The organism is Gramella jeungdoensis (genome assembly GCF_023805255.1).
GTDB lineage: Bacteria > Bacteroidota > Bacteroidia > Flavobacteriales > Flavobacteriaceae > Christiangramia > Christiangramia jeungdoensis.
Genome location: NZ_JAMSCK010000001.1, coordinates 115,344 through 230,686, shown reverse-complemented (window position 1 = coordinate 230,686; position 115,343 = coordinate 115,344). Strand labels below are relative to the sequence as shown.

At 39.6% G+C, this 115,343-nt stretch carries 113 protein-coding genes and 2 tRNA genes (1 of these 115 only partly in view); 60 read left to right on the top strand and 55 right to left on the bottom strand.

The features are described 5' to 3' along the window. From trpB to NE848_RS01095, 4 genes are all read left to right on the top strand, one after another. Positions 1-781: the 3' portion of a tryptophan synthase subunit beta gene (gene trpB, locus NE848_RS01110; protein ID WP_252110373.1), read on the top strand. It extends 401 nt beyond the left edge of the window; only the last 781 of its 1,182 coding nucleotides appear in the window; its start codon lies off the left edge, out of view; it ends in the stop codon at positions 779-781. A gap of 123 nt (positions 782-904) precedes the next feature. After that, entirely contained in the window at positions 905-1,675 is a 771-nt protein-coding gene (gene trpA, locus NE848_RS01105) for a tryptophan synthase subunit alpha (protein WP_252110372.1), read from the top strand. Between the two features lie 73 nt (positions 1,676-1,748). Then, positions 1,749-1,904, top strand: coding sequence for a hypothetical protein (locus tag NE848_RS01100; protein ID WP_252110371.1), 156 nt, complete (start codon positions 1,749-1,751; stop codon positions 1,902-1,904). Positions 1,905-1,907: 3 nt separating this feature from the next. Next, positions 1,908-2,042 carry a 30S ribosomal protein THX gene (locus NE848_RS01095; protein ID WP_131397972.1) on the top strand — a complete coding sequence of 45 codons (135 nt, stop codon included), beginning with the start codon at positions 1,908-1,910 and terminating at the stop codon, positions 2,040-2,042. 7 nt (positions 2,043-2,049) lie between these two features. Here NE848_RS01095 and NE848_RS01090 read toward each other — a convergent pair whose 3' ends face one another. From NE848_RS01090 to NE848_RS01075, 4 genes are all read right to left on the bottom strand, one after another. Further along, complete coding sequence (locus NE848_RS01090; RefSeq protein ID WP_252110370.1) at positions 2,050-2,715, bottom strand: uracil-DNA glycosylase family protein; 666 nt, start codon at positions 2,713-2,715, stop codon at positions 2,050-2,052. An 84-nt stretch (positions 2,716-2,799) separates the two neighbouring features. Beyond that, positions 2,800-3,561: a peroxide stress protein YaaA gene (gene yaaA, locus NE848_RS01085; protein WP_252110369.1), complete on the bottom strand. Its 762-nt coding sequence runs from the start codon at positions 3,559-3,561 to the stop codon at positions 2,800-2,802. A gap of 216 nt (positions 3,562-3,777) precedes the next feature. Continuing rightward, positions 3,778-4,842 (bottom strand): RluA family pseudouridine synthase, encoded by a 1,065-nt coding sequence (locus NE848_RS01080; RefSeq protein WP_252110368.1) that lies wholly within the window; start codon positions 4,840-4,842, stop codon positions 3,778-3,780. After that, positions 4,832-5,452 carry a PASTA domain-containing protein gene (locus NE848_RS01075; protein WP_252110367.1) on the bottom strand — a complete coding sequence of 207 codons (621 nt, stop codon included), beginning with the start codon at positions 5,450-5,452 and terminating at the stop codon, positions 4,832-4,834. The genes NE848_RS01080 and NE848_RS01075 overlap by 11 nt, the downstream gene beginning before the upstream one ends. Positions 5,453-5,553: 101 nt before the next feature. Here NE848_RS01075 and NE848_RS01070 point away from each other — a divergent pair, with 101 nt between their 5' ends. Together NE848_RS01070 and coaD are read left to right on the top strand one after the other, a co-directional pair. Continuing rightward, positions 5,554-6,531 carry a D-alanine--D-alanine ligase gene (locus NE848_RS01070; RefSeq protein ID WP_252110366.1) on the top strand — a complete coding sequence of 326 codons (978 nt, stop codon included), beginning with the start codon at positions 5,554-5,556 and terminating at the stop codon, positions 6,529-6,531. A 51-nt stretch (positions 6,532-6,582) separates the two neighbouring features. Then, positions 6,583-7,038, top strand: coding sequence for a pantetheine-phosphate adenylyltransferase (gene coaD / locus NE848_RS01065; protein ID WP_252110365.1), 456 nt, complete (start codon positions 6,583-6,585; stop codon positions 7,036-7,038). A gap of 96 nt (positions 7,039-7,134) precedes the next feature. Here the strand turns inward: coaD and NE848_RS01060 are convergent, their stop codons facing one another. After that, entirely contained in the window at positions 7,135-9,420 is a 2,286-nt protein-coding gene (locus tag NE848_RS01060) for a TonB-dependent receptor (RefSeq protein ID WP_252110364.1), read from the bottom strand. A 182-nt stretch (positions 9,421-9,602) separates the two neighbouring features. Here NE848_RS01060 and NE848_RS01055 point away from each other — a divergent pair, with 182 nt between their 5' ends. Further along, the gene (locus NE848_RS01055; protein ID WP_252110363.1) at positions 9,603-11,354 is read left to right on the top strand and encodes a M14 family metallopeptidase; all 1,752 of its coding nucleotides are present in this window, start codon (positions 9,603-9,605) and stop codon (positions 11,352-11,354) included. On the opposite strand, the gene NE848_RS01050 is transcribed toward NE848_RS01055, so the two are convergent. After that, entirely contained in the window at positions 11,322-11,945 is a 624-nt protein-coding gene (locus tag NE848_RS01050; protein WP_252110362.1) for an NUDIX hydrolase, read from the bottom strand. The genes NE848_RS01055 and NE848_RS01050 overlap by 33 nt on opposite strands. A gap of 8 nt (positions 11,946-11,953) precedes the next feature. Between NE848_RS01050 and pyrE the strand changes: the two genes are divergently transcribed. Beyond that, entirely contained in the window at positions 11,954-12,595 is a 642-nt protein-coding gene (gene pyrE / locus NE848_RS01045; RefSeq protein ID WP_252110361.1) for an orotate phosphoribosyltransferase, read from the top strand. A 2-nt stretch (positions 12,596-12,597) separates the two neighbouring features. Further along, entirely contained in the window at positions 12,598-12,990 is a 393-nt protein-coding gene (locus NE848_RS01040) for an SRPBCC family protein (RefSeq protein ID WP_252110360.1), read from the top strand. A 33-nt stretch (positions 12,991-13,023) separates the two neighbouring features. Here the strand turns inward: NE848_RS01040 and NE848_RS01035 are convergent, their stop codons facing one another. After that, the gene (locus NE848_RS01035; protein WP_252110359.1) at positions 13,024-13,755 is read right to left on the bottom strand and encodes a biotin--[acetyl-CoA-carboxylase] ligase; all 732 of its coding nucleotides are present in this window, start codon (positions 13,753-13,755) and stop codon (positions 13,024-13,026) included. Positions 13,756-13,848: 93 nt separating this feature from the next. On the opposite strand from NE848_RS01035, the gene rsfS reads away from it, so the two are divergent. The 6 genes from rsfS to NE848_RS01005 all read left to right on the top strand — a co-directional run bounded on the left by rsfS (position 13,849) and on the right by NE848_RS01005 (position 18,748). Continuing rightward, positions 13,849-14,220 carry a ribosome silencing factor gene (gene rsfS, locus NE848_RS01030; protein WP_240096511.1) on the top strand — a complete coding sequence of 124 codons (372 nt, stop codon included), beginning with the start codon at positions 13,849-13,851 and terminating at the stop codon, positions 14,218-14,220. A 22-nt stretch (positions 14,221-14,242) separates the two neighbouring features. Continuing rightward, complete coding sequence (ftsH, locus tag NE848_RS01025; protein WP_252110358.1) at positions 14,243-16,303, top strand: ATP-dependent zinc metalloprotease FtsH; 2,061 nt, start codon at positions 14,243-14,245, stop codon at positions 16,301-16,303. Between the two features lie 98 nt (positions 16,304-16,401). Continuing rightward, a complete protein-coding gene (locus NE848_RS01020; RefSeq protein WP_252110357.1) occupies positions 16,402-17,013 on the top strand; it encodes an LUD domain-containing protein in 612 nt (203 codons plus the stop codon). A 3-nt stretch (positions 17,014-17,016) separates the two neighbouring features. Next, the gene (locus NE848_RS01015) at positions 17,017-17,820 is read left to right on the top strand and encodes a phosphatidate cytidylyltransferase (protein ID WP_252110356.1); all 804 of its coding nucleotides are present in this window, start codon (positions 17,017-17,019) and stop codon (positions 17,818-17,820) included. After that, the gene (locus tag NE848_RS01010; protein WP_252110355.1) at positions 17,810-18,463 is read left to right on the top strand and encodes a phosphatidylserine decarboxylase family protein; all 654 of its coding nucleotides are present in this window, start codon (positions 17,810-17,812) and stop codon (positions 18,461-18,463) included. Before NE848_RS01015 ends, NE848_RS01010 begins: the two co-directional genes overlap by 11 nt. A 12-nt stretch (positions 18,464-18,475) precedes the next feature. Continuing rightward, on the top strand, positions 18,476-18,748 hold the full coding sequence (locus NE848_RS01005) for an acyl-CoA-binding protein (protein ID WP_341482772.1): 273 nt from the start codon (positions 18,476-18,478) through the stop codon (positions 18,746-18,748). 67 nt (positions 18,749-18,815) lie between these two features. On the opposite strand, the gene NE848_RS01000 is transcribed toward NE848_RS01005, so the two are convergent. Beyond that, the gene (locus NE848_RS01000; RefSeq protein ID WP_252110353.1) at positions 18,816-21,446 is read right to left on the bottom strand and encodes a valine--tRNA ligase; all 2,631 of its coding nucleotides are present in this window, start codon (positions 21,444-21,446) and stop codon (positions 18,816-18,818) included. A 138-nt stretch (positions 21,447-21,584) separates the two neighbouring features. Here NE848_RS01000 and NE848_RS00995 point away from each other — a divergent pair, with 138 nt between their 5' ends. Then, positions 21,585-21,974, top strand: coding sequence for a DUF1573 domain-containing protein (locus tag NE848_RS00995; RefSeq protein WP_252110352.1), 390 nt, complete (start codon positions 21,585-21,587; stop codon positions 21,972-21,974). A 48-nt stretch (positions 21,975-22,022) separates the two neighbouring features. On the opposite strand, the gene NE848_RS00990 is transcribed toward NE848_RS00995, so the two are convergent. Beyond that, positions 22,023-23,372, bottom strand: a complete 1,350-nt coding sequence (locus tag NE848_RS00990) for an aspartyl protease family protein (RefSeq protein WP_252110351.1) — start codon at positions 23,370-23,372, stop codon at positions 22,023-22,025. Between the two features lie 97 nt (positions 23,373-23,469). Between NE848_RS00990 and NE848_RS00985 the strand changes: the two genes are divergently transcribed. Beyond that, positions 23,470-24,666 (top strand): pyridoxal phosphate-dependent aminotransferase, encoded by a 1,197-nt coding sequence (locus NE848_RS00985; protein WP_252110350.1) that lies wholly within the window; start codon positions 23,470-23,472, stop codon positions 24,664-24,666. Then, positions 24,666-25,679 (top strand): UDP-N-acetylmuramate dehydrogenase, encoded by a 1,014-nt coding sequence (murB, locus tag NE848_RS00980; protein ID WP_252110349.1) that lies wholly within the window; start codon positions 24,666-24,668, stop codon positions 25,677-25,679. Before NE848_RS00985 ends, murB begins: the two co-directional genes overlap by 1 nt. 55 nt (positions 25,680-25,734) lie before the next feature. Here the strand turns inward: murB and NE848_RS00975 are convergent, their stop codons facing one another. Continuing rightward, positions 25,735-26,352, bottom strand: coding sequence for a fasciclin domain-containing protein (locus NE848_RS00975; RefSeq protein WP_252110348.1), 618 nt, complete (start codon positions 26,350-26,352; stop codon positions 25,735-25,737). Positions 26,353-26,521: 169 nt separating this feature from the next. Here NE848_RS00975 and NE848_RS00970 point away from each other — a divergent pair, with 169 nt between their 5' ends. The 6 genes from NE848_RS00970 to NE848_RS00945 all read left to right on the top strand — a co-directional run bounded on the left by NE848_RS00970 (position 26,522) and on the right by NE848_RS00945 (position 32,641). Further along, entirely contained in the window at positions 26,522-26,728 is a 207-nt protein-coding gene (locus NE848_RS00970; protein ID WP_252110347.1) for a membrane or secreted protein, read from the top strand. Between the two features lie 5 nt (positions 26,729-26,733). Beyond that, a complete protein-coding gene (locus NE848_RS00965) occupies positions 26,734-27,837 on the top strand; it encodes a glycosyltransferase (protein WP_252110346.1) in 1,104 nt (367 codons plus the stop codon). Then, positions 27,828-28,397: an RNA polymerase sigma factor gene (locus tag NE848_RS00960; protein WP_252110345.1), complete on the top strand. Its 570-nt coding sequence runs from the start codon at positions 27,828-27,830 to the stop codon at positions 28,395-28,397. The genes NE848_RS00965 and NE848_RS00960 overlap by 10 nt, the downstream gene beginning before the upstream one ends. A 77-nt stretch (positions 28,398-28,474) precedes the next feature. Continuing rightward, positions 28,475-29,356 (top strand): lipoyl synthase, encoded by an 882-nt coding sequence (gene lipA / locus NE848_RS00955; RefSeq protein WP_252110344.1) that lies wholly within the window; start codon positions 28,475-28,477, stop codon positions 29,354-29,356. A 7-nt stretch (positions 29,357-29,363) separates the two neighbouring features. Next, positions 29,364-30,371, top strand: a complete 1,008-nt coding sequence (gene gap, locus NE848_RS00950; protein WP_252110343.1) for a type I glyceraldehyde-3-phosphate dehydrogenase — start codon at positions 29,364-29,366, stop codon at positions 30,369-30,371. Between the two features lie 41 nt (positions 30,372-30,412). Beyond that, positions 30,413-32,641 carry a hybrid sensor histidine kinase/response regulator gene (locus tag NE848_RS00945; RefSeq protein ID WP_252110342.1) on the top strand — a complete coding sequence of 743 codons (2,229 nt, stop codon included), beginning with the start codon at positions 30,413-30,415 and terminating at the stop codon, positions 32,639-32,641. A 108-nt stretch (positions 32,642-32,749) separates the two neighbouring features. Here the strand turns inward: NE848_RS00945 and lpxK are convergent, their stop codons facing one another. Next, the gene (lpxK, locus tag NE848_RS00940; protein WP_252110341.1) at positions 32,750-33,757 is read right to left on the bottom strand and encodes a tetraacyldisaccharide 4'-kinase; all 1,008 of its coding nucleotides are present in this window, start codon (positions 33,755-33,757) and stop codon (positions 32,750-32,752) included. Between the two features lie 122 nt (positions 33,758-33,879). Here lpxK and NE848_RS00935 point away from each other — a divergent pair, with 122 nt between their 5' ends. From NE848_RS00935 to msrA, 4 genes are all read left to right on the top strand, one after another. Beyond that, a complete protein-coding gene (locus tag NE848_RS00935; protein ID WP_252110340.1) occupies positions 33,880-34,974 on the top strand; it encodes a Nif3-like dinuclear metal center hexameric protein in 1,095 nt (364 codons plus the stop codon). 1 nt (position 34,975) lies between these two features. Beyond that, the gene (locus tag NE848_RS00930; RefSeq protein WP_252110339.1) at positions 34,976-35,755 is read left to right on the top strand and encodes a zinc ribbon domain-containing protein; all 780 of its coding nucleotides are present in this window, start codon (positions 34,976-34,978) and stop codon (positions 35,753-35,755) included. Between the two features lie 187 nt (positions 35,756-35,942). Next, entirely contained in the window at positions 35,943-36,533 is a 591-nt protein-coding gene (locus NE848_RS00925; RefSeq protein ID WP_252110338.1) for a hypothetical protein, read from the top strand. A gap of 1 nt (position 36,534) precedes the next feature. Continuing rightward, a complete protein-coding gene (msrA, locus tag NE848_RS00920; RefSeq protein WP_252110337.1) occupies positions 36,535-37,197 on the top strand; it encodes a peptide-methionine (S)-S-oxide reductase MsrA in 663 nt (220 codons plus the stop codon). 28 nt (positions 37,198-37,225) lie between these two features. Here the strand turns inward: msrA and NE848_RS00915 are convergent, their stop codons facing one another. Next, positions 37,226-38,569, bottom strand: coding sequence for an FAD-dependent oxidoreductase (locus NE848_RS00915; RefSeq protein WP_252110336.1), 1,344 nt, complete (start codon positions 38,567-38,569; stop codon positions 37,226-37,228). A 209-nt stretch (positions 38,570-38,778) separates the two neighbouring features. Here NE848_RS00915 and NE848_RS00910 point away from each other — a divergent pair, with 209 nt between their 5' ends. From NE848_RS00910 to NE848_RS00875, 8 genes are all read left to right on the top strand, one after another. Next, positions 38,779-39,888 (top strand): alkene reductase, encoded by a 1,110-nt coding sequence (locus NE848_RS00910; RefSeq protein ID WP_252110335.1) that lies wholly within the window; start codon positions 38,779-38,781, stop codon positions 39,886-39,888. Between the two features lie 89 nt (positions 39,889-39,977). Then, positions 39,978-40,223 carry a hypothetical protein gene (locus tag NE848_RS00905; protein WP_252110334.1) on the top strand — a complete coding sequence of 82 codons (246 nt, stop codon included), beginning with the start codon at positions 39,978-39,980 and terminating at the stop codon, positions 40,221-40,223. Between the two features lie 75 nt (positions 40,224-40,298). Continuing rightward, positions 40,299-40,955, top strand: a complete 657-nt coding sequence (locus NE848_RS00900) for a flavin reductase family protein (protein WP_252110333.1) — start codon at positions 40,299-40,301, stop codon at positions 40,953-40,955. After that, positions 40,956-42,245: a DASH family cryptochrome gene (locus NE848_RS00895; RefSeq protein WP_252110332.1), complete on the top strand. Its 1,290-nt coding sequence runs from the start codon at positions 40,956-40,958 to the stop codon at positions 42,243-42,245. Next, entirely contained in the window at positions 42,230-43,777 is a 1,548-nt protein-coding gene (locus NE848_RS00890) for a cryptochrome/photolyase family protein (protein WP_252110331.1), read from the top strand. Before NE848_RS00895 ends, NE848_RS00890 begins: the two co-directional genes overlap by 16 nt. A gap of 148 nt (positions 43,778-43,925) precedes the next feature. Then, on the top strand, positions 43,926-44,081 hold the full coding sequence (locus NE848_RS00885) for a lmo0937 family membrane protein (RefSeq protein ID WP_240096587.1): 156 nt from the start codon (positions 43,926-43,928) through the stop codon (positions 44,079-44,081). Between the two features lie 79 nt (positions 44,082-44,160). Continuing rightward, entirely contained in the window at positions 44,161-44,919 is a 759-nt protein-coding gene (locus NE848_RS00880) for an SDR family oxidoreductase (RefSeq protein WP_252110330.1), read from the top strand. 23 nt (positions 44,920-44,942) lie between these two features. Then, positions 44,943-45,617 carry a hypothetical protein gene (locus NE848_RS00875; protein ID WP_252110329.1) on the top strand — a complete coding sequence of 225 codons (675 nt, stop codon included), beginning with the start codon at positions 44,943-44,945 and terminating at the stop codon, positions 45,615-45,617. Positions 45,618-45,745: 128 nt separating this feature from the next. Here NE848_RS00875 and kynU read toward each other — a convergent pair whose 3' ends face one another. Next, entirely contained in the window at positions 45,746-47,023 is a 1,278-nt protein-coding gene (gene kynU, locus NE848_RS00870) for a kynureninase (protein ID WP_252110328.1), read from the bottom strand. Positions 47,024-47,117: 94 nt separating this feature from the next. Here kynU and NE848_RS00865 point away from each other — a divergent pair, with 94 nt between their 5' ends. Continuing rightward, complete coding sequence (locus NE848_RS00865) at positions 47,118-47,762, top strand: O-methyltransferase (protein ID WP_252110327.1); 645 nt, start codon at positions 47,118-47,120, stop codon at positions 47,760-47,762. Here NE848_RS00865 and NE848_RS00860 read toward each other — a convergent pair. From NE848_RS00860 to NE848_RS00835, 6 genes are all read right to left on the bottom strand, one after another. After that, a complete protein-coding gene (locus tag NE848_RS00860; RefSeq protein ID WP_252110326.1) occupies positions 47,759-48,316 on the bottom strand; it encodes a phosphatase PAP2 family protein in 558 nt (185 codons plus the stop codon). The two genes, NE848_RS00865 and NE848_RS00860, sit on opposite strands and share 4 nt — an antisense overlap. 11 nt (positions 48,317-48,327) lie before the next feature. Further along, a complete protein-coding gene (locus tag NE848_RS00855; RefSeq protein WP_252110325.1) occupies positions 48,328-48,609 on the bottom strand; it encodes a Sec-independent protein translocase subunit TatA/TatB in 282 nt (93 codons plus the stop codon). 80 nt (positions 48,610-48,689) lie between these two features. Beyond that, positions 48,690-50,993, bottom strand: a complete 2,304-nt coding sequence (locus NE848_RS00850; RefSeq protein WP_252110324.1) for a M1 family metallopeptidase — start codon at positions 50,991-50,993, stop codon at positions 48,690-48,692. A gap of 66 nt (positions 50,994-51,059) precedes the next feature. Then, positions 51,060-51,566 carry a DUF6702 family protein gene (locus NE848_RS00845; protein WP_252110323.1) on the bottom strand — a complete coding sequence of 169 codons (507 nt, stop codon included), beginning with the start codon at positions 51,564-51,566 and terminating at the stop codon, positions 51,060-51,062. 90 nt (positions 51,567-51,656) lie between these two features. Further along, a complete protein-coding gene (locus NE848_RS00840) occupies positions 51,657-52,538 on the bottom strand; it encodes a carboxypeptidase-like regulatory domain-containing protein (RefSeq protein ID WP_252110322.1) in 882 nt (293 codons plus the stop codon). Continuing rightward, positions 52,501-53,280 (bottom strand): hypothetical protein, encoded by a 780-nt coding sequence (locus NE848_RS00835; protein ID WP_252110321.1) that lies wholly within the window; start codon positions 53,278-53,280, stop codon positions 52,501-52,503. Before NE848_RS00835 ends, NE848_RS00840 begins: the two co-directional genes overlap by 38 nt. 116 nt (positions 53,281-53,396) lie before the next feature. Between NE848_RS00835 and pepE the strand changes: the two genes are divergently transcribed. Beyond that, positions 53,397-54,104: a dipeptidase PepE gene (pepE, locus tag NE848_RS00830; protein WP_252110320.1), complete on the top strand. Its 708-nt coding sequence runs from the start codon at positions 53,397-53,399 to the stop codon at positions 54,102-54,104. Between the two features lies 1 nt (position 54,105). Further along, complete coding sequence (locus NE848_RS00825) at positions 54,106-55,020, top strand: glutaminase (RefSeq protein ID WP_252110319.1); 915 nt, start codon at positions 54,106-54,108, stop codon at positions 55,018-55,020. A 71-nt stretch (positions 55,021-55,091) separates the two neighbouring features. On the opposite strand, the gene rpsT is transcribed toward NE848_RS00825, so the two are convergent. The 4 genes from rpsT to proS form a co-directional block, all read right to left on the bottom strand. Further along, positions 55,092-55,340, bottom strand: a complete 249-nt coding sequence (gene rpsT, locus NE848_RS00820) for a 30S ribosomal protein S20 (RefSeq protein ID WP_240099385.1) — start codon at positions 55,338-55,340, stop codon at positions 55,092-55,094. A 31-nt stretch (positions 55,341-55,371) separates the two neighbouring features. After that, positions 55,372-55,443: transfer RNA gene (locus tag NE848_RS00815), tRNA-Glu, on the bottom strand. 67 nt (positions 55,444-55,510) lie between these two features. Beyond that, a tRNA-Glu gene (locus NE848_RS00810) sits at positions 55,511-55,582 on the bottom strand. A 78-nt stretch (positions 55,583-55,660) separates the two neighbouring features. Continuing rightward, on the bottom strand, positions 55,661-57,139 hold the full coding sequence (gene proS / locus NE848_RS00805) for a proline--tRNA ligase (protein WP_252110318.1): 1,479 nt from the start codon (positions 57,137-57,139) through the stop codon (positions 55,661-55,663). 106 nt (positions 57,140-57,245) lie between these two features. Here proS and NE848_RS00800 point away from each other — a divergent pair, with 106 nt between their 5' ends. Beyond that, on the top strand, positions 57,246-58,343 hold the full coding sequence (locus NE848_RS00800; protein WP_252110317.1) for a hypothetical protein: 1,098 nt from the start codon (positions 57,246-57,248) through the stop codon (positions 58,341-58,343). Between the two features lie 77 nt (positions 58,344-58,420). After that, a complete protein-coding gene (locus tag NE848_RS00795) occupies positions 58,421-59,926 on the top strand; it encodes an OmpP1/FadL family transporter (protein ID WP_252110316.1) in 1,506 nt (501 codons plus the stop codon). A 49-nt stretch (positions 59,927-59,975) separates the two neighbouring features. Here the strand turns inward: NE848_RS00795 and NE848_RS00790 are convergent, their stop codons facing one another. Beyond that, on the bottom strand, positions 59,976-61,817 hold the full coding sequence (locus NE848_RS00790; RefSeq protein WP_252110315.1) for a T9SS type B sorting domain-containing protein: 1,842 nt from the start codon (positions 61,815-61,817) through the stop codon (positions 59,976-59,978). A gap of 146 nt (positions 61,818-61,963) precedes the next feature. On the opposite strand from NE848_RS00790, the gene folE reads away from it, so the two are divergent. Genes folE through NE848_RS00765 form a run of 5 tightly spaced genes read left to right on the top strand, consistent with a single transcriptional unit; the run spans position 61,964 to position 65,780 of the window. Continuing rightward, positions 61,964-62,641, top strand: a complete 678-nt coding sequence (gene folE / locus NE848_RS00785; protein WP_252110314.1) for a GTP cyclohydrolase I FolE — start codon at positions 61,964-61,966, stop codon at positions 62,639-62,641. A 22-nt stretch (positions 62,642-62,663) separates the two neighbouring features. Further along, on the top strand, positions 62,664-64,148 hold the full coding sequence (gene cysS, locus NE848_RS00780; protein ID WP_252110313.1) for a cysteine--tRNA ligase: 1,485 nt from the start codon (positions 62,664-62,666) through the stop codon (positions 64,146-64,148). 10 nt (positions 64,149-64,158) lie between these two features. Continuing rightward, positions 64,159-64,407, top strand: a complete 249-nt coding sequence (gene yidD, locus NE848_RS00775) for a membrane protein insertion efficiency factor YidD (protein WP_252110312.1) — start codon at positions 64,159-64,161, stop codon at positions 64,405-64,407. A 45-nt stretch (positions 64,408-64,452) separates the two neighbouring features. Continuing rightward, entirely contained in the window at positions 64,453-65,274 is an 822-nt protein-coding gene (gene lgt, locus NE848_RS00770) for a prolipoprotein diacylglyceryl transferase (RefSeq protein ID WP_252110311.1), read from the top strand. Beyond that, positions 65,271-65,780, top strand: a complete 510-nt coding sequence (locus NE848_RS00765) for a DUF192 domain-containing protein (protein WP_252110310.1) — start codon at positions 65,271-65,273, stop codon at positions 65,778-65,780. The genes lgt and NE848_RS00765 overlap by 4 nt, the downstream gene beginning before the upstream one ends. A gap of 80 nt (positions 65,781-65,860) precedes the next feature. On the opposite strand, the gene secDF is transcribed toward NE848_RS00765, so the two are convergent. The 5 genes from secDF to asnB form a co-directional block, all read right to left on the bottom strand. Next, positions 65,861-68,863, bottom strand: coding sequence for a protein translocase subunit SecDF (gene secDF, locus NE848_RS00760; protein WP_252110309.1), 3,003 nt, complete (start codon positions 68,861-68,863; stop codon positions 65,861-65,863). Positions 68,864-69,031: 168 nt separating this feature from the next. Further along, a complete protein-coding gene (mdh, locus tag NE848_RS00755) occupies positions 69,032-69,958 on the bottom strand; it encodes a malate dehydrogenase (RefSeq protein WP_252110308.1) in 927 nt (308 codons plus the stop codon). Positions 69,959-70,052: 94 nt separating this feature from the next. Further along, positions 70,053-71,027, bottom strand: coding sequence for a DUF6588 family protein (locus NE848_RS00750; RefSeq protein ID WP_341482771.1), 975 nt, complete (start codon positions 71,025-71,027; stop codon positions 70,053-70,055). Positions 71,028-71,148: 121 nt separating this feature from the next. After that, positions 71,149-73,089: a DNA topoisomerase (ATP-hydrolyzing) subunit B gene (gene gyrB / locus NE848_RS00745; protein ID WP_252110306.1), complete on the bottom strand. Its 1,941-nt coding sequence runs from the start codon at positions 73,087-73,089 to the stop codon at positions 71,149-71,151. 178 nt (positions 73,090-73,267) lie between these two features. Beyond that, entirely contained in the window at positions 73,268-74,878 is a 1,611-nt protein-coding gene (asnB, locus tag NE848_RS00740; RefSeq protein ID WP_252110305.1) for an asparagine synthase B, read from the bottom strand. A 260-nt stretch (positions 74,879-75,138) separates the two neighbouring features. On the opposite strand from asnB, the gene NE848_RS00735 reads away from it, so the two are divergent. After that, a complete protein-coding gene (locus tag NE848_RS00735; protein ID WP_252110304.1) occupies positions 75,139-75,696 on the top strand; it encodes a DUF2911 domain-containing protein in 558 nt (185 codons plus the stop codon). A 45-nt stretch (positions 75,697-75,741) separates the two neighbouring features. Here the strand turns inward: NE848_RS00735 and NE848_RS00730 are convergent, their stop codons facing one another. Both NE848_RS00730 and NE848_RS00725 read right to left on the bottom strand, forming a co-directional pair. Continuing rightward, positions 75,742-76,374, bottom strand: a complete 633-nt coding sequence (locus NE848_RS00730) for a 7-carboxy-7-deazaguanine synthase QueE (protein WP_252110951.1) — start codon at positions 76,372-76,374, stop codon at positions 75,742-75,744. A 65-nt stretch (positions 76,375-76,439) separates the two neighbouring features. Beyond that, entirely contained in the window at positions 76,440-77,915 is a 1,476-nt protein-coding gene (locus tag NE848_RS00725) for a M14 family metallopeptidase (RefSeq protein WP_252110303.1), read from the bottom strand. A gap of 147 nt (positions 77,916-78,062) precedes the next feature. Between NE848_RS00725 and dacB the strand changes: the two genes are divergently transcribed. After that, positions 78,063-79,382, top strand: a complete 1,320-nt coding sequence (gene dacB / locus NE848_RS00720; RefSeq protein WP_252110302.1) for a D-alanyl-D-alanine carboxypeptidase/D-alanyl-D-alanine endopeptidase — start codon at positions 78,063-78,065, stop codon at positions 79,380-79,382. A 24-nt stretch (positions 79,383-79,406) separates the two neighbouring features. Further along, positions 79,407-80,468, top strand: coding sequence for a S66 peptidase family protein (locus NE848_RS00715; RefSeq protein WP_252110301.1), 1,062 nt, complete (start codon positions 79,407-79,409; stop codon positions 80,466-80,468). Positions 80,469-80,475: 7 nt separating this feature from the next. Here NE848_RS00715 and NE848_RS00710 read toward each other — a convergent pair whose 3' ends face one another. Further along, positions 80,476-81,618 carry a serine hydrolase gene (locus tag NE848_RS00710; protein WP_252110300.1) on the bottom strand — a complete coding sequence of 381 codons (1,143 nt, stop codon included), beginning with the start codon at positions 81,616-81,618 and terminating at the stop codon, positions 80,476-80,478. A 130-nt stretch (positions 81,619-81,748) separates the two neighbouring features. Between NE848_RS00710 and NE848_RS00705 the strand changes: the two genes are divergently transcribed. The 3 genes from NE848_RS00705 to NE848_RS00695 all read left to right on the top strand — a co-directional run bounded on the left by NE848_RS00705 (position 81,749) and on the right by NE848_RS00695 (position 84,335). Next, on the top strand, positions 81,749-83,263 hold the full coding sequence (locus NE848_RS00705; protein ID WP_252110299.1) for a helicase HerA-like domain-containing protein: 1,515 nt from the start codon (positions 81,749-81,751) through the stop codon (positions 83,261-83,263). Positions 83,264-83,279: 16 nt separating this feature from the next. Next, positions 83,280-83,837, top strand: a complete 558-nt coding sequence (locus tag NE848_RS00700; protein ID WP_252110298.1) for a hypothetical protein — start codon at positions 83,280-83,282, stop codon at positions 83,835-83,837. A 294-nt stretch (positions 83,838-84,131) separates the two neighbouring features. Further along, positions 84,132-84,335 (top strand): hypothetical protein, encoded by a 204-nt coding sequence (locus tag NE848_RS00695; RefSeq protein ID WP_252110297.1) that lies wholly within the window; start codon positions 84,132-84,134, stop codon positions 84,333-84,335. Positions 84,336-84,400: 65 nt separating this feature from the next. Here the strand turns inward: NE848_RS00695 and ftsZ are convergent, their stop codons facing one another. From ftsZ to mraZ, 13 genes are read right to left on the bottom strand one after another with little or no spacing between them, the layout of a single operon-like run. Then, positions 84,401-86,404 carry a cell division protein FtsZ gene (ftsZ, locus tag NE848_RS00690; RefSeq protein ID WP_252110296.1) on the bottom strand — a complete coding sequence of 668 codons (2,004 nt, stop codon included), beginning with the start codon at positions 86,402-86,404 and terminating at the stop codon, positions 84,401-84,403. A 28-nt stretch (positions 86,405-86,432) separates the two neighbouring features. Next, a complete protein-coding gene (ftsA, locus tag NE848_RS00685) occupies positions 86,433-87,773 on the bottom strand; it encodes a cell division protein FtsA (RefSeq protein ID WP_252110295.1) in 1,341 nt (446 codons plus the stop codon). Positions 87,774-87,776: 3 nt separating this feature from the next. Next, positions 87,777-88,493: a cell division protein FtsQ/DivIB gene (locus NE848_RS00680; protein ID WP_252110294.1), complete on the bottom strand. Its 717-nt coding sequence runs from the start codon at positions 88,491-88,493 to the stop codon at positions 87,777-87,779. Further along, positions 88,483-89,847 (bottom strand): UDP-N-acetylmuramate--L-alanine ligase, encoded by a 1,365-nt coding sequence (gene murC, locus NE848_RS00675; protein WP_252110293.1) that lies wholly within the window; start codon positions 89,845-89,847, stop codon positions 88,483-88,485. The genes NE848_RS00680 and murC overlap by 11 nt, the downstream gene beginning before the upstream one ends. Then, on the bottom strand, positions 89,848-90,951 hold the full coding sequence (murG, locus tag NE848_RS00670) for an undecaprenyldiphospho-muramoylpentapeptide beta-N-acetylglucosaminyltransferase (protein WP_252110292.1): 1,104 nt from the start codon (positions 90,949-90,951) through the stop codon (positions 89,848-89,850). Beyond that, on the bottom strand, positions 90,948-92,156 hold the full coding sequence (locus tag NE848_RS00665; protein ID WP_252110291.1) for an FtsW/RodA/SpoVE family cell cycle protein: 1,209 nt from the start codon (positions 92,154-92,156) through the stop codon (positions 90,948-90,950). Before NE848_RS00665 ends, murG begins: the two co-directional genes overlap by 4 nt. Positions 92,157-92,212: 56 nt before the next feature. Beyond that, positions 92,213-93,550 carry a UDP-N-acetylmuramoyl-L-alanine--D-glutamate ligase gene (gene murD, locus NE848_RS00660; RefSeq protein WP_252110290.1) on the bottom strand — a complete coding sequence of 446 codons (1,338 nt, stop codon included), beginning with the start codon at positions 93,548-93,550 and terminating at the stop codon, positions 92,213-92,215. Positions 93,551-93,562: 12 nt separating this feature from the next. Further along, positions 93,563-94,795: a phospho-N-acetylmuramoyl-pentapeptide-transferase gene (gene mraY, locus NE848_RS00655; RefSeq protein WP_252110289.1), complete on the bottom strand. Its 1,233-nt coding sequence runs from the start codon at positions 94,793-94,795 to the stop codon at positions 93,563-93,565. After that, positions 94,795-96,261 carry a UDP-N-acetylmuramoyl-L-alanyl-D-glutamate--2,6-diaminopimelate ligase gene (locus tag NE848_RS00650; protein WP_252110288.1) on the bottom strand — a complete coding sequence of 489 codons (1,467 nt, stop codon included), beginning with the start codon at positions 96,259-96,261 and terminating at the stop codon, positions 94,795-94,797. The genes mraY and NE848_RS00650 overlap by 1 nt, the downstream gene beginning before the upstream one ends. Continuing rightward, entirely contained in the window at positions 96,261-98,252 is a 1,992-nt protein-coding gene (locus NE848_RS00645; RefSeq protein WP_252110287.1) for a penicillin-binding protein, read from the bottom strand. Before NE848_RS00645 ends, NE848_RS00650 begins: the two co-directional genes overlap by 1 nt. A gap of 6 nt (positions 98,253-98,258) precedes the next feature. Beyond that, a complete protein-coding gene (locus NE848_RS00640) occupies positions 98,259-98,576 on the bottom strand; it encodes an FtsL-like putative cell division protein (RefSeq protein WP_252110286.1) in 318 nt (105 codons plus the stop codon). A gap of 6 nt (positions 98,577-98,582) precedes the next feature. Next, positions 98,583-99,479 (bottom strand): 16S rRNA (cytosine(1402)-N(4))-methyltransferase RsmH, encoded by an 897-nt coding sequence (gene rsmH, locus NE848_RS00635; RefSeq protein ID WP_252110285.1) that lies wholly within the window; start codon positions 99,477-99,479, stop codon positions 98,583-98,585. Continuing rightward, positions 99,466-99,933, bottom strand: coding sequence for a division/cell wall cluster transcriptional repressor MraZ (gene mraZ / locus NE848_RS00630; RefSeq protein ID WP_252110284.1), 468 nt, complete (start codon positions 99,931-99,933; stop codon positions 99,466-99,468). The genes rsmH and mraZ overlap by 14 nt, the downstream gene beginning before the upstream one ends. Before the next feature lie 290 nt (positions 99,934-100,223). On the opposite strand from mraZ, the gene NE848_RS00625 reads away from it, so the two are divergent. Continuing rightward, entirely contained in the window at positions 100,224-100,988 is a 765-nt protein-coding gene (locus NE848_RS00625) for an alpha/beta fold hydrolase (RefSeq protein ID WP_252110283.1), read from the top strand. 10 nt (positions 100,989-100,998) lie between these two features. Then, on the top strand, positions 100,999-101,604 hold the full coding sequence (gene yihA / locus NE848_RS00620; RefSeq protein ID WP_252110282.1) for a ribosome biogenesis GTP-binding protein YihA/YsxC: 606 nt from the start codon (positions 100,999-101,001) through the stop codon (positions 101,602-101,604). On the opposite strand, the gene NE848_RS00615 is transcribed toward yihA, so the two are convergent. The 3 genes from NE848_RS00615 to gldB are packed head-to-tail and all read right to left on the bottom strand — an operon-like array spanning position 101,601 to position 103,264. Next, positions 101,601-101,966, bottom strand: coding sequence for a GTPase (locus tag NE848_RS00615; RefSeq protein WP_252110281.1), 366 nt, complete (start codon positions 101,964-101,966; stop codon positions 101,601-101,603). The genes yihA and NE848_RS00615 overlap by 4 nt on opposite strands. After that, on the bottom strand, positions 101,967-102,305 hold the full coding sequence (gene gldC / locus NE848_RS00610) for a gliding motility protein GldC (protein WP_252110280.1): 339 nt from the start codon (positions 102,303-102,305) through the stop codon (positions 101,967-101,969). It abuts the gene before it with no gap. Continuing rightward, complete coding sequence (gene gldB, locus NE848_RS00605; protein ID WP_252110279.1) at positions 102,305-103,264, bottom strand: gliding motility lipoprotein GldB; 960 nt, start codon at positions 103,262-103,264, stop codon at positions 102,305-102,307. The genes gldC and gldB overlap by 1 nt, the downstream gene beginning before the upstream one ends. A 107-nt stretch (positions 103,265-103,371) precedes the next feature. On the opposite strand from gldB, the gene nadE reads away from it, so the two are divergent. Together nadE and NE848_RS00595 are read left to right on the top strand one after the other, a co-directional pair. After that, complete coding sequence (gene nadE, locus NE848_RS00600) at positions 103,372-104,163, top strand: NAD(+) synthase (RefSeq protein ID WP_252110278.1); 792 nt, start codon at positions 103,372-103,374, stop codon at positions 104,161-104,163. Between the two features lie 115 nt (positions 104,164-104,278). Further along, a complete protein-coding gene (locus NE848_RS00595; protein ID WP_252110277.1) occupies positions 104,279-104,917 on the top strand; it encodes a response regulator in 639 nt (212 codons plus the stop codon). Here the strand turns inward: NE848_RS00595 and dnaG are convergent. The 4 genes from dnaG to NE848_RS00575 all read right to left on the bottom strand — a co-directional run bounded on the left by dnaG (position 104,910) and on the right by NE848_RS00575 (position 109,419). Then, the gene (gene dnaG, locus NE848_RS00590; protein WP_252110276.1) at positions 104,910-106,868 is read right to left on the bottom strand and encodes a DNA primase; all 1,959 of its coding nucleotides are present in this window, start codon (positions 106,866-106,868) and stop codon (positions 104,910-104,912) included. The two genes, NE848_RS00595 and dnaG, sit on opposite strands and share 8 nt — an antisense overlap. 89 nt (positions 106,869-106,957) lie before the next feature. Further along, a complete protein-coding gene (locus tag NE848_RS00585; protein ID WP_252110275.1) occupies positions 106,958-107,989 on the bottom strand; it encodes a porin family protein in 1,032 nt (343 codons plus the stop codon). Between the two features lie 109 nt (positions 107,990-108,098). Next, positions 108,099-108,866, bottom strand: a complete 768-nt coding sequence (locus NE848_RS00580) for a hypothetical protein (protein WP_252110274.1) — start codon at positions 108,864-108,866, stop codon at positions 108,099-108,101. Next, the gene (locus NE848_RS00575; protein WP_252110273.1) at positions 108,853-109,419 is read right to left on the bottom strand and encodes an RNA polymerase sigma factor; all 567 of its coding nucleotides are present in this window, start codon (positions 109,417-109,419) and stop codon (positions 108,853-108,855) included. The genes NE848_RS00580 and NE848_RS00575 overlap by 14 nt, the downstream gene beginning before the upstream one ends. Before the next feature lie 131 nt (positions 109,420-109,550). On the opposite strand from NE848_RS00575, the gene rluF reads away from it, so the two are divergent. The 4 genes from rluF to NE848_RS00555 all read left to right on the top strand — a co-directional run bounded on the left by rluF (position 109,551) and on the right by NE848_RS00555 (position 112,360). After that, positions 109,551-110,348 carry a 23S rRNA pseudouridine(2604) synthase RluF gene (gene rluF / locus NE848_RS00570; RefSeq protein ID WP_252110272.1) on the top strand — a complete coding sequence of 266 codons (798 nt, stop codon included), beginning with the start codon at positions 109,551-109,553 and terminating at the stop codon, positions 110,346-110,348. A gap of 112 nt (positions 110,349-110,460) precedes the next feature. Next, positions 110,461-110,883 carry a VOC family protein gene (locus tag NE848_RS00565; RefSeq protein WP_252110271.1) on the top strand — a complete coding sequence of 141 codons (423 nt, stop codon included), beginning with the start codon at positions 110,461-110,463 and terminating at the stop codon, positions 110,881-110,883. Positions 110,884-110,910: 27 nt separating this feature from the next. After that, positions 110,911-111,930, top strand: coding sequence for an AI-2E family transporter (locus NE848_RS00560; RefSeq protein ID WP_252110270.1), 1,020 nt, complete (start codon positions 110,911-110,913; stop codon positions 111,928-111,930). Positions 111,931-111,949: 19 nt separating this feature from the next. Further along, positions 111,950-112,360 (top strand): YkvA family protein, encoded by a 411-nt coding sequence (locus NE848_RS00555; protein WP_252110269.1) that lies wholly within the window; start codon positions 111,950-111,952, stop codon positions 112,358-112,360. A gap of 136 nt (positions 112,361-112,496) precedes the next feature. Here NE848_RS00555 and NE848_RS00550 read toward each other — a convergent pair whose 3' ends face one another. Genes NE848_RS00550 through ffh form a run of 3 tightly spaced genes read right to left on the bottom strand, consistent with a single transcriptional unit; the run spans position 112,497 to position 115,177 of the window. After that, a complete protein-coding gene (locus NE848_RS00550; RefSeq protein ID WP_252110268.1) occupies positions 112,497-113,399 on the bottom strand; it encodes a bifunctional 5,10-methylenetetrahydrofolate dehydrogenase/5,10-methenyltetrahydrofolate cyclohydrolase in 903 nt (300 codons plus the stop codon). A 36-nt stretch (positions 113,400-113,435) separates the two neighbouring features. Then, positions 113,436-113,807 (bottom strand): four helix bundle protein, encoded by a 372-nt coding sequence (locus tag NE848_RS00545; RefSeq protein ID WP_252110267.1) that lies wholly within the window; start codon positions 113,805-113,807, stop codon positions 113,436-113,438. Between the two features lie 41 nt (positions 113,808-113,848). Further along, entirely contained in the window at positions 113,849-115,177 is a 1,329-nt protein-coding gene (gene ffh, locus NE848_RS00540) for a signal recognition particle protein (protein ID WP_252110266.1), read from the bottom strand. Positions 115,178-115,343 lie beyond the last annotated feature (166 nt).

The following is a 115,343-nucleotide window of genomic DNA, read 5'->3' as shown; positions in this document are numbered from 1 at the left end:
GTATATGGGTGAAATAGATATTGACAGGCAGGCACCGAATGTCGCCCGTATGAAAATGCTGGGTGCAAAAGTAGTTCCTGCTAAATCAGGAAGCCGAACATTGAAAGATGCGACCAACGAAGCGATTCGTGACTGGATCAATAATCCGGTTGATACCCATTATATCATTGGTTCGGTTGTTGGACCTCATCCATACCCTGATATGGTCGCCAGATTCCAGGCTGTTATCTCAGAGGAGATCAAGGTCCAGTTGAAAGAAAAAGAAAACAGGGAAGATCCTGATTATGTGGTGGCTTGTGTTGGAGGAGGCAGTAACGCGGCGGGCGCCTATTATCATTATCTGGATAATCCGAATGTCGGAATTATTGCTGTTGAAGCTGCCGGAAAGGGAGTTGATTCAGGTGAAAGCGCGGCCACCTCAGCGCTGGGAAAAGCGGGTATCATCCACGGTAGCAAGACTTTGTTGATGCAAACCGGCGACGGACAGATCACCGAGCCATACTCAATTTCGGCCGGGCTGGATTATCCCGGCGTAGGTCCCATGCATGCGAATCTTTTTACCAGCGAAAGAGGGGAATTCATTAGTATTACCGACGAAGCCGCGATGAAAGCAGGACTGGAACTAGCGAAACTGGAAGGGATCATTCCAGCTATAGAAACTTCTCATGCACTGGCCATCTTTGAAGACCGGAAGTTCAAAAAAGATGATATCGTAGTGGTAAATCTTTCGGGGCGTGGGGATAAGGATCTCAATACTTATATCGAATATTTTAATTTGTAAGACACGTCACGCTGAACTCGTTTCAGCGTCTCTTAAGATTCTGAAACTCCCGAGATTTCGGGACAGAATGACGGAAAAAGATTGCTTCGGGCTTTGCCCTTGCAAAGACAGAAAAAATAGAAAATGAACAGAATCAAAGAAAAACTCAAGGCAGACCATAAACTGCTTTCTATATATTTCACAGCAGGTTTCCCGAATATCGATGATACTGAAAAGATCATCACAGACCTGGAAAAAAGCGGGGTGGATTTTATTGAAATCGGTCTCCCGTTCAGTGATCCATTAGCAGATGGACCAACCATCCAGGAAAGTTCTACCAAAGCCCTGAAAAATGGAATGACCACCACAAAACTTTTCGAGCAGCTTGATGGCATCAGGGAAAAGGTTCAAATCCCCCTGATCATTATGGGGTATTTCAATCCGATTCTACAATATGGCGTGGAGGAATTCTGTAAGAAATGTCAGGAAACAGGCATTGATGGGTTGATCATTCCAGATTTGCCAGTAGATGTTTATAATGAAAAATACCGTGAATTATTCGAAAAATATGATCTTATAAATGTTTTCCTTATTACCCCGCAGACTCCAGATGAGCGTATAAAATTCATTGATTCGGTCTCTGATGGATTCATTTATATGGTAAGTAGTGCAAGTGTGACTGGTTCTACCAGTGGATTTGGCGAAGAAACCAGGAAATACTTTAAAAGAATTGATAATCTGGAATTAAAAAATCCACAGGTAGTAGGTTTTGGAATAAAGGATAAAGAAACCTTTGACCAGGCTACCGAATTTGCGAAGGGAGCAATTATTGGAAGTGCATTTATAAAATATGTGGATAAGAATGGGATTGCAGACATCTCCTCCTTTGTACAAAATGTTAAAGCTTTAACCTAATTGTAACAGGCCCTTAGCAGCTTTTTTCTCCTTTTCTCCTTATTTTAGAGTAAACCATTAAAATTTTGACATTATGGGAGGACCAATTGAAGATAAGCACAAAGGAAAGAAAGATAGAAAAAGAAGCGAAAATGATCCTCTAAGCGGAGGCATTGGAGATCGTGATAAAAAGACCAATAAAGTCGATTTCGACGATGAAACTATAAGAGATCAAAAAAATAAGGAGTAACTTATGGGAAAAGGTGATAAAAAAACCAAACGAGGAAAGATTGCTATCGGAACTCATGGGAAGTTAAGGCCTAAGCGTAAAAAGTTTAAGATCAAGCCCACAACCCTTGCCGATCAGGAAAAAAAAGAATTGCAATGATTAGCAACTAGAAAAATTCTTTATACTGAAGGACCCTGAAATCAATCGTATTGAATTCAGGGTTTTTCTTTTTCAGGTCCTTATACAACTGTGAACTCCCTACCGCTATATTTGCCGCTCCCGACGGGGCGATCAATGAAACGGTTTTAATTAACCTGCCATCAAGAACAAACTGATGAATTCGCGGAGATTTATTTGAAATTACCTTTAACCGAATATCATGTTCGGATTCTTTCAAATATTTTCTGAAGAAATATTCGGGTCCATTCTTTGAATTCCCTCCTGTGAATAAAAGCGTATCGATCCCTGGATTTTCTCTCAGAATATTGATCATATCCCTCAACTCTACCTTTTGCATTCCAAGATCGGAAGCATCTATCTTTTCCCGCCGACTGCTTTCCACCACATCGCAAATCCCGATCCCCCTATCATGAAGGAATCTTTTACGTTGCTCCACAGCCTCTTCGGTATTTTCGAATTTAAGATCCAAATCGAAGATCCGGTCTAAAATGATCCATAACAAACCATCTCCGCTTCCATAACAAAAATCGACATCATCTTCCCTGAGCTGCCTTTTCGTAAATCTTGGCGGCGGAAGCGTGCCTACGATCAGTTTCGTGGCATTTTCAGGAATAAATGGTGGAAATGGATGTTTGTGATGGAATAGTTCCAAAGAAATTAATATTTTAAGGGTTACGTCATCCTGAACTCGTTTCAGGATCTATGAGAAGCTGAAACAAGTTCAGCTTGACGAAATTCACCTTATAAACGTAGGTTCATTCTCATTTTCGGTGTATTCTTCACTAAAGCGATAGTCATCATAATCAAAACCTTTTACATCATCTAAAGTTTTGCAATCCTTGTCGATAATATAACGCACCATTGATCCTCTCGCCTTTTTTGCAAAGAAACTGATCACCTTTAATTTCCCATTTTTAAAATCTTTAAAAACAGGAGAAATTACCTGGACTTTCAATTTTTTTTCATCAACCGCCTTAAAATATTCGTTACTGGCCAGGTTAAGGAATAACTCGTCATCCTCCAATTCATTATTCAAATAATCAGTCACCTTATTTTGCCAGACTTCATAAAGATTCTTTTTTCTGTCTATTCCAATAGAAGTTCCCATTTCCAGTCGGTATGGCTGAATAAGGTCTAACGGACGTAATATCCCATACATCCCCGAAAGAATTCTTAGTGTATCCTGAAGCCTGTCAAGTTTGTCAGTAGGGATCGTGTAGGCATCCAGTCCGGTATACACATCTCCATTAAAAGCATAGATGGCAGGGCGGGAATTCTTTTTATCGTGTTCTTCCTGAAATTCCTGATATCTGGAATAATTAAGATCGGCCAGCTTATCGCTAATGCTCATTAGTTCTGAAATCTTCTTTTTACTCTGTCTGGAAAGTTTGCGATTCAGTTTTGAGGCTGTTTCCAGAAATTCAGGTTGAGTTCCTCGAGCAGTGGGTAATTTTGATTCATAATCCAGCGTTTTCGCCGGCGAAACAACAATTTTCATTTCTTTTCGGTTAATTTTACGCCAAAGATAACCCATCAGTTCCAAAACCGAAAAATCCCTGAAATTTGTTTCTTATGAATCGATAGAAGCGACTTATAGACTAAAAAGCGGAGGTTCTAGCGTGAGGGATTGAGGCATTGTGGGAGCTCGTCCTGAGCCTGACGAAGGACAGCGACTGCCGAAAGCCCGACCCAAAATCTCATTTTGGGGCACGCCCTAATTATCCAAAAACTCCTTCTGATTCTTAGCGTAATTACGCCACTTCTCAATACAGTCTACCATATCCTGCGGTAGTTCAGAATTAAAACTCATCCATTTACCGGTTTCGGGATGAGTAAAACCTAGCGTTTTAGCGTGCAGCGCCTGCCGCGGAAGCAATTTAAAGCAGTTATCGACAAATTGCTTGTATTTCGTGAAAGTGGTTCCCTTCAGGATCCTGTCACCTCCATAACGCTCATCATTAAAAAGTGTATGCCCAATATGCTTCATATGTACACGGATCTGATGAGTCCTTCCCGTCTCCAGTTTGCAGGAAACCAGGGTCACGTACCCAAAGCGCTCAAGAACCTTATAATGTGTTACTGCGGGTTTACCGTTATCGGCATCATCTCCCTGATAAACCACATTCTGGAGTCGGTTCTTCGGATTCCGGCCAATATTTCCTTCAATTGTACCTTCCTCATCCTCTACATTTCCCCAAACCAGGGCCACGTATTCTCTTTCACTGGTCTTATCAAAGAATTGCTTGGAAAGATGAGCCATAGCATGCTCGGTTTTGGCTATGACAAGTAATCCACTGGTATCTTTATCTATGCGATGTACCAATCCAGGCCTGTCGCTACTATTATTAGGAAGATTATCAAAATGATGAACAAGAGCATTGATAAGTGTCCCGCTGTAGTTGCCATGCCCTGGATGCACCACCATGCCTGCAGGTTTGTTAACAACCAGCAGATAATCATCCTCATAAACAATATCTAAAGGAATATCTTCAGGAACCAGCAAGTATTCATACGGTGGATGCTCGAACATAACCTGCACCACATCGCCGGCCTTGACCTTGTAATTCTGTTTTACTGTTTCGTTATTTACGTAGATATTTCCGCTTTTCGCAGCTTTCTGTATCTTATTTCGGGTGGCATTCTCAATGAAATTCATCAGGTATTTGTCCACCCTTAAAGGCTTCTGGCCCACTTCGGCAACGAATTTATGATGTTCATAAAGACTCTCGTCCTCTTCCTGCTCGTCTATCTCTTCTCTCTGGTCTTTTTTAGAACTCATCAATTTCGTTTTCTGTTTCATCCACTTCAATGGTATCTTCAGTTTCCTGATTATACCTTCCACTTCCGTCACCGAGTACCAAATCGATTACCGATGTTTTCATCAACTCATCTCCCGGTTCTATAAGTTTCCCCTTATGCCTTAGTTCAAGAACGGCATCTTCAGCGATATCAGGTTTATAAGTAATTTCACCTATCTCAAAACCAAGAGAACGTAAAGTAGGTTCTACCTGCCTTCTGGTCTTTCTAATAAGGTTATTTGGGATCTGAATCTTCCTGTAACCGGATGGATTCAAAGTGAGATATATTTTCCTGTCTTCTTTTACAAATTTGCCCGGTGCCGGAACCTGATCTATAACAGAATACCTTGGAAAATCAGGATTGAAATTGGCAGAATCCAGGATCTCATATTTTAGATCAAGTTCATCCAGTTTATCCTCTACTACGTCCAGATTCATTTTTGCCAGATCTGGCACTTCTATCCTTTGATCCTGGTTGGTAGAATAATCAAGCCATTGCATCGTTAAAAATGCTATAACAATCAGTACAATAACCGCGAGTACTAATTGAATTAAAAAGGTCTTGCTGAAAATAAATCTGAATAATCCCATAGTTTATTGATAATGGGCAAAGATATAAAACCCTTTGGTTTTGGTGACTGCCCTTTTAAGTGATATTTTTGTTTAACGACTTCTAACCGGATATATTGAATATGAAGAAAAATATTGCCATTGCAATGGGCGGGTATTCCAGTGAATATCGCATCTCTATTAACAGCGGAAATATAGTTTATAAGAATCTTGACCGCAGTCTTTATGAACCTTACCGAGTACATATCTTACAAAATGAATGGTTTGTGGTGGCGGCAGATGACACTCCTTACCCGGTAAATAAAAGCGATTTTACCGTTACCATCAATGATAAAGTGGTGAGGTTTGATTGTGTTTTTAACACCATCCATGGAACACCAGGCGAAAACGGACTTTTACAGGCTTACCTGGAACTTCTCAATATTCCGCAAACCAGTTGCGACATGTATCAGTCGGCTCTTACCTTCAACAAGCGTGATCTTATAAGTGTTTTAAGACCTTATGGCATAAAAACAGCGGTCAACTATTTCATGGATAAAGGTGATGAAGTGAATATTGATGAAATAGTCGACAAAGTTGGGCTTCCATGTTTTGTAAAAGCGAATCGTGCCGGCAGTAGTTTCGGGGTGGCGAAGGCAAATAACAAGGAAGATATTATCCCCGCGATTAAAAATGCTTTTACCGAGGACAATGAAATCATTATTGAATCTTTCCTTGACGGAACAGAAGTGTCGGTTGGGGTCATCACCTACAAAGGAGAGATCAAGGCCCTGCCTGTGACCGAAATAGTTTCAGAAAATGAATTCTTCGATTATGAAGCAAAATATCTTGGAAAGTCTCAGGAAATAACTCCAGCGAGAATTTCTGAAGAAGACACCGAAAAAGTTCAGAACATCGCTAAAATGATCTACAAAAAGCTCAAGATGAAAGGCTATTCAAGGTCTGAGTTCATTTTCCATAATGGCGAACCTCATTTTATCGAAATGAACACTAACCCTGGTTTGAGCCAGGCCAGTATTCTGCCTCAACAGGCTGAGAAAGCCGGAATAAGCCTGCCGGAACTTTTTGGAAGTGCCATAGAGGAAGCTTTAAAGAACTAAATAATAATTTCTGATTATCTTTTAAAAATATAACCGACCTAAAACCGCGAGATGAAAAAAGCAGTTTTTCCGGGATCTTTCGATCCGCTTACGCTGGGACATACCGATATCATCGATCGTGCCCTGCCTTTGTTTGATGAGATTATCCTGGCCATTGGAACCAATTCCAGTAAGAAATATATGTTCAGCCTTGAAGAAAGACTCCATTTTCTTAAAGAGACCTATAAAAACGAACCAAAATTAAGAGTGGAAACCTACAAAGGTTTAACAGTAGAATTCTGCAAATCCCAAAACGCAGGTTTTATCCTTCGCGGGCTAAGAAATGCCCAGGACCTCGAATTTGAAAAAGCGATCGGGCAAACCAATTATAAAATGGCCGGTATAGAGAGTGTGTTTCTTATTTCCAGTTCAGGAAAATCACATATTTCTTCTACGGTAGTACGCGATGTGATACATCATGGCGGTAATTATGAGTTTATGGTACCAGATGTGGTTAGAAAGAAGTAATTTCCCTGCCAATACTGAAGCAATAACCAAAGAATCTCAAGATTGAAGGTGAGATTCCTTCTCCGCCTTCGACAGATCGGAATTACATTCTAAAAACTAGAGAGTATACTTCAAACTAATTCCTCCAAAATAATTGCGGGGATTACCCGGATAGTAATATCGGGGTTGAGAACCTCCAAAACCCACAGCATTAGTGACAACACTTGCAGCATAATGCTCATTTAGAATGTTATTTATCCCAAAATTAAGTTCAAGGTCAAAACCGTAACCAACCCGACAATCATAATTCAGCTTAAAATTCAATAATTGATATGGATCTGTATATCTAGTATTCGCATCATTCAGAGCTATTTTACCAAATGCCCGGTAATTGACATTCGCTGAAAAGTCCTTAAAAATTAACTCAACTCCAGGCGAGACCATGTATTCAGGTGTCCCGGGGATTTCATTTCCCGAGTAGTTTTCTCCTCTATCTACAAATAGATCATATTCGAAAAAATTGAAATTCGAATTCAGAAAAAGAAACAACCTGAATTCTTCGTTCAGATTAGTCATCAAGGAAGATGTAATTTCAATTCCATTCCTATCCGCCTTTCCTGCATTGAGACCTACATATTGATCTTCCCCCACTCTACGTGCTACCAGTAGATCATTGATCTGTATGGAATACAAACTTAATTCGGTATAAAGTCTGTTATTTAACCAGTTCCCTTTGAAGCCTACCTCATAGTACCAGCCTTTTTCCGTTTGAAGATCGGTATTTATCAAGCCTTCCGGAGTCAAGGTTTCTGCCACGGTAGGAGTAGAAAAACCATGGCTCACTAAGGCGTAAAAGTTCTTTTCCGGGAATGCTTCATAACTCAAGCCTAATCTAGGAGAAAAAACCGGCTCAAATCGGTAATCACCAGACTGGTTAATTTCATCTTCATCAAATTCGTCTTCGAGGCTATAAGCGGTTGTATTAAAGTTAAACCCAACCTCAAGAAGCAATTTTGAAGTAAGATCCATGTTCATCTGCCCAAAAAAGTTCACATAATTCCTACTCTGGTGATTCTTACTCAAAACTCCCCCCTGTATACTTTCAGGCACCTCAGAATCTTCATAAAGATTCTCAAAAGTGGCCAGGTCATACCATTCCAACATTGCTTCAGTACCAAAACCGAATTCAGCAGGCATTTCAAATAAGGAAGACTCAAGATTGAATTTACTTCTTATCCCTACGGAGCTACGGTCGTCGTCCAGAATATCAAAGGGACGCGGTTCATAGCCATCCCTGGAATTGAAAAAAACTGAAGTCTGATTCCTTAAATCTTTAGAGAACTTATGTTCATAGGACAGTCCTAAAATATTCTTGCTGTAAGACTCATAACCTGCAGACTGAGCCCAGGTGAAAGCCGCTTTCTGAGGCTGGTTCAAAAAATCATCTTCATTTAGCGAACTGGGGATGAAAGCCTTTAAATTGGTATAAGAGAACAGGATCGACCAGTAGTTTCCTTTTTTATTCAGAAGACCGGCATTAGCGGTCATAGAAATCCTGTCATAATCTCCATTTTCCCGGTAGCCCTTACTATCAACCTTATTATAATTCACAGATAGATCCAGACTATCTTTCACATAGGTGATATTCATCCTTGTTTTATGGGTATTGAAACTTCCATAGGTGAAATCACCGTTCACAGATCTTTGCTCCTGTATTCTTTTTTGAGTAAACAGATTTATTGCGCCTCCCAGCCCGGCCCCAAAGACTGAGGAAACCGGGCCTTTGTATATTTCTACCCTATCCAGAAATTCGGGATCAAAATCATCTAAAGTAAGCTCTCCCTCCCCGGTGGTCAGGGGAATTCCATTTATATAAGCTTTGATACGATTGGTACTGTACTGAGCCCTGGACCCAACTCCACGAATGTTGATTTTATTTGTGTTTAGGGCGCCCTGGTTCACGTAAATTCCCGGTAAATAATTAAAATTCTCTACAAGATTGATATTATTGGTTCTTTCCAGATCATCCCTGGAGATAAGACTTACTGCCGCTGGAGTTTGCAATAGTTTTTTAGGGATGTTTGAACTTCTTAAGATCACCTCAGACAACTGTCCTATTTCGGGCGCCATGAATACTTTCAGGTCAGTCTTAAAAGACCTTAAGATCATTATCTTCTCTTTATATCCCAAAAAAGAAAATCTCAATTCTACAGGGAAATCTGCCTGGGCAATAAAAAACATACCTTGCGAGTCTGAATATACCACATCTCCAGTTGATGTTTCAACTCTCACATTTTCCATCACTTCTCCCAGGTCTCTGTCTTTAATGACACCAGAAATCTCCTGAGCCTCAAGAAAGTTTACCAGCGTAAGCGTAAAAAGAAGAATTAAATACCTATTCAAGTTCAAAACATAAGTTTATGTAACACAATTTTAGTTAAAATAAGGAAGAATATGAGCTAAACTTAACTTTATGAGATCAAAAAATAGAGTTTAACAATTGTTGACACCCGATATAAATACTATGATTTTGGCAGCTTTCAGACTTTTTAACTAAGTTTACGGCAATATTTTCAGAAAATTTTATGAAAAGATTTTGGTTGATATTGGGGATTTTGATCAGCCTTACCTCCTGTGATTTTTCCAAATACAGGTTAATCAAGGAATATGATTTTGAGACCCAGTTCGAAAAATCGGAAGGAACAGAAACCGATACCTACAACGGGGTAATCAATTTTTATGAGCAGCTAGAAGATGCTTATGAGACCGTAACTCTTCTGGAATTCGGAGAAACAGACAGCGGCCTGCCTCTTCACCTTGCTGTTTATCATCCGGAAGGAGAATTTGATATTGAAAATTACAGGGACTCCCATAGCATAATGCTTATTAATAACGGCATCCACCCAGGTGAAAGCGATGGGATAGATGCCACCATGATGCTTTTCAGAGATCTTGCTGGTGATTCTATTCCCTCACCAAAGAACACTATTATAGCCACAATTCCCATTTACAATGTTGGGGGAGCTCTTAACAGGAATTCAACTACCCGAACCAATCAAAATGGACCAAAAGAATATGGATTCAGGGGTAATGCCCGAAATTATGATCTAAATAGGGATTTTATAAAAGCCGATACAAAAAACGCCCAGACATTTTATAAGATCTTTCATTATTTGAATCCCGATGTCTTTATAGATAATCACGTAAGCAATGGTGCAGATTATCAGTATACACTCACTCATCTGTTCACTCAGCACAATAAACTTGGTGGAAATTTAGGTGAATATGTGAATAAAAAAATGATGCCTGCCCTGGAAGATTCTTTAAGAATTAAAGAATGGGACATTACTCCTTATGTGAATGTCTTTAACGAGGTTCCAGAAAATGGCTTTTCCCAGTTTATGGACTACCCAAGATATTCTACCGGATACACTACCCTGTGGAACACACTGGGAATGATGGTGGAGACTCATATGCTGAAACCTTATGATAAAAGGGTAATGGGAACATATGAGTTAATGCGCTCAATGATCAAAATTACCGATGCGGAAACCGGCATAATTAAAGATCTGAGAAATCAGGCCAGGAGAAAGTATCTTACCGACCGTCACTACAATCTGAAATTTGAAGTAGATAAGGAAAATCCCAGCAAAAGGGAATTCAAGGGATACAAAGGAGAAAAGATAACCAGTGAAGTTACCGGCCAGGAACGCTTAAAATATGATCGAGATAAAGCCTTCACCAAGGAAATAGAATATTATGACAATTTCACCGCTACCGAAGAGGTTGAGATTCCAAGAGCATATATAATCCCGCAGGGATGGTGGCAGGTCATCGATCGGTTGAAACTGAATAATATTAAAATGGAAACTCTTAAAAGAGATACATTGATCGAGGTAGAGGTCTATAACATTGAAGATTTTGAAACTGTAAAGTCAGCTTATGAAGGTCATTATTTGCATAAAAACACCTCGGTAAGCAAATCAGTAAAAGAGGTAAGATTCAGAAAAGGAGACTATCTGATCACGACTTTTCAGGATGGTGCAAGATATCTTCTGGAAACTCTGGAACCAACCGCTATGGATTCTTTCTTTAACTGGAACTTTTTCGATACTGTGCTGCAACAAAAAGAAGGTTTTTCACCCTATGTTTTTGAAGATATCGCCAAAAAATTGCTCGTAGAAGACCAGGAACTTAAGGATGAATTTGAAGAAAAGAAGCGTGGTGATGCTGAATTCAGGAATAGCTGGTATGCACAGCTGGACTGGCTGCACAAGCATTCAGAAAACTACGAAGAGGCTCATTTACGCTACCCAGTCTTCCGACTTCCCCGCTAGGTACTTTTCAGGGAATAGCATTTTGATATTGGCATAAGACTTTTTCAAGGCCTTCTGACTCTTTTCGAAGTTTTTCCATTTGGCTTTTTTTATGCCTTCATTTAATTCAGGCACAAGTTCTCCATCGTATTCGGTATACATCTCATACCAGTAAGTTTCCTTTAAACGCAATTTCCCCTTTCTTCTAAAAACATGGTATGTCCTGGTAATAAAACGGGTTATTTTAAGCCCCTGTACTCCGGTTTCCTCTTCAACTTCCCGAATTGCACAGGTCTTTACATCCTCGTTTTTTTCAATTTTACCTTTAGGCAGGTCCCATCGGTTATTGCGATAAATAAAAAGGATCTCTTTCTCAGGGTTAACCACCATACCACCAGCTGCAGTGATCACTTTCATTTTTTTGAATAGATATTTCAGGAGCTTTGTCTCATCTGGATGATAAAGATTCACATACATCAGTTTTCCCTTCAGGATTCTTTTCACCACTTTCTTAAAACGAACTGTTTTTAGAGGAAAAGAAGTATATTTTTCTCCAATTTCTTTCTGTGTAGAAAGAATTATGGGAATATCATTCACAAAAACTTTATACATTTGCAGCTATGATTTTGAATAAAGAAACAGCAAAAAAGACTGCTGAGCTTTTGTTGCAAATTAAAGCAATAAAATTGGAACCACAACAACCCTTTACCTGGGCAAGTGGCTGGAAATCCCCTATTTATTGTGATAACAGGATAGTCCTGTCATATCCAATGATCAGAAATTACGTGCGGGAACATTTCGCTAAACAAATAGAAGAAAAGTACGGGAAACCAGATGTAATCGCAGCAGTGGCAACGGGTGCCATAGGTATAGGCATGCTGGTTGCAGAATATTTGAGTCTTCCGTTTGCATATGTTAGACCTGAACCAAAGGGACATGGAAGACAAAACCAGATTGAAGGAAATCTGGAAGAGGGACAAACCGTTGTGGTGATCGAAGATCTCATAAGTACGGGCAAAAGCAGCCTGAATGCCGTGAAAGCCCTTGAGGAAGCAGGTGCCAATGTGAAAGGCATGTTCGCGATCTTTACCTATGGGTTTGACACTTCAGTAAATAGCTTTAAGAAAGCTGAGATCGAGCTTCATACCTTAAGTGACTACGAACATCTCATAGAAACAGCACAAAACACCCATTATATTAATGCAGAAGAAGCAGGGATCCTTCGCAAGTGGAGAGAAGATCCTGCCAACTGGAAAGCATAAGAATGAAATTAGAAAGCCAGAAAGTAACTACCGGAAAAAGTCAGCAGGAAATGTTTCAATTCCTAACCAACGTGGAGAATTATGAACAGCTGATGCCCGAGAGCAAAGAAAAATTTGAGGCTACTGCCCAGGATACATTTCTTTTTCAGTTAAAAGGGATGCCTGAAATAAGGTTAAAGATCACAGAAACCAAAGAACCCGAACTGGTTCGTTTAGGCTCAACTTCAGATAAGTTTCCATTCAATTTGGACATTCATGTTTCTGAAGCCGGCCCCTCACAAAGTGAGGTATTTATGAACTTTGAAGGTAATTTCAACCCGATGATGAGCATGATGATTAAAGGGCCTCTCAAAAAATTCATAAACACGTTAAGTGAAAATGCTTCGAAATTATAGATCATAAGCCGGAAAAAATCCGGCTTTTTTATTTTAATAAAGCAACTGTACTTCTTTCAGATCAAAAGTCTTAAAAACGCCTTCTTCTATTTCTAGGTTCAACTTACCATCGGTAGTCACACCCCTAATGATCCCATTAAAATGTTTCCCCTCTGGTGAAGAAAAAGCAGAAACTACATTCAGCCTGAACATATTCAGAGCATAACTTTCTAAAATCTGGTTAGGACTTACTTCCGGCAATTCTTTCAACTTTGATTGAATTGTAAAAAGTATACTATTCATCAATTCGTCTAAATCAAACTCTTTACCTGTAACACTTTTAAGAGATCCGGCCTGAGGAAGTCCCTTGAAATCTGTCTGATTCACGTTAAGGCCGATCCCTATTATACTGGCTACGATACCTTCGGTCTTCACAATATTTTCTATGAGGATTCCGCCTATCTTTCGTTTTGCTGACAGAATGTCGTTAGGCCATTTCACTTTCAATTCAGGAATCTTCAGCTCCTGCAGTGCTTTAAGAACCGCCAGGGAAATTGTAGCGCTCAGAAGAAAGTGTCGTGAAATATTCAGTTCTGTTTGCGGGTAAAGAACACTAAAGGTCAGGTTCTCACCAGCTTTAGACTCCCAGGAGGAACCTCTTTGCCCCCTACCCCTGGTTTGACTAATGGCTCGCACACATACAGGCTCAAAATTATTATTCCCTTCGTAAAACTTACGAACAAAGGAATTAGTGGAATCAATGGCATTAACTTTGATTATACGCATATATAAATACTAAGAAAGAGGGCGTTAAATCTTGTGTTAACAATCTCTTTAAAAGAGCAAAAAATGATAAATTTGCGTAAATAAATTAATTTAATGTCGAAAAAGGAAAAAAACAGCGATCAACTTATTGCACATATTATTAAAGGGATAGAGGAAGTTAAGGGGAATGATATTGATATCCTGGACCTTAGAGAGATAGAAAATACAGTTTGTGATTATTTTATAATCTGCAACGGGACTTCCAATACGCAGGTTAACGCCATAGTAAATTCCATACAGAAAACAGTTAGTAAAAACCTGAAAGATAAACCCTGGCATGTCGAAGGAAGCGAGAATGCCGAATGGGTTCTTCTGGATTATGTGAACGTAGTAGTTCATGTATTTCAGAAACATATCAGGGAATTTTACGATATTGAGAGCCTGTGGGGTGATGCAAAGATCACATCCATAGAAACCAGTTATTAAATACAAATTATAGCACGACAGAATGGCGAATCAAAAACCGAAGAAAAAATTAGATCCCAAAAAACCTAAATTCAGTGCCTACTGGATTTATGCGGCGATCATTATCATATTTTTAGGCATAAACTTTTTTGGAGGAGGAGGTTTTTCTGAACCTGCCAAGACCAATCCAGCTGAATTCAAGGAATATTTAAGAGATGGAGACATTAAGAAGGTTGAGATCATTAACCGAAATCTTGCCCGTGTCTATCTGACAGATGAAGCCAAGCAGAAAGATATTCATAAGAAAAATGTTGATCCTGAATTATTCCCCACTGGAGAAAGCCCATCTTACACTTTCCAGTTTGGTGACCTTCAGAATTTTGAAAATGACATCAACGAGATCAAAAAAGAAAATAATCTTGACACCATTGTCACCTATGATACTTCTAACGATGTTCTGGGTGAGCTGTTCTGGGCCTTATTACCATTTATCCTGATTATCGGGGTTTGGATCTTCATCATGAGAAAGATGAGCTCGGGTGCCGGTGGTGGCGCAGGAGGACAAATCTTCAATATTGGGAAATCCAAAGCCAAATTATTCGATCAGAATACCGATGTAAAGACTTCTTTTAAAGATGTTGCCGGACTTGAAGGAGCGAAAGAAGAAGTGCAGGAGATCGTTGATTTTCTTAAGCAGCCAGATAAATACACTGCACTTGGAGGTAAAATCCCAAAAGGAGCATTGCTTGTAGGCCCTCCTGGTACTGGTAAAACATTACTTGCAAAAGCTGTGGCCGGAGAAGCGAAAGTTCCTTTCTTCTCATTATCAGGATCAGATTTCGTTGAAATGTTTGTGGGAGTAGGTGCTTCCCGTGTTAGAGACCTTTTCAAACAGGCAAAGGAAAAATCACCATCTATCATTTTTATCGATGAAATAGACGCGATTGGACGGGCTCGTGGAAAAAGTAATTTTTCAGGTTCAAATGATGAACGTGAGAACACCCTTAACCAGTTGCTTACCGAAATGGATGGTTTTGGCACCAACACCAACGTGATCGTGATCGCAGCCACCAACCGTGCCGATGTGCTGGATAAGGCGCTTATGAGAGCCGGTCGTTTTGACCGTCAGATCTATGTAGACCTACCCGATCTTAGAGAAAGAAAAGAAATATTCGAGGTTCATCTAAAACCACTTAAAAAAGTTTCTGATGAACTTGATATAGAATTCCTTGCAAAACAGACTCCCGGATTTTCGGGGGCCGATATTGCGAATGTTTGTAATGAGGCCGCTCTTATAGCAGCAAGAAAAGGAAATAAAGCAGTAGGTAAACAGGACTTCCTGGATGCCGTGGACCGAATAGTAGGTGGACTTGAAAAGAAAAACAAGATCATTACCCCTGAAGAGAAAAAAGCCATTGCATTCCACGAAGCTGGTCACGCTACCGTAAGCTGGATGCTGGAACATGCCGCGCCACTTGTAAAAGTAACTATCGTCCCACGTGGACAATCGCTGGGTGCTGCATGGTATTTACCAGAAGAAAGGCTTATTGTAAGGCCAGAGCAAATGCTGGATGAAATGTGTGCCGCACTTGGTGGCCGTGCAGCTGAAAGAGTAATCTTCGATAAAATATCTACCGGAGCACTAAGCGACCTTGAAAAAGTAACAAAACAGGCCAGAGCCATGGTTACTATCTATGGGCTTAATGAAGCCGTAGGTAATCTTACCTATTACGATTCTTCAGGCCAAAGTGAATATAATTTCACCAAGCCTTATAGTGAAAAGACTTCTGAATTAATAGACAAAGAGATCTCGAATCTTATTGAAGCTCAATACAAGCGTGCTGTAGATCTTTTAGAGCACAACAAGGACAAGCTTACCCAGCTGGCAGAGATTCTGCTCGACAAAGAAGTTATTTTTAAAGATGATCTTGAGAAGATCTTTGGGAAGCGACCGTTCAATAAAGAAAAAGAAGAGGGACAACCTGTAAAGGAAAAGAACACCCTTGAAGAAAAGAACAAGAACGGGAAAGAATCCAAAGCTACCAAGGGAAAAAGTACAGATGACGAAGAAGAATTGACCGAAAACGATTCGGTTAATAATTAGTGTAGAAGTTCCAAGTAAAAAATCTCAAATTAAACGAAGGTTAATTTGAGATTTTTTAACTTTGGTAAAATGACTGTAGGAACCATACCCAAAACTCTATGAATCTATTCAAGAGGTTTCTCAATCCAAAGCCCAAATCAGATCAGGATCAGGATATCCCTGAAAATGCTGAGAGAGGCAAATATATGCCGGAGGTAAAACTACCTACCGATGAGCGTTTCATGATGAACTTTAAGAATAATGGTGGTAAGTTCCTGTATTGCATTGATGATACAGAGATACGGGAAGCATTTGACAATATTCTTATGGAGAATGACTGGTATGAAAAGCAATGCTGTTGCTTTGATGAAAAATTAAAGAGTAAATTCTCCGGTTTCAATTTAGAATTCAACAAATCTGCGAGCGCCGATTTTTTTCTTTCTACCTGTGAATTCCTTGTAGCAAATGATGGTTCTATTCTTATTTCATCAAATCAGATCAAAGAGCGCAAACTGCATGACCTACCTCCCAATTTCGTAATCCTATCTTCCACCAGTCAGCTGATAGATACCATAGGGGAAGGTCTAAGAGGAATCAAATTCAAGAACAAACAGCAAATCCCTTCCAATATCACCACAATCAAAAATTTTGAGACCCAAAAAGAGGGTGATTTCATGAGTTACGGAAGTAGCACAAAAAACTTATATTTGCTTCTACTGGAAGATCTGTAATTTATGAGGGAAACCATAATTCGTGCTGTATCAGGCTTATTGTATACATCCATTTTGGTTGCATCAATTCTATCTTCCGAACTGATCTTTATCCTGCTTTTCTATATTTTAAGCCTTGTATGTCTTATTGAAATGCAGAAGCTTTTACGCCTGAAAAGCTATGCTCTTTATTTCTTACAGGCAATTCTTTTTTACCTGTTCAGCTTTCTTAAATTCAACCAGGACGCCACTGTCCTCCTGTTATTCATAACCATATTTGTCAATCTTTTTCTCGTAAAGGATTTACTTGTAGTAAAGAAAATTCCGGTCTTTGAAAAGAAGAAATATATCATCATAATATTTTATTTGATTTCCTCTACCATATTCCTTACACTTATTCCAACTATAGAAGGTGTTTTTATACCGAAACTGGTCATAGGAATCTTTCTTCTAATCTGGACCAATGACACTTTTGCTTTTTTAATAGGGAAGAATTTCGGAAAAAGGAAACTCTATGAGAAGATCTCTCCCAATAAAACCATAGAAGGTTTTCTTGGAGGACTGGTATTTAGTTGCATAATGAGTTATATCATCTGGTATTACAGCAATTTCCTGACTGTAGTAATCTGGCTGGGAATGGCTATTATCCTGAGTATATTTGGAACTTTAGGTGATCTCATTCAATCAAAATTCAAACGACAGGCGGGGGTGAAAGACAGTGGAAAATTAATGCCAGGACATGGCGGATTGTTTGACAGACTGGATAGTATTATCTTTGCAAGTCCGTTTATTTATGCTTATTTATATATATTGAATTATGTTTCATAAAGAAGGATATAAAATAATGACGATTACTGCGATCATCCTGATCGCAATAAATATCATTACTTACAGTTTAATTAATATATACTGGATAAAATTTGTCATCCTTATTGTTTCGGTGATTTTTTTCTTTCTGATACTGCAATTCTTCAGGAACCCAAAAAGAGTAACGAATCACAATAACGAACATATTATAGCCCCGGTAGATGGTAAAGTTGTAGCGATTGAGGAGGTTTACGAAAAAGAATATTTCAAGGATAACCGGTTGCAGATCTCTATATTCATGTCACCCATTAATGTTCATGTAACACGCCATCCGGTAGGAGGAAAAGTTACATACAGTAAGTACCATCCTGGTAAATTTCTGGTTGCATGGCACCCGAAATCCAGCGAGGAGAATGAAAGAACTACCGTAGTGGTAAAAAATGAGGTAGCTGGAGAGATCATGTACAGGCAAATAGCCGGAGCCATGGCGAAAAGAATTGTAAATTATGCTGAAGTTGACGCTGAAGTAGTTCAGGGTAGTGACAGCGGATTCATAAAATTTGGAAGTCGTGTTGATGTTTTCGTTCCGGTAGGATCGAAAGTAAGAGTTGGATTAAATGAAAAAGTAAAAGGTGGTGTAAGCATAATTGCTGATATCGCTTAGTAAGTTCTTATGATGGCAGAAGAAAACACAAAATTTCTAAAAGCCTATGAAATGGCGAGTAGCACAGACCAGCAATTCCCACCTGATGTGCTTTTGCATTTTTATGCACTATATAAAAGGGCAACCGAAAAAAATGGCTTCTACATCCCCACAACGAACCGCGGAGATCTTAGAAGTGCTTTCAAAGTGAATGCCCTGGTGCAGGTAAAAGACCTGAGTAAACAGGAAGCTAAACAACGATATATCGAACTCGTGGAACTGCATATTGGGGCTATTCCCGAATAAAAAAATACAGATATAAAAAAAGGAGGGCAAAATGCCCTCCTTTTTTATTTATAGATCAAACCCCTTATTAATTCAGGTTTTTAAGACTGGCCTTTAGCGCCTCTATCTTCGCCTCTGCATCGGCCTTCTTGGCCTTTTCAACAGCAACAACCTTCTCCGGGGCATTATTCACAAATCGTTCGTTTGAAAGCTTCTTTTCTACAGATTTCAAGAAGCCCTGAGTGTAATTAAGCTCTTCCTCGATCTTTTTCTTTTCAGCCTCCACATCAATGGCTCCAACGATCGGGATAAAATATTCATTCGACCTAACCCTGAAAGAAAGGGCTCCGTCCACTGAACCGTTTACATATTCCAAAGCTGAGATATTTCCCATTTTTGAAATAACCGGATCAAAAGTTCTGGCAGTATCTTCATTATTCAAAACACTAAGCTCAATTTCATTCTTAAACGAAATATTCTTGTCTTTCCTGATTTTTCTCACCCCGGCAATTACGTCGGCTGCATGAGTAAATTCCTTAATGATAGCCTCATCAAAATCTTTTTCTTCTGGCCATTTCGCTATTATCAATGCCTCTTCCGGTTTACGGGGAGTAATCTCCTGCCATATCTCTTCAGTAACGAAAGGCATAAAAGGATGTAGAATCTTCAGATTCTCTTCCAGTATCTGGATCACAGCCTTATATGTCCTGGAATCGATTGGTTCTCCGTAACCAGGTTTTACCATTTCCAGGAACCAGCTACAGTAATCATCCCACACAAGTTTATAAGTAGACATAAGGGCATCACTGATCCTGTATTTAGAGTAGTGATCTTCAATCTCCCTCAAAGTCTTTTGAAATTTCGAGTTATACCATTCGATGGCCAATTTTGCTGTTTCTGGCTGCTCAGCTTCTTCTGAAACCTCCCAACCCTTTACTAAACGGAAAGCATTCCATATCTTATTTGAAAACGCACTTCCCTGTTTGCAAAGATCTTCATCAAACATCAGATCATTCCCTGCTGGTGAACTTAACAGCATACCCACTCTAACACCATCAGCCCCATACTGGTCTATCAAACCTAAGGGATCTGGGGAATTCCCAAGGGACTTGGACATTTTACGTCTTTGTTTATCCCTTACAATTCCGGTGAGATATACATTCTTAAATGGTCTCTCCCCACGATATTCATATCCGGCCATGATCATCCTCGCCACCCAGAAGAAAAGGATCTCCGGGGCTGTAACAAGATCATTTGTAGGATAATAATATTTGATCTCTTTATTCTCAGGCTCAAGAATACCATTAAAGACACTCATTGGCCATAGCCAGGATGAGAACCAGGTATCAAGTGCATCCTTATCCTGAATAAGATCTGTTGCCTGGAGGTTTTCATTTCCAGTAGCTTTTCTTGCTTTCTCCAAAGCTTCTTCCGAAGTCTCTGCTACCACAAAATCATTTTTTCCATCGCCATAATAGTAAGCCGGAATCTGATGTCCCCACCATAACTGACGTGAAATGTTCCAGTCTCTCACATTTTCCATCCAGTGGCGATAGGTATTCAGGAATTTTTCAGGCACAAGATTTATTTCATCTCCGAGAACCGCATCCAGGGCCGGTTTGGCCATTTCCTTCATCTTCAAAAACCACTGATCACTAAGTTTTGGTTCTATTACAGCTCCTGTACGCTCACTTGTACCAATTTTGTTTACGTGATCCTCCGTTTTATCTAAAAAACCTGATATTTCTAATTCCTCAACAATTTCAGCCCGCACAACAAAACGATCCTTTCCTTCATAATGCAAACCGTAATGGTTAAGAGTAGCATCATCATTAAAGATATCGATCACATCAAGATTGTGCTTATCTCCTAGATTTTTATCGTTCTCATCATGAGCAGGAGTTACCTTAAGGCAACCTGTACCAAATTCCATATCTACATATTCATCCTCGATAATAGGGATAGTTCGGTTGCAGATAGGTACAATTGCTTTCTTCCCCTTTAAATGCTCAAATCTTTCGTCATTTGGATTTATACAGATCGCCGTATCTCCTAAAATAGTCTCGGGCCTGGTTGTTGCGATAGTAAGGTATTCATCACTACCCTCTATTTTATATTTCAGATAATAAAGCTTTCCATTCCTCTCTTCATAAATCACTTCTTCGTCAGAAAGGGTTGTTTTGGCCTGGGGATCCCAGTTCACCATGCGATATCCGCGATAGATAAGTCCTTTTTCAAAAAGATCTACAAAGACCTTAATTACTGAAGCCGACATATTCTCGTCCATCGTAAATTTCGTACGTTCCCAATCACATGATGCCCCAAGCTTTTTTAACTGCTGAAGAATAATACCGCCATGCTTATGAGTCCAGTCCCAGGCATGTTGTAGAAATTCATCACGGGTAAGATCCTTTTTATCTATACCTTCAGACTTAAGTTTGGCAACCACTTTAGCCTCTGTTGCGATAGATGCATGGTCAGTCCCGGGTACCCAGCATGCATTAAAGCCCTTTAGCCTGGCTCTTCTTACCAAAACATCCTGAATGGTATTGTTAAGCATATGACCCATATGTAAAACCCCGGTAACATTAGGTGGGGGAATTACGATCGTATAAGGCTCTCTTTCATCGACTTCAGAATGAAAATAATTGTTTTTCATCCAGTAGTCATACCACCTGTCTTCTACTTTTTTCGCATTGTATTGTGCAGCAATTGCCATCTCTTGGTCTGATTTTTGAAATAATGGCAAAAGTAATTATTAATAGAGGATTATGAAAGCTGCTGAAATGATTAAAATTTTTGAGAATTGAAGTATTTCGGCTTATCTTTACTTTTCCGCTTATAAAAAATCAGAATTATGAAAAAACTAATTGCAATCGCCATATTTGTATTTGCAGGGTTCGCGACAGCGCAGGCTCAGAAGACCGCAAAAATGGAATTCAAATCGGAGACCATTGATTATGGCGAGATAAAAAAGGGTAGTGACGGTGTAAGAGTATTTGAGTTCACCAATACCGGAACCGCTCCATTGGTAATTGAAGACGTGAAATCCAGTTGCGGATGTACAGTACCTAAAAAATCTGAAGAACCGATTCTACCAGGAGAAACAGGAAAAATCGAGGTCAAATACGACACTAAGAGAGTTGGCCCGATAAGAAAAACAGTAACCGTATATTCTAATGCTGAAGAACCAGTAAAAGCCCTGAAAATCAAAGGCACGGTTATAGATGAAGCTGACGACAGTTAGAATTCACCATAAACTTTAATTAAAGCCTTCCATTACGGAGGGCTTTTTTTATAAAATACGCTCTAGCCTAAACTCGATCTCGAGAGTTTTACCATCTCTCAAAACCTCCATCCATATTCGTTTCCCTACTTTAGAGGAAAAAATCTCTGAGATTCTCTGTAGGTTATATTTATACGCCGGGCGACCATTGAGCTTAATTATTTCATCTCCTATCATAAGGCCAGACATTTCGGCAGGAGAGTCAGGTCTTATCTCGGCTATTTCATAACTTGGTTCCAGACTGTAAATCACCTGTCTTGTGGTTTGATATACCCGTGTTCCTTCTTCGGCAGGATCACTATCCTGAATCTGGAAAGTATTTCCGGCAGCGGCATTCTTCACTATCCGATAACCATTATGCTTCACCACTACTCCACTCATGTTATATTCAAAAGGATCATGAAAATCATTATTAGGCTTAAGTCTCAAATTTCTTCCGCTATAATCCATAACAGAGTGGAATCTTTTCAATACCTGAGCACCTATGCTTCCCTCCCGTTCTTCAAAAGAGGTAACGGCTTCTAAGGAAATACTATCAGGATAACTCACCGTTATGGCTTCCAGATCATACCTGTCCAGAGAAAGAGCATTGATACGGCTTCTATGACCATATACACTACCATTGATCCCGAAACCAAGGAAATCCTCAAATGACTTATCAGGTAAATAAATTCCTTTCTCTTCATCAATAAATAACCATAAAGCATCTCCCGAGCCACTATCTAAAAGCAGATCAACCTGTTTAGGATCTTCTCCTTCTATAGAAACCTCTGCTTCCACATATGGCTTATTTTGATAAAAGTTCAAAGGAAGGTCCACACATCGCCTACAGCTATCATAATTATATATATCCTTATCGTAAACCCTCATGAATTTTCGTTTATAATTGAATTCCACTACAAAATCCTTGAAGAAATCATACCCAAGAATTCCATTTAAAGCGAAACCAAGACGGTTTGAAATACTAAAAACCTCCCCCTCTATAATATAAATACTATGATCTTCACTAATAGCATCTCCAACCTTTAAAGTATTATGGTTACTTTTGAGAGCCCTCAAGGGCTTCCCCACTCCCATTCCCTTAAGATAAACGGTCAAAGGATTTTTAAGGCTGGTAGAATCTTCACTGGATAAACTAAAAATAATAGTAGAGTTGACCCCTGTATCTAGTAAAAATGACAGTTCCCGCCCGTTAACTTCTACGGGAATTATCACGAGATCATTAATCAGATCAAATTTTTGCTTGAATTTTCCCTTATCATTTTCTATGAAAAAATCGTTTTGCGAGAAAGCGTTCGGGGAAATGGCTGAAATTAATATGATTATGATCCAGACCAGTGTTTTCTTATAGCAGATCATATCACGTTAAATTACGAAAAATAGAGGATAATTACCCCCGTATTATTATTGATTAATGCTTTAATTTTGCAATTTTGCATACCACAAATTAAATGCAATGCCTAAAATTTCAAATAAGGGCCAGGAAATGCCCGAATCTCCGATTAGAAAACTTGTTCCTTTTGCCGAAGCTGCCGTAAAAAAAGGACGAAAAATATATCAGTTAAATATTGGTCAACCAGACATCAAGACTCCTCAAAGTGCATTAGATGCGGTTAGAAACCATGATATTGAGGTTCTTTCATATAGTCATTCTGCAGGATTTGACACCTACCGCGAGAAACTTGCGGGATATTATCAGAAAACGGCACTGCCGGTTGAAAAAGAAGATATTATCATCACTACCGGTGGTTCTGAAGCCCTGTTATTTGCTATGGGAAGTATCACCGATCCGGGAGATGAAGTAATCATCCCTGAACCATTTTATGCTAATTACAATGGTTTTGCCACGGCATCAGGTGTTAAGATAAAACCAATCAAGGCTAGTATAGAGAACAATTTTGCGCTTCCTCCTATTTCAGAATTCGAAAAACTTATCACTGAAAAAACAAAAGCGATTTTGATTTGTAATCCGGGTAACCCAACAGGCTATCTGTATACAAGGGATGAGGTTAAACAACTGGCAGATCTTGCCTTAAAACATGACCTTTTTATACTTTCAGATGAAGTTTACAGGGAATTCGCCTATGAAGGAGCCGAGCATCATTCTATAATGAGCTTACCAGAAATATCCGATAATGCCATTATGGTTGATTCAGTATCCAAGAGATACAGCATGTGTGGGGCGCGAATTGGCTGTTTGGTCTCTAAAAATAAGGATGTGATCTCTACAGCAATGAAATTTGCCCAGGCGAGGCTTAGCCCTCCTACATTTGCTCAAATAGCCAGTGAAGCCGCACTTGACACTCCACAGGAATATTTTGATGAGGTAATAGATCAATATACCTACAGGAGAAACCTGTTGGTAGATGGCCTCGAAAAAATCGAAGGTGTAAGGGTGGCAAAACCTAACGGTGCATTCTATTGTATCGCCGAACTGCCTGTAGAAGATACTGATGATTTTGCAAGATGGCTTCTGGAAAGTTTTGAAGATAACAATGAAACTGTGATGGTAGCTCCCGCGGCAGGCTTCTATTCTACTCCCGACACAGGGAAAAACCAAGTAAGAATAGCCTATGTCCTGAAAAAGGAAGACCTCGAACGTTCAATAAGCATTCTAGAAAAAGCTCTAAAAGAATATAACCTGCAGAATTAATGCAAATACTGCGGAACTTTTCCCTGAAAAACCATAATAGCTTTGGCATCGACGTTAGAGCAGATAGATTTATTTCTGTTAAAAACGTCGATGACCTAAGGGCTATTCTTCGTAAGACCTATGCTTCAGAATTATTTATCCTGGGTGGAGGCAGCAATATGTTATTAACGGGAGATATTCACCGAACCGTGATCCATTTGGGGATTAAAGGGAAAGAAATAATTTCCGAAACCGAGGATGAAGTAATGGTTAGAGCAGCCGCCGGGGAAAACTGGCATGAATTTGTATTATGGGCACTGGATCAAAACTTCGGCGGAATTGAAAACCTGTCCCTTATTCCCGGAAATGTAGGTACGGCACCAATTCAGAATATAGGCGCTTACGGGGTAGAGCTTAAAGACACCTTTGTTAGCTGCCATGCCATGAATATTCAAACCCTGGAGCAGCGTGAATTCAGTCTTGAAGATTGTGAATTCGACTATCGAAATTCAGTTTTCAAAAATCAACTGAAGGATCAGTATATAATTACTTCGGTAAACTTTCGACTTACTAAAAGGAATCATAGTCTCCACACCGAATATGGTTCAATAAGATCTGAGTTGGAAAGGAACGGGATTACTTCACCTTCCATTCGTGATATTTCGGATGCTGTAATAAGTATTAGGCAATCAAAATTACCAGATCCCAAAAGAATTGGAAATAGCGGAAGTTTCTTTAAAAATCCCATTATCGGCACGGAGCAGTTCGATAAACTAAAAGAAGAGTTCCCTGGCATACCCTCCTACCACGTTTCTGATGACGAGATCAAAGTCCCCGCGGGCTGGTTGATTGATAAGGCAGGTTTCAAGGGATATCGGGAAGGGGATGCAGGAGTACACCAGAATCAGGCCCTGGTACTGGTAAATTATGGTGAAGCTACCGGCAGCGAGATATTGGCACTTTCCCAAAAGATCCAGGAAGAAATCAAAGAAAAATTCGGGGTACAATTAGAACCCGAAGTGAATATTATATAAAAAAAACAGGGAACTACTCAATCGCAGCCCCCTGTTTCACCGTGGATATAATCTTCTATGCTTTCTTCATCACAACTGCATCAATAATATGCACTATTCCATTTGAAGCTTCAACATCGGCCTGAACTACCTTGGCTTTATTACCAGCTTCATCGGTTATTATTACATTTTCTCCTTCCAGGGTAGCTTTCAACTCTCCTCCTTCAAGCGTAACAATAGTATACTCACCATCATTATCATTGATCAGTTCTACCAGTTCCTGAGAAGTTATTTCATCTTCAACAACATGATATTCTAATAAAGAACTCAAATCTTCCTGATTTTCTTTCTTCATCAGATTATCCAAAGTTTTCTTATCCACTTTCGCAAATGCAGCATTATTAGGAGCAAAAACGGTATATGGCCCTTCACTCACAGTTAAAAGCTCAGCCATTTCCGCAGTTTGCAGGGCACTTACCAAAGTGCTCAAGGTATCGGTTTCCATTGCCTTCGCGGCAATACTATTGGATTCCATTTCCATTCTCTCCTTCTCGGCATTCATTTCGGCTTCCCGTTCCGCCTCCATTTGCTCCATACGTTCTTTATCTTCCTGGTCCTTCTTCTTATTGTCATCACATGAAGTGAATACAATTGCCGACAGGGCCAAAAGCATAAATAAAATTTTCATTTTCATAATTGTAGTTTTTTTAGTGATTAACAACGCAAGATATTGCGTAAAAGGTACTTACGATTTCTGTTTTGATTAAATTTTAGTTAAATAGTGTAAAGGTTATACTAATGCAGCCAGCTATTTTCCCATGCTTTTTTTTATTATTATTTTTGCAACAGAATCACAATGGGATATGAAATTATTAATAATCAGTATAGTATTACTAGCCCTGGCATTTGCAGGTATTGCAATAAAAATATGGGGTAAAAAAGGAGGTAAATTTGCCGGCACCTGTGCCAGCCAGAACCCTTATTTAAATAAATCTGGGGAACCATGTAGTTTTTGCGGAAAAATGCCTGATGAAATGGAAAATTGTTCTGAAACCTCTAAGACCAAATAGGCTGAATGGGAACAATACTACTGGGATTATTCATTTTTGTCACCTTAATAAATCTCATTTATTTCTTTTCATTTTTTTCTTTCGCTACCGCCGGAAGTAAAAGTAAACTACACCCCGAAGTTCCGGTTTCCGTAATAATCTGTGCAAAGAACGAGGCTGAAAACCTCCAAAACTTTCTACCAGCCATACTTGAGCAGGATTATCCTGAATTTGAGGTAATCGTGATTAATGATGCTTCTTCTGATAACACTCTGGAGATTATCGAAGAATTTCAGAAAAGTGATCCCAGAATAAAAATCGTTGATGTACAGAACAATGAAGCCTTCTGGGCCAATAAGAAATATGCTCTAACGCTGGGTATAAAAAAAGCGAGAAACGAACATTTACTCTTTACAGATGCCGACTGTGCTCCGCAGTCCAAAAACTGGATAAGAGAGATGTCAAGCAATTTTCAGCCGGGAACTTCAATAATTCTTGGATATGGCGGCTATTTCAATCATTCAGGTTCTTTACTGAATAAACTTATCAGGTTTGAAACATTGCTAACGGCTATCCAGTATTTTTCATATGCGAGACTGGGTTCACCTTATATGGGCGTGGGAAGAAACCTGGCGTATACCTCAACTCAGTTCTATGAACTAAAAGGTTTTGCCAATCATTTACATTTAAGGTCTGGTGATGATGATCTTTTTGTAAATGAAGCGTCCAATTCCAGCAATACAGCGATTTGTTTTAATCCCCAAGCGATCACCAGAAGTGTTCCGAAAAATAATTTCTCAGAATGGTTCAACCAAAAAAGGAGGCATGTATCGGTGGCCACACACTACAAGCCGAAACATAAATTCTTACTGGGAACTTTTTACATTTTCAGGGTGCTTTTCTGGATCTTATTAGCATTGTTGTTAGTGCTTCAGGTATATCCTCAAATTGTTCTGGGCATATTAGGTTTCAAGCTTATCACTGAAGCTTTTGTATATTTTAAATCGGCAAAAAAACTGAATGAAACAGATGTGGTCTGGTTTTTTCCGTTTTTCGATCTTTTTTTAATCTTCCTGCAAATGGCTATCTTTATATCTAACCTCATTTCAAAACCAAAACATTGGAAATAAATCCGGACGAACTTCTGGAAAAGATCAGGGAGGCTAAAGATGGAAACCAGACGGCCTTTAACTACCTTTTAGACAGATATTGGAACGATGTATATGGTTTTCAATTAAAGAAAACCAAAAATGAATATGAAGCCGAAGATATCACCATTCAAACATTCTCAAAAGCCTTCAATAAGATAGATACCTTTGATGAGAATTACTCTTTCACCACCTGGCTTATAGCTATTTCAAAAAATATCCATATTGACCAGATAAGAAAGAAAAATGCTTCGATAAGTTCAAAGACCAGTGTTCAGGATGAAAACAGGCTCAACGAAATTGCTGATGAATCACCGAGTATCGAGGATAAACTTATCAAGGAGCAACATCTGGAGCAATTACTTTCAGATATCAAACAACTAAAACCACATTATCAGGAGGTGATCAATCTTCGGTTTTTTCAGGAAAAAAGCTACAAAGAGATCGCCAATAGCCTCGATGAACCTATGAACAATGTGAAGATAAAATTGCTTAGAGCTAAGAAGCTGTTAGCTGAAATTATTGAAGCCAGAAAAGGCTAAGTAAGGAATCAAAAGCTGCCTAGTCTAATTTATGCAGTTCAGCTTATTATTGTATCTTTGACCCACAGATTTTTGCTATGAATACAGACGTTGCGCCAGTAGAAACGAAAACCGAAAGAAAGCCAAAACCTAAATGGCTTCGTGTAAAACTTCCTACCGGAAAAAAATACACTGAATTAAGGAGTCTTGTAGACAAATATGACCTTCATACTATTTGTACTTCAGGGAGCTGCCCAAATATGGGAGAGTGCTGGAGTGAAGGTACTGCAACCTTCATGATCCTGGGTAATATTTGTACCCGGTCGTGTGGTTTTTGCGGTGTAAAAACCGGAAGACCTGAAACTGTGGATTGGGACGAACCGGAAAAAGTAGCAAGATCCATCAAGTTAATGAAGATCAAACATGCGGTTGTTACCAGTGTAGACCGTGATGATTTGAAAGATATGGGATCTATCATCTGGGCTGAAACCGTGAAAGCCATTAGAAGAATGAATCCCGAAACTACTCTTGAAACCCTCATACCAGATTTTCAGGGTAACGAAAGAAATATAGATAGGATTGTGGAAGTTATGCCTGAAGTGGTTTCTCACAATATGGAAACCGTAAGAAGGCTTACCAGGGAAGTGAGAATTCAGGCAAAATATGAAAGAAGTCTCGCTGTTCTAAAATATTTAAAGGATAGCGGAATAAACAGGACAAAATCCGGGATCATGCTTGGACTTGGAGAGCAGGAAGAAGAAGTGATCCAAACCTTACATGACCTTAAAGATGCCGGGGTAGATGTTGTTACTATAGGGCAATATCTTCAACCAAGTAAAAAACACCTGCCTGTTAAGCAATTCATCACCCCAGATCAGTTCAAAAAATATGAAGAAATAGGGCTGGACCTGGGCTTCAGACATGTAGAAAGCAGTGCTTTGGTGAGATCTTCTTACAAAGCTCAAAAACATATTAATTAGTCAGTAAATGGCCGCAACTATTAATATTGCCATTAATGGTTTTGGCAGAATTGGAAGAAATCTCTTTCGCATCCTTTTAGATCACCCCACTATCAAGGTGGTTGCGATCAATGATATTCACGATGCGAAAAGTCTGGCTCATCTCCTGAAATATGACAGTGTTCATCGAACTTTAAAAGCCGATGTCTCTTCAACTGATTCCGGGATTTTAGTGAACGGAAATTTCATTCCCTTAATTAATTTTAGATCGCCGGCAGATATTCCATGGAATGACTACCAGGTAGATTATGTGGTAGAATGTTCAGGGCAATTTAAAACTAAAGAAACTTTAAAGCCCCATCTTAAAGTAGGGGTGAAAAAGGTGATCCTCTCAGTCCCCCCTCAGGATGAGAACATAAAAATGGTAGTTCTGGGGGTAAATGAGCATATTTTAGACGGTACCGAGAAAATAATTTCCAATGCTTCCTGCACCACTAATAATGCGGCACCAATGTTAAAAGTGATCAACGATCACCTTAAGGTAACACAGGCTTATATTACAACCGTACATTCTTACACTTCTGATCAAAGCCTTCACGACAAACCGCATAAAGATCTTAGAAGAAGTCGTGGTGCAGCCCAATCAATAATCCCAACCACTACGGGTGCCGCGAAGGCTTTAACCGGTATTTTTCCAGATCTGAGCAGTGTTATTGGTGGCTGTGGAATTCGGGTGCCGGTTCCAAATGGTTCTCTTACAGACATGACTTTGAACGTGGAAAAAGAGACAAGCATTGCAGAAGTAAATAATCTGTTCCGTGATGCTGCAAAAAATTCAATGAATGGCATTATTCAGTATACCGAAGATCCAATTGTAAGTGTAGATATTCTTGATAGCCAGTTTAGTTGCGTGTTTGATGCACAAATGACTTCTGTAATTGGTGGAAAACTTATTAAACTGATAGGCTGGTATGATAACGAAATTGGATATTCTAACCGTCTTATCGATTTAATTTCACTCATTAACGATAAATAGCTATCTTTAACCACATTAACAGCTGTTTGCTATTTTCCCGAATGAAGAACTTAAAGCTAACCTTAATACTACTTTGTTGCTTTCTAACCTTGAGTTTTCAGGATTCAAAGATAGATGAAGCACAGCCCAGCCCTAAGGAAATAAAACAACTTCTTAGTCAGGCGGAAAATTCTATCGACATGATGGAATTTGACAAAGCTCAAAGGCAATTGAATAAATCTCTGGAGTTAGCGAAGCGCATAGATCACAAAAGATATATCGCACTATCCAGTAGTATTCTTGCTCGTATGTATCATGTAAGACATGAATACGACAAAGGTGTGACCCAGCTTCAACGAGCTATAAATATCCAGCGTGAAATAAATGATGAGGCTGGCCTTGCCTACTCTTACATTCTTTATGGAAAATTATTCTTTTCAAAAGGTGAACATGACCGGGCGATCAAATATTTTGATCTTGCCGAAGATTACTACGAAAAAGAAAAAAATTCTGAGCAATTAGGTCTTATTGCCCTCAATAAAGCAATTGTCTATCTGTATAATCCCGATAAACGAGAACAAGCTTTCTCTTTAATCAATAACGCTGAAATATATCTGAAAGGCAGTGAAAATAAATATGAGCTCTCGAGGCTTCATTACTATCGAGCCAGGGCAGCAATGTTAGAAGGTGATTACAATAAGGCTGAAAAAGCGGCTCAGGAAGCCTTAAACCTTGCCAAGTCTGGAGATTATATCGGGATGACTATGTATTCTTTCGGCTTGCTTAGTCAGATCGCAGAACGCCTAAATAAACCTGCAGAAGCACTTGAATATTTGAAACAGGCCAATGAGATCCAGGAGGCTGTCTTCAATATGAATAAGGAAGCCCTTGCCAGTGACACTTTTGAGCGATTAGGTATGGAATCCTTAAAGTCTACGGTAAATGAACTCACCCTGCAAAACGCCGAACAGGAACGAACCTTAAAGGTTAATAAGTTAACTACTATTTTAAGTGTAGCTCTTATCACGATTCTTTCGCTTTTAACTCTGTCCCTTTATAAAAACAATAATCTAAGAGCAAGAGCTAACGAATTGCTTCAGAAGAAAAACTCTGAACTTACACTTGCTAAGGAAAATGCTGAGAAAGCTTCCATGGCCAAGGCACAATTCCTCTCAACTATCACCCACGAATTAAGGACCCCTCTCTATGCCGTCACAGGTCTAACTCACCTTCTGTTAGAAGAGAGTCCTACCGAGAGCCAAAAAGAACATCTAAATTCACTGAAATTTTCAGGAGAATATCTACTGTCTCTTATCAACAATATACTGGATTTAAATAAGCTGGAAGCGAATAAGGTAGAGATCGTAAAATCTTCTTTCAATCTTGAGAAGAGAATGTCTGATGTTCTTATTGCCTTAAAGAATTCGGCAGATGAGAAGAAGACCAAGCTCCATTTCGACTTTGATAAGAGCATCCCTAAAAAACTAATTGGTGACCCTCTTAAGATCTCGCAAATCCTTATTAACCTTATTGGTAACTCGATAAAGTTCACCGAAAATGGAGATATCTGGATATCTGTAAAGAAAAACAAACAGGAAGACAAGAAAGTTTTCCTTCAATTTGAGATAAAGGATAACGGGGAAGGTATCAGCAAAGAAAAGCAAAAGGCTATATTTGATAATTTCACTCAGGGATCAACCCAGATAAATCGAAAATTCGGCGGTACAGGTTTAGGCCTATCAATCGTAAAAAATCTGCTTAGCCTTCTTAACAGTGAAATAGACCTGGAAAGCGAACTGGGACAGGGTTCAAAATTCAGCTTTGAACTGGAATTTGAAGCCCCTGAAGCAGAAGTTACCGAAACTAAGGCTGCTCCTAAGGTTGAAGAAAAAGAGCTATCTAATGAGATAATGGAAGACAAGCGTATTCTTGTGGTTGAGGATAATAAGATCAACCAGATGATCACACGCAAGATACTTGAAAAGAACAAAGTGATCTGTGATGTTGCCGACAATGGAACGACTGCAATAGAAAAGGTTAAGAACAATCATTTTGACCTGATCCTGATGGACATACATATGCCAGGAATAAGCGGAATTGAGGCCACAGTAGAAATAAGAAAATTCAATGCAGATATCCCTATTATTGCTTTAACAGCGGTTACTTTAGACGATAATCTAGATGAATTCTACCTTAACGGATTTAATGATATTATTCCAAAACCTTATAAAACAGAAGAGTTCTTCCATAAGATAAATAAATACCTAGCATCCAGAGAAACAACGGTTTAAATTCTTTGGCACGTGCTTTGCTCAAAAAATGGCTAGTAGGATTATATAGAGAAGACTTATCTTATATAGTTTGAATTAGCCAAAGTAAAATGAGGTGTTCTAAGCACCTCATTTTTTATTTATAAAATTCAGAATAGACTTTTTAAAATCATTTTCCTGCTTCAATAATTTCATTTCTATTGGCAGGTAATACAAAGGTTTATCATGCAACCTGTCTTTCAGTCTCATAAAATCCTTTTCAGTAGTAAGGATCTTTTTGGGTTGGGCCTGCAGCTTTTGTATTTCTTTGTCGGAAAAATTATGATGATCTGGAAACTTGAAATGTTGAGGATTAATCCCTTTCTTTTCAAGATAAGCAATCACAGGCCTGGGATTTGCTATCCCGGTCACAAGACAATAATCAGAACCCGATATTTCATCCAGGAATCTTGATTCCTGTGTAGAAAATATACGATCAGAATAGCTAATAGTGGCAAAAAATAGTTTCTGATAGGCTTTAGGTTTCAGCTTATTCCTGATCTTCTGCATTTCATCTGAAGACAAATCTTCCGGGCATTTTGTGATAACAATGATATCCGCTCTTTCTGCCCCAGCCGATGACTCCCTGAGATTTCCTGCGGGTAATAAAAGATCATCCTTATACAGATCCCCATAAGCCGTTAGCAAAATGTAGAAACCGGCTTTTACTTTTCGGTGTTGAAAAGCATCGTCAAGAAGAATCACATCTGGAGAAAACTTTAGCAGTTCTGCTACCCCTTCCCTCCTGTTAGCATCAACAGCTACTGTCACGCCCGGAAATTTATTTTTGAACTGAAGTGGTTCGTCACCTACCTGACTGGCTAATCCATTTAAATCTACAAGCTGAAATCCTTTGCTTTTCCTTTTATAACCACGGCTCAAGGTTGCCAGCTTATAATCTTTATGAAACATTCTTAAAAGATATTCGATCATTGGCGACTTTCCCGTTCCTCCCATGTTGAGATTACCCACACCTATAACCGGTAGCCCATATGATTCAGATCTAAATACACCCCGATCATAAAGTTCATTCCTAAGCCCGGTCACGGCGTGATATAAGACTGAAAAAGGGAAGAGTAATTTTCTGGGATTCGGCATGAAAGGCTCTGTATAATATTTATATTTGGACAGTAAAAGGCTAAAAAATGGAAAAACTGGAGAATATTTCTACAATTTCGAATTTTCCTCCTGTCCTAACCCGAAAGCTAAAATATTAAATTATGACCATACAGGAAGTAATTAACCAAATTGAAGATTTCGCTCCAACCAGATATGCTGAAGATTTTGACAATGTGGGGCTACTGGTAGGGGATAAATCAAAAGAAGTTGCCGGTGCTTTAATAACGCTGGACACCCTGGAAGCTACAGTAGATGAAGCTATTGAAAAAAAATGCAACCTCATCATCAGTTTTCACCCGATCATATTTTCAGGGCTTAAAAAGCTCAACGGAAAAAATTACGTGGAAAGAACGGTTCTAAAAGCCATTAAGAATGATATTGCCATATATGCCATCCATACCGCTCTGGACAATCAGCATAAAGGTGTAAATGATATGATTTCTGAAAAGCTTGGCTTAAAGAACAGGCAGATCCTCATTCCACGAAAAGACTCCATAAAGAAGCTAACTACATTTGTCCCGCTTAAAAATGCTGATGAAGTGCGTAATGCTTTATTTGGTGCCGGTGGCGGAAGCATTGGAAATTATGATAACTGCAGTTTTAACATTACTGGAAAGGGCTCATTTAAAGGTAACGAGGAGTCAAATCCGGTAATTGGAGAAAAAGGGCAGATCCATTTTGAGGAAGAAGTACAAATAGGCATCACTTACCAGGCACATTTAGAATCAGGGATTTTGAAAAATCTTTTTAAATCCCATCCTTATGAAGAGGTTGCCTATGAAATTCACAGCCTGGAAAACAGGAATCAGCATCTTGGGATGGGAATGATAGGGGAATTGGAGGAAGAAATGGATGAAACATCATTCCTGAAACAGGTTAAAAAAACCTTCAATTCTGGCTGTATTAAACATTCAGAATTGCTGAATAAACCAATCAAAAAGGTCGCTGTTTTGGGCGGCAGTGGTGCTTTTGCCATCGAAAATGCAAAAGCTGCCGGAGCAGATATATTTATAACTGCCGATCTTAAATATCACGACTTTTATAAAGCCGAGGAAAAGCTGGTGTTAGCCGATATTGGACACTATGAAAGCGAGCAGTTTACAAAAAATCTGCTATATTCTTTTCTTAGCAAAAAAATTAGTAGTTTTGCACTTATTTTAGCAGATACAAATACCAATCCAATCAACTATTTATAATATGGCGAAAAAAAACGATGTTACTGTAGAAGAGAAGTTAAGATCACTGTACGATCTTCAGTTGGTAGATTCGAGAATTGATGAAATTAGAAACGTACGTGGTGAACTTCCCCTTGAAGTTGAAGATCTAGAAGATGAAGTAGCAGGTTTAAACAGACGCTTGGAAAAACTGGATGCCGATATAGAAGTCATTGAAAATGACATCAAGAACAAGAAGAACCAGATTGAGGAGTCTAAGTCAACTATCAAAAAATACTCTGACCAGCAGAAAAACGTTCGTAACAACAGGGAATTCAACGCTCTAAGTAAAGAGATCGAATTCCAGGAACTTGAAATAGAACTTTCTGAAAAGCATATTAAGGAATACAAGGCTAAGATTGAGCAAAAGAAAGAGGTTATTGCTCAAACAAAAGAAAAGCTTTCAGAAAGGGAAGAGCATCTTAAGCACAAAAAAGGTGAGCTTGATGAGATCTTAAAAGAAACCGAGAAAGAAGAGCAAGCTCTCATTGAAAAATCAAAGGAATACGAAAAGAACATCGAAGATAGACTTGTTACTGCTTATAAAAGGATAAGAAGTAACGTTAAGAATGGTCTTGCCGTAGTTCCTGTAGAGCGTGGAGCTTCAGGAGGTTCATTCTTCACCATTCCCCCTCAGGTTATCATGGAGATCGCAGGCCGCAAAAAGATCATCACCGATGAGCATAGTGGTAGAATACTTGTGGACGAGGAACTGGCTAAAGAAGAACAGGAAAAAATGTCCAGCATGTTTAAGAAGTTCTAAACTTTTTTAACTAAAAATATAAACTGCCTTAAAAATAACAGTAGGATCATAGATCTGAAGCAAAAGTTTTTCAGGCAGTTTTTTTATGCCCTAATCCCTGCATGTCCTTCTCTGATTTGGGATTAACATGTATTTCACATTTATCGGTCTTTAAAAGGCTACCTTTAACTAACCCAATTCGTTAAAGATGAGAACTACAATAATCCTTTTTTGCATGATGCTGTGTTTAATGTCCTGTAGGGACAATAAGGAAAACACAGATAATGAATTAGATGAAAATCAGATTGAGAATATAGAATCCAGTGACGAAATAGGAGGTTCAAGCCAGGATCAGCCTATTGATAGAAATACAAATACTGGTGATCCAGATACTTCCGATTCCGATTCTGAAGAAGAAGCGAATACCGGCAATAGCATTGCGGGAAAATATATTAGAAGTGATCATCCCGAAGACTGGAATTGCAGCTGTTTCTGCATAGATGTGAAAACTACCGGCACTTCAGAATTATGCCTTTCCAAAGACAAACTGTATATAAATGGCCGATTCGAACAAAGCGGCAATAATATCAATATTTATTATTCAGGAAAATCTTCGAAAACCACAGATTCTGAAATCCCCTGGGATAAGTTTGAAAAAAGCACTCCAATAGCGGTTTTAAGTCCTTCAGGAAACGGCTTTGACCTCGACTGGAAAGGATTCTCCATAGATGGAAAGATCGCTGTTGATTACGCTCTTTATGGGAAGAAAACATTAGAAGGAACCTATAAGAAAAAATAGTATGAAATTTTTAGCATTAAACTTAATAAGTCTGCTGCTATTGGCCTGTGGAAACCAGTCAAAGGAAAATACAGCAACAAATCCTGAAATAGCGAATGCCGAACCTATTGAGGTTCCGGCTCAGAATGGGAAGGAAAGGGCCTATTTCGCAAGTGGCTGCTTCTGGTGTGTAGAGGCTATTTATGAAAGTGTGCAAGGTGTTGAAGAAGCTATTTCCGGCTATTCAGGAGGACACACCAAGAACCCGACCTATGAAGCAAGTAATACGGGAAGAACCGGACATGCTGAAGCTGTAGAAGTGATATATGATCCAGATGTGGTTAGCTTCAAAACACTGGTTGAAGTCTATTTTGGATCCCAGGACCCAACGCAGGTGAATGGACAGGGTCCCGACAGAGGCTCACAATACCGATCCATTATTTTTTATCAGAATGAAGAACAGAAAAAAATCATAGAAGAGGTAAAGGCCGAAGTGGCTAAAGACTATGATGAACCTATTGCCGCCGAAATCTTACCATTTCAGAAATTCTGGAAGGCTGAGGACTATCACCAGGATTACGAGAAGAACAATCCTAATAACCCATATATTCAAAAGGTTTCCATACCAAGGTTGAACAGGTTTAAATCAAAATTCCCTGATATTCTGAAAGAGGATGCACATTAAATAAAAAAGCTGCCAACTGGCAGCTTTTTTATTTTTTTATCAGCTTGATTATCTTTTCTTCAACTTCCTTGGAGTCCCATTTTTCCTCAATATCAGGGATCTTCATCACTTCATCCATTATGGCTCTTTGGTAATCCCCTATTTTTAAAGCTTCAGAGTAGGCCTTATCAGAAAAGGTTACCCTGGAATATAAAGGTGTCCAGAGATCAGGGTGATCCTGGGCGAATTTCTTTTCTATTTTCTTTCTCAGCAAGAACATAGGATCTGCCGTTTTACTACTCATCTCCATGAAGTTCCTGTAACTCAGTTCGGCTATAGCATCAGCATTCGGTTTTCTTTCCGTCTGGTATTCTTCAAAAATCTGCTGCCAGTCATCTCCATATTTATCCATTTTCTCATTCAATACTGAAATGTCCTCAAATCCGGCATTCATCCCCTGACCATAAAAAGGTACGATCGCATGGGCCGAATCGCCTACCAGTGTAATTTTATCATAATAAGACCAAGGGAAACACTTTATGGTAACCATGGCACTCGTAGGGTTTTTGAAAAAGTCCCTCTTCAAATTAGATATTTCGTCTTTGATATCAGAAAAATAAGTCTCGAAGAACACATCGGCATCATGTTCGGTCTTTATACTTTCAAATGAGATATCACCTTCAAATGGCAGGAATAATGTACAGGTAAATGTTCCGTCCAGGTTCGGCATTGCAATAAGCATGAATTTACCCCTTGGCCAGATATGGAAAGAGGAGTTGTCAAGCTTATGAGTTCCATCTTCATTCGAAAGAATGGTGAGCTCTTTATACCCTACATCAATAAAATGCTGGGAATAATTAAAGCGGCTTTGCCTTTGCATTTTATGTCGTACCCGGGAAAAAGCACCATCTGCTCCAAAGATGAGATCAAACTGGTATTCTTCCCAGTTACTTTTCTCAGACTCCCCTGTGTAGAGGCGAGCATTGGGCATATCTACTTCCCAGACTTTCTCTTCAAATTTAAACTCGGCTCCGGCTTTTTCGGCCAGATCAATCATTTTTCTGTTTAGCACACCTCTGGAAATCGAATAGATCGCCTCCCCATCTTCTCCGTAATTCTGATAGTAAACGGGCTGTCCCTCAACATGCATTGCTCTTTTGTCAAGAGGTAGGGCTAATTTTCTTATTTCCTCCTCTATTCCAACCTCTCCCAAAGCCTTCCACCCCCTGTTTGACATGGCAAGATTAATAGATCTGCCAGAGAATTCTACTTTTCTCACATCGGGTCTTCGATCGAACACGGTAACTGAATGGCCCTGCTTTCTGAGGTAAATAGCCAGTAATGATCCAACAAGTCCCGATCCTACTATGGCTACATTCTTTTTTATTTGCATGAAATGGTTTGAAAATAAATTTCGGCAGAGGTCTAAGCGGCGCCAAAGGATTTCAAAAATTTTAATTACGAAATTAATTAATAAAAATGAAACAGGCTTATTTGAAAGCGGGTAATAACCCTATTGATTTCCGGCATTTATCATTTAATTAACAGCGGTAAAGGCTCATATCTGGTAATTTTATAGAACGAACAGAAAAATCAAGTATCATGTCTCAGGCTAACCAACCCCTTCTTGAACCCTATAAAATTGGAGACCTCCCCTTGAAGAATAGAGTCGTCATGGCTCCAATGACCAGGAACCGGGCAGATAATAAAAATAATACCCCTACAGACCTTCATGTAAAATATTACACCCAGCGTGCTGGGGCCGGGCTTATAATAACGGAAGGTTCTCAGGTTTCAGAACGGGCCGTTGGTTATTTGCATACCCCGGGGATTTATACCGAAGAGCACGTCGCAGGATGGAAGAAAGTGACAGATGCAGTACATGAGAAAGAAGGAAAAATTTTCGTTCAGTTATGGCACTGCGGAAGGATGTCCCATCCCAAATTCCATAACGGGGAAAGACCTCTCGCGCCAAGTGCTGTAAATCCCGATGCCAAGGTATTCACACCTGATGGTTTTGAGCAGACCACGGAACCCAAGGAAATGAGCATCCAGGAGATCCAGGAAACTATCCAGGAATTTCGGCATGCAGCCGAAATGGCCAAGGAAGCTGGATTCGATGGAGTGGAAATCCACTCCTCAAATGGTTATCTTTTTCATCAGTTCTTCAACAAAAATTCAAATTTAAGAACGGATGATTATGGAGGAAGCATCCCTAATCGAGCAAGATTTTTCTTTGATGTTCTGGAAGTGATTGGGGAAATATGGCCAGAGAACCGGATCGCCTGTCGTTTCAATCCATCCCTTAATGGAGCCTTCGGTATTACGGCCACCGAAGAGAGTATCGCGGTATTTGATTATATCATGGAAAAGCTGAATGCCTACGACCTGGCATATGTGCACCTTTCTGAACCCATGAACGATGTAAGTAATATTGATTATCTCCTTACAGAGGTTTGTAAACATTACCGACCGATTTATAAAGGAACTATAATGGCTAATAAGGGATTCACCCAGGATAAGGGTAATAAAATTCTTAAAGACGGCTATGCTGATCTTGTTTCCTATGCAAGGTTGTTTGTATCTAACCCAGATCTTCCAGAAAGATTCAGAAATAACTGGCCAACGGCCGATTGGGATACAGATACGTTTTACACCCAGGGAGCCAAAGGATATACCGATTACCCAGCCTATGAAGAGGAAAAGTCCTAATTTTTTAATAAACATATTATAAAAGCTGTTAAGGATTTTCTGCCGGTCTTAGGGAAAAATTAAATTAGTATCAACTAAATCATATAATTATGGATCAGGAAAAGTTAGATCACATGAGATCTGTGTTAAACAAACTTGAGGATATTAAAAACACTCAGGGAAGTCTTATAGATAAAATAAACCACGTGATTACAGATTTATTTCAACATCCAGATAAAGATCTGGAGAAAATCATGGAAGATGCCCATCAAAAAGCTTCAGATAACATTGATGCTATCAGGGAAGCAATGGAAGATTACGAAATGGCAATCAACAAACTAGAGAATCAGGATTAATTTAAAAATCCATTAACAGGCTTTTAAACGAGCAATTTCTAAATTGAGGTCAGTCTAACAAACTGACCTTTTTTTATGAAACATATCAGCGCAGAAGACATCAGGAAAATGGAGAAGATCTACCGGTTAAATTTGATCAACAGTTGCACCGGTTATAAATCTGCAAATCTTATAGCGACCAAATCTCAATCTGGGAATCCTAATGTTGCCGTGTTCAGCTCGGTCACACATATTGGCAGTGATCCGGCAATGCTGGGTTTTGTAACGAGACCATTAAGCGTATCGCGTAATACCTACAAGAACATCCAGGAAACCTCATATTTCACTGTAAATCACATCCATGAAAAGATGATAGAGCAGGCTCATCAAACTGCGGCAAAATATGAAGAAGACATTTCTGAATTCCATCAAACAGGCCTTGAAGAAGAATATCTGGATGGCTTCTATGCTCCGTATGTCAAACAATCTGAAATAAAACTGGGATGTAAATACCTGAATGAATATAAGATCAAAGAGAATGATACTCTTCTTATTATCGCTTCAATAGAACACATATATTTTGATGAAGGCATACAAATGCCTGATGGATGGCTCCGTCTCGATGATGCGGGAACCATAGCCATTAATGGCCTTGACGGATACTCTCTTCCGGCATTACTTGACAGGTTCCATTATGCCCGCCCGGGACAGGAAGTAAAATCATTCTTTAATAAGGAAACCAGTCAGCAATAAATGGGAAAAGCCCTGGTTTGGTTTAGAAATGACCTTCGAATCTCAGATAACGAAAGCCTGAAAACCGCGTGTGAACTTCACGATAAGGTTATAGGCATCTATTGTTTTGACCCAAGACACTATGAAAAAACTTCTTACGGTTTCAAAAAAACCGGAAAATTTAGAGCAAAATTCCTTATAGAAAGCCTGAAAGAACTAAAAAAGAATCTCAAAGAACTTAATATCTCTATCATTACACCTCAGGAAAAGCCTGAAAAAGCTATCTCTGGTTTAGTATCAAAATATGACATCTCTGATATCTATTTTCAGAAAGAATGGACTTCAGAAGAGCAAAAAGTGGAAAATTCCCTAAAAAAAGAGGTTGAAAATGTGAAATTCCATTCCTTCTTTCAGCAATTCCTTTATCATCCTGAAGATATCCCTTTTGACTCATTTAAAGAGATTCCCAGGGTTTTTACAGAATTCAGAAAAAGAATCGAAAAACATTCAGCAGTAAGGGACCTTATTCCTCCCCCTAAAGCTAAAAACGGAACAAATCTTCTTCAGCGAGAAACTGCAATTCCCAGGTTGGAAGATCTGAGTTTTAAAGATTTTAAACCCGATCCAAGAACAGCTTTTCCATTTAAAGGCGGTGAAGATCAGTCAAAACATAGGTTAGAAGACTACGTATGGAAAACTGAAAACATTCTTACCTACAAAGTAACCCGAAATGGACTCATTGGTAACGACTACAGCTCAAAATTATCGGCCTGGTTAGCCAACGGTTGTATTTCACCACGATACATTTACCATGAAATAAAAAGATTTGAAAAAGAGGTTAAGAGCAACCAAGGTACTTACTGGTTAATATTCGAGCTTATGTGGAGGGATTTCTTCAAATATATTTCCCTTAAACATGGAAACGATATTTTCAAAATTGGAGGAATACTAAATAAAAAGCTATCCTGGAAGCAGGAAGAAGAGGCTTTCCAAAACTGGATTCAAGGAAAAACAGAAGAAGCTTTCGTGAATGCAAACATGAAAGAGATCGCGAACACCGGATTTATGAGCAACCGTGGAAGACAAAACGTGAACAGCTTCTGGGCCAAAGAACTAAAACAGGACTGGTGCATTGGTGCTGCCTATTTCGAAAGTCTACTAATAGATTATGACGTACACAGCAACTGGGGAAACTGGATGTATAATAGCGGAGTCGGGAATGATCCCAGGGACCGGAAATTCAATATTCAGAGCCAGGCAGAACGGTATGATCCCAATAACGAATATCAGGACCTATGGCTAAAGAATTAAAAACACTTCGACTGATCCTGGGGGACCAGCTGAACCATCAGCATAGCTGGTTTAATTCAGAAACCGATAGCACAGTGTATGTGATGATGGAAATTAGGCAGGAAACCGATTATGTGGTTCACCACATCCAAAAAGTTTTAGGTTTCTTCAGCTCAATGCGGAATTTCGCAGAATTTCTTAAGGAAAGAGGCCATGAGCTCATTTACTTCAAAATAAATGATAAGGACAATGAACAGGACCTCGAAAAGATTTTAAAGAGATTGATTTCTGAAAGAAAATTCGAAAAATTCGAATATCAGTTTCCTGATGAATACCGACTGGACAAGCAGTTAAAGAAAATTTGTAAAGAGCTGACTATTGAGACCGAAACATTTGATACAGAACATTTTTTCACGGAACGGGGTGATCTTGAAAAGTTTTTCAAAGGGAAAAAACAACTTACCATGGAGTATTTCTACCGGGATATGCGTAAAAAACATAATATACTTATGGTGGATTCGAATAACCCGGAAGGCGGAAAATGGAATTTTGACAAGTCTAACCGAAAGAAATGGAAGGGTGAGCCTGAAATTCCCCATGAAAGAGGTTTTAGAAAGGATGTTTCAGCTATTCTTAAAGAAATCAATAAAGCCGGAATCAAAACACTGGGCGGTGTAAATGAGAAAAGTTTTAACTGGCCCACGTCAAGAGAAGATGCTCTATCGGTATTGAATTACTTCTGCAAGAACCTTCTTGTCCATTTTGGAGATTTTCAGGATGCAATGCATACTAATGAGGCTTATTTATTTCATTCCCGGCTTTCTTTTAGCCTTAACACTAAAATGCTAAATCCAAGGGAAGTGATAGATAGCGTTGTTGACTATTACTATGAGCATAAGGATGAGATCGATATTTCGCAGGTAGAAGGATTTGTCAGGCAGATTCTTGGCTGGCGGGAATATATGAGAGGTATTTACTGGAAAGAAATGCCCGGTTACCGCAGAAGTAACAAACTAAGAAATCAGAATGATCTTCCTCCTTTTTACTGGGATGCAAAAACGAAAATGAACTGCCTTCATCATTCCATAAAGAATAGTCTTGAAAATGCCTATGCACATCACATTCAGCGATTGATGGTTACCGGGAACTATGCGCTATTAACTCAAACTCATCCTGATGAAGTAGATAAATGGTACCTGGGAATCTATATTGATGCTATTGAATGGGTGGAGATCACCAACACCCGCGGGATGAGCCAGTTTGCCGACGGCGGCATTGTTGCGACCAAACCTTACGTTTCAAGTGGCAGTTATATTAATAAAATGAGCAATTACTGTAAGGATTGCCACTATAACGTCCATAAAAAGATTGAAGAAGATGCCTGTCCTTTTAACAGTCTTTACTGGAATTTTCTGGATTCAAATCGTGAGAAATTCAGTAAAAATCAAAGAATGAATATGATGATGAGCCTGCTTGATAAAAAGGATTCCGAAGAAATGAAAAGCATCAGAAAAAGAGCTGCCAGCATTATTGAGCACCCCTCAGATTTTTAATAACTAACGTTAAATCAAGGTTAAATGCAGTGATACAGGGGAGTTGATTATCTAAATTAGTATGAGAATTAACCAACAATTTAACTTACTAATATTTAATATTAACCAACGACAGCCTTTTTTTAGGTTGTTCTAAAATCAACCTGACATGAGAGATTTAATTTGGCTTATTATCGTTTTACTGGTAATTGGTTGGCTTGTAGGATATTTTGCTTTCCCAGATCTTGGAAGCATTATTCACATTCTTATAGTACTTGCCGTTATAATGATCCTTTACAAATTATTAACCGGCCGAAGACTATAGGATTTTGAAGATTTCTAAAAACCCTTTGAGTGATCAAAGGGTTTTTTATTTCTTAAATTAGTAGAGACAATTACACTGCATGTGGACATTAGAAAATAAAAAAGCATTAATAACAGGTGGAACCAAAGGAATTGGCCGTGCTACGGTGCTTGAATTTCTGGAACTAGGTGCAGAAGTCCTATTCACGTCAAGAAGCAAAGAAGATGTGTTTGAATTTGAAAAAGAACTCCGGAATAAAGGATTAAAAGCTCATGGACTTACCGCAGATTCGTCAATGAATGAGGATAGGTCAAAAATAAAATCATGGATCGCTGAAAACTGGAAAAAACTGGACATGCTTGTTCATAATGCCGGTATCAACATCCGGAAAAAGGCGAATGATTACTCGGAAGAAGAATTCAGAAAAGTTCTTGAGATCAATCTGATCTCTCCTTTCGAACTTAGCAGATTGTTGTATCCATACCTTAAAGAATCAGGCAAAGCCTCTATTATCAATGTAGCCTCTTCTGCCGCTATCCAGGATGTTGGCACCGGGGTTCCTTACGCCATGTCAAAATCTGGTTTACTTCAGCAAACAAGAAGCCTGGCTTCAGAATGGGCTTCAGATGGAATCAGGGTAAACGCTGTTTCTCCCTGGTTCACCAAAACACCATTAACCAAAGGCTATCTTGAGCAGGAGGAAAAAATGAAATCGATCTTAAGCAGAACTCCACTGAACCGAGTGGCCGAAGCAGGCGAAATATCTGCTATCATAGCCTTCCTGGCCATGGAAAAATCATCTTTCATTACGGGACAGAATATCATTGCCGATGGAGGCATGAGTATTAAAGCAATATAAACTAACAACTAAAAAAGGATCATATGAGAAAATTAATCACATTAATTATGTTGTCTTTAGCAATAATTTCCTGTAACCAGGAAAAAAAGAAAAAAGAAGAAGTAGCTAAAGATCCGAATCTCGAAGTCCATGAAAAAATAGCCATGGCTAACGGATTTGAAAAGTTTGACAGTATAAGCCAGATCAAATTCACTTTCAATGTTAAGGTGAATGACTCACTTCGTGCACAGAGACGCTGGGTATGGAATACCACAACTGATAAAATAAGCCTGACTGAAAAAGACAGCACGATGAGCTATACTAAAAAAGATAGCCTTGCTGAAGATAAGAAGTATATAGATAGGCGTTTTGTGAATGATTCTTACTGGTTACTTTTCCCATATCAACTAAAATGGTCTGATGCTAAATTAAGTGAAGTTAAGAAAGCTAAAGCTCCAATTAGCGAAAAGGAAATGAGTATGATGACGGTTAGTTACCCTTCAGAAGGTGGATATACACCCGGTGATAGTTATGATATTTATTTTGATGATGATTATATGATTCGGGAATGGGTCTATAAATCGTCAGACGGAAAGAGAGAATCACCTTCTACCTGGGAGGATTATAAGGATTTCGACGGGATAAAGATAGCTACTATGCATAAGTCAAAGGATGGTAGCTTTGAGTTATATTTCTCTGATGTATCCATAGAAGAATAGCAGTAGATCTGGCTAAGTGATTGAAATTCGTCAGGCTCAACTAGTTTCAGCTTCTAAAAGATAATATCCTGAAATAAATTCAGCATGACTTAACCTTAATTTCTTAGCCAGATTTAAAAACTCACATTTTATTTACCAAGGATTCCCTTTTTCAGGATCTGGCCGAACTCGTACATATCTTCAAAAGAGCAATAAAATGGTGCCGGGGCAAGCCTGATCACATTAGGCTCACGCCAGTCTGTGATCACACCACTATCCATCAAATACTTGAAGAGCTCTCTACCCTCACCGTGCAAAAAGACAGATAATTGTGTCGCCCTTTCTTCCTGTCTGGCAGGCGTAATTATTTCAAAGGTACTTTCCACTTCCTTATCTATCTCATGAAGAATAAATTCAAGGTAAGCGACTATTTTATTTCGTTTCTCGATCAGGGCGGGCATCCCAACCTCATCGAACATTTCAAGGGAAGCCAGGTATGGAGCCAGGGCTAATACCGGCGCATTGCTCACCTGCCACGCATTTGCCGTAGGTTCCGGCTGAAATTCAGGTTCCATCAGGAAACGTTTTTCTTTGTTATGGCCCCACCATCCTTCAAACCTGGGGATATCTTTCTTATTATGATATTTCTTATTAATAAAACACCCCGATGCATTTCCGGGTCCTGAATTCATGTATTTATAGCTGCACCATGCGGCAAAATCAACATTCCATTCACTCAATTTCAATTCTATATTTCCGGCAGCGTGAGCCAGATCCCAGCCTACAAAGGCACCAACTTCATGGCCCGCCTGTGTGATCTTTTCCATGTCGAAGACCTGTCCTGTATAATAGTTAACCCCCCCTATTAGAACCAGGGCACACTCTTCCCCTACTTCCTTTATCTTTTCGAGTATATCTTCAGTCCTGAAATTTTGTTCTCCTTCCCTTTTACTAATCTCCACAATAGCGTCAGAAGGATCATATCCGTGAAAACGCACCTGACTAGCGATCATATACTGATCGCTTGGAAATGCTTTTTCTTCACAGATTATTTTATAGCGTTTGTTTGTGGGGCGGTAAAAAGAAACCATCAGTAAATGCAAATTCACTGTCAAGGTATTCATCACGGTTACTTCTGAAGGCTCTGCACCCACAATTCTGGATAGTTTCTCAGAAAAACGTTCATGATAATCCCACCAGGGCTTTTCAGCATAAAAATGGCCTTCCACTCCAAGTTCGGCCCAGTCTTTCATCACCTCGTCAACATATTGTTGCGTTCGTTTTGGCTGCAGACCTAAAGAATTTCCAACAAAATAGATTACATCTTTCCCATTCACTTTAGGAAAAATAAATTCGTTTCGATAATTGGCTAATTTATCCTTTCTATCCAGTTCTCTGGCAAATTCCCTGGAGTTCTGAAATTGCATATTTTTCAATTTTTGGTAAAAATACGATTTCGTTTTAAACAACATAATCAATGATAGGCGCATAAAATCATTAATTTTGTAAAAAATTGAATGCATGCATTTTTTACCAGAAGAAATTGATGAATATATAGTAGAACATTCTCAAAAAGAACCTGAGCTTCTAGCAAAACTGAACAGAGAGACCAATCAAAAGGTAATGCAACCCAGAATGTTGAGCGGCCATTACCAGGGAAGGGTTTTAAGCCTGCTTTCAAAAATGAAGATGCCGGAAAGCATTCTGGAAATCGGTACTTATACCGGTTATTCCGCCTTATGCCTTGCCGAAGGTTTAACCAAAGATGGCACACTTCATACGATTGATATGAATGAAGAACTCTATGATTTTCAGAAGAAATATTTTGATTCCTCAGAATATTCCAGTCAGATAAAACAATATCTGGGAGATGCGACCGAGATAATCCCTGAGATAGATACAAAATTCGATCTGGTTTTCATCGATGCTGACAAACCAAATTATCCCAAATACTTCGAATTAGTGATAGATAAAATGAAACCTGGCGGAATCATACTTTCAGACAATGTACTTTGGTCTGGTAAAGTGGTAGAAAATGTAAAGGATGATGACGAATCTACTAAAGGCTTACTTGTTTATAATAAACTGCTGGCAGAAGACCCCCGGGTAGAAACCGTAATATTACCTATAAGAGACGGTCTTACCCTCACGCGAGTGAAAAATTAGTAGAGCCTTCTTCCTGATTTAAGGTATAACTGGTAAAAAATAACAGCCATGACTATCCCCACGATCATCCCAACGAGGATATCTCCGGGATAATGAACTCCTACATAAATACGGCTCATAACAAAAATAATGGGCCATATATAGGCCAGGTATATCCATCTTGTCTTACTGGTAAGCACCATCACTACAAAAGTGGTTGCCGCAAAGGAGGTTGACGCATGCCCCGAAAAGAAACTATAATTAGTTGGTTCCTGAAGTATCCGGATCAAATCGGTGAGGTCTGGTTCGTTATTTGGCCTTAACCTTAAGGCGATGCCTTTAACAAGATTTGTAAAACTCCAGGTAGTGAATACCGCAGCAAGTAAGAATAAGGTTGAAAATGCCGCTTTTTTCCAGTGAAAAGCCAGAAAGAAAAAAAGAAAGAAAATGAAATAAAGGGGAATCCAGTGGGTTGGATTTGTCACAAAGATCCAGAATGAATCATATTTTTCAATCCCCAGATTATTAAGATATACAAATAACTCCCTGTCCCATTGCTCAATCTGCTCCCACATTAGCTAAGAGTTTAGAGTTTGCGCTTTACCGAACCGGATATTTCTTCTATATCTTCTTTTACCTTATCAATCTCCCCTCTAACATCCTTTGTGAAATCGGTATCTATCCCCTGCTTTTCGGCACTTTTCTGGATTTCATCTTTAATATCGTTAGAGGCATTTCTGATAGCTTTCATGCCTTTTCCCAATCCTCTGGCAATTTCAGGGATCTTATCAGCTCCAAAAACCATTACCAGAATGAACATGATAAAGGCAATTTCGGCTCCACTAATAAATAAAGGTAACGTATACATAGCAAGCAAATATAATTACAAATATCAGCATAAAAAAAGCCGACTCGTTAAAGTCGGCTTAATAAATTTTTACTCGCTAACTAGTCTTCCGAGCTATCTTTGAATTTTTCAAATTCATTCTTATTCTTTGTCTTAGGCCAGTTGTTATTACTCACATCAACATCAGCCGTTTCAAGATCAGGATCTACCGTGATCTTAGTGATCTCTTTATTTGAAGGGATCACTTTGCTAACCGTAGAATCATTCTTTCTCCATATCTGCACCGGATAAGTTATTTTTTCTGAAGTGCCATCAGCATAGCTAACCTCAATGATCAAAGGCATCACTAAGCCACCCGGCTTTTCAAATACAACCTGGTAGAAATATTTAGGAGCCTTAAGGTTCTTTCTCTCTTCTTCACTAAAATTATCCATCACATAAGCCTGAAGCATCTGTGAACTTTCAAGCAAAGATTTATCTTTCATGTCTTTACTGAATTCTTCATCTTCCTCGGTCACTACGTAAAGTGCATCCACATCTTCCGGAGAAGCTCCATAACGCTTAAGCATTTCCTTGCCTTTCTTGGTAGGAGTATCGGTCACGTAATATTTGTTAACCTCTTTGATCCCTATATCTACATTATCGGTAGTATAGAACCAGCCTCTCCAGAACCAGTCAAGATCTATACTTGAAGCATCCTCCATAGTTCTAAAGAAATCTTCCGGAGTTGGGTGCTTAAACATCCATCTTTGAGAATAAGTTTTAAATGCATGATCGAACAATTCACGGCCCATTACCGTTTCACGAAGAATATTAAGAGCAGTTGCAGGTTTTCCATAAGCATTATTACCTAACTGGTAAACTTCTTCAGGGTTGGACATGATAGGCGCAATATATTCCTGGTTTCCTTTCATATAAGGAACAATCTTATGAGGCTCTCCTCTTCTTGAAGGGTATTTATCGTTTGGCGCGATCGCTTCGGGGTATTCTTCCCCAAATTTCTGTTCGGCTACATATTGAACAAAGGTGTTGATACCTTCATCCATCCATCCCCACTGTCTCTCATCAGAGTTAACGATCATCGGGAAGAAATTATGACCTACCTCGTGAATGATAACACTTATCATTCCAAATTTAGTACGGTCGCTATACTGTCCATTCTCATCAGGCCGCCCATAATTCCAGCAGATCATTGGATACTCCATCCCCTGATTTTTTGCATGAACTGAGACTGCCTTATGGTAAGGATATTGGAACGTATGATTTGAGTAGCTCTTTAAAGTACTGGCAACAGCCCTTGTAGACCACTCTTCCCAAAGCGGGTTACCTTCTTTAGGATATAATGAAACTGCCATTACATCTTTACCCATCACATCGGTAGCCATCATATCAAGAATGAATTTTCTTGAAGTTGAAAAAGCAAAATCCCGAACCATTTCGGCCTTGTACTTCCATGTTTTGGTCTTATTTGAAAATCCTTTCTCAGCTTCTTCAGCCTCTTCCTGAGTTCTTATCACCACAGGAGCATCATAGGATTTCTGCGCTTTTTCATAACGCTTCATCATCTCCTTAGTATAAACTTCCTTTCTGTTCTGAAGTTCACCGGTAGCTTCCATAACGTGGTCTGCAGGAACCGTGATATTCACTTCATAATCACCGAATGGTAATGCGAACTCACCGCTACCCCAGAACTGCATGTTCTGCCATCCTTCTACATCATTATATACCGCCATTCTTGGGAAAAACTGAGCCACCACATAAGCTTTATTCCCATCTTCAGGGAAGAACTCATAACCAGATCTGGCACGATTTGTCACATGGTTATTGATATTGTAGGACCATTTGATATTAAAAGTATAACTCTCACCGGCTTTTAATGGCTGAGGCATATCGATACGCATCATTGTTTGATTGATAGTATACTTTAACGCCGAACCATCTCTGGAAACTTCCTTGATATTAAAGCCTCCATCAAAAGGTTCTTGCAGGTATTTATTCGCAAAACCTGCAGCCGTGGCAACTGGTGCCATTCCATCCCCGTCTTTTTGAAGTGAAGGAGAATCTTTTTTACGAATGTTCTGATCTAACTGAACCCATAGATATTCCAGGTCCTGAGGAGAATTGTTGTGGTAAGTAATGGTCTCCTCTCCTGTTAATATAGAATTCTCATCATCCAGAACTATATCCATTTTATAATCTGCTTCATTCTGGTAATAAGCCGGTCCCGGAGCGCCGGAAGCAGTACGGTATTGATTTGGAGTGGCAAACTCCATATACATCTGCCTGAATTTGTTTTGGTTTGTGTGTCCTTCCTGCCGTGCTTCCTTTTGTTCGGTTTCCTGGGCCGATACGCCAGCGAATACAAACATAAAGAATACGTAGCATAACAAGTTTAATCTCTTCATTTATGTAGTTTTAATTTAAGAATTGCTAAAAATAATTATTTTCTTCAGTCTACAAGAAAGCATTTGTCAAAAAGACACAGTTTTACTACCGTTTCCTTTCATTAGCAACATACTTTCTATGGTTTCACCCTTTTTTACGTGTACTATATTTTTTTGGGAGTCAAAAAGGTCTGTAAGAATAAGGTTTTCTACCCTTATCTTCTTGAAATTTTCCACATTAGGTCCTTCTATAAAAAGAACAATCTGATCTGCATCGAACTTACTTCCCAGGAATTTCAGTTTCTGATCCTTTCCATCCACTTTTATTTTCAGTTTTTGGGCAATATACCGGGAAATGACATCTTTATTCGCCTCTAGGTCATCCTCGTATGAAAGGCTTATCTCCTGCTGATAGCGTTTGCTGAGAACGTTTTCAAAATCGTCAATGAACACTCTTGAAACGATCTGAAGACTTGTAGATTCTTTATCGTATTCGATCTCGGTAACACTCAGGTAAGTTTCATGGTCTTCCGCTACGAAAGATGTAAAAAGTATAAAGCTAAATAAAAGAATCAGGGTCTTTTTCATTTTCATTTTAAAGGTTTGGAGCAAATATCAAACCAAAATATGGGATTTTTAACTGGCAATAGGTAAGACTAAGAAATAAGTCAAAGGTTTAAAACACTATCCCGGGACCTGTTTGGGGGAATTAAGAATATCTCCTCTCCGATCTCTGAATTCCTCGATTCTGGTCTCGAAATACTCGATAAGCACAAACGCGTTGCTGTTCAAAACAAGGCGTTTAAAAGTTGGAGCATCTTCGGTACAGAAATAAACAAAATTACAGATCTCATTTTCAGCCAGCCCAAGGTCTTCCCTGAAGAATTTATGCCCTACTATCTGTATGCTTTTATTGGCTATTTCCCTTGGAGTATAAACCGCAGTCTTTTTCTGGTTTTTTGATAATTTATCCATTACTGCCCCGGCAACCTTATCCAGTCTTATCCCTCCGTTCGCAATGGGTTTCACATATGGATTTTGTTCCCTGTCTTTGGCGATAAATTCATTCAGTTCATTTTGCAGCCTGTATTTTCTCTCCACACCGGCTGTCGAAATCATATTAATGTCGTTCGCAAGATAACCCGATAGCTTAATATCATCTACCATCACTTCTGCAAGTTCATTTATCTTATCGGAAAGAACTATCGTTAGATTTCCGGACTCAAGCATTTCCCCGGTCACAATTATAGTTTTATTCTCAAACTGAACCGAAGAGACATACAGGCTATCATTTCTGTTCGCCATGATCTGAAAATTCCCTTCAGCGTTGGTAACAGAACCTTTTTCGAGATTAAGGTTGATCACATGTATTTTTTCAAGGTCTCCGCTCTTGGCTTGAACCTTTCCTTTAAGAAGTGTTGATTCCTGCGCTGTAAGTTGAAAACAGCCTAAAAATGCTAAAAGAAGGAAACTATAGAATTTAATTTGGATGACAGATGAATTCACTTTAGGTCTTTTTGATGATGTTTTAATTAATACCCCGCCATTCCCTGAATGATTCCACATTTTTTCTAAAAAGATCGATCAATTCCAGGTTTAGTTCAGATTCAAGAAATATAGAGAAATTTTGATCTCGGGCACAATAATAAAGAAAATTTAGCACCTCTGTTTCAGGAATATCCAGTTCCCGTTCAAAAAATTCTCTCCCAAAACTATCGAAAGCCTTAATTACGGAAGCCGATAATTCGTCGTTGGCTTTGACCTTTTTGAGCATTTTGATTTTCCCGTTGAAAGTATTCAGCAAAAGGTCTAAAGGGATTCCTCCCGCCGATGTGGTTGCTGTCTGCAATTTTCTTTCGGTTTGTGTCAGGCCTTTTTTGGCATACGGGATACCGAATTCTGTACGATCAAATATCTCAATTCTGGCAACATCCTTATCCAGAACTCCGCTTAGTTTCAAATCACTTATTCTTACCTCATCAAGTTCGTTTTGGGCTGGGAATAATTTGATTTGAATTTTACCAGTCTCAAATTGCTCCTTATTGATCCTTATTATACTATTTTGAAACTGAACCGATGAGAATAAAAGGCTGTCATCAAGCCTTGCCCGAATATAAAATTTTCCTGAGTCATCACTGGTAACACCCTCTTTAAGGCTAAGATTAACCACATGGATATTAGACGGCTCGATACTATCTGTTAAAATATGACCCTGCAGAAGCTTTAATTCCTGAGAAAACGCAGAAAAGTTCATGAACAGGAAAATGAAGCATACAGGCAGAGCCTTGATGTAATTCTCTTTTATCAAAAGAAACAGGTTGGTAATGGTTTAATTCTAACGAAAGAATTTGAGATTTCGCACCTTTAAGAGACCTCAAACTTTCCTTAACGCTGGTGATTCCATAAATTTACCCAAAAAAGGACATGACTAACGCAATACTCGCAAGCACCTCCACTTTACATGCACAGGATTATCTTGAATATTTGATCCCACATCTACCTGAATTGTATAAAGAAAAAGAGGAAATTCTTTTTATTCCTTATGCAAGACCGGGAGGCATAAGCCATCAGGAATATACTGAAAAGGCCTCCGAAGCATTTTCTACAGTGGGAATAAAAGTAAGAGGTATTCATGAATTTGAAAACCATGCCCAGGCCGTGAAAGCTGCGAAAGGAATTTTTACTGGCGGTGGGAATACTTTTCTTCTGGTTTCAGAATTATACAGAAATAAGGTAATGAATGTATTAAAGGAAGTGGTACAGAACGGAACTCCTTATATGGGAACAAGTGCAGGGACTAATATTGGTGGATTAAGCATGCAAACCACTAACGATATGCCTATTGTATATCCTCCTTCCTTCAAAACCCTTGGCCTGGTTCCTTTCAATATCAACCCTCACTACCTTGATCCTGACCCGGGCTCAACTCACAAAGGAGAGACAAGGGAAACAAGGATAAAGGAATTTCACGGGCTTAACTCACAACCCGTTATTGGCCTAAGGGAAGGCAGCTGGCTGGAATTGAAGGATAATAAAGTTACGTTAAAAGGAGAGCTGCCGGGAAGAATTTTCAAAAAGGATAAAGTACCTTTCGAAGTAGAAACCGGAACCGACTTAACCGATTTGAATTAATATGGATTACCAGAAAATTCTTGATACTATCTATGAAGAAATGAGTTACCGTGATGTAAAAGGTAAGGTTGCATCATACATCCCGGAACTGGCCAAAATTGATCGAAGGAAATTTGGAATGCACGTGTATTGCGGTGATCAGCAGCATTTTTGTTTTGGAGATAGTAAAGAGGATTTTTCAATTCAAAGTATCTCGAAAGTTTTCACACTGGCGATGGCAATGAGGTTGATGGGAGAAGATCTCTGGGATCGTGTTTCGGTGGAACCATCTGGCGATCCATTCAATAGCCTTACACAGCTGGAATATGAGCACGGGATTCCCAGAAATCCTTTTATTAATGCCGGAGCCCTTGTTATATCAGATATTCTTGTAGATCAGCTGGATGATCCAAAACAGGAACTTTTAGATTTCGTAAGGAAGATTACGGGCGATCCAGACATCAAATACGACGAAAAAGTAGCGGCTTCTGAAAAAGCTACTGGCTACAGGAATGTAGCCCTGGTAAATTATATAAAAGCTTTGGGAAACATCAAATGTGATGTAGAACCTATTGTTGATTTTTATTTTCACCAGTGCTCACTTGCGATGAACTGCAAAGATCTTGCGGAAGCATTCATGATATTCGCCAATAAAGGAAAGATACTGAAAACGGGAGAAGAAATATTGAAACCGAAGACGGTGAAAAGGATCAATGCCCTAATGCAAACCTGCGGTTTTTATGATGAAGCGGGAGAATTTAGCTTTCAGGTTGGTTTACCAGGAAAAAGTGGTGTTGGCGGTGGAATAGTAGCCATACATCCCGACAATTATTCGGTGGCTGTATGGAGTCCCATCCTAAATGAAAAGGGAAATTCTGAACTGGGAATGAAAGCCCTGGAGAGGCTTACAACCCTTACGGGAGTTTCGGTATTCTGATAAAGGGGGAAACAAAAAAATGCCTTCCGGAAACCAGAAAGCATTCTCTTATAAATTGAACACTGCTAAAATTAAAGTGCTGCGACGTGCTTAGTCAAATTTGACTTTAGGTTAGCAGCTTTATTATCGTGAATGATATTATTCTTAGCCAATTTGTCGACCATTGAGATCACAGAAGGCAACATTCCCTCAGCCTCTTTCTTGTCGGCTTCACGCAATTTTTTGATCGCGTTTCTTGTAGTTTTGTGCTGGTAGCGATTTCTAAGACGTTTAGTCTCATTGCTACGAATCCTCTTCAACGCTGACTTATGATTTGCCATTACAATTGTTATTTAAAAAGTTTTTTAAAAGTAGTCCGTAGGGGAATCGAACCCCTGTTACCAGGATGAAAACCTGGCGTCCTAACCCCTAGACGAACGGACCATTATCTATTTCAAAATGCAACCTAATGTTGCTTTAAACGAACACTTTCTTTCAGTGTTTCTCTTCGTAGTCCGTAGGGGAATCGAACCCCTGTTACCAGGATGAAAACCTGGCGTCCTAACCCCTAGACGAACGGACCATTTTTGTTTCAAATGCGGATGCAAAAATACAACTATTTTTCAATGCCGCAAATGTTGACCAAAAATTTTTAAAATTTTTAATAAGCCTTAGCAAACAACACTCTTCCTTCGGAAGGTTTTCCAGTTAACACACACTCTCCGGCCTCATCTTTCCTGTTAAAGGGGATGCATCTTATGGTCGCTTTGGTAAGCTCTTTTATCTTATTTTCAGTCTCCGGAGTACCATCCCAATGCGCTGAAATGAAACCACCTTTTTGTTTAAGGACTTTTTTGAATTCATCAAAAGAATCTACCTCGGTAATATGTTCATCTCTGAATGATTTTGCCTTGTTAAAAAGATCTTCCTGGATTTCAGTCATTAAAGACCTTATTTTTTCAACAACCTTATCGCGATTTATGAATTCCTTGGTAAGTGTATCTCTTCTTGCAAGCTCAACCGTTCCTTTTTCAAGATCCTTAGGACCAATGGCCAGTCTAACCGGCACCCCCTGTAATTCATACTGTGCAAACTTCCATCCCGGTTTCTGAGTATCTCTGTCATCATATTTCACTGAAATTCCCACTGCTCTTAGATCTTTTACCAACTCATTAGCCACTTCAGATATTTGCTCTAATTGCTCTTCCCCTTTATAAATTGGGACAATAACAACCTGAATAGGCGCAAGATTTGGCGGAAGCACGAGTCCTTTATCATCACTATGGGTCATAATTAACGCCCCAATAAGTCGAGTTGAAACTCCCCACGAAGTCGCCCAAACATGCTCCAAACCACCATCTTTAGTGGCGAATTTCACATCAAAAGCCTTCGCGAAATTCTGCCCTAGAAAATGAGAAGTTCCAGCCTGCAAGGCCTTACCATCCTGCATCAATGCTTCTATACAATAGGTTTCAAGCGCCCCTGCAAAACGTTCATTCTCGGTCTTGCTCCCTTTAACTACAGGAATTGCCATAAAGTTCTCTGCAAATTCAGCATAGATATCATTCATCAATTCAGTTTCCTGAAGGGCCTCTTCTTTTGTTTCATGGGCCGTATGACCTTCCTGCCATAGAAATTCGGAAGTCCTCAGGAAAAGACGTGTTCTCATCTCCCATCTCACTACATTTGCCCACTGGTTTACCTTTATTGGAAGATCCCTGTATGACTGGATCCAATTCTTATAAGTGTTCCAGATAACGGCTTCAGAGGTTGGGCGCACCACAAGCTCTTCTTCCAGTTTAGCCTCCGGATCTACCTTAAGTTTTCCAGGGTTATCGGGATCATTTTTCAATCGGTAATGAGTAACCACCGCACATTCCTTTGCAAAGCCTTCTGCATTCTTTTCTTCAGCCTCAAAAAGGCTCTTGGGAACAAACAAGGGAAAATAAGCATTTTGGTGCCCAGACTCCTTGAACATTCTGTCCAGTTCAGCCTGCATTTTTTCCCAGATCGCAAAACCATAAGGCTTGATCACCATACAGCCACGTACTGCGGAATTTTCAGCCAGATCAGCCTTCACCACCAGCTCATTATACCACTTGGAATAGTCGTCACTTCGCTTTGTTAGATTCTTACCCATTTCTTGTTATTTGGCATAAAACTTGTATCTTTTAATACGTTATCGTACTAACCGTTCGGGCAAAACTAACTATTTTTAGCATGCCCAACAATAAAAAGAATTACCAATGAAACTTTATTACATCTTACGAAACAAACTGAACCTCCTGTTCATTCCGGTGGCTCTGTTTGCTATGGTTTCCTGTGGCTCTTACCAGTATTCAGGTTATGAGGCCGATGGAATATACGGAGAGTCCAGACCTGGAATCTGGGAGCAGGAAGAACCGCAAACTAATGAGGTGAGACCTAATAACAACAATAATTACTATAAGAATCTTTTCGCCCAGCAATCAGAAATGTATGGGGAGATCCTGGAGAGCGATATTTTTACAGACGTAGAAAGTTATACTTCCAACGATGGTTATGAAAACTATAATAATGTTGGTGGCGATGTAGCCTATGTAGGCGGGAATGCTCCCTGGGGTGATGATCCAGACAGCTACACAATTAACATATACAATAATGGGTTCTATGGTGGATATTATTCCCCATGGAGATATGGATGGGCTTATCAACACTTCCCTTTTTATTATGGAGGGTTTTATGACCCATGGTACTATCCATATTGGCATGGAGGTTATTGGGGCGGACCTATAGCATACGGTTATGGATCTTACTGGAATATAGGATTTGGATTTGGTTACCACTATTATGGAGGCTATTATAATCCATATTATCGTCATTATTATAGACATCATTACTATCCATATAACTACAATAATAATATAGCATACAACCAGGGAAGAAGAAATTCAAGAGTATACTATTCTGATGGAGAAAACCGAAGAAGCCTTTCTTCCAGAAATTCTTCTTCATACTCCAGAAGTATAAGAGAAATAAGAAATTCGAGATCTTCAGACTATGGCACTTCTCGGGTAAGAAGCAGTGCCAGTAATACTGACGATCGCAGAATTTACACCAGAACAAATCGTAGAACTGAATCACCAAGATCCTATGATTATAACAGAAGCAGAAACAGCTCCCCTGTTTACCAGCGATCTTCGCAAAGCAATAATAGAACATACCGATCTTCACCATCCAGAAGAAGCAGTTCTTCTACGAGATCATCCACCACCAGAAGCTCAAGCAGTTCTAGCAGGAGTTCAGGAACTACCAGAAGTTCCGGAGGAAGATCTTCAAGAGGTGGCCGCGGAGGTAGTCAATAAAAATGTATAAGTTTAAAATATAACCTTACGGGCAGATTAGCCTGTGAGGTTTTTTTATAATCGAAAATCAATTGTATATGAAAAGAATATTATCACTACTAGCCTTCTTTGCAGTCCTTAGCTCACTGAAAGCTCAGGATTTGAATGACGCTTACCGGTATTCTTCCAGTGAATTATCAGGTACCGCAAGATTCGTAGGAATGAGTGGAGCATTTGGTGCATTGGGTGGAGATCTTTCAGCAATTTCAATAAACCCCGCTTCTTCGGCTGTATTCCTCTCGAGCAATGCTTCAGTAAGCCTAGGTTACCGAAGTCTAGATAACAGCATTCGCTATAACAATGGCAACTCCGTAAGTGAGGATTCAGAAATCGATCTTGGCAATATAGGTGGTGTTTTTGTCTTTAGAAGCAATGGAGACAGCGATTGGAGCAAGTTCTCACTCGGAATTAATTATAATTCAACTTCACTATATGATGAAAATTATGTTGCAAGAGGAACTTCTTCAAATTCGATTGATCAATATTTTTTAAATTATGCTGATGGTATTGAACTCGATCTCCTTCAACTAAGGAATGATGAAAGCATCTCAGACCTGTATTCATTCTTAGGGGAAAATTATGGCTTCCCGGTACAGCAGGCTTTTTTGGGATATCAGGCATACATTTTAGAAGCAGAAGCCGACGACCCTTCTAACACTGAGTATTTCTCATTAATTGCGCCGGGAAATTTTGACCAGCGATATAATTATGCAGCTACCGGGCTAAACGGAAAGCTTACTTTCAACGCCGCAACCCAGTACAAAGATTTCCTCTACCTGGGATTGAACCTAAATACACATTTTGTCAATTATGAGAATTCGACTGAATTAAGCGAATTCAATAGCAATTCGGGAAGTGAAACCACTGAAGTATATTTTGGAAACAACCTGAACGCAAACGGAGATGGTTTTTCATTTCAATTAGGAGGGATTGCCAAAATAAATGAAAGTTTAAGGCTTGGATTCACTTATGACTCGCCCGTTTGGTTCGATATTCGTGAAGAAACAACACAATATATTGAAACCAATAGTCCGCAAGATGAATTTGTGACCGTATCGCCGAATATCATAAACGTTTATCCCGAATACAGACTCCAAACCCCTTCTAAATTAACCGGTAGTATCGCCTACCTTTTCGGAAAACAGGGATTAATAAGTTTTGATTACAGCAGGAAGGACTATTCGAATATAAAATTTAAGCCCGATAACGATCCAAGCTATCAAAATCTAAATATGGATATTTCCAATAACATGAAAGCGGCATCAACCTATAAACTTGGTGGTGAATACCGAATTTCTAATTTTAGTCTTAGAGCCGGTTACAGGTTTGAGGAAAGCCCCTTTAAAGATGGAAGCAGGGTAGGTGATCTTACCGGTTATACGGGTGGGATAGGTTATAACTTTGGAAGTGTTAATCTTGATCTTGCATACAGTTTAACCGATTATGAAGAGAATATGCCAATTCTTAATACAGGACTTACAGATCCGATTAGGTTTGATCGCGATCTTTCAAAGGTTATACTTTCTGTTAGTTTTGGTTTATAAAAGAAAGAAAACCATCAAGACATCAAAGGCGCCTTACCGGCGCTTTTTTTTATCTCTTAAGAGTGAAATTTGACATATAAACCTGATATCCCCCCGTTTTCTGATCTACAAATTCTACTCTGAACCAGTAATCATCTGCAGGTAAATCTTTACCATTATAGGTCCCATCCCATCCTTTGTTCCCACCAGGGTCAAGCTGGCGAATTAATTTCCCGTACCGGTCAAAAACAAACAATCTCTTTATACTAATATCACTATTACTAATCAGACTCCAGGTATCGTTATAACCATCAGAATTTGGAGTAAAAAAGCGAGGATATCCCACCAGGAAAAAATTGTCACTCGTGGTTTCCCCACAACCATTAATTTCACGCGTAGTAATTGTATGGCTTCCCGGAGGAACCCGATTAAAAACATTGGATTCCTGCCAGTTACTATTATCAAGCTTATACTCAAAACCAGCGTAGGTACCCCCTATAACATTTTCAGCTGTTGCCGTAACCGTATAACCATCTCCAAAGTCGGATCCTGAAATCGAAATAGAAACCGATTCCGGTCTGGAAATAGCAACAGGCATTGTAATAAACTCCTTCTCACACCCTGAAGCAGAATGCCTTAATGTTAAACTCAACTGATTTCCGGAGGGAAGATCATTGAGGGTAAGCACTGCACTTGTCCCTATAATGCCGGTACCATCAGTCCATTCATAAGTGTAGTCTGAACCGAGATCGTTACCCAAACTAACAGGTGCTATAAGTTCATTATTCCTGTCTACACAAAAAACAGTAGTTTCAGCCAATTGGTATTCAGGAAAGTTGAAATCAACCAGATCAAATTGCTCAACTTCAGAAAGACACCCACTTTCTATATACTCTACTTTTGCATATATGGTAGTTCCATCCTGAAAAGGAAAAGACGAGGGTTGAATAATCGGCTCATTATTTTCTATGGCATCAGTACTTTCATAAAATATAGCCCTGTAATCTGCCGGATTTGAGTTAGGAGCTATCAGTTGCGAGGAAGCTTCAGTGAGATCTATAAATTCCGTAGATTCAGCACAAGCTGAAAGACCTGAGACCTCACCTATTTCAGGAACTTCATAGAAAGTAACCGTCACATCATCCTGATCGCTACTTGCTCCAACAAGGTCTTTTACCACCAGTCGGTAATCTCCCGATTGAGTTACTGTTAAAGTTGGACCATCTTCTCCCGGGATCTGTTCATATTGTGAGGTACTTTCATTGTACACATACCATTCATAAATTTCAGCCTCATCGGTAGTTCCATCCAGGATATACTCATTTTCTCCGCAAACCACGATATTATCCCCCAGGTCACTATCAAGTATAGAGCAATCGGTTGAACCACCACCCGAGTTTGTTTGTTCCAGGCTAATAAAACCAGGTAATTGCTGGAAATTAGTAATCACCACAACATACACCTGATTTGCCATTGCCCCGGAAATAGTCATTGTTTCAACAGCATCTGGAAGATAACTACAGTCCACAAGATTTTCTGCATTTAGAGCGGTCGCAGAACAATACTCCTCACCCCTCTCAAAAGGCCCCCAAACCACAAAATCCACATCCAGGGGTGCCCCACTTCCATCTTCATTTTCATATTGAGAAATTTTAAAGCTAAGGTCACCCGAATCCTCCACCTGTAAAAAGAACCAGGCCGGATAGGGCTGCTCTTCCAAACAACCATAGTCTGGACCAGCCTCCCCGCTAATCTGCGAACTGTTAGTATAATTGGAATTCGGAAAAGTAAGTCGTTCACTTCCTGCACAAAAAGGCTCTATATCACTACAAGTAGAGCCCTGAGCCAATATCGAGCCACTGGCCAAAAAGCCAAATATTAAAGTTAATATCAGTATTTTATTACCTTTCATCCCCTGAATCCAAGAACTTATGCAAATTATGAAATATAAAGCATTTGTATAGTAAAGCCTAATTGATTTTGAATACGGCTAAAACCTTATAAATATGTATCTTTGCAAGCCAATACGGTTTTAACCGACTATTATTGCAAAAAAGCATGAAAGTAGACAAGATATTGAATGAAATCGAAGAGATGGGCGATGCCCACGCAGGAAGCAGCGCTAATACGCCATTAAGAGAAGATGCGTTCGACTTAAGCGATATTGAAAAAATCGACCTGATTAAGGAAGACGTGAGACACATCATGGAAACTCTAGGGCTTGATTTAAAAGATGATAGCCTGAAAGGAACTCCATTGAGAGTCGCTAAAATGTTTGTTAATGAAGTTTTCTCAGGTCTTCACCCGAAACGCAAACCAAAGGCCTCTACTTTTGAAAACAAATACAAATATGGCGAAATGCTGGTTGAGAAAAATATTACAGTATATTCTACCTGTGAACATCATTTGCTACCTATCGTAGGAAAAGCTCATGTGGCATATATTTCTAACGGAACAGTTGTGGGACTTTCAAAAATGAACCGAATCGTAGATTATTTCGCAAAAAGACCTCAGGTTCAGGAAAGGATGACCATGCAAATAGTTCATGAACTTCAAAACGTACTTGGCACCCCTGATGTAGCCTGTGTTGTAGACGCAAAACATCTTTGTGTTAACAGCAGAGGAATCAGAGATATAGAAAGCAGCACTGTGACCAGCGAATTTGGCGGAGCTTTCAAACAAAAAGAAATAAGAAGAGAATTTCTGGATTATATTAAATTAGACACTTCGTTCTAATAATTCAAAACATTTTTACTACATGGCGCTTTACCAGGAACAAAGCCTGAAACTTTACAATTCAATGACGGGTGAAAAGGAAATTTTTACCCCAATAAATGAAGGACATATAGGAATGTATGTATGTGGTCCAACTGTTTACAGTAATGTACATTTAGGAAATTGCCGTACATTCATTTCATTTGATTTGGTCTTCAGGTACCTTAAACATTTAGGTTATAAAGTTCGTTATGTAAGGAATATTACCGATGCCGGCCACCTTGAAAATGATGCTGACAGCGGTGAAGATAGGATCTCCAAAAAAGCAAGACTGGAGCAGATTGAACCCATGGAAGTAGTACAGAAATACACTGTGGATTTCCATAATATACTTCAGAAGTTCAACAACCTTCCTCCCAGTATCGAACCTACGGCTACTGGGCATATTGTTGAGCAAATCGAGATTATCAAAACCATCCTGGAAAATGGCTATGCATACGAAGCAAACGGTTCTGTTTATTTTGATGTCTTAAAATTCAATAAAGATCATTCTTATGGCAAACTTAGCGGAAGAGCTATAGAAGATATGATCGCAAACACTAGGGAACTTGCCGCACAAAGCGACAAAAAGAATCCACAGGATTTTGCATTATGGAAAAAGGCCGAACCACAGCACATTATGCGATGGCCCTCTCCATGGAGCGATGGTTTCCCGGGATGGCACCTTGAATGTACCGTTATGAGCACAAAATATCTTGGGGAATATTTTGATATTCATGGTGGTGGAATGGATCTTAAGTTTCCTCATCACGAATGTGAAATTGCCCAGGGTGAAGCCGCCACAGGAAAATCTCCTGTAAATTACTGGCTTCATGCCAATATGCTCACCCTCAATGGCAAGAAAATGGCCAAAAGTACTGGCAATTTCATCCTTCCGGAACAGATATTTACCGGGAATAATGATATTCTAACAAAAGCCTTTTCTCCAAACGTAGTACGATTCTTCATTCTACAGGCCCATTACAGAAGTATCCTTGACTTCTCCAGTGAAGCGCTGCTAGGAAGTGAAAAAGGCTTCAACCGACTAATGGAAGCCTATCATTCAATTGATGAACTACCAGCATCAGACACAACCGGATTTGATCTTGCGGCATGGAAACAGTCATGTTACGATGCCATGAATGACGACTTTAATAGCCCTATCCTTATCGCCAGGCTTTTTGATATGGTGAAAACCATCAATAATATCAAGGAAGGTGATATTGAGATCGCTGAAGATGATAAAAAGGAGCTTAGAGAAAGTATGAGTGCCTTTATGTTCGATATCCTTGGACTTGTTGATGCGGCTTCAGAAAATGAAAATGATGAGAACAAACTGGCGGGAACAATTGAACTACTTATAAAACTGAGAACTGAAGCAAGAAACAATAAGAATTTTGCTTTAAGCGATCAGATAAGGGACCAGTTAGACGAACTGGGAATTCAACTTAAAGACGGGAAAGAAGGCACTACTTTCTCTGTAAAATAATAGATTTATTATGCTGAACCGATGGTTGAGTAAAATATTGACCGGCACCGTTCAGTTCTACAAGAAGTTTATTTCTCCACTTACCCCGGCAACATGTCGGTATGAACCAACATGTTCTACATACATGATCGAAGCTATCAGGATACATGGGCCTTTTAAAGGCACATGGCTTGGAATTAAACGAATAGCCAGATGCAATCCCTGGGGAGGTTGTGGCTATGATCCGGTTCCTGGAAAATCGGGGTCCAAAAGAGCCTAAAGAAAAGGCAAATATGTATATTTACGCCTAATCAAAAAATTTACCATGCTTATAAATGCTATTCGCTGGAATCCGTCAGAAGGACTGGATTTGGGAATTCTCACTATACACTATTACAGCCTCATGTTCTTAATTGCCTTTGGTCTTGGCTGGTACATTATGAAAAGTATTTATACCCGGGAAGGCATCAAAATAGAAAAACTCGATTCCTTATTCATATATACCGTTATTGCTACACTTATAGGAGCAAGACTTGGTCATGTTATTTTCTATGATTGGGATTACTTCCAGAATCATCTTCTTGAGATATTTCTACCTGTTAGGTTTGAGCCGGAATTTGAGTTTACCGGATTCAGGGGATTGGCCAGCCACGGTGCAGCTATTGGTATTATTGTGGCCATGTATCTTTACTCAAAAAGAATACTTGAAAGACCCGTGCTTTGGATACTTGATCGTATCGTAATACCTGTGGCCAGTGGAGCTATTTTTGTAAGAATTGGAAATTTCATCAATTCTGAAATCATTGGAAAACCCACTAATTCAGATTATGGAGTGATATTCGAGAAACTCGGAGAAGACTTCCCAAGACATCCCGCTCAGTTGTACGAATCAGCCTGTTATTTATTAATATTTCTCATATTGTGGCTCATCTACTGGAAAACTGAAAAACGCTTTAAACTGGGCTATATATTTGGTCTTTTCCTCGTACTGTTATGGACAGTGAGATTCTTCATAGAATTCATTAAAGAACCACAGGTAGAAGAGCGAGCTACCTGGTTATTAAATACAGGTCAGTGGCTTAGCGTGCCATTTGTTTTAGCTGGCCTTTATTTCATGTACAGACCCACTAAAAGAAGAACTGTATGAAAAAACAAATTTTAAGTCTGGGAACTCTCGCATTTTTCACCTGCCTGTCTTTTACCTCTTGCAACGAAGAGAAGAAAGAGAAGACGATTGAAACAAATCCAATTTCATTCAAAAAAGAAGCTGAACTCTATTTGCTCAAATCTTCTGGAGACACCATTGAAAAACTGGACATAGAACTAGCTGAAAGTGATTACGAGCACGAAACCGGGCTCATGTATCGTGATGGAATGGAAGATTCACAGGGCATGCTTTTCATTTATGATAGTGAACGTGTGAGAAACTATTACATGAAGAACACTTATTTCCCTTTAGACATTATTTATTACGCCGAAGACAGCAGCCTGGTAAGTATTCAAAAGAATGCTACACCGCGCGAAGAAACCTCCCTGCCTTCAGATGGCCCCGCCCAGTATGTCCTTGAAGTAAATGCCGGCCTCTCGGATGAATGGAATTTAGAAAAAGGAGATAAGTTCACCTTTTACCGTACGAATTCAAACGAAGAATGAGTTCTTTTTAAAAACTAGATGAAATAAAAAAGGCTTTCCAAATGGAAAGCCTTTTTTTATGAATACAATATATACTGAAATTAAGCTGTAGCAGCTTCTTCAGTTTGAGGCTTCTTTTTCTTTTCTAATGAAGACTTCTTCTTAACGCTATCAAACATTATCGGTGTAGCGATGAACAATGAAGAGTAAGTACCTACAATAACACCAACTATAAGAGCGAACATGAATCCTCTGATGCTCTCCCCTCCAAAAATAAAGATAGCAAGTAGTACTACCAAGGTGGTAAGCGAGGTGTTCAAGGTTCTACTAATGGTACTATTCAAGGCAACATTAACTATCCTACCAAACTCCCACGAAGAATGTTCATTTACATACTCCCTGATTCGGTCAAACACAACCACGGTATCATTCAGAGAGTAACCTATCACCGTTAATATCGCCGCGATAAAGGCCTGATCTATCTCCATATTAAAAGGCATCACTTTATAAAGCAATGAGAAGATACCAAGTACCACAAGTACATCATGGAATACTGCTGCGACAGCTCCAAGGCTGAACTGCCATTTACGGAACCTTAAAAGGATATAAAGGAACACCACTATAAGTGAACCTAATACCGCCCAGAAAGATGCATTCTTGATATCATCAGCGATAGTCGCACCAACTTTCATGGACTGCATTATACCAACAGTTTTGGTATCAGATCCATCCACAAACTCATCATATGTGAAGCCAGCAGGAAGATAAGGTTTAAGTGACTCGAAAAGTGATTGTTGAATCTCCTCATCAACTGCAGCTCCCTCTTCATTAACTTTATATTTAGTTGTGATCTTCAACTGGTTATCCGGACCAAAAGTCTTTGCCTCCGCACTTCCGAAAGTAGCAACAAGGTCATTCTGAACTTCAGTCGGATTCACATCATCAGCGAATCTTACCGTATAGGTTCTACCCCCAACGAAGTCAACACCCTGGTTAAGCCCCTGAACAAATAGAGAACCAATACTGATTACGATAAATAACCCGGAAATAATATATGCAACCTTTCTCTTTTTAAGAAAATCGATGTTCATGTTAGTGAACAGATTCTTGGTAAGAGAAGTAGAAAAATCAAGAGATTTACCTTTTTTACCGTATCCGTCAATGAACAATCTGGTTATAAAGATCGCAGTGAATAAAGAGGTAGCGATACCAATTAATAAAGTAGTAGCGAATCCTTTAATAGGACCGGTTCCGAGTACGAACAGGATAAGACCGGTAAGACCTGTAGTAATGTTCGCATCAAGAATAGATGATAATGCATTATTGAAACCATCCTTGATCGCATCTCTTTGGATCTTACCTTTAGCAAGCTCCTCTTTAATTCTTTCAAATATAAGTACGTTTGCATCTACCGACATACCTATGGTCAATACGATACCTGCAATACCAGGAAGTGTCAACACAGCTCCAAGTCCCGCAAGGATTCCGAAGATGAAAAGAATGTTTACAACAAGTGCGATATCAGCAAAGACTCCTGCCTTACCATAATAGAAGATCATCCAGATTAATACAAGTATAAGAGCTATACCGAATGAATTAATACCACTGTCAATAGCTTCCTGACCTAATGAAGGTCCTACTACTTCACTCTGAATTATATCTGCAGAAGCCGGAAGTTTACCAGCTCTTAGAACGTTAGCTAAATCCTGACCTTCGGTAATGCTAAAATCTCCAGTGATTTCACTTCTACCCCCAGAAATCGGACCACTTGAAACACCTGGTGCAGAATAAACAATATTATCAAGAACAATAGCGATCTGGCTTTGCTCATTGTATGCCTTCTCTGTCATATCTTCCCAGATCTTCGCACCGGTCCCATCCATTTGCATACTTACTGCAATACGACCTAGCTGATCATAGGTTTGTTGTGCATCGGTGATCACACTACCGCTTAATGGAGGCTCCATATTGCGGTTTCCTTTCAGAGCATACAATGCAGATGTTTGAGTTTCATCATCTGGCACACCCCAAACGAATTTGGCATAACGAAGTTCTGAAGGAAGCAACGAACGAATTTGAGGCCTGGTTAAATAATCCATCACCTTAGCAGTATCCTGAACTTTAAAAGTTGCAAGCACAGGTCCTCCCTGATAACCAGGAGAAACAATAAGATCAAAAATTGGATTATTACCAGTCTCTACCTGGGTAGTATCTTCAGCATCAGCTAAAAGCTCATCGATTTCATCATCACCTGAAGTTTCGGTAGTATCAGTTTTTTCTTCAGAAGCAGCTTCTTCTGAACGCTGCATTTCAGCCAGCCTGTTGTTTGCCTGAACAAGGAAATTTCCTAATTCATTGCTTTTATAAACATGCCAGAACTCTAATTGAGCTGTACTTTGAAGAAGGTTCTTTACCCTGCTGATATCTTTTGCTCCGGGAAGTTCTACAAGAATTCTCCCTGAATTCCCTAAACGCTGGATATTTGGCTGAGTAACCCCAAATTTATCAATACGCTTTCTTAGTACTTCGAAAGCTGAAGTTATAGACTCGTCAATCTTTCTTCTGATGATTGGCTCAACCTCTTCATTGGTCATGTTGAAGTTGATCTCATCACTTAAAGTTTTGTTTGCAAAAATATCCGGAGAAGCCAGTTTGGCATTTGGAATATTATTGAAAGCCTCAAAGAAAAGATCTACATAGTTCTCCTGACTATCGGTTTGAGCAGCATCGGCCTCTGCCAAAGCTTTTCTGAAAGCAGGATCTTTTGAATCATTCGCAAGGCCGCTTAATATATCTTTAACCGAGATCTGGAGGATCACATTGATACCTCCCTTAAGGTCAAGACCTTTGTTAAGCTCTTTATCTTTTGCATCATTATAGGTTATACCCGCGATTACCTCTTCATTTCCAATCGAATCCAGGTATCTCGCTTCAGCATCATCACGAAGTCGTGAATAATCCTCTACATCTTCCCCAATTCTTTGAACTGCAAATTCTTCAGCTTCATCTTCAACCTCATTAGTTATAAATGTAAAAGACAGCTGATAAAGGCATACCAGCCCAAATAAAATTGCAAAAACTTTAATCAGTCCTTTATTCTGCATTATTCCTCAAATTATTGATTATAGGTCTATTTTAAAAACGGACAAATATAGGACTTCATAATTCAAATCCCAATATTTTTTTTTGGATAATTTTAACTTTTAAATCCAACAAAAAAGCCACAAAAATTGTGGCTTTTCAATGTATTTCGAATGAATTTTTCTGAAAAACTAAACGTCTAGCAGACCATTGGTTTTTTTCACACCTTCGGCACTATCCTTCATTTTAGCTAACTCAGCATCATCCAGTTTCAACTCCACAATCTTCTCTAAACCGTCTTTCCCAAGAATGACCGGCACTCCGATACAAATATCGTTAAGCCCATATTCACCTTCAAGCAAGGCAGAACATGGGAACATTTTCTTCTGATCACATGCTATTGCCTGCACTAGTCCAGACACGGCAGCTCCGGGAGCATACCAAGCACTGGTACCTAAAAGTTTAGTAAGAGTTGCTCCACCTACTTTAGTATCTTCCGCAACCTGGTTCAATCTTTCTTCAGATATAAAGGCTTTCACAGGAACACTGTTTCTGGTTGCGAGCCTGGTAAGGGGCACCATTCCGGTATCACTATGTCCTCCAATCACCATTCCGTCAACATCGGAAGCAGGACAATCCAAAGCTTCACTTAATCTGTATTTGAAACGTGCACTGTCAAGAGCACCTCCCATTCCTATAATCTTATTCTTAGGAAGCCCGGTTGTTTTATGTACCAAATAAGTCATGGTATCCATTGGGTTACTCACCACAATAAGAGTAACATTTGGAGAATGCTTGATAAGGTTTGAAGAAACCTCCTTTACGATTCCTGCATTGATCCCAATAAGCTCCTCTCTAGTCATTCCAGGCTTTCTTGGAATTCCACTGGTAATTACAGCGATATCGCTATTGGCAGTTTTCGAGTAATCATTTGTACTTCCGGTAATTTTGGTATCGAAGCCATTCAGACTTGCTGTTTGCATAAGGTCCATTGCTTTACCCTCAGCGTAACCTTCTTTAATATCAAGCAGTACAACTTCAGAAGCAAAATTTTTGATGGCAACATATTCGGCACAGCTGGCACCTACGGCACCTGCTCCTACTATGGTAACTTTCATGTTAAAATATTATTTAATTCCTATTAATATTGATTGCGAAATTACGAATAATGAGGCAGGAATAATAATAAGGAATGGTTAAATCAGGCTGGACTTACAATATAAAATGTAATCCCAAATTCACATTCACAAATTTACCTGCAGTGGCCATTGTGCTGATCTTAAATTTATTGAAATAAAGGTTAAAACCAATATCCCCTTTAAACTGCGCTTTGTTATCATTTAAAGTAGCCAGCTGGGAATTCACAAAAGGAAGAGCTGCTCCACTGCCATCAAACTCATATTCAAAATCTGACTGAGCAACACCTAAAGCCCCAAAAATTTCAAAACTCTCGTATTTCTTAGAAGCCATAAACTCAGCCATTAACACATTTGCGCTTACATCAATCAGGTTTAGATTAACTAAATCGGGAACGCTTATCTGTTCAAATCCATATTTAACATCAAATATATTGTACGAAAGAATTGCAGCCAGCTGAAGATCTTCTTCATCATTAAATCTAAAATACTGACTTAAATTATGCTTTAAGCCTATTCCATAGGTGCTGAACTGAGCTCCATCCACCTCTAACTCAGGTAATAATCGAACTCCTATTTCAGTATTAAAAGGAAGCCCCACCGAAACCTGAGCAAATGGATAAATTAAAACCCCTTGATCAACACCTTCTATAGCCGGAAAAGAAAATTCATTCCCTTGAAAAGCTCCATTAAAAACAACCTCAGAATCACCTCCAAAAGCAGTTGGTATTACTGCTGAATTAACATTATCATTTATTGTTAAATTAGTAAGTGCAGTTTTATTAATAGTAAACTCTTTTTTACTGGGAGGAACAAAAAGACCATTTCCGTGAACCGAAACATCTACTTTCCATTCATCCAAAGCCCTGGCCGAAGTAAACCATCCTGCCGTACCCTGATAGGCTGTACTTTCTGACGCCGGGGTAGCAAAACCATCTGCAATATGTAATAAATCATTAACAATATCCTGCCCTTCCTGAGGTAACTGTCCAGACATGGTCGAGACAAAAAACAAAAAAGCAGACAAAATAAATAACTTGGAATTTTTCACGGTGATTTGGATTTAGTTGTGGTAAAAATAATAATTAAAATGTGTCATCTACTTAACAAAAACGTAAAAAACCCACACTTATTAGGTGTGGGTCTTTTTTTAAATTTATGTCAATTTTCAACTAAGCGTCGATATTCGCATATTTAGCGTTCTTCTCAATGAATTCACGCCTTGGCGGAACCTCATCTCCCATCAACATTGAGAAAATCCTATCTGCCTCTCCTCCGTTGTCAATGTTAACCTGTCTTAGCTTACGATACTCAGGATCCATGGTTGTATCCCAAAGCTGCTCTGCATTCATCTCCCCAAGACCCTTATATCGCTGGATCTGGACACCTCCGCTATATTCGGCCGCAATTTCATCACGCTCTTTTTCATTCCAGGCATAACGTTTTTTCTGACCTTTTTTAACAAGGTAAAGCGGTGGAGTTGCAATATAAATATGACCATTCTCGATCAATTCCCTCATGTAACGGAAGAAGAAGGTCAAAATAAGAGTTTCAATATGACTCCCATCCACATCAGCATCACACATAATCACAATCTTATGGTAACGCAGTTTTTCAAGATTTAGAGCTTTACTATCCTCTTCGGTACCAATGGTAACCCCAAGAGCAGTATAGATATTCTTGATCTCTTCATTATCAAAAACCTTATGAGACATCGCCTTCTCAACGTTCAGGATCTTACCTCTCAACGGAAGGATAGCCTGAAATTTCCGATCACGCCCCTGTTTGGCAGTTCCACCTGCCGAGTCCCCCTCTACAAGGAATACCTCGCATTGAGTAGGATCCTGCTCGGAGCAATCTGATAATTTCCCAGGCAAGCCACCTACACTCATGGCGGTTTTACGCTGAACCATTTCACGGGCTTTTTTCGCAGCATTTCTAGCCTGCGCAGCAAGTATAACTTTTTGAACAATCGTCTTGGCGTCGTTAGGATTCTCTTCAAGATAATTCTCCAGCATCTCAGAAACTGCCTGAGAAACTGCTGAAGTTACTTCCCTGTTACCAAGTTTTGTTTTGGTCTGACCTTCAAATTGAGGCTCAGCAACTTTTACTGAAATAATTGCAGTAAGACCTTCCCGGAAATCATCTCCGGTAATCTCAAATTTCACCTTATCAAGCAAACCTGAAGCATCAGCATATTTCTTAAGGGTGGTAGTAAGACCCCTCCTGAACCCCGAAAGATGAGTTCCACCTTCATGGGTATTGATATTATTCACATATGAGTGAAGATTCTCATTGAATGAAGTGTTATAAACCATTGCAACCTCAACAGGAATATCATTCTTCTCCCCTTCCATTGAAATAACATCAGCAATGATAGGCTCCCTGTTACCATCAAGGAACCTTATAAATTCCTTAAGACCTTCTTCAGAGTAGAATTTTTCCTGTACAAATTCACCATCATCCTCTGTTCTTCTCTTATCGGTTAAGTAAATTGAAATACCTCTGTTAAGAAATGCCAGTTCTCGCATCCTACTGGCCAGTGTATCATAACTATATTCAAGAGTTTGCTGAAAAATACTCGGGTCTGGCTTAAAAGTAACAACCGTACCACTAAGATCGGTCTCTCCAACCGGTTTAACCGGATAAAGTGGCTTACCGATCTCGTATTCCTGCTCCCAGATTTGATTATCACGGTAAACCGTAGCCTTCAAATGAGTGGAAAGCGCGTTCACACAACTCACACCAACTCCATGCAGACCTCCTGATACTTTATAGGAATCTTTATCAAATTTACCTCCTGCACCTATCTTAGTCATTACAACCTCCAATGCAGAAACCCCTTCTTTTTTATGAAGGTCTATAGGAATTCCCCTACCGTTATCTTCAACGGTAATGGAATTATCTTCATTTATAGTAACTTTTATAGAATCACAATGTCCGGCTAGGGCTTCATCGATAGAGTTATCAACAACTTCATATACCAGGTGATGCAAACCTCTAACGCCCGTATCACCAATATACATAGAGGGTCGCATACGCACATGCTCCATCCCCTCAAGCGCCTGTATACTATCGGCTGAATAATTATGTTTCTTAGCTTCTTCGCTCATATAATATGCTAATTAATTCGTCTCTTTTGGATAACGAACAAATATAATAATTCGCATATTTTTAACAGGTTGAAGCAACCTTATAAGCCCTGAAGTTATCAACAAATTATGTGGAAAAACCCGAACCGTTAAAGATTTCCTTATCGGTTCGGGTTGGCTATATAAATAGTGAAGAAAATTACACTTTTACAGCTTCCTTTTTCATACCAGGAGCAACATGGGTTTCGTTCGCTCTTCCACTTGGATCCAGGTCTTTCTGCCATTTTGGGATCCATCTTTTCACAGTTTTCGCTGCAGATTCCTGCGGGAAGTGTTTATGAAATAACTCTCTGTAGAAATAAGCCTCCTTGGTTGCCGGGGTGTTAACCGGATATTTAGACTCAGCCATTGCCATTTGTGTATCGGTAACCTGCTGAGAGGCATACTCAATAAGCTGATCTATCCAGTTGTAACCAACTCCATCACTAAACTGTTCTTTTTGTCTCCACAGAACCTCATCTGGCAAGAAAGGTTGCTCCGGAGTATCAAATGCTTTTCTAAGGACATATTTTTCAACTCCGTCATAGGTTACCGGCATTTTAGATTCTGGTACCATCTCCATAGCTGTCTTTAAAAAGGCTTTATCTAGGAATGGCACTCTTGCTTCCAGTCCATGTGCCATCGTTGATTTATCGGCCCTTAAACAGTCGGCGGTAGCCAATCTCTGAACTCTTCTAATGGTTTCTTTTTGAAACTCATCGGCAGAAGGTGCATTTTTAAAATAAAGATATCCTCCGAAAATTTCATCTGATCCTTCTCCCGAAAGCACTACTTTTATTCCTTTATCTGCAATCGCCTTCGATAAGAAGTACATTGGGGTACTTGCTCTAATTGAGGTAACATCATAAGTCTCAAGATGCCAAACCAACTGACTCAATATTTCGATTCCCTCCTCTACGGTAAAATGAATTTCATGGTGCTCTGTCCCTAAAAAGTCGGCTACTTTTTTAGCTGCAATCAAATCTGGAGCTTCAGGATCAAGACCAATAGAGAACGAATGTAATTTCTGTCCACTACCTTCAATCAAACGAGCTGCGATAGATGAAGTTAACGAAGAATCAAGTCCTCCACTTAAAAGCACCCCTAAAGGCACATCTGCCATCAATCTCTTACGAGTAGCTTCTATCAGACTTTCTCTTAATTTTGTCAGATCGGCTGGCTGAACCGCTTTCTTGGATTCGAACCAGTCTGGCTTGTAATACCTAACAAAACCGGTTTCAGGCGTATAATAATGTCCCGGAGGAAAGGCCGCGAACTCGGTACAGTGATCGGCCAAAGCTTTCATTTCACTTGCAAACCATAAAGCTCCGGTCTCATCGGTTCCATAATAAAGAGGCTTTACTCCAATAGGATCTCTTCCTGCAATAAAATCATCGCCATCTACCACTACAAAAGAAAAAACCCCATCCAGCATATCTACAAAATCATAGCCATATTCTTCATAAAGATGAACAATCACTTCTGAATCTCCGGTAGTTCTGAAACTATGGTGTTTCAATTCATTATTTCTTAAATCCATGTGGTTATAGATCTCACCATTATGAACCATCCACGCTGAGCTGGTTCCCTGGATTGGTTGAATCCCGGTAGTAAGATCTACAATTGAAAGGCGTTCGTGCGCAAGCACATATCCTTTTTCAGTAATTTTTAATCCGCTTTCATCGGGTCCCCTGTGAGACATTCTTTTAGAAAGGCTTCTTATTTTTGCCTTTTCAAGATCTTTTCCGATAACTGCTAAAATTCCACACATGACATTTAATTTATAATTACAAGACAAATATGCGCCTATAGTTGTTATTAGAAAAGCATAAATTAAATATCAGTTTCATTTATAAATAAAAAAAGCTTAATTGAATATCAAAATAAACTAATGATCAATAATTTTCGGCATAATTCTTTCATATATAAACACTATAAAAATTTAACAGCTTGTAAGCACTTTTTTAACAATTCAGCCAAAGTGCTTCAGCTATCTTTAAGCAATTCATTATTAACTCAAAAACTACAACAATGAAAAGACTATTTCTAGGAGTATTCAGTATAATATGTATGCTTGCCACTAACCCGGTTAGCGCACAGGATAAGGACTCCCCTAACTTTGCGAAACTAGATGCCAGTCCCATGGACCTTGTTATATTCAGAAACCAAAACGAAGAAGCAATAGCCAGGGTGATTTATAGCAGGCCACAAAAAAGAGAAAGGGAGATTTTCGGCAAACTTGTTCCTTATGGAGAAGTATGGAGAACAGGAGCTAACGAAGCTACCGAACTTACATTTTATAAGGATATGAAGGTTGCAGACGTTACAGTTGAAGCCGGAACCTATACTTTATATACCATTCCGAAAGAAAAAGAATGGACTATTATACTTAACAAAAATACCAATACCTGGGGTGCATACGAGTATACTGATGAAGACGACATGGTAAGAATAAATGTCCCTGTGAGACAAGCACCAAATACAATAGAGGCCTTATCAATGGCTTTCGAAGAAGCTCCAGACGGTACTAACCTTCTTATTGGTTGGGACGACCGTTACGTAAAAGTGCCATTCAAAAACGCGAAATAGACTCTATTTATATAAATTAAAACGCCCTTTATATAGGGCGTTTTTTTATGGAATATTGAGATATTTATGTGTTTGTAGTGACACCTTCCATTTAGGGTTCTCCATCACGTAATCAACTATAAGAGGTATCATTTTTTCACGATTACTCCATTCTGGTTGTAAATAAAGAATACAATCCTTCCCAACCTTTGAAGCCTGCTCCTCTGCAAATTTAAGATCATGTTTATTGAAAACTATTACTTTTAATTCATTTGCCAGTGGATAAATTTCAGGTTTCGGAAGTTTGATCTTTTTGGGCGAAAGACAGATCCAGTCCCACGTACCGGTTAGGTCATAAGCTCCTGAAGTCTCTATATGTACATTACAGGCTTTCTTCTTCAAGCCATCGGTAAGTTCTGTCATATCCCATGTAAGTGGCTCTCCTCCGGTTACTACAATAGTCTTACTATATTTCACCGCATTCTCAATAATCTGGCCTACATGAGTGGGCGGATGTACTTCAGCATCCCAGCTTTCTTTAACATCACACCAGTGACAGCCAACGTCGCAACCACCAATCCTTATAAAATATGCAGCGGTCCCCTTATGGAATCCCTCTCCCTGAATCGTATAAAACTCCTCCATCAAAGGGAGCATAATCCCTTTATCTACCAGCTGCTTTGTCTCTTCTGAAATCATAGCCTGCAAAGATACAGAATATCTGACTTTTATATCTTTTTAAGGCAAATGATTATCAGATGAAGTTAATCCAAAACGAGAGCGTTCATAACCTCTTCAGATGCAGTCTCAGGTTTCACTAAAAAACCATTAATAACTGCATATTCTATTTTACCGTTCTTCCTCAGAAAGAAAGTTGCCAAATTACCGGGCCTTAAATCAGAATTTATCTTAAAGTCTTCAGAAACTATATTTACTGGGTAAGAGGCATGGTCCAGATTCGCTGGTAAATTTTTTATTTTAACATATCCAACACCCTCCCTCAAAAGTTGAGAAAAATTCAGACTCTTTAAAGAAGTAGTATCCTGAAGTGTTTGAGGATATATCTTTCCGAAATCCAGGGTATAGCCATCAGCATTAAAACTTTCATAAGCGTAACTGGTAGACAGGTCTCCCTGATCAGCCACCCTGGAAGAATAGTAAAAATCGGTGTTATTTTCAATATCATTTTCATTCCTGTTAATTCCAATGTCCAGGATATACTCATCTCCTCCCAGCACATAGCTCACCTTTTCCAGTTTAAGATCGAATAGCATTCTATCATTATTTGGAATCTTTTCATATTCTTCGACTTTTACATTCTGAAAACTATTAGTTGCAATGGAATGCAAGGCTGAAAGAATAGCTACAAAATTCAGTTTCCTGATTTCCTGTTTTTCACGGTCTTCAGGATAGCCTCCGGACTCTATCAAAATGGTGCTTGTACCCCACTTTTGGATATTATCTCCAAAGGCACGTGGTTCAAAATCGTCATTATAACGTCCAACCTTCCCGGGAGCATATTTTTGAAGAATCTCATTCATTATCACAATCAACTTCATTGCATTGGATCGCACCTCATTAATGTCCTTTTCATAATTAAAGGCCGGGGCAAGGAAAGATATACTGGCAGGTTCGGCGGTTCGTTCAGCATTATAATAACGACTCTGATCATGAAGGTTGAAACCAAAATCAGCATCCAGACTATCACGTACGCGTTTCAGCGTTCGGCTCTCAGGAGACTGTAATCTTAAAGCATCCCTGTTCACATCTACTCCCAGAGCATTTCTACGAGTAAAGACTTCTGCTCCATCAGGATTTAGCATTGGCAGAAAATGGATTCGCAGATTTTTAAGGATCACGTCTTTTTCATTTTCAAATTCTTTGGAATCAAAAAAGTTCAGAATATCGAGAATGGCCATAGTAGCCGTAGACTCATCTCCATGCATTTGAGACCAAAGGAAAACATCGGTTTCTCCGTTACCCAGGCTTATAAGATTAAGACTTCTGCCCTCGATAGACTCCCCGACTTTATTGAACTCGAAACCTGGTCTTTCCTTAAATTTTTCAATTAACGGAAGAAGATCTGAATGTTTGAATCTTCTCGTGTTAATATTTTCATTTCTGAACTTTTCATACGAATCCGCAATTCTTTTTGCAAAATCAAAGGTTTGAGCCTCAGTTGTAACAAAGCAGAAAAGCATTAGAAAGCTCAGAAGGGTGTTTATTTTATTTTGTTCCATTTATAATTCTTTTGAATGTAAAGTAAATTTAAATTTTTCGAGGTTTTTCATTTTCACCGATCGCAACTTTATTAACGAAAGGTAAATCTAATTTTTTATTGAAATTCTTCATAAACTAAGTATGTTTATAAAAACTTTAGGCAAGTCATGATTTCCCTCTCTCCTCAATTCATTAGATTTTTTGCATTTATTTTCATTGCCGGTATATTTTCTTCCTGTTCAACCCTGAAAAAAACCAATAAAGAAATTGAGACCAATCTTAGAACCTCAACCATATTTCATAAAGGCTTTACCGGACTGGCTGTTTATGATCCCGTAGAGGAAGAAATGCTCTACGAGTATAATTCTGAAAAATATTTCACTCCGGCTTCAAATACCAAACTATTTACTTTTTATACTGGGCTTAATGTTCTTGGAGATTCTGTTCCGGCCCTCAAATACTTTAGCAAAAATGACTCCCTTATATTCAAGGGAATGGGTGACCCTTCTTTTCTGAATCCTGATCTTCCCGCATCGAAAGTTTTTGAATTCCTTAAAAATACCGGGGAAGAACTTTATTATTATCCGCCAGTTTTTACTGAAAAATATTTCGGTCCCGGCTGGTCGTGGGACGATTATAATTATGCTTATTCCGTAGAAAGAGCCGTCATGCCTGTTTACGGCAACCGGGTAATTCTCAAAATCGATAAAAATAAGCAGCCCGAGATTAGCCCCATACTATTTAAAGATTCCATTATTATTTCCGGAAATAGCCAGCATAATCCAGGCATCACAAGGGATATTTCAAGAAATTCTTTTATAGTTCATAAGGGAAACAAGGAATTCACTCGTGAAGTTCCGTTTAAATATTCTGATGAGCTGATGGTCGAACTTCTGCAGGACACTTTAAAGAAAAAGATCAAAATTATTCATGAACTCCCAGCCAATTCAGAATTTGACAACACACTATACAGCATACCAACTGACAGCCTTTATAAGCGAATGCTTGAGGTAAGCGATAATTTCATAGCCGAACAGATATTGTTAATGGCTGCCGATAAGATTTCTGACACACTTAAATCCCGGATAGCGATTGACTATATGAAAGAGAACCACCTGAAAGACCTGCCGGATGAACCGGTTTGGGTAGACGGCTCCGGGCTTTCACGTTACAATCTCTTTACTCCAAGGACTATGGTGAAACTTCTTGAAAAGATCAGAAAAGAAGTACCACAGGAAAGATTGTTTAATATGATGGCTACCGGAGGGAAGTCCGGAACCCTTGAAAATTATTATAAGGCAGATACTCCTTATATATTTGCTAAAACCGGCACTTTAAGCAATAATCATAGTTTAAGCGGATTTCTTAAAACCCGCTCGGGCAAGGTTCTCATTTTTAGCTTTATGAATAGTAATTATACTGTCCCTACTTCAAAACTGAAAGAGGGTATGGAAATTATCCTGAAGAACATCAGGGATAATTACTAAATTCAAACTCACAAAATCAAAGAAATGGAAAGAAGAAAGTTCATTCAAAATATAGGTTTTGGCAGTCTTGCCTTCCCTCTTAGTTCATTTGCAACTAAAAATCACATTCTTAATGATATAAATTCAGAATCAGACCTTCTCATTCCAAAAAGATTAAAAGAAGGAGACACTATAGGAATCGTAAGCCCTGCCAGTGCCATCTTTGAGACAGAACCCTATGACATTGCAAAAGAAACTTTCGAAGCTATGGGTTTAAAAGTGAAATTCGGAAAATTCACTTATAACCGATACGGACATCTCGCTGGGACCGACGAGGAACGTGCCGGAGAATTAAACGAGATGTTCAGGGATAAAGATATTAAGGCCATTATCGCGCTTCGCGGAGGTTCGGGCTCAGCACGAATTCTTGACAAACTGGATTATGAAGCAATGAGGAAAAATCCTAAAATATTTGCCGGTTACAGCGACATCACCGCCTTACATCTTGCCATTCACAAGATGACAGGCCTGGTGACCTTCCATAGCCCAGTGGCGGTTTCAATCTGGAACTCGTTCAGTTATGATTATTTTAAAAAACTGCTTTTTGAAGGTGAAGCTCTCACCTACCAGAATCCTGATTCAAAAGGGGATGAACTTGCTCAGACTAAGAACAGGATACGAACCATAACCGCAGGTACAGCAAAAGGCCAACTACTTGGCGGAAACCTTTCAGTCCTAACCGGAATTATGGGATCAGAATTTTTTCCTGAAGACTGGAAAGGTAAGATCCTTTACCTGGAGGATGTGGGTGAAAAGATCTACGCTGTAGACAGGATGATGTCCCAGCTTTATCTGGCGGGAGTGTTTGAACAGATTAGCGGATTCGTTTTTGGAAAATGCACAGAATGTGATCCCGGAGGCAGTGGATATGGCTCCCTCACACTTGAAGAAGTGATAGACCATTATATAAAACCTTTAAATATCCCAGCATATTCCGGGGCGATGATAGGCCATATAGATGACAATGTCACCATTCCAAACGGAATTGAAGCTGAAATCGACGCTCGAAAAGGGACCATAAAACTTCTTAGTCCGGCAACCAGTTAAAGCCAGATTAATTATTTTGTTTTGCTAATTCGATTTCATAGATCTGCCTTCCAAGTTCAGCAAGAAATGGTATACCTATTTCCGCAAATTCATATTCATTATCATTGAAAGTTTCATTTTCATTGACGAGAATAGTTGCAGACAATATGAATCCCACGTCATTATCAGGATCATGAATATAGGCAGTTTCGGTTAAGGTTCCGTATGCATACCCTACCTTATTATAGATTTTGATATTAGAGGTTATTGGTTCTTCAGAATCACCATAGATAAAGAATTTACCATAGCTGTCGTAAAATTCCTTTTCATCATATCCAGCCTCCTGTGGATAGGAAGACATCGCCTGCATCAAAAACGCTCTATCCTCCTTGGTGAGATTGAATCTTTGCTGCTCGTTAAATTCTTGAGGAAAGAACAATTGTTTCATCAATTGATGCTGAACGCTTAGGGGAAAATAATTTTTAAGAGCAAAAGTGAAGGCGCCTTGTTTCAGGGAATCATTCTCCATATAAGCTTTCCCTTTTTCAATGGCTTTGAATTCCAGAGGAACTGCTCTCTTATTATGAGTGACTGGTAATTCATAAGTATCATTCTCTCCCAGATTGAAGATCATCTGTTTTGTGACCGTCTCCAGGGAGGTATCGCCAGAAAAACGATGAGATATTCTAACAGGTTCGAGCCCCTTTTCTCGTAGCTTTTTATTTATGTAGTCCTGACCCAGGAATTCGAAGAGACGGTTATAGGCATCATTATCGCTCACCGCGAATATGGCATTTATATCCTTGGCGATTGTATGAGAAACACTGTCATTCAGAAAATGATATTCAGAATCTTTTCCAATTTGAAGACCGGAATTCTGCAGTTCCTTCAGCTTTTCAAGACTAAGAATCGCAACGGGCAATTTTACCGTACTGGCCGGATAAAAATAAGTACTGTCGTCTAGCCTGAAGTCTTCAGTTTGAAAAGAAACCTTTCCATTCTTTTTATGTGTTATGGCAGTATAGAGTACCTGAACTTCAAATTTTTCTGCATTCTCAAAGACATTTTTCAACTCAGGTTCAGAAGACTTCTCCAGTTTTTTGAATATCCCGCTTTGGGAATATCCAACATTACAAATTAGAATAAGAAACAGAAATTTGACAGCATTCATATTATTAATGATTTCCTCAAATATATTACATATTTAAATGTGCTGTTTTCCCGGTATTTAGCCTGTTTTTGAAATTATTCTTCACTTGTATTTCCGTTGTTTTACCAATTTTATGATAAATTAGCTTTTAATGGAAAAGAAACAGAAATTCATCACCTCCATCCAGCAAGGCTACAAGCCCAAAGGCGACAGCATCTATCTTGGCGCAGGAATGTATGAAGGTGAAGTGATCTCTGAAGCTGCCGTAAAGCTTCCATTAAAGACTATGAATCGGCATGGTTTGATCGCCGGTGCTACCGGAACTGGTAAATCGAAAACCCTACAGATCATTGCAGAAAATCTTTCAGAAAAAGGAGTTCCTGTTCTATTGATGGATGTAAAAGGTGATCTTAGTGGAATAGCAAAACCCTCTGATGGAGCTGAATTCATTGATGAAAGGCACAAATTGCTGGATTTTCCATTTGAGCCAAAGGCTTCGCCAGTTGAGATCCTAAGTCTTTCCGATCAAAGCGGAATAAGATTAAGGGCAACCGTTAGTGAATTTGGCCCGGTGCTATTATCAAGAATACTTGATCTTTCTGACACCCAGACAGGCATACTCGCGATCATTTTCAAATATTGTGATGACAAACAACTTCCACTTCTGGACCTGAAAGATCTAAAAAAAATCATTCAGTATTCAACAGAAGAAGGTAAGGAAGAGTTTGAGAAAGAATATGGTAGGATCTCTACCGCTTCAACCGGAGCCATTCTAAGAAAGATTGTCTCTCTTGAACAGCAGGGTGCCCACCACTTTTTTGGTGAGCGATCCTTTGAAGTGAATGACCTTCTTAGAAAAACCCCTGAAAATCTTGGTTATGTAAATATTTTAAGACTAACTGATATTCAGGACAGGCCCAAATTATTTTCAACCTTCATGCTTAGCCTTCTTGCTGAAATTTATTCCACATTTCCTGAAAAGGGAGATATGGAGAAGCCTGAACTTGTAATGTTCATTGACGAAGCTCATCTTATTTTTGAAGAAGCTTCAGATGCATTGCTGGACCAGATTGAAAGCATCATAAAACTAATAAGGTCTAAAGGGGTTGGAATTTATTTTGTCACCCAAAGTCCAGCGGATATTCCGGAAGAAGTTCTGGGACAGCTCGGATTAAAGATACAGCACGCGCTGAGGGCGTTTACGGCCAAAGACAGGAAAGCAATAAAACTTGCTGCTGAAAATTATCCTATTTCCGAATTCTACGATACCAAAAATATGCTCACTACGTTAGGTATAGGCGAGGCAATGATTTCGGCACTTGATGAAAAAGGACGCCCCGCACCCCTGGCAGCCACTATGCTCAGGGCTCCTAGGAGCAGGATGGATATACTTTCTGAAGTTGAACTCGAGAAACTAATAGAGCGATCTGAAATCATCTCTAAATACAATGAAGAAATTGATCGGGAAAGCGCTTACGAGATCCTGACAAAAAAGATTGAAGCTGCAGAAAAAGAGCAAGCGAAGGAAAAGGCTAAAACAGAAAGAAAAAAAGTGATTAAAACCAGCTCCCAAAAATCGAATATGGAGAGTGCGGTATTAAAAGTAATAACCAGTGCCACCTTTATTCGCGGTGTCCTGGGAATATTAAACAAAATTTTAAAATAAAACTATCAAAACTAAAATGTACAAAAGAGCTTTATTAATTCTTGGTTTATTTGTAACTGTTTCATCATGTACAAGCGATGAAGAAAATCCTTTCCTTATTACACCCACCCAGGTTGGTCCTCTGAAAAAAGAGGTGAAGATCAACCAGCTGGACTCAATATTCGAGGGAGATAGCATCGTTAGGCAAACCAGCGGACCGGAACAATTACGTTCTACCGATGAGATCAAGATTTTTGATAAAGACGGCAATGCGCTTATGAGCCTGGAGCCACTTCAGGAGTTCGACTCAACCAGTACTATTGGATATATACGGATACTTGACCCACGCTATGAAACAAAGAATGGACTGAATGTAAAAAGCACCTTCAAGGAAATTGTGGAAAATTATAATATTTCCAGGATAGAGAACACCATAAACTCAGCAGTTGTCTTTCTTGATGAAATAAATGCCTACGTCACCATAGATAAAAGTCAGTTACCTACAAGTCTTCGTTATGATACCGACAGTAAGATAATGGCTTCTCAAATTCCTGATGATGCCACAATCAAATACTTTATGATCTACTGGAACTAAAGTTTTCAATTCCATTTTCTAGGTCTTCGTTGAAGCATTACTCCCCGAGTTTAGCTAATGACAGGGCTTCAGATTATGAAAAATTCGTTAAAAACAACGAAATGATGAAAATTATCCTGAAAATTAGATTTTTTAATTATTAGGCCACCAAAAAGCTTGTTAAGCGGGCATTTATGGGGATAAAAAAATTTGATTCAAAAAAGAAAGCCAAGGCCAGAAATCGTAAAATTTGTTAATATTCCTCTCACATTAAATACTTTAACTAATTTTAGTCAATAACCAATATTTAATGTTATGATTAAAATCTTAGCACTTGTTATGACCATTGGAGGTGCGATTGCACTTGTAATGGGTGTTTTGGGAATTTTTGGCAGCGTAGCCCTGATGCTTAGCCCATGGGCACTTACCATCCTTGGTTTTGTATTTTTCGTTGCCGGGATAAGCATGCTTAAGTACAGAAAAGACACCGACGAGGTTCAGGCGGAAAGTCAGAATTAAGTTCAGGTCTTTCTAAATAAAAAAAGGCAGCCATATGGCTGCCTTTTTTCTTGGCTAGGTTGAAATTAATCTACATTATCATGTAGAAAAGAATTGTTCTTCCTGAAATGAAGATCATTATTCTCGTCCTGCTCTATACTGGTACGGGATAATTTACCTTCACCAGGTTTATTGTTTTCAAGTTCGATACCTGCTCTTTTATAAGCAGGCTGCTTTTCTATCTCGTCTATCTGGGCAGAGCCCGTTCTGAACTTATAGTTGAATTCCTTCATTTTAGCCTTTCTTTCAGCGGTTCTTTGTCTAACCACTTCGGAAGAAATAGGATTGTCAAAAGGATTGTCTTGATCGGCTCCTTTATCGGTATCAGGTTTAGGAGCTACGGTTTTCTTTTCAAAAGCTATAGTCTCATCCTTCTCTTCCTGCTTCTTCTCTGGCTTTGAATTCTGAAGCTTCTCTTCCATTTCCATATAATCATCCAGGCTATATCTCTTTATTCCCTGGGCAGAACTTTCGGTCACGGGAACAATTTCAATAGCTTCATTCACTTTGATATTCTTTGTGTTTTCTTCCTCATCATTGAGTTGATGCCTTTTCACCTCCTCAGATTTAGGCTTTTGCTCATTTGAAGTAGATTTTTCTTCCTTCTTATCATTGGCCGCGGGCATATCAAAAGTAAACATGAACTGCTCTTCGCTTTCCACCTTCACTTCTTCAGGCTCATTAACATCCATATTCTTCACCTCATCGCTGGTATCGTTAATAATAAATTCATCAGGATCTACTTCTTCGTAGGTAACCTCCAGTTTACGGGCAAAATCCGGTGTCTTAAGCATGTCATCCACCTTTTTATGAATATTGCCAACCTCATCTACCTCTTCTTCAGTTTCATCGAGGGTATGAACAATCTTCCCATCATTTTCCGGCTCCTCAAATTGTAATTTATTCTCCGGAGATTTATCTACTGGCTCATTGGTTACTTCAGTGATCGGCGCAGATTTCTTTGGCATAAGTTCATGTTCTGCCTTCTGCTCATCTTCAAGTGTATGAATGATCTTTTTCGTTTCTGTATTTGTGATCTCATTCTGCTGTTCCACATCGAAACCAGTAGCGATAATGGTAACAGCAATAGCATCTTCCAGTGATTCATCCTCACCAACACCCATAATGATATTTGCACTATGGCCGGCCTCAGCCTGAATATGATCGTTTATTTCTCCAATTTCGTCTATAGTAATCTCTTCGTTGCCAGATACAATTAACAGTAAAACATTTTTGGCGCCGGTGATCTTATTATCGTTAAGTAATGGAGAGTCCAGAGCTTTCATAATGGCATCGGTAGCCCTGCTTGCGCCTGAGGCATGAGCAGACCCCATAATTGCAGTTCCACTATTGCTAAGAACAGTTTTCGCATCGCGCAAGTCAATGTTCTGAGTATAATGGTGGGTTATAACTTCAGCGATACCGCGGGAAGCTGTTGCCAGAACCTCATCGGCCTTGGAGAAACCTGCCTTGAAGCCAAGGTTTCCATAGACCTCCCGAAGCTTATTATTGTTTATCACAATAAGTGAATCAACATGTTTTCGCAGTCTCTCCACACCTATTTGGGCCTGTTCATTACGGTTACGACCTTCAAACTGAAAAGGAATCGTAACTATTCCAACAGTTAAAATATCGAGTTCCTTGGCCTGTTTGGCAATAATTGGTGCTGCCCCGGTACCTGTACCACCGCCCATTCCGGCCGTGATAAATACCATTTTTGTATTGGAATCCAGCATTTGCTTGATCTCCTCAAAACTTTCTACAGCGGCTTTCTCGCCAATCTCAGGATTTGCTCCTGCACCAAGTCCTTCTGTAAGAGTCACACCCAACTGGATCTTGTTGGGAACCGCACTATTCTCAAGTGCCTGGGCATCGGTGTTACAAACCACAAAATCAACCCCTTTTATCCCCAACTGGAACATATGGTTGATGGCATTGCTTCCTCCTCCGCCAACTCCAATCACTTTGATGACGTTCGATTGATTCTTTGGTAAATCGAATGAGATGTCTCCAAATTCTGTACTGCTCATAAACTCTGTTTTACTGGTTGTATCTTTTTTACTCTGCGTTATCTAAAAAATCTTTAAATTTTTCGGCCCACTTATCAAAAATACTTTTGCGTGCGACCTTCTTGGAGGTTTCCTCCTGCTCTGTTTCGCCGGACTCTACTCCGGTCTCTTCTGTACTCTCCACTGGGCTTTTATCTGAAAGAACCGCTTCTTCCTGAAAACGTGTTTTGCCTTTCTCCAGGCTATTCATCACTAATCCAACCGCAGTTGCATAAACTGGGCTGGTGGTTTCAGCATCATTGGTTCCTGCCAGGTGTTCGTTAGGATATCCAATTCTGGTATCCATACCGGTGATATATTCAGCCAGCTGTTTTAAATGCTTTAGCTGCGCTCCACCACCAGTTAAGACCAGGCCGGCGATAAGTTTTTTCTTCTGCTCATCATGGCCATAATTCTTGATCTCGAGATAAACCTGCTCGATGATCTCTACCACTCTCGCATGAATGATCTTTGAAAGGTTCTTAAGAGTGATCTCTTTTGGCTCCCTTCCACGTAAACCAGGGATTGAAACGATCTCGTTATCCTTATTTTCACCAGGCCATGCCGAACCGAATTTTATCTTCAGTAGTTCTGCCTGTTTTTCAATAATGGAACATCCTTCCTTGATGTCTTCAGTGATCACATTTCCTCCGAAAGGAATCACTGCCGTATGGCGAATAATACCATCCTTGAAAATGGCAAGATCGGTAGTCCCACCACCTATATCGATAAGGGCAACTCCCGCTTCTTTCTCTTCCTGACTTAACACCGCATTAGCCGAAGCTAATGGCTCCAGGGTGACAGCCGAAAGTTCAAGCCCGGCACTTTTTACACATCTTCCAATATTTCTTATCGAAGAAACCTGGCCAACCACCACGTGGAAATTGGCTTCAAGTCTTCCTCCGTACATCCCGATAGGCTCCTTGATCTCAGCCTGACCATCAACTTTAAATTCCTGTGGAAGTACATGTATTATTTCTTCTCCCGGAAGCATTACCAGTTTGTGAACCTGATTACAAAGCGTATGAATATCATCGGCATCTATCACTTCTTCCGGATTCGGACGGGTGATATAATCACTATGCTGAAGGCTTCTTATGTGTTGCCCGGCAATCCCAACCACTACTTCACTTATCTTAAGACCGCTATCGGCCTCTGCTTCCTGTATTGCCTGCTGGATAGACTGGATGGTCTGGGTGATATTATTCACTACTCCCCTGTGTACACCAAGAGATTTCGATTTTCCAATTCCGATAATCTCAACCTTGCCGTACTCGTTCTTGCGGCCTATCATAGCCACAATCTTTGTTGTTCCAATATCTAATCCTACTGCAATATCGTTTTGTTCCATAAACTATTTTTTAGTGCAAACAACCTGGTCTCCAAATTGTAAGTTCACTTTTTTGTAGGTATCTAATTTTTTGTCTTTCTGTGCTTTTTTATAGAAGGCCTTGAAATTGTTAAATTTTAAAGCCACATGGCTTGAATCTCCAAAATAGACTTCAAAGTCCAGCTCCCTGAGTTCAAGTTCATATTTATCGCCTTTAAGCCTGTTGATCCCAGTAATATGCCTGGTCAAAAACTCATCGTTCTTTATATGCATCACAATTGGATAGGCTTTCGCAATATTGTTTTCGTTAAAACCGAACATCAAAGGCACCCTTGCCGAATAAAACGGAGACAATGGCATGATCTCTCCTTTTCTGTCAAGATAAAATGATGAATTCCCCAGGACCCTTCCTATAGGTTTTCGCTGACTTACTTCTGCCCTAAGTTCCCCGTCCAGAGTGAGATAGACTTCAGCATTTTCAATCATATCGTGCATATTTAAAAGGGATTCAACCCTATTCAAATCTAAAGTTTCTTTATCTATGCTCGAGACAGAGCCTTTATTTTGTATTAACAATTTATTAACCACTTCCTCAGTAACATAGAGGTTTTCACTATCGGTAAATCTCACTTTCACCTCTTTAATTTCACGGTCTTTGTGACGCTTTTCAGCAAAGCCATATAAAAAGCAAACTATTGCCACTAAAACGAAAGCTTTTATGTAACCTAAACTACGCTTCATTCAACAGTGCATTTTTTACTTTTTCCACTTCTACTCCAATGTCCCCAGCTCCCATCATTACTATAACCCGAGCTTCTGAAGATCTTATTTTTTCTGTAAGCTCTTCTTTTTTGACAAGCTGTTTTTTGGGATTTGAAATTTGGTCCAGCAACCAGGCTGAAGATATGCCCTCAATAGGTAATTCTCTGGCAGGGTAAATTTCCAGCAGAATAAGCTCATCAAAATTAGACAGGCTCGTGGCAAAATCTTCAGCGAAGTCACGGGTACGGCTAAACAGGTGGGGCTGAAAAACCGCAAGTATTTGTTTGTTGGGGTACATTTCGCGAACCGCCTGATGTACAGCTGATATCTCTGCAGGATGATGCGCATAGTCATCAATTAACACCAGGTCATTCGTTCTAATCTTATAACTAAATCTACGCTTCACACCCTTGAAGCTATATAAAGCCCTGGCAAGATCATCGCTACCGGTTGGGGGACCGTATTCGAGGGCCATTGCCAGGGCTGTTATAGCATTGAGCAAATTATGCTGACCGGGTAGATTAAGCATTAAATTTTCAATGGTTCCGGAAGGAGTTTTCAAGTCGAAAACGTAGCTTCCATCCTCAATTTTTATGTTTCGAGCCGAATAGTCGGCATTATCTTCTATACCAAAAGTCGAACCTTTCAGATCCAATCCATTCTTAATAAAAAGCTTTCCATCCTCAGGAACTTTTGAGGCGAATTCCCTGAAAGAATCCTCGAGTTCCTCTTTCTTCCCGTAGATATCAAGATGATCGGCATCCATAGAGGTGACAGCAGCTAGATTGGGAGAAAGATTCAGAAATGAACGATCGAACTCATCAGCCTCTACCACAACAACCTCGTCTCCCTGCATAATAAGATTAGACTGAATATCCTCACTAATCCCACCCAGAAAAGCAGTAACCTTTGCCCCGGTTTCCTTAAGCAAATGCCCAAGAATCGCCGTAGTGGTGGTTTTTCCATGCGTACCGGCAACTGCCAGTGTATACTTTTTATCGGTAACCATCCCCAGTAGCTGAGCCCTTTTGGTTATCTCAAATCCTTTTTCCTTAAGAAAATTGAATTGTTTATGATCTTTTGGGATCGCCGGCGTATAAACTATCAGGGTATTTTCAGGATGATTGAGAATTTGCTCCGGGATAAGCTCCTCTCTATCCTCGTAATTTATTTCGATTCCTTCTTCCTCCAGTTTTTGAGTAAGCTCAGAAGGAGTCCTATCGTAACCTACCACGTACAAAGGCTTGGCCCTGAAATATCGGGCCAGCGCACTCATTCCTATTCCACCTATCCCGATGAAATAAAAGTTTTGTATGTGATTAAGGTCTTTCACTTATTTCTTTTTCTTTTCTATCAATTTCTCTACCTCATCTACGATTGCCGACGTAGCATGGGGAAGAGCGAGTTTCTTAATATTTGCAGAGAATCGCTCCAGCCGTCTTTCATCTTTTAACAGACTAAAAAAACACGGCTCGAACCTTTCTGTTAATTCATCTTCTTCTATCATCAAGGCAGCATCATGTTCGGTAACTGCCATAGCGTTCTTTGCCTGGTGATTCTCCGCAACATTTGGAGAAGGAATAAATAATACCGGTTTCCCGACTATACAGAGTTCCGAAACACTTCCCGCCCCTGCTCTTGAAATGATCACATCTGCAGCAGCATATGCCAGGTCCATCCTGTTGATGAACTCTTTGGTCTTCACATTTGAAGACTCATATTTTTTATAATCCTCATAATACAGCTTACCTATCTGCCAGATCAACTGAATTTCCTCTTCCCGAAATTTCTTCAGATAGGTTTCGATAAGCCTGTTTATTCTCCTGGCCCCAAGACTTCCGCCAAGCACAAGAACTGTTTTCTTCTCTTTTGAAAGCTTGAAATATTCAATGGCTTCCTCTCTTAGCTCATTTACCTCCAAAAGATCCTGTCTCACGGGATTTCCGGTGATGATCGTTTTCTCAGCAGGAAAAACTTCCTTCACTTTTTCATAAGCTGCACAGATCGTATTGGCATATTTGGACAGGATACGGTTTGTAATTCCGGGAAGGGAATTCTGTTCCTGGATAAGCGTGGGGATTCCTTTCGAGATGGCTACTCTTAAAAGTGGCCCACTTGCAAACCCCCCGGTTCCTATAACTACATCTGGTCGAAACTTTTTTATGATCTTTCTTGATTTAGAAAGACTGCTCATAAGCTTAAATGGGAAGATGAAGTTTTTAAGACTAAAAGATCTATCCACGCCACTAATCCAAAGGCCTTCTATCTCATAACCCGCCTGGGGCACCTTCTCCATCTCCATTCGGTCCTTAGCGCCTACAAATAGGATCTCTGCCGACGGATGCCTTCTTTTGATCTCATCGGCTATAGCGATGGCAGGATAGATATGACCTCCTGTTCCTCCACCAGATAATATGACGCGTAAACCTTCTTTCATATAGCTTCGCTTAAGATGTCCAGAGGATTTTCCTCTTCGCCTTCAATTTCTTTATTTTCAGATTCTTTAATTTCCTCTCTTTTTGCACTTACGCTCAGGATAATCCCAAGTGCAATACATGTCATCCATATAGATGTTCCTCCGCTACTTACCAGTGGTAGTGTTTGTCCCGTCACAGGAAATAACTCCACTGCAACTCCCATGTTGATGAGGGCCTGGAAAACCACAGGCAATCCCACACCCATTACAACTAGTTTACCAAAGACAGTATTGGCTTTGGTGGCGACAATCACGATCCTGAAAAGCAATAAGAGGTATGCAAGCATCACTCCAAATGCACCTATCAATCCCATTTCTTCCACAATTATCGCGTAGATAAAATCTGAAGAAGACTGTGGTAAAAAATTTCTCTGAACGCTTTTTCCAATTCCGGTTCCGGTTATGCCTCCCTGTGCGATTGCGATCTTGGCTTTTTCAACCTGGTACTGCTCCTGTCCTTCTTCATCATCAAAAAATGTCTCTACCCTACTGGTCCAGGTATCAACCCTATTAGGCAATAAGCCAGGAAAAGCCTTAGCTGTAAGTACAAACAGACTCAACATCAGCAGGCCCGCACCAACAATAGCAGCCAGATATTTTATGGGATAACCACCTAAGAACATCAGCACCAGGGTCATAGCAAAAATGATGGCTGTAGTGGAAAAATTGGCCGGCAAAATTAATACTAAAACTGCGAAAACAGGCAGCCAAAGTGGAAGAATTGTTTCCTTAAAAGTAACCGTTTTTTCAGTGATCTTAGATAAGTACCTGGCTACGTACACCATAAGCACCACGGCAGCCAGTGTAGATGACTGAAAAGAAACATTCAGCACAGGAATTTGTATCCATCTACTGGCGTATGCCCCATCAATAGTCGTTCCCTGGGCAATGGTAAATATCAACAGAACAATTACGACGGGTAATAGCAGAATTGAAATTCCACGAAAATAATGATACGGCACCTTATGTACCGCAAAGAGCACGCAAAAACCTAGAAGCAGATGAAAGAAATGTACCACCAGATAACCGGAAGTACTTCCATCTCCATGAAGATAAGCAAGATTACTACTGGCACTGTAAACCGGCAAAAAAGAAAATATCGCCAACAGGCCGGCTACCGCCCAGATCACCTTGTCTCCTTTAAGATTTCTAAAAATATTGCTCATTTATTTTTATTTGCAGGCCTCACAGGTTTTCAAAACCTGTGAGGTCTAAAAGCTCATTATAAATTCCTTACAGCCTCTTTGAACTGTCTTCCTCTATCTTCATAATTCTCAAAAAGATCAAAACTCGCGCAGGAAGGTGAAAGCAACACATTATCGCCTTTATCGGCAAGCCTGTAAGCGATCTGAACCGCCTCGTTCATCGAAGTAGTCTCTACCATGGTTTCCACGATATTGCCAAAGGCATTCACGATTTTATCATTATCTACCCCAAGGCAGATAATAGCCTTAACCTTTTCATTTACCAGTGGAAGAAGGTCATCATAGACATTCCCTTTATCAACACCTCCAACAATCCATACCGTTTCAGCCTCCATGCTTTCAAGCGCATAGAACGTTGCATTCACGTTGGTTGCTTTAGAATCGTTGATATAAAGTACATTATTGATCTTCAGCACTTTTTCAAGGCGATGTTCAACTCCCTGGAAGTTGGCCATACTTTCACGAATGGTCTGTTTCCTGATTCGGAGTAACTGGGCTACTGTAGCAGCAGCCATGGCATTTTTAGCATTATGTTTGCCTTGAAGGGCAAGTTCTGATGTTGGCATAGTAAATTTGGTGTTATTAATTTTTACAACAATGTTTTCATTTTCTATATAGGCGCCATTTTCGATCTTTCTTTCAATTGAAAATGGCAGCTTTTGAGATCTTACAGGATGCTTCGCAAGCCAGTCCGTTATATTCTTATCATCGGCATCATAGATGAAATAATCCTCTTCTGTCTGATTCTTAGTTATTCTGAATTTTGATGCTATATAATTTTCAAGCTTATAATCATATCTGTCCAGATGATCGGGTGTGATATTCGTCAGGATCGCAATATGCGGCCTGAACTTCTCAATTCCATCCAACTGAAAGCTACTAAGCTCCAGCACGAACCATTCGCGGGTTTCTTCAGCAACCAGCTTCGCATAACTGTTTCCAACGTTTCCGCCCATGGCCGAATCAACGCCTCCTTCTTTCAGAACATGCTGAACCAGATTGGTCACTGTGGTCTTGCCATTGCTTCCCGTGATCCCTATTACCGGAACTTCAGAGAACCAGGATGCGAATTCGATTTCAGAAACCACCGGAATTCCTTTCTTCCTAAGCTCCACGATCATTGGAACCGTATCTGGAATTCCCGGGCTTTTCATCACCACATCAGCATCGAATATCTCCGACTCGGTGTGCTGTTCATCTTCCCATTCGATCTCAATATGTCTAAGAACTTCCTTGTATTTATCCTTGATCTTTCCCTTATCGGAAAGAAATACTTCGTATCCATTTTTCTTTGCCAGAATAGCCGTTCCTATTCCGCTTTCTCCACCACCCAGTATCATTATCTTCTTTCCCACAAGCCTTCAATTTTATCGAACCTTCAGGGTTACGATGGTAAGAATTGCGAGAATGATCCCCACGATCCAAAACCTCACTACTATCTTACTCTCATGTTTCCCTTTTTTCTGATAATGATGATGCAGTGGTGACATCAGGAAAATCCTCCTGCCCTCTCCATATTTCTTCTTGGTATATTTAAACCAGCCCACCTGCATTACTACAGAAAGATTCTCTATCAAAAAGATTCCGCATAAAAGCGGGATCAGTAATTCTTTTCTTGTTGCGATTGCCAGCACCGCTATTATCCCTCCAATGGTGAGACTACCCGTATCACCCATAAACACCTGGGCTGGAAATGTATTGTACCATAGAAATCCAACCAGCGCCCCTGCAAAAGCGGTGATGAAAATGGTCATTTCACCCGACCTTGGGATGTACATGATATTCAGGTAATCTGAGAAAATAATGTTACCCGAAACCCATGCAAAAAGCCCCAGGGTGAGCACAATTATGGCTGAAGAACCTGCTGCGAGTCCGTCTATCCCATCAGTTAAATTCGCTCCGTTGGACACCGCGGTTACGATGAAGATCACGATCGGGATAAAGATAATCCAGGCATACTGCGCCAGTGAAGGATTTATCCAGCTGATAAGTTTCGAATAGTCAAATTCATTATTCTTCACAAAGGGAATAGTGGTGGTAGTGTTCTTCTCTTCCGGCCCCATATCAACCACCTCTGCCCTGGCGATGACATTTTGAGTAGGCCGGGTTTCGGTGATAACTTCTTTGGTCGTGATCTGCGGGTGGAAATACATAGTTCCTCCTACAATAAGGCCAAGTCCAATCTGACCAATAACCTTAAATTTACCTTTAAGCCCTTCCTTATCTTTTTTAAAGGTCTTAATATAATCGTCAATAAATCCAATAGCACCCATCCAAAGGGTAGTTACTATTAGAAGGATCACATAAATATTCTCAAGTTTCGCAAAAAGAAGTACAGGGATAAGCGTGGCAATTATGATAATCACACCACCCATGGTTGGTGTTCCGGCTTTTTCGGTTTGCCCCTGAAGCCCCAGGTCTCTTACGCTTTCTCCAATTTGTTTCCTTCTTAGATAGTTAATGATCCTTCTACCATATATAGTAGAGATGGCCAGCGACAGAATGATCGCCATGGCTGAACGGAACGAAAGGAACTCAAACAACTGCGCTCCGGGCAACTGATACTGTTCTTCTAAAAATTGAAATAAGTAATACAGCATTATTTATCCAGTTGTTTTAAAAATTCGTTCACGATCTTGAAATCATCAAAATCTGATCTTTTACCATTCACTTCCTGATAGGTCTCATGGCCCTTCCCGGCAATGAGAATTATATCGTTCTTACCAGCGATCTGGCAGGCGGTTTTAATTGCCTGCTTTCTGTTGGTCACGCTCATTGTTTTTTTGAAATTCTGGGGTTCCACTCCGGCCTCCACATCTTCTATGATCTTATCAGGATCTTCAGTACGCGGATTATCACTGGTAAAGATTACCTTACTGCTCAGCGCCGAAGCTATATGCCCCATCTTTGGTCTTTTAGTCTTATCACGATCTCCTCCACAACCAACAACAGTTATCAGCTCTTCGTTCTTTGTTCGAATGCTATTGATAGTTTCAAGAACATTCTTAAGTGCATCGGGTGTATGAGCATAATCAACGATCGCCGTGATTTTTTCCTTTTTGGAAACCACATACTGAAACCTTCCGCTCACCGAATTAAGCTCACTAATAATCCTTAATATCTCAATGGTTTTCAGTCCAAGAAGATCGGCAGCAGCATAGATCGCCAGTACATTATATGCATTGAAATTCCCTATAAGCTTTGTCCACAATTCCTGATCATCGATCTTCAGCAACAATCCTGTAAACTGATTTTCCAGGATCTGCGCCTTGTAATCGGCGTAGGATTTTAAGGCGTAAGTATATTTTTTCGCTTTAGTATTCTGAAGCATCACAGAACCATTCTTATCATCGGCGTTGGTAAGCGCAAAAGCTGAAGAAGGAAGCTCATCAAAGAATCGCTTCTTAACATCGCGATATTCAGCAAAATCCTTATGATAATCCAAATGATCATGAGACAGGTTGGTGAAAATTCCACCTTCAAATCTTAAAGCAGTTGTTCTATGCTGATCTATGCCATGAGAACTCACTTCCATAAAGCAGAATTCAACCCCTGCATCGTTCATATCCTTTAAATACGAATTGATGGTGATCGAATCTGGCGTGGTCCTTATCGCTGAATGCTCTTCATTGCCCACCATCACTTTTACGGTGGAAAGCAAACCACATTTATATCCTGCTTTTGAGAAAAGATCATATAAAAGTGTAGCGATCGTGGTTTTACCGTTAGTGCCAGTTACCCCAACAAGCTTTAACTTCTCGGAAGGGTTATCATAATAATTCGCTGAAATATAGGCCAGGGCCTTTTTGGTATCTTCCACTTCTATATAAGTGACACCGTTTATTTTATTCTCAGGTAGTTCCTCACAAACAATAGCGAGAGCACCCTGATTTTCGGCATTTTTTATAAAATCATGACCATCTGAAACCGTTCCTCTAATCGCAACAAAAACATCATTCAGCTTCACCTTCCTGGAATCAAAATGAACTTTATTAATAGTCACACCAGTATCCCCGGTCACCGCCTTCATATTCACCTTATACAGTATGTCCTTCAACACCTTCATCAACTCAATTCCAGATTTATTTTCTGATTACTTTTTATTTTTTGTCCTGCAGATACAGATTGTCTTTTCACCACTCCCTTACCATTTATTCTTACTTCAAGGCCCAGGTTCTCAAGGATGGAAATAGCGTCCATAGCCGGCATCCCGGTAACGTCGGGCATCAACAATTTCTCATCCTGGATTTTGGTATAATACTTTTCAAAATCAGTTTTTACCCTTTTATCATCCACCTCAAGGGATTCCAATTCATCCATCACAGGCGTATCGGTATAGATCTTTCTTGCGATATCCTTGAACACGGGAGCAGCCACAATATTTCCATAATAACCCTTCCTTCTGTTGGGTTTATGGATCACCACTATACAGGAATATTTCGGATTTTCAGCTGGGAAATAACCCGCAAAAGATGCGATATATCGCCCTGGTTCTATCCAGTATTCTGTCTGGCAGGTTCCTGTTTTACCAGCCATGGAAAAATTTTCCGTATAGATATTGGAAGCAGTACCTCGCAAAACGGTATTCTTCATCATCTCCCGAACTTTTCTAGCCGTCTCAGGGGAACAAATGGAAGGATTGACCACTTCTTTCTCCTTAACAAGGATAGGTTTATCACGATCTTTCACCTCCTTGATAAAACGAGGCTTGATCATCTCACCATCATTGGCGATCGCATTATAGAATGTAAGTGTTTGAAGGGGTGTTAAAGAAACACCATAACCAAATGCCATCCAGGGCAAACTCAAACCATTCCATGATTTGTCTTGAGGGTGAGGGATTCGGGGAGATCCCTCACCTTTAATTTCAAGACCAATCTTTCGGTTAAGTTGCATTGAATATAATCTGTCTACAAATTTTGAAGGATTATTCTTGTAACCTTCTGTGATCATTTTTGTAAATGCTGTGTTAGAAGACACTTCAAATGCCCTCGCAGCAGATATTTTTCCGTAGCCGCCATGATGAGAATCCCTCACAGGTCTGCCGTAGAATCTAACCACGCCTTTTTCGGTATCTACGATCTGGCTGGTATCTACTACTTTATCTTCGAGAGCGGCAACCATCGCCATGAGCTTAAAGGTAGACCCGGGCTCATGAGACTCGTAAACCGCATAATTTCTTTTTTCGAAATAAGTTCCCTCCTTGGTTCGGCCGAGATTAGACATCGCCTTGATCTCCCCAGTCTTGGTTTCCATTACTACCACAGTGCCATGATCGGCCTCAAAATATTCAAGCTGGCGAAGCAATGAATGATGAGCGATATCCTGAATATTAACATCTATGGTAGAAACCACATCATAGCCATCTTTTGGCTCAAGCTCGTTATTATCGCTTATTGGCTTCCACTGCCCCTTGGCGATCTTCTGTTTCAACCTTCTCCCGTCAGTTCCACGCAGATAGTTACTGAATGCACCTTCAAGACCTACCCTGGTAAAATAGCCGTTCTCATCCCTTCTTTCATAACCAACGGTTCTCTCTCCCATCTTACCCAAAGGATGTTCACGAACCGTACTCTGCTCTGTGATCATACCTCCCTTATACGGCCCCAAATTAAACATTGGAAACTCCCTGATCTTCATGTAATCTGAATACCCCAGATTTCGGGCAATGAGTACATAACGCTGATTATTGGCTCTTGCGGCCCTTAATTTCTGAGAATAATAGGAAGGCGTATTCCCGAGCATTTTTGCCAGCTTTTCAGAAAGCGGACCTATATTTTCCTCGAAGTTTTTATCTGATACTGTTACCGCGTCAAAACGGATATCGTATTTGGGTACCGAAGTAGCCAGTAAATTTCCGTTTACATCATAAAGATTTCCGCGGTTTGCAGGGATTTTAAAATTTTTGAAGGTTCGATCCTCGGCAAGTTGTTTATAATAATCCCCATGAACGAACTGAATATTGACCAACTTGACCCCTACAGCTACCGCAAATAAAAAGAGACAGGCAGCCACCAAATACATACGATTCAGAATGCTTTTTTCGGTTGTCGCCATTTCAGGTTAGTCTTTTATTATCACTCTTATCTTGTTGGGCGGGGTTTCTGAAGGCCCTATCCCTTTCTCCACCATTTTTTCGGTAATGGTAGACTCCATTTTTATCTTCATTAGGTCTGAACGTCTCTCAACGAATTCACTTCTTAACTCTCTCACTTCATTGTTCAGTCTTGCTATTTGATGTACTTTTTTCTCTGCACTATGAGAACTGGCGATCATGATAATGGCCAGCACGGTACAGAAAACGATAAAACGCCAGTTTTTATAAGCATCTTCACTGATCAGAAAATTTGCCTTCAGTATGTTATAAAAACCTTTTTTCATCAATATTTACAGCTTTATGGCTATTCTTAATTTTGCGCTTCTCGCTCTGTTATTTTTTTCTATTTCCTCTTTAGTTGGTACTATAAGACCTCCTACTTTCTTGAACGGAACTGAAACATTTCCGAACATGTCTTTTTCAGGCTCCCCTTCAAAAAGACCACTCCTTATATATCTCTTCACCAAACGATCTTCCAGCGAGTGATATGAAATAAGACTTAATCTTCCTCCCGGTCTCACAACCTCTTCTGTTTGTATCAAAAACTCTTTAAGAACTTCTATTTCCTGGTTCACCTCTATCCTTATTGCCTGATAGATCTGCGCCAGGATCTTATTTTCCTTCCCTTTAAAAAGCAGCGGCTTCAAAAGATCATTCAAATGCTCACTGGTTTCAATCGGACCATTTCTTCTTTCACCAACGATCACTCTGGCCAGTTTTGGAGCGTTCTTTAGATCGGCGTACGCATAAAAAAGTCTTTTCAGCTGCTCCTCGTCATATTCATTTATCACTTCATACGCGCTCAAACTACTTCCCTGGTTCATCCTCATATCCAGTTTAGCATCAAACCTGGTTGAGAAACCCCTTTCAGCTTCGTTGAACTGATGCGATGAAACACCAAAATCACCGAGTATACCATCAACCTGCTTCACACCGTAAAACCTCAAAAATCGCTTCAGAAACCTGAAGTTCTCATTGATTAGCGTAAAGCGCTTGTCGTCAATCTTATTTTCAAGAGCGTCCTTATCCTGATCGAAACCAAACAATTTTCCGTCAGGCCCAAGTCTTTTCAATATTTCCCTGGAATGTCCGCCACCTCCAAAAGTGACATCCACATAAATCCCATCTGGTTTTATATCAAGACCATCAACCGATTCTTTTAAAAGAACAGGGTTATGATATTCCATCCATTTCGTCATTTCCCATCACTTCTTCAGCCAATTCAGCAAAATCACCAGAAGAAGCTTCGATGGTATTCTCATATTTATCCTTATCCCAGATCTCAATAATGTTTATCGCCGAAGAAAGAACGATCTCTTTTTCAATTCCGGCGAAAGCGGTAAGATCTTTTGGAATAAGCAACCTGCCGTTCGAATCAACCTCTACCATCTTCACTCCGGCAGTAAACCTTCTTATGAAATCGTTATTTTTTTTCTTAAACCTGTTAAGGCCGTTCATTTTACCCATAAGAACGTTCCATTCACTCATCGGGTAAAGCTCGAGGCAGTCCTGAAAAACAGCACGTTTTATCACAAAGCCTTCCTGCAACATAGGAGCAAGCTGCTTCTTCAATGCAGAAGGCACCATCAAACGGCCCTTCGCATCGACTTTGCATTCGTATGTTCCTATGAGATTTACCACATTTAGACTTTATAGAGCCAAATATATTGAAAATATTACCACAATTTACCACTTTTTACCACAATGTTGATAAGTTTTACCCTTGTATGTATTTGAAAACCTTTGAAATAGCCCTATTTGCTTAGGATTCAGTATTTTGAAATTTCGTGGTGAAATGTGGAAAATAATCGACAGAAAACATTTTAAAATCAAATTTCCCACTTCGCAGAAAAGCCATTGCAGTTAGTCAAAAATGATTATACTTGTATCGAAATCGCTATATTTGCGATTGCTAACCGCAAAGGCAATTAATGAAAGATCACTTAAGGCAAGAGGGAAAATTCACATATCTTGAAAAAGGCGAGGGCACTCCAATTGTTATCCTGCACGGACTTATGGGAGGCCTCAGCAATTTTGACGGCGTGATTGATTATTTTCCGGAAAAAGGCTACAAAGTGCTTATTCCGGAACTTCCGCTGTATTCCATGTCACTTTTAAAAACCAGCGTAGGCACTTTTGCCAGATATCTTAAAGAATTTATTGATTTCAAGGGCTACGAAAATGTAATACTCCTGGGTAATTCCCTGGGCGGACATATCGCCCTTCTGGCCACGAAGATGTTCCCTGAAATAGTCAAAGCTCTTGTGATCACTGGTAGTTCAGGCCTTTATGAAAACGCCATGGGAGAAAGTTATCCCAGACGTGGAGATTATGAATTTATCAAGAAAAAGGCGGAGGCTGTATTTTACGATCCCGAAGTTGCCACCAAAGAGATCGTGGATGATGTTTACGAAACGGTGAGTGATCGCAACAAACTGGTTAAAACTCTTGCTATCGCCAAGAGTGCCATACGGCATAACATGGCAAAAGATCTTCCGAAGATGAAAACCCCTACCTGTATTATCTGGGGTAAAAACGACAATGTAACTCCTCCGGAAGTTGCTGAAGATTTTCAACGGCTTCTGCCAGATGCCGACCTCTACTGGATAGATAAATGCGGACATGCTGCCATGATGGAACATCCAGAAGAGTTTAACGTACTGCTTCACGCATGGCTTAAGGACCGAAATATCTAAACTGGCTGCTATGAAGATCAAGTCGGCTGAATTTGTGGTAAGCAACTCCAAAGTTGACCAGTGCCCGAACAGCGCTTTACCTGAATATGCCTTTATTGGACGTAGTAATGTGGGAAAATCTTCCCTAATCAACATGCTTACTGGTAGAAAAGCGCTGGCAAAAACCTCAGCAAAACCGGGAAAAACGCAGCTGATCAACCACTTTCTGATCAACAAGAACTGGCACCTTGTTGACCTCCCGGGATATGGATATGCCCAGGTTTCAAAATCCACCAAAAAGGTATTTCAGAAATTCATTACCGCTTATTTCGAAAAGCGGAAACAAATGGTATGTGCATTTGTACTTATAGATTCGCGGCATAAACCACAGGCCATCGATATGGAATTCATGCAATGGCTGGGAGAAAATGCCGTCCCTTTCTGCATCATCTTTACAAAAGCCGATAAGTTAAAACCAAAAGAGCTAGAGAAAAACATTAGAAATTATAAAGCTGAAATGCTTGAAGTGTGGGAAGAAATGCCAGAACATTTTATCACCTCAGCATCCTCGGGAATTGGAAAAGAAGAAGTTCTGGAATATATTGAAAATATCAACCACCAGCTTCGAACTTCCTAAGAATTCAGTCTTTTTCTAATCACCTTCATCAATTCCTCCAGGGAATCTATATTCCAAAATTCATCCTTAGACAAAAAGACTTCCAGACCCTTTCTATTCTGCATTAGAATCAGGGGAAATTCAAACTTGTATCCGAATTTTGAGGCGTATTGTTTTTGAAACTCATTTTTGTGAAGAAATTCACTTTCCGCATTAAGGCCTTTCATGAAATTTTTCCAGTCCTTTTTTTGATGAAGCACTCCAAAAGTAAGTTTACATAATTTACAGTTATAGGTAGACGGCCTTATAGTTTTATGGAGGGAATCCATAAAACCATTCAGCCTTCCAGAATCTGCGTTGTATACAAAAATAAGTTTCTCCAATTATTGCTTCTTGATCTCGGTCTTTTCAGCAAAATAATCGCAGAAATCCTTCATGGTATCCCGCATCTTATCGTCCTGGGTAGCCCGAAAATATGTATCACTCATCGATACCAGGGTCTGGTGAAAGAATTTTTTCATCTCATCAACCGGCATTTCCTTTGTCCACAAGTCGATTCGCAGGGTCTCCTGCTCTTTGCTATCCCATACCGAGAGCATCAGGGCCTTCGCCTCTTCTTTATACACATTTCCATCCTCGGCACTCCATGTTATATTCTCGGGTACATGGTTCTCATCGGTAACCACTTCTATATTTATTTCAGACTTCTTGTATTGAGACATTATTTCTTAGGTTTATAGTTCGCTTTATTAAAAATTTCTTCAGCCGGAGTATTCAGCATTGTCTTAATGGAAACTCCATTTTTTTCCATATAAGACCTTATGATGTTCCAACCTATATATTGCCCGAGTCTTGCAGGAGATTCGGCATCAAGCTGCAGGTAGAACTTTGAAAAAGGAGCCGGATACAAAAACCTGGTGTACAGCTGCGAATCGGTATCAAATATCAATTCATTTTCAATGAAATACCTCCAGATCTGATCCTCATTAGCACTAGCCCAGTCCATTTCTTTTTGGGTATAGCCAATTTTCTCAGCATCACTTTTAAACGGGATAAAAAGATCTTTCAGATAAAGGATCTTCCCATAGTAAAGCATATGAGAAAGGAAGGTCCTGGATTTCGCTTTGGGAACATAATTTCCGGCAATCTCAGCAGCAGCATCGGCTACAATCTGCTCCTTTCTGAAGTTCTTCTTGAGATATTCCTGAATTCCAATATAGAATTTATGATTCTGCCCAAGATAAGTGTCCAGTGAAACGAAAAGATAATCCCCGGTATAAATGGCCTTGTTCTTATAATCCACTTCTGAAGTGACCGTAATAACATCGGGCACCTGAAAATCGGGAAAATAATATTTTACATGCTGAAAAAGGCTATGGAGCTCATCGGTTTCTTTTGAAAACTCCGGGAAAGCTTTTGCTACCTCGGTCTCTATTTCCTGCTGAATACTGTCATTAAGTTTATTCACCCAAACACTATCAGGATATTGTTTTGGAAACAGAAACGGATATTGCTCTTTCAGTTCAGGCAGGGTTTCTTCAGTCGCTTCGGCAAATTTCTCATCGAATCGTACCACTTTAAAATCCGCGTCGATCTTCTCTATTTTCTCTTCGGTTTCCGATTGCTTATCACAGGAAATTAGACCTGTAACCAATATTAAAAACCAGAATTTCTTCAGCATAACTTTCTATTGTGAAGGCTTTAACGCCTTTCCCTTTTTAAAAATTGGGTTTAAGTGTTAGATTTGTGGCGCAAAGGTATTACTTACAAACTTAATCACCCAAAATTATGCAGACCGAAAAAGTAGCTGACCACATCATTAACTGGCTGAAAGATTATGCTACCAAAGCCAATATGAATGGATTCGTGATAGGGGTCAGCGGCGGAATCGATTCTGCAGTCACATCTACACTTTGTGCGAAAACAGGGATGCCCACCTTATGTCTTGAAATGCCAATACACCAGCATAAAAGTCAGATCAGCAGAGCCCGCAAACACATTGAGGAACTGTCACACAACTTTGCGAATGTGAGCAGCCTTGAGGTAAATCTCACTCCTGTTTTTGAGGAGTTCAGGAAAGTAATGCCACAACACAGGGAAACAACTTCACTTGATCTTGCGCTTGCCAATTCCAGAGCCAGACTAAGAATGACTACCCTATATTATTTTGCCGGTCTGCACAAATATCTGGTCTCAGGTACCGGAAATAAAGTTGAGGATTTTGGAGTAGGCTTCTATACCAAATATGGAGATGGCGGGGTTGACCTGAGCCCTATTGCCGATCTTGTAAAAAGTGAAGTGTATGCATTGGGCGAATATTTGAATATTATCGACGAGATAATGAAAGCTCCTCCTACTGACGGACTCTTTGGCGATAGCCGGAGTGATGAAGATCAGTTAGGAGCGTCTTATGACGAATTGGAATGGGCCATGCAAATGGCAGAAGATGGCAAAAGAGCGGAAGATTTTGAAGGCAGACAGAGAGAAATCTTTGAAATATACCACCGCCTTAACTCAAGCAACAGGCACAAAATGCTTCCAATTCCGGTCTGTGAAATCCCCGTTCATCTTAAGAAATAGACCACTTGTCGAATATGTTAAACACTTTTACATTTTAAATCTGCAAAGCATTATTTTAGGTTAAGAAAACCAAACTCAACGAGTTACCCCCGGACTTGTTTTTTAACTTAAAATCATGTATCGAGTATTAATTGCAGACCATCACCCCATTATTTTAGAAGGTGTAAAATGTGTGCTACAAAACAATCCGGCCTTACAAGTAACGGGAAGAGTAGGCAGCGGGACCCAGCTATTTAATCAGTTGGAAAAGGATGCGCCGGATGTGCTTATTGTAGAACTGGATCTACCTCAAATCAACGGAATCAACGCTATAAGGCGTATCAAACAGGAATATCCTGAAGTAAAAACACTTATTTTCAGTTCACATCCTGAAGAAATGTATGCCTTAAGTGCCATTAAAGCAGGTGCCGCAGGATACATCTCAAAACATACTGATAATGAGACCCTTGAGAAAGCGATTTACCAGGTCGCTCGTGGAGGCATCTATCTAAATCGTAAAATCACCGAAAAATTAAACTCCGGAATATCAAGAGGTAAGAGTTTGATTACAAAATTTAAAAAGCTTTCTACAAGAGAATCAGAAGTGCTGAATCTTCTTTCTTCAGGGAAAAGAAATAAAGACATCGCAGAAGCCCTTGACATTAATGAAAAAACGGTGAGCACTTATAAGACCAGGTTACTTAAAAAGCTAAAGGTAGATAATGTTGCCGATCTCATTACTCAATCAAGGTTACTTCAACTTAATACTACATAACTCTCCCCAGTCTTTCTGCCAGGAGAGTGCGTAGTTTGTTAAAGCCTACCACTTCATTTTTAATATCTGTCCTCTCATCTTCGGTCTGGGCTACTCTTATATTTTCTAAAAGTTCGTTCAGTTTACAGTCAATAAGATGTCTGCGAAGATTCAGGATGGTCTGACTAACGAACTGCTTTATGGTCTGTTCTTTTTCTTTTACAGGAATATCATGACGATCCCAGCTATGAAGTTCATACTGCTCCTCTTGCATTAGAATATCGGTAATTTCCTTAGCCTGTGAAGCTTCCAGTTCATTAATAACATTACCTACCACGAATTCTTCCTGACTGTTCAGCTTATTGATAAGAATATTATAAAGTTTTCTAAAGTCCTCGTTGGAGAAAGCGATCTCGTCTTCCTGAAGATCAAGATATATCTTCTCGAACACCTTCGCTTCCTGAGTTTCCGGTTCTAATACCAATTCGCCGGTCTCCTCGTTTTGTTTTAGCAAAAGATCTTCAAACTCTTCCTCTTTATTTCCATAAAGAATGAGGATCTTAATGATATTCCTTTCCAGAATATACATGTGGTCCACCTTAGGTTTAGGAGCCGATTCCTCCTTGACCACTTCCATATTTCGTTTTCCCGGCTTCCGGGTAGATTTTTCATCCTTATTCTGGATCTGTGCAAGGGTAGCATAAAGAACATCTTCCGAAATCTCCATGATGCGCGAACATTCCTGCAGGTAAATTTCCTGCTGAATATTATCAGGAATTTTTGAGATGCTGTTCACCATATCACGAATAAGTCCCGCTTTCTTCACAGGATCATTTTTCGCCTCGTCCATCAAAAGAGAAGCTTTATACGTGATAAAGTCATAGGAATTTTCGGCAAGGAACTCCCGAAGGTCATCTTCAGAATTATTTCTTGCAAAACTATCAGGGTCCTCACCTTCCGGAAAAGGACAAACCTTAACATTCATTCCCTGTTCCAGGATAAGATCTATACCTCGCAAAGAAGCCCTTGTTCCTGCAGCATCTCCGTCGAAAAGAACTGTAATATTCCTGGTAAGACGGTTAATCAGTCTTATCTGCTCGGGCGTCAAAGCCGTTCCAGAAGAAGAAACCGTATTCTCAATCCCGCTTTGATGGAACTGTATCACATCGGTATAACCTTCAACCAGGTAACAATTATCCTCCCGGGAAATAGCCTGCTTGGCATAATAGATCCCATAAAGCACCTTACTCTTATGATAGATATCGCTCTCGGGTGAATTAAGATATTTTGCTGCTTTTTTAGTATTGGAAAGTATTCTTCCGCCAAAACCGAGCACCCGGCCAGACATAGAATGTATAGGAAACATTACCCTGCCCTTGAACCTGTCAAATTTCTTATCCTCCTTAACTATAGTAAGACCAGTCTTTTCAAGATATTCCAGCTTATAACCTTCATCAAGGGCGCTTTTTGTCAAAGCTTCCCAATCATCCGGCGAATAACCAAGATCAAATTTTTTGATAGTTTCCGGAGAAAAACCTCTTTCCTTGAAATAACTCAGCCCTATTGCCTGACCTTCATCTGTCTCATGCATAGCTTTTTGAAAGAACTCATTGGCATATTCTGAAACGAGATACATACTCTCCCTTTCATTTGCCTGTTCTTTCTGCTCATCGCTCTGTTGGGTTTCCTCTATCTCAATACCATATTTCTTAGCAAGATATTTTATGGCTTCGGGATAGGTAAAGTGTTCATGCTCCATCAAAAAAGCCACCACATTCCCGCCTTTCCCACTACTAAAATCCTTCCAGATCTGTTTAACGGGAGAAACCATAAAACTCGGTGTACGCTCATCGGTAAAAGGACTTAAGCCCTTTAAATTACTTCCAGATTTTTTCAACTGAACAAAATCGCCGATCACCTCCTCTACACGAGCAGTTTCAAAGACGTTATCTATGGTAGTTTTTGAGATCAATTTCTTCTGTAGTCTAAAATCCAGACCTCACAGGTTTTTAAAAACCTGTGAGGTCTTTTTTGATTCACACAAAACTACAAATTTATTGGCTAATCCACGTCGAATCTTAGGCCTACCGAAATATTGTTAAGTTCCACATTGGGTTCCTGGAAAATAGGGTTAAGATCATACTTCGCATAAAGGGTAGCCCAGCCCCAACCCATATAGCCACTTAGGCCATATACAAAATCGTTGGTATTATAATCTCCTTTTAGCTTATCCTTTTGTTTATCTCCCTCCAGCTTATATTTCAGTTTTTGACGTTCGCCTATATTGAAGCCGGCATATCCTCCCAAACCGATTTTGAATTTTCCACGCGTTGAATATCTAACATAATTCTTACTCTCGTTCTTTGTAGAAGGCCCAAATTCGAAGTGCACGGGAACCACCAGGTTATCCATTCTGAATTTTGATTTATCAAGATCAAGATCATATTCTTCAAGGAAAGTCTCATCTCCATCGGTCAGAAAATAGCGGTTATCTGTTGGCTTCAGCCCGTTGAACTGAAAAGAAACACCATACTTAAGGCGCAACCAGTTAGACTTATCAAACACCCTGGTTTTCCATGCCCAGCCTATTTCAAAGAAACGGCTTCCCCCTATCTTGAAATCGGAATCATTAAGAGACTGGCCATCTTGCAGGGCATTATTAAAACCTGCCGCAATAACCAGGTCACTGGTTGTCCTTTTGTCATATTGCTTCTCGCGATCTTCATTTATTTTAATAGTAATCACCTTACCATCATCCCCAAGGGCAACATATGCTTTCGTCTCTTTATTCCTTTCTTCCAACTCCATTTTGTTTTCCATAATAGCAATTCGATTCTCGATGTTCTTCGCATGGAGTTCTGCTGCTTCTTTTTTCTCATCTTCAGCCTCTTCAGAAGTGATAACCCCCTTTTCTAGTCTGGAATTGATCTCTTCTACCTTCTTTTTCAGTTTTCCTTTTTCATCCTGAATGATCTCCTGTCTTTTTGATTCAATTATTTCTTCAGTGGTTTTCTGATCATCTTCCTGACAGTACACAAATTGTGTTGCAAAAGTGAATAAAGCCAGGGCAAAATAGATAATGATAGTTTTCATGGTTAAATTGTTTTTAGTGTTCGTCCGATTCAGACAAATGTCTTCCTCATCAGAAATTGATTGATGAATGACCCTTTCGGGATTATTAATTAAATTGATTTGATTCTTATTACTCGTTTCTTGTCGCGATCGCAGTTCTGGCCTTTAAAAAACCTTCTTTCAAAACTTCAAACACCTCCTGCCTGAAAGACTGATCCATTTCAAATTCCACATCAGCCAATAATGCCTCTGCACTTACGTCTCCTTCTGTATATTTTCCGGACTGGCTAATTTCGCGAGCAGCTTCTGCAAGTAGCCTGTTCACCTCTGCTTCCGTAACATCACCGTTTTGCTCTTCCTTTTGAGCAACCTTTGCCAGTAACTCGTTTATCTGTTGGGAAAATTGAGTCGGATTTTCCGCATCCCTTACAGGAGGTGTTATTCTGATCGGTTCAATCAGGACCCTGTCTTTAGAAGAGTTTTGAGCCAGTTGACTTTCGTTTGAATCATTTTGTATCTTCTCTTTGGCTCTTCCAGTTTCCACTATTTCCTGAGGTTTTACCTCCTCTGTTTTTTCCTGAATTACATCGCTATTTTCTTCTGAAGCTATTCGATCGGCTTTTTCAAAATTTTCAGGGTTTTGAGGCTCACTTTTCTTCATTTCTGCCGGGTTTTCCACAATAGGGGCCTCAATCCCTTTCTGCTGATCTATAAATATCAAACTGGCAACGACAAGGACAATTACTGCGGCAGCAGCGGAGATCCACCATTTTCTTCGTGGTCTGTTTTCAGTCTCACCCAGCCTTGAGCTTAGTTTATCCCAGCTTCCGGCAGAAGGCTGTATTTCCCTCTTTTCAAGCTGCTCCCTTACGTGCTCTTCAAATTTAATTGGTGCCATAGCCTGTTGAGTTAATTGTTTTTAATTTTTCCTGAAGCATTTTTCGTGCTTTAAATAACTGGGATTTTGAAGTCCCTTCACTTATATCAAGCATTTTTGATATTTCAGAATGCTTGTAACCTTCCACCGCATACAGCACAAACACCATTTTATAACCTTCCGGTAAAGCATCTATCAAATTCTGAATATCGGCCACATCCATTTCTGAATTTATATTATTGAAAACCTCTTTCGACTCATAACCAAGGTCTTCCTGAAATTCCAGCTTTTTATATTGTCTTAAAAAAGAAATCGATTCTCTTATCATTATCCTTCTTATCCACCCTTCAAAACTACCTTCAGCCTTAAATTCTTTCAGATGTGTAAAGACCTTGAAAAAACCATTCAGCATTACCTCTTCAGCATGGTGCAGGTCTTTTATATACTGCCTGCAAACGCTCAGCATCTTTGGAGAATGTATCTCATACAACTTTTGCTGGGCATCACGGTTTCCCGCGGCTGCTTTCCCAATCAAAGAAGTTTCGTTTTTAAAAAGCTGTATGACTTTTACCATTTTCAAAAGGCCTTCTATTTATATAGACGTAGGAAAGTTACGAAAGGTTGCCTGAGGTTTTTAAAATTTTAATTTTTTTCGTCTTCCCCTCCCGAAATCTTATCTTGTATCTTTGTTTGAGAATAAGTTTTATGGCAGAAGAAGTTAGAATAAATAAGTATTTAAGTCAGTTAGGATACTGCTCCAGAAGAGAAGCCGATAAATTAATAGACCAGGGCCGAATCACAATAAATGATAAAGTACCCGAAATGGGAACTAAAGTTTCTCCCGGCGACGTAGTGAAAGTTGACGGAGAACCCGTTTCAAAAGCCGAATTGAAGGAACCCAATGTATATCTTGCCTTTAATAAACCGGTAGGGATTGTTTGTACCACCGACACTCGGGTGGAAAAGAACAATATTATCGATTATATCAATTACCCTAAAAGGATCTTCCCTATTGGCCGACTGGATAAACCAAGCGAGGGTCTAATTTTTCTTACTAATGATGGAGATATCGTAAACAAGATCCTTCGCGCAAGGAATAATCACGAAAAGGAATATGTGGTTTCGGTAAACAAGCCAATCACTTCAGATTTTATAAAACGAATGTCTAACGGGGTTCCTATTCTGGACACTGTAACACGAAAATGTGAAGTTGAGAAGCTTGGGAAACACACCTTCAGAATCATTCTCACCCAGGGATTGAACAGGCAGATAAGGAGAATGTGTGAATTTTTAGGCTATGAGGTTACTTCCCTTAAGAGAATCCGCATTATGAATGTGCAACTGGATATTCCAGTAGGAAAATGGCGTGATCTTACAAAAGAAGAACTGAAGACCATAAACGAACTGCTTGGAGAATCTACCAAAACTGAGGAAGGTTCTTTAATTGAAACTACTGACAGTAAACCAAAAAAGACCAAAAGACCCCGAAAATTCAAATCTTAACAGATTATTAGCGATGGGGCTTGTTGAATTGTATTCAGTTCTTGTTATTTTTAAATCGGCTGTATAGCCGGTCATTAATAATCTTTTTAAGACAATATTTAATTACAGCATCATGAAGATACAACCCTTTCATCTGGCCATCCCGGTTTCTGATCTCGAGAAATGCAGAAAATTCTATAAAGAGACATTGGGCTGCGGGGAAGGCAGAAGTAGTGATCACTGGGTAGATTTTAACTTCTTTGGTCATCAGCTGGTGATCCATTACCAGGATCCCCAGGAGACAAAGGCCTCCACATCCAATCCTGTTGATGGGAAAGATGTTCCTGTTCCGCATTTTGGCGTTGTATTACAGTGGGATGTATTTCATGAATTCGCTAAACTGCTTAAAAGCAAGAATATTGAGTTTGTGATAGAGCCTTATATAAGATTTGAAGGGAAACCGGGAGAACAGGCTACGATGTTCTTTAGAGACCCCTGCGGAAATGCTCTGGAATTCAAAGCATTTAAAAATATAGATCAGCTTTTCGCCAAGTAGTATTATTTTATAACCAACCAGTAACAAATGGATAGACTTAAACCGTCTTTAGTACGCCAGATTTTTGTGCTGCTGCTAATACTTTTCTTAACGGTTTTAATTTTCAAAGAGATGCTCCCCTATCTTTCGGGAGTTCTTGGTGCTGTTACTTTATATGTAATACTTAAACCAATGATGAAAGGTCTATTAAACAGAGGATGGAAACCACCTTTGGCAGCGACATTGCTTATGACCATTTCCTTTGTAGGTATATTGATCCCGGTTTCCATCATTGCTTTCATGCTTACCTCCAAAATAGGAAAAGCAGTATCAAATTCAGAAAGAGTGCTAAGCGCACTTAAAGCCCAGTTAAACAATTTTGAAGAGTATTTAGGCTATAATATCAGCTCCAGTATTGACACTTCTGCAATTACCAACTGGGTTTCGGCGAACCTGCAAAGCCTGGCCGGGGGTACCTTCAATGCATTTATAGCGATAGGGATCATGTATTTTATGCTTTATTATATGCTAACTAATCGTCAGTCTTTGAGAGAATCCATGATCACATACATTCCCTTGGGAAAGGATAACCTTAGAATAATTGGGGAGGAAAGCAATGAACTTGTAAAATCAAATGCACTCGGGATTCCGCTAGTCGCTATTGTTCAGGGAGTGATAGCTTTAATCGGATTTTTAATATTTGGGGTTCCCGATCCATTCTTTTGGTTTGTAATTACCGCTATTGGCTCCATGATTCCTTTTATTGGAACTGCCATAGGTGTGATACCCGCCTCTATTCTTCTTTTTGCACAGGGAAATGACTGGCAGGCTGTAACCCTGTTGATCTATGGGTTTGTAGTGGTTGGTTCAACTGATAATATCATAAGATTGTATGTACTGGAAAAACTGGCAAGCGTACATCCACTCATCACACTTTTTGGCGTGATCGTTGGGGTACCCCTGTTCGGTTTTATTGGATTAATATTCGGGCCTTTGCTAATTTCACTTTTTCTTCTTATTCTGAAGATATATAAAAAGGAATACGGCAACGCCCATCACAGATTATAAATAATTAAATAAAGGAGATATGTTCGGAAAAAAGAAAAAAGAAATTGATGAGGATTTTGTAAAAAGTGAGATCACCAAGATTGATGATGGTGATGTGAATGTTGCCATGAGAAATCATGAACAGATCGCCGACAAGATCATTAATTCCAACATGCTTAAAAAGTATGCCGAACTGGGGAAAGTAATGTATGGCATGCTTCGTGACTACCGGAAAGGGATTTACACCCAGGTGCCGTGGTTCACGATCGCGACCATCGCTTTCGCATTTCTTTACATTCTTAACCCTCTGGACATTGTCCCCGATTTTATTCCCGGACTTGGATATATAGATGATTTCGCCGTGTTAACCTTCGGACTAAGATTCATCGAATCTGATCTCCATAATTATTTAGACTGGAAACTGGAACGAGAAGACATCGAAGCCGCTTAAAAAAAAGAGGTCTAAAAAGTTCTTTTCACCTGTCATTGCGAGGAACGAAGCAATCTCCACATTATATAGGTAATCAATTGCAGATTACTTCACTTCGTTCGTAATGACCTGTCTATTGGCTTTCTAGACCTATTTCTTATTTATTCTGAGCCTCCAGGGCTCTTTTTTTATGTCTTTCTCTCGCAAGAAGTGTATTTTTCAATAACATTGAAACCGTCATTGGGCCCACACCACCGGGCACTGGTGTAATATAAGAAGCACGTTTGCTTACATTTTCAAAATCAACATCTCCTTTTATCACATAACCTTTTTCGGAATTCTCATCGGGGACCCTGGTAATCCCAACGTCGATAATCACAGCATCATCCTTGATCATTTCAGCTTTAAGAAAATCTGGTATTCCAACAGCAATGATAATAATATCGGCCTGTGAAGTAACCTGGGTAATGTTCTTGGTAAATTCATGGGTAAGCGTCACTGTGGAATTCCCCGGGAATCCGCTTCTCCCCATTAGAATACTCATAGGTCTTCCCACGATATAGCTTCTTCCTATAACAACGGTATGCTTCCCTTTAGTTGGGATATCATATCTTTCAAGCAATTCAAGGATCCCGAATGGAGTAGCAGGAATGAAAGTGGTCATATCCAGCGCCATTTTACCAAAATTGGTTGGATGGAACCCATCTACATCCTTATCCGGATCTACCGCGTTCAATACTTTTTGAGTATCGATCTGAGGAGGTAAAGGCAACTGAACAATAAAACCGTCAATATCCTCATTCTTATTCAGTTCTTCGATCTTATCAAGCAGCTCCAGTTCACTTATAGTGTTTGGGAGTCGGTAAAGTGATGATTCAAAACCTACTCTTTCGCAGGCTTTCACCTTACTATTCACATAGGTTAAACTGGCTCCGTCTTTTCCAACGATAATTGCGGCAAGATGTGGGACTTTTTCACCACGTTCTTTCATTTTGGTAACCTCAGCAGCAATTTCATCCTTGATGTCATTACTGATCTTTTTACCGTCTAAAATTGTCATCTATTAAAGTATTCAGTGGGCAGTAACAGTGGGCAGTTATTTTTCCACTACTCCATATTTACCCGGGTTATTGATCATATAATTTAAAAGCTTCCCTACTTCTTCACTCTGTTTAACCAATTTCTCAAACTCCAGTTCCTCAATATACTTGCAGGCTCTTGCAAATTGAAGCCAGCTTTGAGTCTCTGCATTCTCAGCATCACTGTCGCTCAGCTTACTTTTAAAGTGATTAGGATTACTCCTTTTTCTATAAGCTTCGGCTATATTAGAACAAACCGACCTAGAACTTCTACGTATCTGGTCGGTTAAACTGTATGTTTCCTCTTTAGGAAATTTCTTCGAAATTTCGAATATCTTCATCGCCAGTTCAAATGCAATCTCGTATGCTTTTAAAGATCTAAAATCCATAATCAAATATTTTACTGCATACTGAGACTACCTACTGCCAACTACTTCATTCCCTTCATCATTTGCATCATTTTTCGGCCACCACCACCTTGCATCATCTTCATCATCTTACCCATCTGGTTGAATTGCTTAAGCAATTGATTCACCTCCTGAACAGAGGTTCCAGACCCTTTCGCAATTCTTTTCTTTCTACTTGCATTGATGATCTTAGGCTCACTTCTTTCTCCGGGAGTCATGGAATGAATAATCGCTTCTATTCCCTTAAAGGCATCGTCATCGATATCCACATCCTTTAGCATCTTGCCAGCTCCCGGGATCATACCCATAAGATCCTTCATGGATCCCATTTTCTTTATCTGCTGAAGCTGATTAAGGAAATCATCAAATCCAAATTTATTCTTGGCTATCTTTTTCTGAAGCTTTCTGGCCTCTTCTTCATCATACTGTTCCTGGGCACGTTCAACAAGAGAGACAACATCCCCCATTCCCAGGATCCTATCGGCCATACGGGAAGGATAAAAGACATCCATTGCATCCATCTTCTCCCCGGTACCAATGAACTTAATAGGTTTATTTACTACCGACTTAATGGAAATAGCTGCACCACCACGGGTATCACCATCAAGTTTGGTAAGTATGACCCCATCAAAATCCAGCCTATCGTTAAAGGCTTTAGCGGTATTCACCGCATCCTGACCTGTCATCGAATCAACAACGAATAAGGTTTCGTTTGGGTCGATCGCCTTATGGATATTCGATATTTCTGTCATCATCGCTTCATCCACAGCCAGTCGACCGGCGGTATCGATGATCACCACATTATGACCATTTTCTTTGGCATGAGCGATAGCATTCTTAGAAATAGCTACGGGATCCTGATTCCCTTCTTCAGAATATACCTCTACTCCAACCTGCTCTCCAACAACATGAAGCTGGTTAATTGCCGCAGGACGGTATACATCACAGGCAACCAGAAGTGGTTTTTTGGTCTTTTTCTTTTTAAGGAAGTTGGCAAGTTTCCCCGAGAATGTGGTCTTACCACTACCCTGGAGACCAGACATTAAGATCACTGATGGATTTCCCGAAAGATCGATTCCTTCAGCCTCTCCACCCATAAGTTCAGTCAGCTCGTCTTTTACGAGCTTCACCATCATCTGCCCCGGCTTTAATGCCGTAAGCACGTTCTGACCTAAGGCCTTTTCTTTTACCGTATTTGTAAAATCTTTGGCAATCTTATAGTTAACATCGGCATCTACAAGGGCGCGACGAACCTCTTTAAGAGTTTCGGCTACGTTAACTTCGGTTATCTGGCCATGTCCTTTTAATACGTGTAAGGCACTATCTAACTTATCGCTTAAATTATCAAACATATTCTTTCCTGTGATTTTAATCTAACGCTGTAAACAGCGAGTTGCAAATTTAATGATTTGTAGTTGAAGTGAAAAGTTTATTTCAATTTGCGGCTCTAATAAAATACTGACTCCGCGGCACTTTTGAACTTCCTTTCTAATTAAGACCCCCTTACATGATAAATAT

Bases quoted from the DNA above. Each gene is read 5' to 3' on its own strand.
- trpA (WP_252110372.1), top strand. From the start codon at position 905: ATGAACAGAATCAAAGAAAAACTCAAGGCAGACCATAAACTGCTTTCT.
- NE848_RS01100 (WP_252110371.1), top strand. From the start codon at position 1,749: ATGGGAGGACCAATTGAAGATAAGCACAAAGGAAAGAAAGATAGAAAA.
- NE848_RS01095 (WP_131397972.1), top strand. From the start codon at position 1,908: ATGGGAAAAGGTGATAAAAAAACCAAACGAGGAAAGATTGCTATCGGA.
- yaaA (WP_252110369.1), bottom strand. From the start codon at position 3,561: ATGAAAATTGTTGTTTCGCCGGCGAAAACGCTGGATTATGAATCAAAA.
- NE848_RS01080 (WP_252110368.1), bottom strand. From the start codon at position 4,842: ATGAGTTCTAAAAAAGACCAGAGAGAAGAGATAGACGAGCAGGAAGAG.
- NE848_RS01075 (WP_252110367.1), bottom strand. From the start codon at position 5,452: ATGGGATTATTCAGATTTATTTTCAGCAAGACCTTTTTAATTCAATTA.
- NE848_RS01070 (WP_252110366.1), top strand. From the start codon at position 5,554: ATGAAGAAAAATATTGCCATTGCAATGGGCGGGTATTCCAGTGAATAT.
- coaD (WP_252110365.1), top strand. From the start codon at position 6,583: ATGAAAAAAGCAGTTTTTCCGGGATCTTTCGATCCGCTTACGCTGGGA.
- NE848_RS01055 (WP_252110363.1), top strand. From the start codon at position 9,603: ATGAAAAGATTTTGGTTGATATTGGGGATTTTGATCAGCCTTACCTCC.
- NE848_RS01050 (WP_252110362.1), bottom strand. From the start codon at position 11,945: ATGTATAAAGTTTTTGTGAATGATATTCCCATAATTCTTTCTACACAG.
- pyrE (WP_252110361.1), top strand. From the start codon at position 11,954: ATGATTTTGAATAAAGAAACAGCAAAAAAGACTGCTGAGCTTTTGTTG.
- NE848_RS01040 (WP_252110360.1), top strand. From the start codon at position 12,598: ATGAAATTAGAAAGCCAGAAAGTAACTACCGGAAAAAGTCAGCAGGAA.
- NE848_RS01035 (WP_252110359.1), bottom strand. From the start codon at position 13,755: ATGCGTATAATCAAAGTTAATGCCATTGATTCCACTAATTCCTTTGTT.
- rsfS (WP_240096511.1), top strand. From the start codon at position 13,849: ATGTCGAAAAAGGAAAAAAACAGCGATCAACTTATTGCACATATTATT.
- ftsH (WP_252110358.1), top strand. From the start codon at position 14,243: ATGGCGAATCAAAAACCGAAGAAAAAATTAGATCCCAAAAAACCTAAA.
- NE848_RS01020 (WP_252110357.1), top strand. From the start codon at position 16,402: ATGAATCTATTCAAGAGGTTTCTCAATCCAAAGCCCAAATCAGATCAG.
- NE848_RS01015 (WP_252110356.1), top strand. From the start codon at position 17,017: ATGAGGGAAACCATAATTCGTGCTGTATCAGGCTTATTGTATACATCC.
- NE848_RS01010 (WP_252110355.1), top strand. From the start codon at position 17,810: ATGTTTCATAAAGAAGGATATAAAATAATGACGATTACTGCGATCATC.
- NE848_RS01005 (WP_341482772.1), top strand. From the start codon at position 18,476: ATGGCAGAAGAAAACACAAAATTTCTAAAAGCCTATGAAATGGCGAGT.
- NE848_RS01000 (WP_252110353.1), bottom strand. From the start codon at position 21,446: ATGGCAATTGCTGCACAATACAATGCGAAAAAAGTAGAAGACAGGTGG.
- NE848_RS00995 (WP_252110352.1), top strand. From the start codon at position 21,585: ATGAAAAAACTAATTGCAATCGCCATATTTGTATTTGCAGGGTTCGCG.
- NE848_RS00990 (WP_252110351.1), bottom strand. From the start codon at position 23,372: ATGATCTGCTATAAGAAAACACTGGTCTGGATCATAATCATATTAATT.
- NE848_RS00985 (WP_252110350.1), top strand. From the start codon at position 23,470: ATGCCTAAAATTTCAAATAAGGGCCAGGAAATGCCCGAATCTCCGATT.
- murB (WP_252110349.1), top strand. From the start codon at position 24,666: ATGCAAATACTGCGGAACTTTTCCCTGAAAAACCATAATAGCTTTGGC.
- NE848_RS00975 (WP_252110348.1), bottom strand. From the start codon at position 26,352: ATGAAAATGAAAATTTTATTTATGCTTTTGGCCCTGTCGGCAATTGTA.
- NE848_RS00970 (WP_252110347.1), top strand. From the start codon at position 26,522: ATGAAATTATTAATAATCAGTATAGTATTACTAGCCCTGGCATTTGCA.
- NE848_RS00965 (WP_252110346.1), top strand. From the start codon at position 26,734: ATGGGAACAATACTACTGGGATTATTCATTTTTGTCACCTTAATAAAT.
- lipA (WP_252110344.1), top strand. From the start codon at position 28,475: ATGAATACAGACGTTGCGCCAGTAGAAACGAAAACCGAAAGAAAGCCA.
- gap (WP_252110343.1), top strand. From the start codon at position 29,364: ATGGCCGCAACTATTAATATTGCCATTAATGGTTTTGGCAGAATTGGA.
- NE848_RS00945 (WP_252110342.1), top strand. From the start codon at position 30,413: ATGAAGAACTTAAAGCTAACCTTAATACTACTTTGTTGCTTTCTAACC.
- lpxK (WP_252110341.1), bottom strand. From the start codon at position 33,757: ATGCCGAATCCCAGAAAATTACTCTTCCCTTTTTCAGTCTTATATCAC.
- NE848_RS00935 (WP_252110340.1), top strand. From the start codon at position 33,880: ATGACCATACAGGAAGTAATTAACCAAATTGAAGATTTCGCTCCAACC.
- NE848_RS00930 (WP_252110339.1), top strand. From the start codon at position 34,976: ATGGCGAAAAAAAACGATGTTACTGTAGAAGAGAAGTTAAGATCACTG.
- NE848_RS00925 (WP_252110338.1), top strand. From the start codon at position 35,943: ATGAGAACTACAATAATCCTTTTTTGCATGATGCTGTGTTTAATGTCC.
- msrA (WP_252110337.1), top strand. From the start codon at position 36,535: ATGAAATTTTTAGCATTAAACTTAATAAGTCTGCTGCTATTGGCCTGT.
- NE848_RS00915 (WP_252110336.1), bottom strand. From the start codon at position 38,569: ATGCAAATAAAAAAGAATGTAGCCATAGTAGGATCGGGACTTGTTGGA.
- NE848_RS00910 (WP_252110335.1), top strand. From the start codon at position 38,779: ATGTCTCAGGCTAACCAACCCCTTCTTGAACCCTATAAAATTGGAGAC.
- NE848_RS00905 (WP_252110334.1), top strand. From the start codon at position 39,978: ATGGATCAGGAAAAGTTAGATCACATGAGATCTGTGTTAAACAAACTT.
- NE848_RS00900 (WP_252110333.1), top strand. From the start codon at position 40,299: ATGAAACATATCAGCGCAGAAGACATCAGGAAAATGGAGAAGATCTAC.
- NE848_RS00895 (WP_252110332.1), top strand. From the start codon at position 40,956: ATGGGAAAAGCCCTGGTTTGGTTTAGAAATGACCTTCGAATCTCAGAT.
- NE848_RS00890 (WP_252110331.1), top strand. From the start codon at position 42,230: ATGGCTAAAGAATTAAAAACACTTCGACTGATCCTGGGGGACCAGCTG.
- NE848_RS00885 (WP_240096587.1), top strand. From the start codon at position 43,926: ATGAGAGATTTAATTTGGCTTATTATCGTTTTACTGGTAATTGGTTGG.
- NE848_RS00880 (WP_252110330.1), top strand. From the start codon at position 44,161: ATGTGGACATTAGAAAATAAAAAAGCATTAATAACAGGTGGAACCAAA.
- NE848_RS00875 (WP_252110329.1), top strand. From the start codon at position 44,943: ATGAGAAAATTAATCACATTAATTATGTTGTCTTTAGCAATAATTTCC.
- kynU (WP_252110328.1), bottom strand. From the start codon at position 47,023: ATGCAATTTCAGAACTCCAGGGAATTTGCCAGAGAACTGGATAGAAAG.
- NE848_RS00865 (WP_252110327.1), top strand. From the start codon at position 47,118: ATGCATTTTTTACCAGAAGAAATTGATGAATATATAGTAGAACATTCT.
- NE848_RS00860 (WP_252110326.1), bottom strand. From the start codon at position 48,316: ATGTGGGAGCAGATTGAGCAATGGGACAGGGAGTTATTTGTATATCTT.
- NE848_RS00855 (WP_252110325.1), bottom strand. From the start codon at position 48,609: ATGTATACGTTACCTTTATTTATTAGTGGAGCCGAAATTGCCTTTATC.
- NE848_RS00850 (WP_252110324.1), bottom strand. From the start codon at position 50,993: ATGAAGAGATTAAACTTGTTATGCTACGTATTCTTTATGTTTGTATTC.
- NE848_RS00845 (WP_252110323.1), bottom strand. From the start codon at position 51,566: ATGAAAATGAAAAAGACCCTGATTCTTTTATTTAGCTTTATACTTTTT.
- NE848_RS00840 (WP_252110322.1), bottom strand. From the start codon at position 52,538: ATGTGGAATCATTCAGGGAATGGCGGGGTATTAATTAAAACATCATCA.
- pepE (WP_252110320.1), top strand. From the start codon at position 53,397: ATGACTAACGCAATACTCGCAAGCACCTCCACTTTACATGCACAGGAT.
- NE848_RS00825 (WP_252110319.1), top strand. From the start codon at position 54,106: ATGGATTACCAGAAAATTCTTGATACTATCTATGAAGAAATGAGTTAC.
- rpsT (WP_240099385.1), bottom strand. From the start codon at position 55,340: ATGGCAAATCATAAGTCAGCGTTGAAGAGGATTCGTAGCAATGAGACT.
- proS (WP_252110318.1), bottom strand. From the start codon at position 57,139: ATGGGTAAGAATCTAACAAAGCGAAGTGACGACTATTCCAAGTGGTAT.
- NE848_RS00800 (WP_252110317.1), top strand. From the start codon at position 57,246: ATGAAACTTTATTACATCTTACGAAACAAACTGAACCTCCTGTTCATT.
- NE848_RS00795 (WP_252110316.1), top strand. From the start codon at position 58,421: ATGAAAAGAATATTATCACTACTAGCCTTCTTTGCAGTCCTTAGCTCA.
- NE848_RS00790 (WP_252110315.1), bottom strand. From the start codon at position 61,817: ATGAAAGGTAATAAAATACTGATATTAACTTTAATATTTGGCTTTTTG.
- folE (WP_252110314.1), top strand. From the start codon at position 61,964: ATGAAAGTAGACAAGATATTGAATGAAATCGAAGAGATGGGCGATGCC.
- cysS (WP_252110313.1), top strand. From the start codon at position 62,664: ATGGCGCTTTACCAGGAACAAAGCCTGAAACTTTACAATTCAATGACG.
- yidD (WP_252110312.1), top strand. From the start codon at position 64,159: ATGCTGAACCGATGGTTGAGTAAAATATTGACCGGCACCGTTCAGTTC.
- lgt (WP_252110311.1), top strand. From the start codon at position 64,453: ATGCTTATAAATGCTATTCGCTGGAATCCGTCAGAAGGACTGGATTTG.
- NE848_RS00765 (WP_252110310.1), top strand. From the start codon at position 65,271: ATGAAAAAACAAATTTTAAGTCTGGGAACTCTCGCATTTTTCACCTGC.
- secDF (WP_252110309.1), bottom strand. From the start codon at position 68,863: ATGCAGAATAAAGGACTGATTAAAGTTTTTGCAATTTTATTTGGGCTG.
- mdh (WP_252110308.1), bottom strand. From the start codon at position 69,958: ATGAAAGTTACCATAGTAGGAGCAGGTGCCGTAGGTGCCAGCTGTGCC.
- gyrB (WP_252110306.1), bottom strand. From the start codon at position 73,089: ATGAGCGAAGAAGCTAAGAAACATAATTATTCAGCCGATAGTATACAG.
- asnB (WP_252110305.1), bottom strand. From the start codon at position 74,878: ATGTGTGGAATTTTAGCAGTTATCGGAAAAGATCTTGAAAAGGCAAAA.
- NE848_RS00735 (WP_252110304.1), top strand. From the start codon at position 75,139: ATGAAAAGACTATTTCTAGGAGTATTCAGTATAATATGTATGCTTGCC.
- NE848_RS00730 (WP_252110951.1), bottom strand. From the start codon at position 76,374: ATGATTTCAGAAGAGACAAAGCAGCTGGTAGATAAAGGGATTATGCTC.
- NE848_RS00725 (WP_252110303.1), bottom strand. From the start codon at position 77,915: ATGGAACAAAATAAAATAAACACCCTTCTGAGCTTTCTAATGCTTTTC.
- dacB (WP_252110302.1), top strand. From the start codon at position 78,063: ATGATTTCCCTCTCTCCTCAATTCATTAGATTTTTTGCATTTATTTTC.
- NE848_RS00715 (WP_252110301.1), top strand. From the start codon at position 79,407: ATGGAAAGAAGAAAGTTCATTCAAAATATAGGTTTTGGCAGTCTTGCC.
- NE848_RS00710 (WP_252110300.1), bottom strand. From the start codon at position 81,618: ATGAATGCTGTCAAATTTCTGTTTCTTATTCTAATTTGTAATGTTGGA.
- NE848_RS00705 (WP_252110299.1), top strand. From the start codon at position 81,749: ATGGAAAAGAAACAGAAATTCATCACCTCCATCCAGCAAGGCTACAAG.
- NE848_RS00700 (WP_252110298.1), top strand. From the start codon at position 83,280: ATGTACAAAAGAGCTTTATTAATTCTTGGTTTATTTGTAACTGTTTCA.
- NE848_RS00695 (WP_252110297.1), top strand. From the start codon at position 84,132: ATGATTAAAATCTTAGCACTTGTTATGACCATTGGAGGTGCGATTGCA.
- ftsZ (WP_252110296.1), bottom strand. From the start codon at position 86,404: ATGAGCAGTACAGAATTTGGAGACATCTCATTCGATTTACCAAAGAAT.
- ftsA (WP_252110295.1), bottom strand. From the start codon at position 87,773: ATGGAACAAAACGATATTGCAGTAGGATTAGATATTGGAACAACAAAG.
- NE848_RS00680 (WP_252110294.1), bottom strand. From the start codon at position 88,493: ATGAAGCGTAGTTTAGGTTACATAAAAGCTTTCGTTTTAGTGGCAATA.
- murG (WP_252110292.1), bottom strand. From the start codon at position 90,951: ATGAAAGAAGGTTTACGCGTCATATTATCTGGTGGAGGAACAGGAGGT.
- NE848_RS00665 (WP_252110291.1), bottom strand. From the start codon at position 92,156: ATGAGCAATATTTTTAGAAATCTTAAAGGAGACAAGGTGATCTGGGCG.
- mraY (WP_252110289.1), bottom strand. From the start codon at position 94,795: ATGCTGTATTACTTATTTCAATTTTTAGAAGAACAGTATCAGTTGCCC.
- NE848_RS00650 (WP_252110288.1), bottom strand. From the start codon at position 96,261: ATGAAGGTGTTGAAGGACATACTGTATAAGGTGAATATGAAGGCGGTG.
- NE848_RS00645 (WP_252110287.1), bottom strand. From the start codon at position 98,252: ATGGCGACAACCGAAAAAAGCATTCTGAATCGTATGTATTTGGTGGCT.
- NE848_RS00640 (WP_252110286.1), bottom strand. From the start codon at position 98,576: ATGAAAAAAGGTTTTTATAACATACTGAAGGCAAATTTTCTGATCAGT.
- rsmH (WP_252110285.1), bottom strand. From the start codon at position 99,479: ATGGAATATCATAACCCTGTTCTTTTAAAAGAATCGGTTGATGGTCTT.
- NE848_RS00625 (WP_252110283.1), top strand. From the start codon at position 100,224: ATGAAAGATCACTTAAGGCAAGAGGGAAAATTCACATATCTTGAAAAA.
- yihA (WP_252110282.1), top strand. From the start codon at position 100,999: ATGAAGATCAAGTCGGCTGAATTTGTGGTAAGCAACTCCAAAGTTGAC.
- gldC (WP_252110280.1), bottom strand. From the start codon at position 102,305: ATGTCTCAATACAAGAAGTCTGAAATAAATATAGAAGTGGTTACCGAT.
- gldB (WP_252110279.1), bottom strand. From the start codon at position 103,264: ATGCTGAAGAAATTCTGGTTTTTAATATTGGTTACAGGTCTAATTTCC.
- nadE (WP_252110278.1), top strand. From the start codon at position 103,372: ATGCAGACCGAAAAAGTAGCTGACCACATCATTAACTGGCTGAAAGAT.
- NE848_RS00595 (WP_252110277.1), top strand. From the start codon at position 104,279: ATGTATCGAGTATTAATTGCAGACCATCACCCCATTATTTTAGAAGGT.
- NE848_RS00585 (WP_252110275.1), bottom strand. From the start codon at position 107,989: ATGAAAACTATCATTATCTATTTTGCCCTGGCTTTATTCACTTTTGCA.
- NE848_RS00580 (WP_252110274.1), bottom strand. From the start codon at position 108,866: ATGGCACCAATTAAATTTGAAGAGCACGTAAGGGAGCAGCTTGAAAAG.
- NE848_RS00575 (WP_252110273.1), bottom strand. From the start codon at position 109,419: ATGGTAAAAGTCATACAGCTTTTTAAAAACGAAACTTCTTTGATTGGG.
- rluF (WP_252110272.1), top strand. From the start codon at position 109,551: ATGGCAGAAGAAGTTAGAATAAATAAGTATTTAAGTCAGTTAGGATAC.
- NE848_RS00565 (WP_252110271.1), top strand. From the start codon at position 110,461: ATGAAGATACAACCCTTTCATCTGGCCATCCCGGTTTCTGATCTCGAG.
- NE848_RS00560 (WP_252110270.1), top strand. From the start codon at position 110,911: ATGGATAGACTTAAACCGTCTTTAGTACGCCAGATTTTTGTGCTGCTG.
- NE848_RS00555 (WP_252110269.1), top strand. From the start codon at position 111,950: ATGTTCGGAAAAAAGAAAAAAGAAATTGATGAGGATTTTGTAAAAAGT.
- NE848_RS00550 (WP_252110268.1), bottom strand. From the start codon at position 113,399: ATGACAATTTTAGACGGTAAAAAGATCAGTAATGACATCAAGGATGAA.
- NE848_RS00545 (WP_252110267.1), bottom strand. From the start codon at position 113,807: ATGGATTTTAGATCTTTAAAAGCATACGAGATTGCATTTGAACTGGCG.
- ffh (WP_252110266.1), bottom strand. From the start codon at position 115,177: ATGTTTGATAATTTAAGCGATAAGTTAGATAGTGCCTTACACGTATTA.